Below are 115,343 nucleotides of genomic sequence, written 5' to 3' on the forward strand. Positions count from 1 at the left end.
GCGCATGGCTGTGCTCCCCTGATCAGATAGCGACAGGGTGCGGGGGGGATGGGAAAGATCCAGCGCAAAGCTGAACCGGGCGCCATCGTTTCGGCGTGGCTTAGGGGGCGCGGGGATGCGTGGAGCGTGAGGATCGTTACTTGGGCGCTAAGTGTGCGGCCATGCGTTCCAGCATCTCGAGGGTGAACTGCCGGTTCTCGTCGCTAAGCTTGTCCAGCAGCGCCGTGATTACCTGAGCCTGGTCCTGTGTGCGGGTGCTAATGGCCATCAACAGTTCGGCGGCGGGGCATTCGAAGATGTCCGCCAGCTGCAGCAGTTTGGCTACAGAGAGATCGACCTGACCGCGTTCCAGGCGCGAGACCGCCTCGGCGCCGATATCCAGCCGTACGCCAACCTCCTCTTGGGTCAGGTTGCGGGCAAGCCGAAATTTGGCCAACTGGCGACCGATGTGGCGTGGGCTAGGCTGTTTGACGGGCAACGGGGCACTCTCCAATTCGACCCGTATGGTTGACCATCAACCCGCGTATATGAACGCCCTATAAGGTTGACTAGCAACCTATCGGGGCGTATTTAGCTTAGAAAGAGAGACACGACCTGTCAGCACGAGGAGGCAAACATGGACCGTTCCGATGACGTCGACATGACGGCGCTGGAGATCAAGGCCTACGAGCTGTTCCTGGCGACTCACGTGGAGCCGGACAACCTGCAGGCAAGGGAGGCGTTGGCCAGTTGGGTCAATCAGAGCTCGGCGCATTGGCAGGCGTTCCGTGCCCTGGACCAGCATCTGTACGAGGTGGCCCTGCTGCTGGCGCATGCCCAGCACGATCTTGCCCGCCAGCAGTAATCAGGGTGTGGATGAGCTGCAGTGGCTGCACGCCGGGCAGATGCCGGCCCAGCGTGAGCCTCGCGTTGAGCCGGCGCGATTCCACCGACGTCCACTCCCTCACTCCGCTTTGCGCGCGCCTTTCTTGCCGCCAGTCTTGCGCGCCGAGCCGTCGCCCTTGGCCGGCTCGCTGGCTTTCTCACGCATAGTCACCGACGCCAGGCGGTGTGGCAGGATACCGATGCGCCGCGCTTCCACCTTGAACGTTACCCGCGCATTGTCCTCGCTGTCCTCCCACTCATCCTTGACCGTGCGGCCCTCGACCAGGATGCGCATGCCCTTCTGAAACAGCGTGCTCCAGTGCTCCGCGTCCCGGTGCCAGAGCTCCACGGGCGCCCAGTAGCCGCCGCGATCCTCATAGCCGCCCTCGCGCGGCACCGGGTTGTCGAAATACACGTTCAGCCGCAGCAGGCGCCGCGGCTCGTCGGGGTTGGTGTTGAATTCCTGGAATTCGGGGACGCTGCCGATGTTGCCTTCGCCGACAAACAGAGTGCTCATGGTTGCTGCTCCACGGTGGGGGGAGGGGAGTGATCGAAGAGGGTTTCGGCGGCCTGCAGCTTGGTCGCGCTCGCCGTGGCGTGCCGGTGCAGCGAATGCAGGCTGCTCATCTGCAGGTTCAGGGTGATGCGGTTGACCTCCAGCTGCAGCAGCGCCTCGCGCACCGCCTGCGCCAGCTGTGGGTGTGCCATCGCCCGCTGCCACACCAGTGCGCCCATGCGATTGAAATCACGGCTGCGCCAGCGCAGGAAGTTTGTGCCGGCCGCGCTGCGCTGAACCACCAGGCGCAGGTCCAGCAGCGAGAAGGGTGGTTGCGCCACGATGGCCAGCAGCACGCTCATCAGCTCGGCCACCTGGGTTTCCAGGCGCAGTGCGGTATCGGCCAGTTGCTGCAGCTCCCCCTTACCCTTAAAAGGCTTTAAAAGGCCTTTTAGGGAGGCACCCTGTTCGAACTGCCGATAGGCATCGGTTGACAGGCGTCGGGCGATCGCCTCGGCGAGGGTCATGCCACACCGCCTTCGGGCTGGACAGCCGGTTCAGCCGCCACTTGCTCGTCTGGTGCCTCGTCATCGAGCTCCGCCTCATGAGTTACGGCGGGATGGCGTACGGTCGGCGGGGCGAACTGCGAACGCCGCAGGCCTTCGAGGATGTCTTGAGGCGGCAGGCCGAACTTGTCCACGGCGTCGCGCGCACGGGCATTGTTCGCCGCCATGTCATCGCGGCTGACGCCGGCCAGGCGGTAGCGCTGCGCCAGGCCAAACAGGCTACGCAGTAGGTGCGCACCGCGGTCGATCCAGATTTCCATGTCGCTGCGGCCGATCAGCGCCGTGTGATGGGCCAACAGCACCCTCCGCACCAGCGTGTCGTAGTCGGTGAGCAAGTAGACGGCAAGAAACCCCAGCTGGCTGCCGATGAACAACGGCAAGGTCACCGGGTGGATATTGAGGTTGTCGCCGATGTCGACCTGGCTCGGCAGGTCGCGCTCCAGGCGGCCCACTTGCTCTGACAGGGCGAGCATTTCGGCCTTGGCCTGCAGCAGCTTTTCTTCCAACTGCAGCATGAACCAATCTGCGAAGGGATCATCCTGGCTGCTGGCCTGCTTGAGCAGGTTGGTGACGCTGATGTAGCCGGCCATGCCCATGATCGCATGCATACCCTCGCGGGCTAGGCGCCCTTGCCACAGGCGAGCAGCGTGATGGGTGTGCAGCGTGAGGGTGATGCTGCTGCGCAATGAACCCAGGTTGAGTTGGTAGTGGTCGACCATCGCCGGTTCCTCGCCGTGGAGATGGCGCTACCTTGGTTGGTCTCACAACGGTCGACAGCCATCAATGCGAAGGTGCTGGGCTCACATTGGGAGAGCCTGCGGAACTACCTGGAATCGATTTCGTGAGCATGTTGTCCAGCGAGTACCAGGTAACTGACCGTGGGATCGAACCGTTACATCCATGCTCCTGAAGGTCAATGATCGATGATCACCGCAGTAGCACAGATTGGACGCGATCCGATTTGTATCGAATCTAAGGTGTTCCACTGATGAGCCGACAACGCAGCTTCAGCTCTTCCAGGCATGCCCGCGCGAGGGGGGAGGCATTGCGACTGCCCGTTGCCTTCGCCGCACTGCTTGCAGGCGCCGAAGGTCGAACAACCGCCACGGCCGGTGTTTGTCCAGTAACTTCGCTTCTGGCCGCCCACAGGGTGAACTCACCTCGACAGGCGCGTTTGATCAATCCCATCAGGTAGGCGATGGGTTTGCGGATCTCACCCCGGGCGCACCGCACCGCCGCCTCATTGATGACCGCTTGGCGCTGTTCGGGATCGAGCTGGTGTAACGCCTGCGCCGCCATGCGCTGCTCCCCCGGGCTAAGCTGCAGGCCGTCCGGCCATTGCGACGATCCGGCGCTCGCGAGCGGTACTGTACTTTTTTTGCTTTGTTCTTTTTGTACAGTACGCGCAGTGCCTGGATTCCGAACGGCTAATGAATCCTTGGTGATGCCACTGAGTTCGGGATGCTCACCCACGACCGCTGCGGCGCGAACGGGGTCCAGACTGGTCCGTTCGGAATCTTTTGGCGCGCCGGGTTCTAGCGCCAGGACCTGTTGCGGTGAGGTGGGCCGCGCCACATCAAAATCCTGCAACGCGTCCCCAGGCACGGCAGGGTCTGCGCGCAGTTCCTCGAGCACATGGCGGCCCACGTCGCGCACGCCTTTGGTAGCGTGGTTAAGGGCTTGCTTAATGAGCGCCATATACTCGGTGTCTCGAGCGATCGCTTCTGCGGGAGTCAGCGGGGCATCGTGCAGCTCGTAGACGCAACCCCGCAGGCAACCATGCTCGTCTCGTGCGCGCTCGACCAGGGTGAGCCAGCGCGTGACCCGCAATACGTTCAAAGCCCGGGCGATGGTCTCACGCGAAGCTTGGGCGCCGCAGGGGCTGGTGGCCAGATAGGGCTGCAGGTCCTCGTAGCGCGGGGCTCGTAGGTTTTTTTCGCCGACCAGCCAGCGCAGCACCTGCCAGGTATTGCGCTCCAGCGGGGTCAGGCGACGATCCAGCAACAAGGCTCGTGGCATCGCGTCATTGCCGCGGTAAACAAAACCCGGCTCGCCAGTTTCAGCCGTCGCCATGGACGCCTGCTCGCCGGCCTGTCGCGCCTGCTCTTGCTGCAACCGCTCCAGAACCTCATTGGACTGGCGCACGACGTCACGCCAATCGACACTGTAGAACTTCAGCATGGCGCACCTCCGTACAGCTCGATCTGCTGCCACACCAGCGTCAGGCTGATGTGCTGCTCTTCAGCCAGCATCATCATGGCGTCGAGTGGGTCATTATCCGGGTCGTTCGCCCGCAACTGGCTCCAGCGGTTCCAGACGGCATGCTCCTGAGCTTCGCTAAGCTGAATCGGCCGGCCTCGGTGCGTCTCGATCTGCAGCACCCGGCGACGCAATGCGGTTTCCGAATGGTCCAGGCCAAAACAGCGGTACATGATGCTGGAACTGGCACCCAGCTTGAGGGCGCGGTTGATCAGGCGCTCGTTCTGCTCATCGCGTTCAGCCTGGATGATCAGCCGACGCAGCACCGTGAGGTCGACCTTGATCTCCACCCAGGAGATGCTCGAATGCGCCAGGTGCGAAAGCGTGGTGGGCGGCAGGGATTGCAATACCTTGATGTCCTCGTCGTCCAGGCCCAATGCCTTGCAGCGTTGCAAGCGGCCATGGTGCAGCTCATGCAGGACCTGGTTGAGCATGGCGTGGTTCAACAGATTGAAGGTCGTACCCATGGGGCACCTCCGGTTATTAGCGAGCGGGCGACAGCAGTAGTTCTATCAAGCGTCGGGACGTGCGAACCAGCGAGAGGGCTTGTTCGAACTGGACATCGGGCAGACGCTCAAGCTTTTGCGTCAAAGCAGGGCGCCCCTGCAGAGGCAGGTCATAGATGCCCGTCAGTAGTTGGCCAAATAAGGCCGCCGGTAACTGCTGGCGTTGCTCCTGGTTGACGTCATCGTGCAGGCGCAGCAAGGCTGCCAAGATCAGTTGGATACCGATGCCGCGGGTGTTTAGTGACGCAGCTGGCTGAGCACAGAGAACAAAGCCCAGTCCGGTCTCTGAGGGTTCGACCAAATGCCGGGCCTCGGCGTAACTGGCCAGCTCTGCCGCCAGCGCGAGGCAGTTGTTGCGCAATTGATCGACGTCAGTGTGTTCGTTGGCCAGCGCTGTCAAGGCGCCCACTGACGCCGGCCGGTTTGCCGGCGGCTGTTGGGGAGCTCGTAGCGCCGATGTGGTATCAGAGGTGAGGGCGTCTCCCGAATCGACGTCAGGTTGCTCACTGCCAGCTGCCGAGGTGGGGGACGGGTTATGGCCGTCGAGTGTCGTGGCAACCTGGCGTTCAGCGTGCTGCACCGAATGAGGTTCCAGATCGGGGGAGTCCGGTGATGTCAGTGGCTGAGGGAGCGGTGCGGGCGATAGCGACGACGGTGCCACTCCTGGAACGCTCACCCCAATCGGTTGGTCCTGCAGCAGTTCCAGCGCCAACAACCGAGGGGAGCGCTCCAGCGCGGTCGCCATCGTGTCGAGGAGGGCGTCTTGCACCCCGCAGACGTCCAGTTCCCCAATCGCTTCGTCAAATCCGGACAGGACTTCAACCCACAACGGGCCAAAGCCACTGACATCCACTGCCAAACGATTCCAGGTGGCCTGTGCACGACTGCGCAAGGAAATGACGCGTTCGATGGCGTGTTTGCCGAGGCCTGCATAGAGCCGCTGAGGAATGGCGGGGAGCAGGTGGATCAGAGTGTCGAACATGCGACTGATGTGCGGTTGAGAGATCGGGTAGCCGTCCTTGCTCAAGCGGCTTGCCAGTTCACGCTGGCTCAGTGTGTTTCCATCCTCCTGCAGCAAATCCCTGGCTTTGGCCACGGCCAGCGCTCGTTCAATGAAGGTCAGGGGGCCATGCAGGTCGCTTTCCGCCAGGTGGCCCAGTAAGGCATGGGCCTCTGATCGCCACGGCCGGAACAGGCAGGAAATGCGGAAGAAACGCTCGTCCCGGGTCTCCTGCCACAGTTCGCCGAGAATGCTCAAGCGGGTGTTGCCGCCATTGCTGATGATGAAGTGGCGTTCGTGCGGTCGGCGGGTAATTGACGGCGGCTGGTCCAACCCGCGCTCGCTGATGGACGCTTTAAGCTCCTCGTACAGCGGGTTGCGAATGAACCGCGGGTTGTGATCATACGGGCGCAGTTGCTCCAGGGTCACCACCATCGGTGTATCACAGGTAGGATCTGCCGGTTGCTCCAGACCAGGCGTGCTGGGAAAGTGGGAGTGCTGCAGCTTGCGAGTGATTTCCTCGCAGGTCGGTGTCTTCATGAGGGCAGCCCGGGTCAAGCCACGACCGTGGACGGACGCGGCACGGTGGTTGGAGAATACTCAGGAAGCTGTCTTGCGCCTGTCCGAGCCGGGCGCTGCCTTGATCAGTTGGCCGCGCCATTGCGGAAACAGTTCCAAGGCCAGCTCGCGCATCACCTGGGCGGCTGGACAGCCGCGGCTGCCCCGCACGGGGTGCGGCTCGACACGGTGTACCGGCATCCCGAGGGTGGCGGCATTCAGGTAGGCCACGCGGTCCGGAATAACCGTGTCGCAGAGGCTGACGTGAACATCCTCCGCAAAGGTCGTTTGCAGACTCTGCATGATCAGGCGCGTGTCCCGGCGGTTAAAATTGACCTGGTTGAGCAGCAGTTTCACCGGCGGCAGCGACACCCCCAGGTGCCGGTAGGGCTCCAATTCCTCGAATAGCCCCAGGGTTCCGCGGCGCAACTCTCGCGCCGCGAGCATCTCGGGTGGCAAGGGGCACAACGCGCAGCCCGAGGCGAGGATGGCCATTTCGACGACGACGCTGCGAGCGCCTTGGGTGTCCACGACCAGCACGTCGTAGTCATCCGCAAAGGCTGGCAGCAGGTTACGCAGGCGCAGGCGCCCATCGGGTGCATGCAGCAGCAGGGTATTGAGATGGCCAGCACGATCATTGGAGACGATTAGATCAAGGCCGGAGATCGCCGTGGCGCTGACGATCTGGTCGGCCACGGTGAGGTTCTGCGCGATCAGCTCGTAGCTGCCGGCGGCGCGGGGATGGGGCAGGGCATAGTAACTGGACAGCGTCGGCTGGCTGTCCAGGTCCAACAGCAGAACGCGCAGACCGGCGTCGGCCAGCAAGCCACCCAGGTTGGCGGCGACGGTCGTCTTGCCGGCGCCGCCCTTGGTTGAGATCAGCGAGAGAACGTCCATGGCGTCAGTCCCGGATCGACAGGCGATCTTGCACCCACTGCTCGATTTCCAGCGAGTCCCAGCCCACCGCGCGGGTGCCGATGCGCCGGCATTGCGGAAACATGCCGGCTTTCATCAGGTTGTAGATGTGCGAGCGCTTGAAGCCGGTTTTCTGTTCGACCTCCTCACGACGCATGATGTGGCGATCGGCGGAGGCTGCGATGGTGGCAGGTTGCATGATGTCACTCCTTAGCGCCGGTTGGCGCGTGGTGGGATGTGACCTTCAGTCAATGTAGGAAATAGGGAAAAGTCATTGCCAGGCAATTGCAGGTATTGCCTGGCAATGGTCTGCAGGCCTTAGTCCTCCCGCTCCAGGCAGCGTCGAGCCTCGGCAAATTTCCGATCAAGGGTGGTTTTGCTCAAGCCTCGAACTTTGGCGAAACGGCGGGTGATTTCAGCGATCACCGCTTCTTGGCTTCTGTAAATGGACTGGACCTGGCCGTCGGGTGACTTGCCTACCGTCACTGCCAACACTGAGCCAATTATCCGGCAGTAGCCAAGGGTAGAGTCCTCGTTGGGTTCGTCTGACATGCCTTGTCGGACCAGCAACGCCTGGAGCTTGCTGACCTGCGACTCCAACTCTGCAGTGCGCACAGCGTGCAGCTGGCGAAGCTTCAGCAGTTCACGCAGCGCGACATCCAGTTCTGATTTTTGCGCCAAATGGGCGCCCAGCGATACGCACTGTGTATGCTCATCACTGGGTGAAAAGAGAAATCTGGGTTTGTCATCGGGATGGTCGCGCTCCACCCACCTTCTCAGATCTGATCGACGAACCATGTAATAGGCTCGATTAACGTTAGTGTCGGGGCGAATCAAGCGACCTAGATACCACGCCGGCAATTCACCACAGGCAATCGCATCGTAGATCCGTTCGGTGTAGCTGTGCAGGTATGGCCATTGCGGGAATAACCCCTGCAGCTTTTCTGGGTTGAAGAAAGCCATTCTGAGTATTTCAGTGGCATGATCTGTGAGGTTGCACCACTCAATAGCTACTTCGATGGGGTGGTAGTCAGATTTGAGCGAGAGCATTTGTACATCCTCCCTTGAACTCTCAGTCCATGAGCAAGGGCGTGTCCGCAACTGCATCTGGCGGATTGCCTGCGTCCGCGACCAGCATATGGAACCGAAGTTCAAAAAGATGGATCCCGGATCCATTTCAAGACTGCGTATGAGGATTCGGGTTCACGCGCTTACAGTATCAATAGCGATACAAATTTGAAGGGCATAGGATTTTTATTCAACATCCTCCCCAGGCGAACTAGCAAATTTTCTTGTTTTCAATCAATTGAGAAATGGATACACGCTGCGTCAAAAAAGAATCATTATCAGCTTCGAAATATCCAGTTACAAAATGCATTGCACACTCGTGGTGGCAGTGACCCGATGCCGTTCACGCTGCATAGGGCGTTTCCGAAAAGCGAATGTTGCAGCAACGTCGCCTTATGGAACAGGTAACTACTTTGGAGGGCGATATTCTGCGGCAGAGGGCAGCGCTCCTAGTCAGATTTTGGCAAGCTATCCAATACCAACGGCTGCCTGTAGCTAAGGCAACCTCACGTTCCCACTCTCACCGATCTGGTCAGTGGCGCGCGTTGATCGGCTGAAGGTAATTCTTGAATGGGCTAGCCAACGGTGCCTCTTGGTTTGGCGGTAGGCGTCGCGTTTTTCAGCTTCTCCGGGATACCACCTTGATTAGTATTCTGGACAACTGATCGATTGAGTAAGGTTTGTGCAAAAGCTCGAATCCATCAGATCCATGCTGAGCAAGCACATGGCTGTAGCCCGACGTCAATATTACCGGCAGAAGCGGATGCTGCTTGCGAAGCTGGCGCGCCAGCTCGACTCCAGTCATGCCAGGCATGACGACATCAGAAAATATGACGTCGAACCGACCTGGATCTGCTTCCAACTCTGCCAGCGCCTCTTGGGCATTGCGAGTAAGCAATGGCAGATATCCCAACTCCTCCAACGCCTGAGCGGCGAAGGTGCCGACATCGGGGTTGTCTTCGATGATCAATACGCGCATGCCATGACCGTTCTCCAGCATTGGGTCCGAAAGCTCATCGTGGGTGGCAATCGCAGGTTCAGGGACACGCGGCAGATACAGAGTAAACGTTGTACCACTGCCTAATTCGCTGACAACTGCAATTTCTCCCCCGGATTGCTTCGCAAAGCCGAACACCTGGCTTAGCCCCAACCCAGTACCTTCGCCAACCCCTTTGGTTGTGTAAAACGGTTCAAAGATTTGTTCCAGATGAGTAGCGGGAATGCCCATGCCGGTGTCAGTGATGGATAGCGCAACAAAATCTCCCGCCGATGCGGCATGAAGTCGAACGGCAGGCACGCTTTGTACAGCATGCACTGCAATTGAAAGCTTGCCTTCACCAGCCATGGCATCCCGAGCATTGGCGACCATATTGACCATCGCTGTATCGAATTGGCTGGGATCGGCATTCACGAAGCACGGTGCTTCAGAGAGATTGATCGAGATGTCGATACGTGAGCCGGTCAGAGTGGCAATCATATTGCTTATCGCGCGGACGTTATCGCTGACACTGAACACTTCCGGCAAGAGTGCTTGCCTGCGCGCAAATGCCAATAACTGCCCGGTCAGTTTTGCGGCTCGATTCACCGTTTCCGAGATGGCCGCTACGTACTTAATCCGCCGTGCCTCTGTCAAATTGGGACGCATCAACATGTCTGTGGATGAGCGGATAACCGTGAGTAGATTGTTGAAGTCGTGCGCAACGCCCCCGGTCAATTGACCAATGGCCTCCATTTTTTGTGATTGACGTAACGCCTCGGCTTGCTCGCGCTCAAAGGTGACATGTCGACCGGCAGCGTAAATACGATGATCCTGCACCGACCCCATCCAACTGAACCATTTGTAACTACCATCCTTGTGCAACAGGCGGTATTCGAAGGGAGTGACCAGGGCGGCCTTGGCCATTTCCTCGAACCCGACACTCGCCACCGATAGGTCCTCAGGGTGGATAAACTCGGAAAGTGTTCTCCCCACCAGCTCTTGCTCCGACCAGCCAAGCTGTTCAGTCCAGCGCAAATTGACTTCGTCGAGGCTGCCCTCGGGGGAAGTGATCATTAGCAAATCCTGAGACAGTCCCCAAGCTCGATCTCGTTCTCGCGTACGAACGGCAAGGCTGCTGGCCTGGTCTTTTTCGGTCGTGATGTCCCGAGCACTGCAATACACTTTCCCCTCTTCCAGAACTGCCACCCAAGCGAGCCACCGATAGCTGCCATCCCGGTGCAGATATCTGTTTTGAAACCTCGATACTGGACGCCCGTTAAAAGCCTGGGCGAAAACGGCTTGGCTGGCCGACAGATCATCTGGATGGACGAGGGAGAGAAAGTTTGTGCGAAGCTCGTCCGGCGACCATCCTAAGACGATGTGCCACGCAGGATTTAAGGCTTCGACCCCTCCATCCAGCGCAACCACAGCCAGTAGATCCGGGCTGAGTAACCAGGTGCGGCTGCGCTCCGTCGCTCGTTCATTGACCTTACGCTCCAGCTCTGCGTTCAAATCGCGCAGCTCATTTTGGCTACGCCGCAACGCTTGATCAGACCGGTGCCGCTCGATGGCCAACGCGGCGGTTTGGGCAACGACAGAGAGGGTCTCAACGTCGGCCGGTGTCGGAGATCGTGCCTCTGCGTAATAAACCGCGAACGTGCCAAGCACAATCCCATCGGCCGCTTTAATCGGCATGGACCAGCAAGCGCGCAGGCCATGAGAAGTTGCTAGCTCGACGTAGCCCTCCCAGAGGGGGCTGGTGGCGATATCATCGACGTACACGGGGGTTCCCCGTACCGCAGCTGTCCCGCAGGAGCCAATACCTTCGCCGATCGCTATGCCATGAATCGCTTCGTTATAGCCCGCGGGCAAGCTCGGCGCCGCGCCGTGGAGCATGTATTGGCCGTCGTCGCTGAGAAGTAGCACGGAGGCATACATGTTGCTGCTCTGTGCTTCCACATCAAGCAGTAGGTCGTTCAATACGTCGGTCAGCGCCCCACCGGCGGCAATATGGCCGAGGACCTTGCGCTCGCGTTCAACAAGCGCTAGCGGTGAGTACTTGCCCTCAAGGAGGCTCAGGCCAATCGTAGCCTTGGCTTTGGGTTGCTCATTCACGGCTGAACACGCTCAACATAGGATCGTTCGGTGAATAATGGGAGCACGAACGCTGGCGCAGCGTCTATAGAGAATAGCTGGATCAGCATTCGACCGATCATTGCCCACGAGTTCACTGTTCGGTCACAACACAAGCTGCGCAGCTTTTTCAACAATAAACCGCAGGCGCTAGGCGCGAGCCGTAACCTGACGTCGACGGCTGATTTGACCCCGCCCAGTCTTTGAGTGACCAACGCTCCCGGAGTTGGCGTCACCACGCCGTGCGCTTGTGGCCGTTTCTGATGGCAGGGCGAGAACCATCGTCTTTGCCAGGTTGCTGCAGGAGCGCTGCCTAGACGAATGTGCGATTGCCCAGGTCGCCGTGTCGTCTTATAGATTGAGCCGTCTGACTCGGAAAGCGTTTTCCGGCCAAGCCGCTTTTGATTGGGGCTGAAATGGCTCAGCCGTTTTTCCGTTGATACTCCATGAGTACATAGGCTTTCAACTGCAACAATGTCATATCCTCAATGTGATCAGGGACCGCGGGGTAATCCACAATGTACGATCCATCAGGCAGCGAGATTGTCGTTACCAAATTCCAGTACGGCCACCTGTCCATATTTCCGCAGTTAAGACCTACCAATCTGTATGTGCTCATGGACGATCCTTTAGACGCGGGATTCACAAACCTCGGCCCGCTTGAGTGTTGACAATCCGGACCTGCAAATTATCCTTGAAGTCTAGGATCCAAAGTAGAACTGTTGCAATGGTCGGGGTCTGACGATCCGACCGTCCGGATTTTTCCTGCTTGGCGGATGCTGACTTTTTGTATGGGATGTCGACATTCCACGGCCGTTGGGATGGACGCTGGCAGGTTGCTTCCCCCTGGGGGCGGTTTTGACGATCATATGCAGATCGCGGCATCTCCCGAATGTATGACAGAAAGGAGATGGCCATGGGCAGCGCCATTCATTTGCTTTCCGCGTGGAATCAGAGCTGGTCCCTGCAAGCAGGAGAAGTGAGGTGCAGGCGCTGCCAGTTCGGCCAACGGCAGTCAAACCGTGCCACTGCCTTTCCGCACGGCGATCAGTGTCCGCGACATGCGCAGGTGGATGATCCGTGGGGAGAGCTTGACGAGCTGTCTCGGGTGATTGCCCAAGCCGGCCCCAGTGCCGGCTGGTGATGCAGCACCTTGCCGAGAGGGTGATCCGCTATCTGTGTCGTAGGCAGCCAGCACACCGCTGCACCTCAACCTTTTCCGTTGGAGCGCCCGTGATTGCCAGCCTGACGAAAAGGATCAAGCGATGCTCCCGCGTCTGCATCCATCTGAACAAGCGGTGAAGCATCAACGCGCCGTGTTTTATTCAGAGTGACCGCGCTTTCCATGATTTCATGCAGATCCCGCCAAGGATAGGCTTCATGCCCTGCTTGGCTGCACGTTGGCCAGTGAATGAAGGCCTCTGCCTTATCGAAGGCCTTTTGTCGGGCCCCGCACACCACGCAGTCGACGGTATCGACCCTCGATCGCCACACTGCGTTCCATTGTGAGATTCGAAGGCTAAACATGATTACCCCAGTTGACGGGCATCCTTGCCATATCTCATCAGAACAAGCATGGCACTATGGCATACGGGCTGCGGATTTAACTTGTTCGTTCGTCTGACGCGCGATGTAATGTTGACCACTTTTTCTCCAGGATGGCCCTGGAAAGATGGCCAAGGCGGGGCAGGGGATGCAGTGCATGGCGTGGGGCCAGGGAACCGAAGTCGAAGCAGCTACCGCAGTTCTGGAAAACGGCCCGGATTCAGCGGGTTGTAGGGGCACACCGCTATAAACGAAATCACGGCGCTACGGGGATGATCGTACTATTGAGCAAGTGATGCCATTTACGCAAGGCCTCGACCTCCCGATGCTGGGCTGTAATCCCTGAGGCGGTGCGGGTCTCGCCGGCCAAGGCCAGTCGAGCATTTTCCCGAATGGCGTCTCGAACCTCTGTGCTAGCCAGCTGAAGTGCCTGCCTAAATGCCTCTGGGGTTCTCATTCTGTGTCTCCTGGCCAAAGCGTCAACGGCACGCCACGTGTCATAAGACCACACCAGCTTGTGCTCATGCCTGCTTTCTTCACGCATAGCCGACGGGGGGCAATCACCGCAGCCGGGGGCATGCCTGCTAGCGCCCAGGAAACGGAGGGTCTTAGCGGCAGATGAGGGGCGGAAAGGGTGAGGCAGGGTCTGGGTGATGATGCGCAACACGTTCAACTCGAGGTGATGAGCCAGCGCAGGCTGCTGGACGCCGGCCCGGGACGCCATCTGCAGGCACTCACCCTGACCTCGTTTGTCGCAGCAGGGTACGCCGAAGGACAACAACACCGGCAGGCGCTAGCGAGACCGCGCTGCCTGTTGAAAGCGCAATCGAGGGAGGATCGTGTCAGTTCCGCACAGCAATAATTCCATCACCTTCCAACCACCCTAGGCTGCGCGTTCTTCGTGAGGGTCGGCAGGGACATGCTCCGCCACGACTATTCGGTCTAAAACTACCTTGAAGACCTCAATCCGATACATCCGCCGCGGCGTTTTTCCGCAACCGGTCCAGATAGTCAGCCCACTGCTGGGCAGCTTCCCGGCGCTGCACCAGCAGTTGCGCACGGGCATATACGGCGCCCAGCGCGCCCGGCATGCGGTGTGACAGCGACAGCTCCAGCACGATGGGGTCGATGCCCAGGTGTTCGTGGGCGATGGTGCGGTAGGTGGCGCGAAAACCATGGGCGGTGATGTCGTACTCCGGCCAGATCTTCTGAAACGATTTGAGCATGGAGGTCGGGTTGATCGGCCGGCCGGGATAGACCGGCGAGTCGAAGACCCAGCCGTTGCCCTCATCATCCACCACGCGCGTCTTGCGCAGCTCGCGCAGCAGCACCAGGGCCTGCTCGGGCAAGGGGACGATGTGCTTGCTGCGGTCCAGGTGCTTGGTTTTGCTGACCACATAACGCCAGTCGGCGCCGACCAGGTCGACGTCCTCCCAGCGCATCTTCACCAGCTCGCCGGGACGCACCGGCAGCATCACCAGCAGACGCATGGCCGCTGCCACGGCGCCGGTGCTGCGCTCGTCGAGGCGCAGCAAAAAACGGCCGAGGTCCGCCGGCCGCTCGATCGCCGGGTTGCTGGTCACCACATGGCGAATCTTCAGTTCCTCGATGTTGCTCAGCGCCACGTTGCGCTCGACCCAGCCGCGCCCTTCGGCAAACCCCAGCACCGCGCGGATGATGGTGCGGACCCGGCGTGCCATGGCCATGATGCGCTGGCGGCGCAGCTCGGTGAGGATGGCGGTGATGTGCTCCAGCTTGATCTCGCTGACCGGCTTGTCGCCTATGCTCGGCAGGACGTGATTATTGAGCGCACCGGTGAATCCCGAGACGGATTTGGTCACCAGTTCCGCGGACTTGAAGTTCAGCCACTGCTCGGCGACATAGCGGAAGGTGCGCGCCTCGTTGAGCAACTGGGCCTCGAGCTTGGCCGTCTTCGCCTTGAGCGGGGCGATATGGTTGGCCACGTCGCGTCGCGCCGCGCGGGCGATGTCGCGTGCTTCCTTGAGGCCAATGTCCGGATAGCGGCCGACGGCAAACAGGTTTTCCTTGCCGTGCAGGCGGTACTTGAGCCGCCAGTACTTGGACGCCGGCTTGCCGGCTTTCAGCGAGGTCTTCACCTGGAGGAACAGGCCGGGGACTTCGCCATCGGCGTACTTGCCCGATTGGTCCACCGAGCGGACGAAGGCGTCGCTGAGTTTGCGCCGAAAAGCGGGGGGACTGTCAGGGGGCATTTGTTGGGGGTACCGTTTTCGTCAAAATGAAGAATTACCCCAAATATACCCCCAGAGGTCTTGGAAATCAGTGGATTTGGACGGACGGCAGTGGACAGGATTTAGCTATAACTTATTGTTTTATAATGAATTTATGGAAGTCAGTGGAACTTGATCACAGGCTATCGGGGTCCCCGAAGAACATTTGGACAGAGCTCTAGCAAGCGGGTTTCAGCTGAAAAAATCGAAGTTATACCCCCACTTGTACCCCCAGTCTCACCGCGTGGATCCGGGATCGAGAATGGCTATTTCTGACAGAACGACAAGTCGGCAGCGGATGGTTTTCAGGGTACAGCTAATCGTGGCTAGATGTAGAGAGGGGCCTATCCAACCGTCCGTTTCTGGCCCTAAGCAACTGGCCGCGACTGACCGCTATCAACCCGAAGCTGCCCTTCAAGGACGGGCAGTAGCCGCCGTTGATCTGAGAACCTCAACATTTCGGTCAATACTGCACGGGGCCGAAGTGTCCTCTATACCCGACCTGAGTGAGTACCAAACGATTAATGCATTGGATGCTTACCAAGTCGTTCTCCAGCGGACGTCCAAACAGGGCAAAATTTTTGATTGTGTATGCCTCTGCGTATTTTTCCCGATCAGGATGGCAGCGCCGCAGTGACATACCATAGGCGGTTTCAAAAGGATGGCCGCCAGTGCGAATCAAACTAAAGAACGACGGGTAAATTATACCGTCGAAGCCCGCTTCTTTGGCGGCTAATGCGATTGCTCTGGAAATCGCATAGGAGTGGGAACGTGCCAGGAACAGCATGTGGATAGCCATGTCCAAACTTTCAAACTCCGTCACATCTTCTTCGAGTAGGTGAGTAAGATCCAGAAGTCGTAAGTTCCGCTTGGGCTCCAGGGTGGCAACGTAGATGTCGTCATCTGTCGATGCTCGACATTCATGGATGCAAACGTCGATGTCCTGCGATCCGTACATGATAGGAAAGCCTGGCGAGTCGAGTCGCCCCTTTCCAGCGAGTGCAGTAGGTGGGCTGTCGTACTCTGCCGGATCAGCTGGACGTTGTGGGCAGATTCGTAGGCGATAAAATTTCTGCCCTATTTCAAGTGTCTTTTCTGGGTATTCCTTCATTACGCGCTTGATAATTTTCGATCGCTTCAATTCGTCCTGAAGATCCTTAAGTGGCTCGACTTCGCCAACCATCCAGAGGCGTGGGCCGTAGTGGAAGAAGCCAAGCTGAGCAGCCTCCTCAAGAAGCCTGATGTCATCTTTTAGCCAGATCGAGGGCGATATATCGCTCCTCCCAAAGTGATGCTCGTTGCACTGAATAACAGGCGCTGCGCCGTAGTCGCAACGGACGGTAGTACCACCCACAAAAAAACGCCATGCAAGAGCTTCAATAAGCTCCTTCGTCATCTTTCGGCCTTCTTGGCTGTGGCAGTTCGGACATTTCACGTGCTCCTCGGTGCCGAGCTTGAATGCATCTATCCGCAGTCCTTCATCCGTGAAGCATTCAGAACAAAGGAGGGTTTGATTCGTCTTCGCAGTTTCTTCTGCCATAGTCCTACCGTGGATACTTTTATGGGGTGGAACTCAAACTTTAGACCAAGCGGATCGCTCCGGTTTTGGGCTCAACTGAGCCCGGTTGCTATGGTCCGCTTCTGGCCCAGAGTGTGTAAAAACGCTCATGGGCCTCATCGTCCTGGAGCATCGACGTTCGTTCGCACGGTAAATGACGCGGGTCGCATCGGTAGCGACCTGGAGCACGTCAACCCTGTTTTACAGCCTCTCGGATGGGCCGGAATAGCCTTTCTTACGCCGACAGCGCCTTCATCAAACCGTTAGTGCCGATGATTTTCATGACCCTTTTCAAATTGTAGGCGAGCACATTCAAGCTCATCTCCGCGCTCACTCCGGCCAGCTTTCGAGTCAGAAAGTGCGTCGCACCCATCCATTGTTTGAGCGTCCCGAAGGGATGCTCAACCGTCCGCTTTCGGACTCGCATCATCTCCGGTGATTTGCTCAGCCGGTTCTGCATTTCCTCCAATAAAGCTTCATGTTCCCAGCGTCGAATTCGTCGTTCTGTGCTCGGTGTGCACTGCGATTTCAAGGCACAGCCTTGGCATTTCGAACTCCAGTACCGGTGTAACTTCAGGCCTTTTTCAATGCTGGAAAAACGCCAAATCAATGCCTCTCCAGCGGGACAAATGTATTCATTTTTTGAAGCCTCGTAGATGAAGGCGCCATTGTTGAAACGCCCGTCAGCCTTGGCTCCAGAGGTCATCGGCTTGGGCACACAGGCGGTGATACCTGCATCGTGACAGGCTAGGATTTCTTCGCTTTTGAAGTAACCTCGGTCAGCCACTACCGACAGCATTTCTGATGCCATCGCCTCGCGGGCCTGCTTGGCCATTGAGCTGAGTTGATCGCGGTCGGAGCCGGTATTGGTGACCTCGTGCGCAACGATCAAATGGTGCTGGGTATCGACCGCTGTTTGCACGTTGTAGCCCACGATTCCAGTGCCACGCGTCATCATGGAGCGGGCGTCCGGATCGGTCAGTGAGACCTGTTTGTCCGGCGAGTCGTTGAGCCGAACTTCGATCGCCTGAAGTTCTTTCATCTGAGCCTTAAGCTTGGCGATTTTTTCTTCCAGTCGCGCAGCCTTGGGCTGCGCGGCCGCGGGTTCTTGCCGATCGGCTTGGTCGAGCGCAGTCAGATACCGGTTGATGCTCGATTCAATTTCTTCCATTCGCCGTTGCAACTTGGCGCTGGTGAAGTTGCGGTCGCGATTGTTGACGGCCTTGAACTTGCTACCGTCGATGGCAACCAGGTTTTCTTCGAACAGTCCCAGCTGCTGGCACAGCACGACGAACTGCCGGCAGACACCGCGGATGCCTTTGCTGTTGTCTTTTCGGAAGTTGGCAATGGTCTTGAAGTCGGGCATCAAGCGGCCGGTCAGCCACATCAGCTCGACGTTGCGCTGGGCCTCTCGCTCCAGACGCCGGCTTGACTGAATGCGGTTGAGATAGCCGTAGATGTAGATCTTCAGCAGGATTGCGGGATGATAAGCAGGCCGGCCAGTACCGGCCGGTATGACGCCTTCAAAACCCAGCTTGACCAGGTCGAGTTCGTCGACAAAGACGTCGACTACGCGCACCGGGTTAGTATCCGTGACGTAATCGTCGAGGCTTTCGGGAAGCAGGGTGCTTTGGCCTCGATGTTCACCTTGAATAAACCGCTTCATGGGCGATCCCTACGATGAAATCCTCAAAAATCATAGCAAGGGTTCGCGGAGGCGTTTTTACACACTCTGGGCCGTGAGCGGCCGTTGCTCAGCTTAGCCATCCTGTCATGAACATTATCGCCACCTGCCGCCGTTGCCCCCAACTGCGCTTCAGTGCCGAAGAAAAAAGCCAGACCGAAACCAGGTGCTCCCCGACGCAGAAACCGCCTTGTTACACATCACAATACCGCCGATCACCAACGCTCCCCCCGCCGCGGTATAAACGCTGATGTGCTCATCGAGCAGCCCCCACCCCAGCAACACCGCGGTCAACGGGTTAAGCGCAATGAACACCCCCGCGCGGGTAGCGCCGATCACCTGGATGCCGTTATAGAACCAGATGTACGCCAGCGCCGAACCAATGGCCCCCAGGTAGGTCAGGCTCAACAGTTCGTTGGCCGGCAACGCCCTCACCAGCTCCAGGCTGAACTGCCCTTTGGCAATGGCGGTGACGGTCAGCATCGCCGCGCCGGCCCAGATCGAGTAGGTCACCGTATGCAACGCGCCGATTTCCTTGACCACCGACTTGCCGAACAGGCTGTAGGCTACCCAGCTCAGCACACAGCCGAAAATCAGCAGGTCGCCGCGCCAATCAGCGCCATCGCCGGCGATCGCCAGGTGGTTTTTGGAAAATATCACCACCGCCGCGCCCATCAGGCAGAGCACAATACCGAACGCTTTCGCGAGGGAGATCGCCTCGCGATACATGAGATAAGCGCCTATCGCCATGACCGCGGGATTCAGCGCCACGATCAACGACGCCCGTGAGGCGCTGATGATGTGCAGCCCATAGAAAAAACACAGGTTATAGGCGTAAATACCGCAAAAACCCAAGCCCAGCACTTTGACCACCTGGGCCCCCGACAGCCTCACAAATGCCTGTTTGGACAGCAGCAAAAATACCCCCAGCACTGCACCTGCCAGCAGGAATCGCACGCTGGCTGACAGCAGGGCAGGGGTATCCACCGACATGTAGCGCCCGGCCACGAACGTTCCGCCCCATATCATCGCGACCAGGGATAATTGCAGGTAAATCAACCGTTCTGAATATCGGCTCTGTAAGCCACGAGTGTGCGTCATGCCGAGAGTTTCTCTGGTTGGGTTGACGGGATTTGCTGCACCGCGTAGGCCATGGTCAGTTCCAGGATCTCTCGCTGAGCGCGGCTACCGCCAAGCAAATGCCAATGCTCGCGGCTGGCGCTCAATAGGTCGTGGCTTTCGCTGTAGCGTTGCAGGGTGAAAAGATGGATGGCCTTCAGCACATTCATGCCCGCATGGTGGGCTTCGGTTTCGACCCCGAATCCATCGCTGTCCACTATTTGCTTCTCGATCAGGATCGTTTGGTTGGTGGCGGAAAAAGCAAATGCCGCGTGGATCTTATGGAAGTATGAAGTGGATGCATAAATGCTACCGGTCCAGAGCATGGCCAGCCGCTTCCACATCACGCGGTAAGTTCCATCACTGGACTTGAGGCGTAGCCGCCAAAGGAAGCCCACTGCATCCAGGTCCTGCTTTGCAAAACGGCTGTCCTTGAGTGCGTACAAAGAGTCAAACGCGAACAACGCTTGCTCCAGGTTGTCGCAGCGCTCGTAAGCAATTGCCAGGTGCCAGTAGACGTGCATTCGCATGCCTGGGTTTTCGATCCAGTGAACCTTGCTGTTTTCCAGAAACGTTGTAAGCTCCTGCCACTCGCCCAACTCATGCAGGGCATGGGCCACCGCGTGAATGCCGTAAATATTATCAGGTATGAGCGCCACCGAGCGCAGGCCTACGGCCAGGGCCTCGTCGAAGCATTTGCTTTCGCACAGGACAAATGCCTTCATGGATAGATAATAACCATAGAGTTCGGTTTCATCGGACATGTGCGGGTCATAGGTGACGAAGTCCGGTTTCAAGCGAACTGTTTTGCCGGTGCAGAAATCCAGCATGTGCAGAAAAAAAAGAGCAATTACGTCAGTCGGGTAAGTGCTCATGTGTTTGGCAAATAACGCTCTTGCCATCTCGTACTCGAAGTTTACCCAGGCGATGAACGCCTTGTGAATGAACTTTACCTCAGGCAGCGAGCTGAAATGCACCGGGGTTTGCTGCAAGAACAGTTTAAATTTGTACAGTTCCTTCATCTCACAGCTCGTTATCGCGTCAAACCCGACGAGGATTTTCTTGTACAAGGCTTGCGCCTCACTGGCCGGTAGGTGATCGTTGGGGATTCCTCGCAACGCCAAAAACTCGCCGTTGATTTCCGGCCACAATGATGAAATTCCATCGGTTTTCCATTGGGTGAGCATCATTTCTTCCTTAACGAGCCAAGAGACATAGGTTCGGTGCTTGCCGTTATTCCTATTCGCACTATACTTACGCATTTTCTGCCTCATATGGAAATGAGCAAATCCTCATGCCCCGCCAATGACGCTTACCCAACTCGAGATTTTTGTGGCCGTGGCAGCGCGGCGTGGTTTCACCTTGGCCGCTGCGGACCTGAAGGTGTCCCAATCGGCGATTTCTCATGCGGTGAAGGCCCTTGAGCAAGAGCTGGGGGTTGAGCTGCTGGTCCGCCACCATGGCCAGATCGAGCTGACCGACATCGGCGCGCGCTTGGTTCAGCGGGCCAAGTCCATGCTGGGCATGGCCGACGCCATGCGCCTGGAGGCGGCCGATGCGCGGAACCTGACCCTGGGCACGCTGCGCATAGGTTCTTTCGGCCCCACGTCTTCGCAGCGCCTGCTACCCACCATTCTGCGCGAGTTCCGCGCGGCTTATCCGGGCATAGAAGTTCACATCGACGAGGGGCCGGATCGCCAGGTTGTTCAATGGCTATTGGAGCATCGCGTCGATGTGGGCTTCGTTACCTTGCCCGACGGTCAGTTTGATACCTATCCGCTGATCGAAGATCAGATGGTTGCCGTGCTGCCGCTCGACCATTGCCTGGCGCCCCAAGCCTCGGTAAGCCTGGGCGACCTGTGTGCCGACCCCTTCGTCCTGACCGAGGCCGGCTCCTCTGAACTGGTATCGCAATTGTTCGCGGCGGCACGGCTGCAACCGCGCGTGCGCTACCGAACCTCACAACTGATGAGCACCCTGGCTGCGGTGGAGCGCGGCGATGCCGTGACGGTGGTGGCGCAATCCTCGTTGCCCCAGCGCGCCTCGGCCGAATACCTGACACGGCCCTTGAACCCTGCGGTCAGGCGGGTGGTCGGGCTTGCCGTGCTGGACAAAACCCAGGCTTCCATGGCAACCCAAGCCTTCATTGCCGTGGCGCGCAGGTGCTACGGCGGTGTCTCCAGCGGGCGCTAGCGGGGTGGGGGATTAGATTGCGTTGCAACCCTGGGCAATCAGGACACGCTAAGGGCAACCACCGCATAGACGCATGGCTCGCTGCTCTCATTCATGAAGATGCAGTCTGCAGGCGGGCCCAGTTCCAGGCAGTCGCCTTCGCCCATGCGGTGTTGGACATTGCCTTCTACAAAAACCAGCTCGCCGTGGATCACCCATATCAATTGCCGCAGAAACGCATAGGCGGAGGCTGGCATTGGCACCTGCTTGCCGGCGGGCAGCGCCACCTGGACAAGATCAATCGGCAGGTCGGAGCCAGGAGACACATGCCTGCGCTCATAGCCTGTCATGGGGTCAATCCAAAGTGGTTGATCTGCGGCACGCAGCAGCTTCCCATGACCTAGTTCTGCCCGAGCCATGAGCGTGGACATGCTGAGGCCAAAGGCGCCGGAAAGCTTGCCTAGCAAGTTCGCTGTTGGGCTGCTGTCCGCGCGCTCGACCTTGTAAATCATGGCTCGCGAAACCCCGGCTTTGGCAGCCAGCTCTGTCAGCGACCATCCCCGGCTTTCCCGCTCGACCTTTATTCGGGCACCAATTTTCAGGTCAACGTCATTTTTCATCAGGATCTTCTCGCTGGATGATCGGCAGCCGTGCGGCAGGCGGCATCGTCGGTGATTCTGCCATTCGGCATCACTATGCGGGCACAGTGACGGCGAATGCGTAATTTTTTCACGTACTACTATAGTAATACAGTCATTGGAGGGGCACATCGCGGGGATCGGGGCGTACGAGCGACAGGTATGGTTTTTATTCAAGCATTCTCGTTGGGTATAAACGCTTTTGAAAAACGTTGCTATCCTGTCAGCTGTAGTGAGTGGGGTATCTACTATAGTGACTAAATGGAAAGGGAGCGCCATGGAAATTGTCGATGCAGCTGCGAGCCATATCGAGGGGATCACCGCTATTTACAATGACGCCGTGGAGAACACCACTGCCATCTGGAATGACCTGCGGGTCGACACTGCCAATCGTGGTGCCTGGCTTACCGAGCGCACACGAGCGGGCTACCCAGTGTTGGTCGCTGTCGACGCCAACAGTAGCGTGCTCGGCTACGCCTCTTTCGGTGATTGGCGGCCGTGGGATGGTTATAGGCACACCGTTGAACACTCCATCTACGTTCGTGCCGATCAGCGAGGGAATGGCATCGGCAAGCAACTGTTGAGGGCGCTTATAGGCCGCGCCCGCAGCGCCGGCAAGCACGTGATGGTGGCCGGCATTGAAGCCGGTAATTTCGTCTCGATAGGTCTGCATGAACGGCTTGGATTTGAGCATGCCGGCACCTTGAAGGAGGTCGGCGTGAAATTCGGCACTTGGCTCGACCTGACCTTCGTCCAGCTAAAACTGGACCGCTACCCCTAGACGCTTTCTGGCCGAAAGTGGTTTATATCAACCGATGGTTTTGGCCATTTCCGAGGTGCCCATCCAGCCTATTTGCTCATACACAGGCTTTCCAACCTCGGTTGCGTGCAACACGGCGAAGGTGATGCCTCGTCCAGCAAACTCAGCCTCGGCGATTTGCATCAAGGCTGAAGCCAAGCCACGGCGGCGATAGGCTGGTTCGACAAAGACATTGAGCACGTACCCCCGCCGGCCCATGGTGGGGTGCGATGGGTGGGGCGGCCAGTCGATGGTCATGAGGCCAATGCTCGCCACGGCCTGATCAGCATCGCAGAGCGCAAAACCGTAGTACCGGCCGTCGTCCAGTCGCTCCTGAAGCCATGGGCGAAAGTGTTCAGTCATGACGCGCAGTGCATCAGGCTCCCCGCCAGCTTCAAGAAACATTCTTTGCCGGTGCACGGCGATCATATCGGCGTCATCTGGGCCAACAGGTCGGCATTTCAGCCCGGAAAGCTCGATACGTCCTTGTGGTTCGTTCATCACTGTCTCGTCGATGGTAGGTGTTGAAGAACGAAAGGCTATGGCATTCAAGCGCGCAAAGGCAATGCTTCCAACCCGCAGCGGGTACTGGAAAAGCAGGCAGTCGCTACTTGATCGCACTACGAGCGCGGCTGTTTCTCTGGCGTATGGTGGACATCAGCCTGATCTGTATCTGTCGGCCGCCTCCAGCGTTCATTACGATTCAGCTCCAGCCCTCGTTTGAGACAATCATGCAACTCACAGATATCCCCTTTGGCACAACCGATTGGTCGAAAATAGAACCGACTGTTCATTCTGGCGAAGCTGGCATAGCGCTCTGGCGGACCCGCCAGTTCGGCAATGCAAGAGTGCGAATGGTTGAGTACAGCGCTGGCTACCTGGCCGATCACTGGTGTAGCAAGGGGCACATTCTGCTATGTCTGGATGGCCGACTGGAGACCCAACTCGATGACGGACGCACCTTCACCTTGACGGCCGGGATGAGCTACCAGGTAGCCGACAACGCTGAAGCTCACCGTTCCTCAACTGCCACCGGTGCAAAGTTGTTTGTGGTGGATTGAGACTTGACCCAAAGGGCTTCTTGGGGACAGAAACGGTCGGCCAGCCTCTGCACGGTAACCACTGCCGGAGGCTGGGCTGGGCCTTGACTTCACTGGAAAACTTCAGCGTGTCCCGACGCCAGCGGCTACCAGTATGTTGCAGCGGCCGCCAGGCCGCGTCACAGGCGATGCGGCACATCTGGGGGGCGGCGCGTGCCTTCGGCAGCTATGGCATACGGCTGATATGTGATGCTTGGGGTGAAGGGCTGCTCGTGGCCGAAAGCTGCCCTTTGTGAAGGGCAGCCAAATACGTGAAGCATGAGAGAAGGCCCAGGGCTTCCACCCAGTGTCCGACCGCATCTGACCGTCACGAGCAATTATCCACTCTCTTTCATTCAGGACCTCAGGGTATGGAATGAAAACACCTGAAGCTGCTGTTTCGCAGCCTTCATGCCTCGCAGAATGACCCACTGTCGGATAACCGGTACCAGAGGAGTAAATGCATATGAGCAAACAGCAGTTGGCGAGAGGCCCGGATTTTACACGCGGGCTACAGCTTTTCTCTAGGTTGCACGGTAACCATAGCGGGCAACAGTTGGCCCAGTCGCGGGAGGACATCTGCCCTGATTTGATCACTATGACGATGAGCTGGGCATTTGCTGGAATTTTGGATCGACCGGGTTTGGACTTGGCAACGCGTGAATTAATTATCATCGCCAGTTGCGTGACGATGGGATCCGCACTGCCGCAGGTCCGGGCACATACGCAGGCAGCACTGGAGGCCGGCGCAACCCAGGAGCAGATTGTCGAAGCGGTTCTACAAACCATGTTCTATGCGGGTGGGGCAAATGTTAACAACGCTATGGGGGTTGTTTCAGAGGTTTTCGAGGAGCAGGAAAAACTTTAGCGGTTATCCACCCTGACGTGCTTTCGCCGCTAGTGGAGGCTAGGCTTTCATATAATGCGATGCTCTACCGCCCCAGAACTCAAGTTGCAAACTCCCTCATGAGAAAATCGATCACACTTCTCAGCTTGGCAGTCGGAGTGGTGTCTTGTCGGTAGAGCAAATGCATTGGAGTCGACTTATAAGACCAATCTGCCAGGACCCGCTCCAGGCGCCCCGCTGCAATATCGTCTGATAACAGATCCTCTTGCTGCAATACGATGCCGATTCCACACAGTGCTGCCATGCGTAACGCACTTCCCTGGTTTGATGAGAATCTTCCCTTCACCATCACTGCGCATGTTTCATCATTCTCGCAGACCAGGTTCCACCGATCATGTCGTCGCCAGTACGATAGCCCCAAACAACTGTGCCGTTCCAATTCTTCAGGGTGGGAGGGCGTGCCGTGTGTGGCTAAATACTTTGGAGACGCCGCCAGAATCCTGCGGTAGGGCCTGAGTGGCCGCGCAACCAGGCCCATGTCCTTCACGTCACCAATCAATATGCCCAGTTCGATATTGTCGGCATGGAAGTCAGGCGCTCGATTATCGAGCGTGAGTTCTACATCCACCTCCGGATGCTGCTCCAAATAACGAGTCAGAGCTGGTACCAGCACCTGGCTACCGAATGTGACCGGTGCTACCAGCCTGACTGCACCACGTGGTGTCTCCTGGAGTTCCGAGGCGCTTGCCTCGGCAAGCTCGACTTCGGCCAGTACTTTTTTGCAGCGCTCATAGAAGAGTTGGCCTACCTCAGTGAGGTGCTGTCGACGGGTCGTCCGGTGGAGCAAGCGCGCCCCTAAGCGTGCCTCGCTGGCACGAATGTGCTTGGCAACCATGGTCGGGCTGACGTTGCTCGCCAATGCCGCAGCAGTGAAGCTGCCACAGTCAACCACGCGAACGAACATAGCCATGGCATTCAACTTGTCCATTATTGCGAACCTCACGGTTTTGAATGGCTAAAATTATTGCATCTGTATCACAGTATTGAAACCGGGAGATACTCAATTCAGCCACCTTACTGATGTCCCCCTCAATCTTTATCAGGAGATAGCCATGGCATCCGCTCCACGGATTACCCTCAATGATGGCGTAGAGATTCCGCAACTGGGCTTCGGCGTGTGGAAACTGGACGACGCGCAGGCTTATGCGTCTTCCAGGATTGCCTTGGAATCCGGTTACCGACATATTGATACGGCGATGAGTTACGGTAACGAAGCCGGAGTTGGCCGAGCGGTTATGGAAAGCGATCTGGGCCGCGACCAAATCTTCATCACGACAAAGCTATGGAATGCCGATCAAGGGTTCGACAGCACCTTGCGAGCGTTCGACGCCAGCATGCAGCGTCTGGGCCTTGAAACGTTGGACCTGTACTTGATCCATTGGGCCATCCCGAAAAAGGGAGCCTATCGTGACACTTGGAAGGCCTTTGTGCGCCTGCGAAAGGAAGGTCGGGTCCGCTCAATCGGAGTGTCCAATTTCAATAGCGAGCATCTGGCGCATATCATTGATGACACAGGCGTGATTCCTTCAATCAACCAGATCGAAGTCCGTCCCGATTTCAACCAAGCCGAACTGAGCCATCGGTGCCGTGAGCAAGGCATCGTTGTCTCGTCTTGGAGCCCGCTGGGGCAGGGCGGTGAGGTACTGAAACTGCCACTGTTCGCTGAAATCGCTCAGCGCCACAGCAAAACCCCTGCCCAGGTCATCCTTCGCTGGCACCTTCAGAATGGCTATGTGGTGATACCTCGCTCGTCCAATCCCGAACGAATTGCGGCCAATATCGACATATTCGACTTTCAGCTCAGCCGTCGGGAGGTTGAAGCGATTGCCCAACTCAAGCAAGCCGGCCGCTTGGGGCCGGATCCGGAAACCATCGAAATGGGCATTTGAACCTGCATCTTGCTGATGAGGCCCACCTACGCTGCGAGGACTGTCTTTTTCCTAGCTGCTTGCATACCTTGGCGTGCGCGGTGTTGGGGGAGCGGCTGCATAGCTATCATGCTGTAGGAGGCGCGCTGGCATTGATGGGAGTCGCGGTGGGGCTGCGTAAAAAGAAATAGCATTGGGGATCAACCGGAGTCATGGGCCCAGCATCCGTGGCTGCTGGCCATTTTTGGGCAGAAGGCGGCCATTCTCCAATGGCTGCTTTCGACCCAATGCGGACGGTCAGCCCCAGCACTGTAGCCGCTGCCGCAGGCTGCGCTGGCCTTCAACCACACTGGAAATCTCTAGCTTACCCAGCGGCCAGCGCAGCCTGGCGGCAGCGGCTACAGCGAGTGGTTTAGTCAAAGGTTGGGGGAAAGCCATTGACCTTGATCCAGCCATGTATGGCACTCATACGATGAGACGTACAAAGGCATCACCGATCTATCGCAGGACGAAAAACCTGAGGGCGGTTCAACTGCTGCTCGGCCATACAAAGCTGGAGAGCACCATTCGATATTTGGGGATCGAGGTCGATGGTGCCTTGGAAATTGCGGAACAGACCGAGGTTTGACTGTGCATAGCGACGGTTGACCCAAGGCCGTCGCTAATCGACCCGTAGCCGCCAGTCGAGCGGCGAGAGAGACACCGTTACGCAACGCAGATAGGCGTGTCGGCCTAGAGATGCCTGTTGCGACGTTTGCTTAGCTGCCACCACTACGTGGCAAAGTTTGCAAGCGAGCAGTGTTGACCCGATTATTTTTCTAACCGAAAACCTCTGACTATGATGACAATCTCCACGGGCAACCGCTAAGGTATGCAGCATCAATGACCAGGAGGTACACCTTCAGTGAGTATTCTTTCAACGCTTACCAGCTACGCACTTGGATGGGCTATGGACCGCCTTAATGAACCCTCAACTCCCAAAGATTTGAATAATGGACATGCTGCGGTCGTTTTGGAATCAAGCTTCAAGGAGGCCGCATCTGAGTTGAAATTGGCCATATCACAATCCGCTGCACAGGTTATTGAGAAAATTGAAAGCGATAAATTTGAGTTGCTGGCGTCGCGAATAAAAAGTCTTGGCGATTTGATTCAGATTGGAGATAAATCTGAAATACTTCGATACCAATTTGTGCTACGCGAGGTTGTAGACTATGCAGAGAACCGCGTAAATGAGGGTAAGGTAGGATGGAGTGGGCCATTGTTGCTGGGCAAAGCAGCAATATACAGCGCATTGGAAATTTGTGCAGCGTCTACCGGAGTTGCAAAGTCTGAATTGGAAGCGCTATGCGCGAAGGCCAGGCATGAAATGGTTGATTTGGGTGTCCGGCAATGTATAAGCCAAGGACAGATAATTCCATGGGCTAAAGTTGAAGAGTTCTTAACAGGCAGGGCGAGAAACCTAGAAATTTCTAATTCACTGAGGAGTGGCGATCTCTGGAAAGATGTTTTTACTCCTGTATTATCACCCGCGATGTTTGAGATGGAAGTGGATGAGATATATTTAAAGGTTGGCTTAAACGTATGTAAAGGAGATACGATCTTTGACCTTAGCGATAATAAAGCCGTTGTTGAGGTGGATGCATTAGTTAGCGGAAGGGTCAAACAGATTTTGGTTCAGCCTGGCGATAAGGTGCTGCCTGGCGCCGTGCTTGCTTATATAAAGCCTGAGTAAAACGCTTGTTTTTATTTAGTAACAGACGCCCAAATTTGTGATTGCCATAATGTGAAGGGCGGTAGTGCGCTCGCGGAGTGCCTCCGGCAGCGGCTGTAGCAGCACCCCACAAGCTCCAACCCATTTGGCCAAGGCCGAAACGACTATGGCGACATGGCGGGGCTGAATTTTTTCCTGTCGACATAGGGTAGATGATCGGCGAGCTTGGTCGCAACGAAAGCATACACGGTTACACATATTGGACAGATTCAGGACAGACTAGGGCCTCAAACCACAGACCGCTTCTGGCCGGAAGCGGTTGATTGACATGGAACTGGGCTCGTCAGATTGAAGTGGCATCGCTGAGGGAACTGTAGGTATCTGCTAACGGGAAAAGGGTAACCGATCAAGGCCTGGGCGATCCTGAAGCCCCTATTGCACCGTTCCAGCGCTGCCGGAAATCAACTGTGCGTAAGCGCTCAGTACTGCGATTTTTTCGAGCAATATATTCTCTAGCCGCGCAGATTCCTCTGGCGGGCATTTGCCCAGTGACTGATGGTACGCGGCCATCGCTTGCGACACTTCAGTCTTTATTTGCTCGACACTGTCCTGGTCTGCTACACGAGGCATCGATTTTTTCCTTCAGTGGGCATGCCCCCAAGTATAGATGAGGCCGACTCCGCTCCACCGAATACGTCACCAGGTCTGCATCATTCCGCAACATGAAGGTACGCCTGTGCGTTTCTTTTTGGCCGTTGCAGACGGGCGAAAGAACCGCTGCCCTGAAAATCTCCGCCAGGAGTACATATATACTCCGCTCCTCGGCGCACTTTTCTACGGTCCGCAGGGCAGCTTATGGCCGAGGCTGTGTAAAAACGCTTTCGAGCAGCTTTGGTGGCCTGATTGGGGGCTAAATCGCGCGCCTATGGAACTTCCAGCTCCGCTGATTAGCCAAATGCTGAAGGATTTCGCGTAGCAGCGCAGACTTCAAAACCGTGCCTGCGTTTTTACACACTCTGGGCCGAATGCGGCCCCTGGCGAGCGGCCGCTTTGGGTCGAATGCGGTCAGAGCGAACCGCAGTTTCGCCCTAGGCATGCTGGGTGGGTTGATCAGTATTCCTAACGCTCGCTCATCGGGGCCGTCAGGCCTATCGCTCGTAACCGTCTGGGCAACACACCTTCCTGACGCCATCGCTTAAGGCGATGGTGTCCACCTAAATTTAAGTGGACACCATTTCTAGTCTTTTTAAGCGGACGCCTACCCTCATCCTGATCGGCAGCATGTTCATCCGCTAGCGGAATTCTTCAGCTGTGCCCTTCAGAGTCAAGAGCATTCAGAGATGCCTGGAGCATCACTCGCACCCTGTGTTTGTGGCATATGGCTCGCTGCCGAGCCCATGAGTATGATTGGTCGCTCAGACTCATCGCTGAGTATCTAATCGCCAAGCAACCTGCCAGGTCTCATATGCAAGATTCCATCGCGTCAGTGCTTAGAATGTGGCCCCACAGCGCCGGGAAAGCCGAGATTTTCGTCACTGCTTTTCTTTCGTATATCGGGTATCCCAGACTGGAAAATGTGTCACCGTTAGGGGGAAGGGATGGAGGGCGTGACCTTCAAAGCCTCGATGGCACCTTGAGAGTCGCATGCTATTTTCCTGTTAAAACATTGAAGCCCTATGAGGACATCGAGGCCAAATTTCTAAGTGATATGGACAAGGCACAGAAGGGTGGTGCCGAAAGTTTCACATTCGTCACGGGGCAGCTGTTACAGCTCGCAGATAAAGTTAAACTTAAGAAATTGAGTTTCACGAAAGACACTTCTGTTTTCGACTGCGCAGACATTTTAAACGCTGTGAGCGCACCTGAGGCAGGCTTCCTACGGGCTGAACTGGGCTTTCCTGAAAGAAAAACCTCAAACGATCACGACTTTTTCGAAACGCTATTCTCGACTGTGAGCTTCAGAAAGCTCATCCATTTGTTTCACGAATCGTATGAGCCTAAGATTTTTCCGAGCGGATTTTTTGCGATTTTTGACGACCTAAATATATTCCGAATGACCGCTCAGCCTGACTTGCTCAGCAAGGATTTCAAACTGGCTTATTCGAGCTGGCGGAACGCGGTTGATAGCTTCCACGAGCAACTGCTTGGTCTTGAACAGTTTGATTATAGATTCGAAAATCAGACGCTTACCATGAAGCGCGTTCCCTATTCGGAGTTTCAGAGCATTTCCGATGCGGTCAGCAGTGCATTCAAAAACTTGGTGGAGTGCACGATGGAGCTTGCCAAACTTGTCGAGGAAAAACTGCGCTTACCTATTCGTTGAATCAAGCTCAACGAAGTCCTCGCGAGCCTGAGTGAGTGATATTACTTCCTGCGGTATGTGGGCAACGATCAAGCGGTATGCTCCGCTTGATCGGCTCGCCTGCATGCCCGCAGCAACCGTCTGGCCAAGGCCCCTTGCCGTTGATGCGAGTTCAACCAATCACATGAATAGGATCGCCAAGGTGTCGCTTGCAGGGATTCACTACCCAGACACCGATGCGTTTTTCGGTGACACGGGCATCACTGATGTGACCGAGCAGCGCAGGGAGAGTGGCTGGCCCGTAGAGGACGAAAGGCTTTTCATGGCTGATCACTACAGAGCCGCAGCAGACATGATCGTGAAATGGGCGTTGAGCGATTCAAGACTCTGCAACGTTGAAGTCGCCGAATGGTTCCCTTCCCCTGGGGCGAGATGTCGGCTGCTTGGGGTGCTGGATCTTGGCAAGCCCAAGCTTTTGGAACTGAACAGGCTGCAAAAAGTGGAAGCTTGGCTAAGATGGCAATAGGGGACGACGTCAGGTTGGTCAGGAAGACAGCCGTTGTAATGCGTGCCGAATGAGGGCAATGGATATGCTCAAGAAATCCCAGTCATGGTTTGTCCCGCTCCTGATTCTTTTTGCCGTCCTGTGGGTAATGGGGAAGAAAGACACTCCTCCTGCCCCGGTACAAGCGTCGCGCCGCTAGCCAGATACCGACGCCGTCGTGCACCAGGACTTTCATGCGGTTCGCCCGGCGGTTGGCAAAGAGGTACGCACAGTGCGGCTTCGCCGCGCCAAACACCGCTACCACTCTGGCCAACGCAGTCTCAGTGCCCGCGCGCATGTCTATGGGCTCAGTGGCGAGCCAGATGGCATCGATGCGAATCATCGGGCCAAGCCACGAATAAAATGTGCGCAGCCGTCTGAGTCTGCGGTTGGCCATTTTACTGTGATCGATTTATCGCCCAGAGGCAGCGAGATGATCGCCATCTCTTCGGCTGTGCGCCTTGGTGCCGCTTTTATAGGAACGAAAGCCGGCAGGGTTGCGGGTGGTTGTTCTCGCTAGATGGGTAGCCACTCGCGGATAACGTTGGCGTTGATGCCATGGTGGATGGCTACGCTGGAAATCGTCGCTCCGAGTTGCAGGCACTCCTGGACGACCTAGGCTTTGAATGATTTGGGGTAAGAGCTTCGTTGGCGCATGGAAATCCTGGCGATAAGGGCGATCGCGTCCGCTTAAAAATAAGCGGACACCATCGTCCTTAATGCTGAACTTTGGTAGGTGTGTTCACCGGGCGCTTACTATCGCTTCCCTTCGGCAAGCACCACAACGGCTGTCTTACTGACCTACTGATGTCACTAAACCAGTGCGAACTTAGCCAACCTTCCTTTTTTTACAGCCTATGCAGTTCAGAAAGCTTGGGGCTTCGCCAGATCCAAGACCATTAGCAGTCGCAGCTTCGCTTCATAGGAGTGAAACCGTTCTGCGACTTCAACATTGCAGTGCTATTACGCAAGGGTGAGCGTCGAAGCCGCGCAATGTTCCCACCGGATGTGCAGACTTTTAGGGCGGGCGATAACGTATCAATGGTAGTGACGAGGAGGCGGGCTATGCGTAGTTGAGCTTAATTCTCACCTGGCTTGCATTTCTCGCTCTGCAGTGCACTGCTCCACATGCCAACGATCCCAAGCTGCCCTCTCTTGCCTGCAAGTCTCCGGGCATACTATCCGAGGGCGGATAAGGTGGATGTCTCCTGGTTCTTTGGCAAACACATATTGGTGGGCATGCTCGATGATGACCTTTCGGATACCCAGGGCCGTCTCAATGGGGAGGGCGGTTCCGCGCGGCCAGCCTCTCTGGCCGATGCAGGTATGGAGCAAGTGTTTCGGGCTTAGTGGAAGCAGGATATCGCCTCTATTTACTCCCCAGCCGCCTTTCATATTGTAGTTCTTTGAGTCCTGATAGTTGAGCTTTATCAGAGGGTTGTCGGAGGTCGGCCAGGAAATCCCTTGTGGAGCATGCAGAATTGTCCATCGATGTTTGGGCAACTTTTGAATTGTCTGCGTCAGTATCCGCCTCATGTTCCAGATCCACATCTGCCGCCCCACGATCGTCTCAACCTTAACGGCCCCTCCGCCTTCAGCCAGTGGTTCAATTGACGTCTTGAAGAGCGGGAATGGATCGATGTCATCTGCGTCCAGCTGAGGCAACGGTATGCCCCGCTGCACCGCATCCTCCATTTCGTGAATGGAGCGCTGCATGACCTCATCCATCAAAGGTTTCAGCGTTAAATTTTGACGCCGGATGAACTCCTTCAGCCGAGCGGGCGTACGGACATCCTGGGCCAATGCGAACCGCACCAAACGCCGCCAATGCTTCGGTTCTAACCGATCTTCCTGCACCACCCTGCGAATAGCCTCGTGAGCAGGACTCTCGAACTCACGGTCTAGCCAGCACTCAAATTCATCAGTTTCCGCACCTGCGGCCCAGTAAGTGTAGAGATGCTTCTGGTAACCGATACCCTTCAAGGAGTGCTTTTTCCAGGATCTAGTATTTTCGCTGGGCACCAGCAATCGGTACGTAAGGACACCATCCTTATCTGCCCATTGTTTGAGATAGAGCTCAGGTACATAGTGATTGTCCTTGCGTAACTGCTGCATCATAGATTCCTGCTCGTGGAGTTGATTTTTTCCTGATTAACGATGAAGGCATCCAGGAGGGGTATGTCGGGATCCCTCAGGCAATATGTAATGGTGCAACGAATCACCAGCCTCTCCTCACTTATGCGGTTTCCATCGGTGGATCTAGCTCAGGATCCTCGCTAGTCAAGCAATCCTATTAACCAAAGCGCCGCGCTCTCGATTTTGCCAGCTGAAGGACGGCAGAAACGGCTCATGTGTGGGGGGGCGCCCCTCACCCCTGCGGTAAAGCGTTATTTATCCACTTCCGTTTTCGCCTTCTTAAAGGCAAGGGCCATCGTTGTCTCTGGCACTGGCTCGGAACGACTGCGTGAGGCTTTAGGTTGACGCTGGGTTGGTTCTCGGCGCTTGGGACGTTCACCTCTGAATCTATTCTGGTGGGCAGATGTAAGTTTTGCCTCCAGCTGTCTGCTCTGCTCTGAATGCGCATCTGCGAGCATCGAAAAGACGAGAGCGTAATACGCTGCCCCCCCCAGGAAGTAAAAATGACAGCTGATAAGCTCCTTTTACTTCTAGCTTCAAGTGAGCAACGGTGCGCTCGGACAGAAAAGTGCTGGGCGAGTATGCCCGCGGACGCTGGACGTATAGGCAGAGTGCCTCGCCCGACAATGTACCTGTTATTTTCAGGAAATTTTTGTCGATGGCTGACACGAATTGGATGAAAAATGGCGTCCACCCATAATTCTGCCATTCATATGAACGATCAGGGGCGCCCGCCCGTTGAGCTGAATGCAGCTGCTTTTTTGAGGTGCCCGCCTGGGCCAGGTTAGTGCAAGGATGTTTTGGCCAAGGAGGGCCTAGTGCGTCAAAAAAAAGCCGGCCTCCATTTGGAGCCTGGTAGAAAAATACTGAATCGCCGCACGCTGGGCAAACCGCGTTGGGACTGATATAGCTGAAGTAGCTCGCCTTGAAGGAGTGAGCCCAATGCTCTTCACTAATCGCGCCACGGTGCTGGCCACTAAGAAGAGAATGGGAGCGGCCAGAGTATCCCAGGCTCCCCCAGCCACATGCACAGTTCCTAGGATGATTCCACGCATTACACATACTGACTCCTTGTCACTGGGCATCCCTATACAGCTAATCCTGCGGCAATAGGCCAGTATAACCCTTGGAAGTCCACCGAAGCTTTCAATCCAAAAACTGTTGCCGAGATGAGATATTTACGGATAACGAGCCACTAGCGTTCACTACGTACGTTATCACTATTGCCGGTTAAGACACCGTCATACGACTGATGAGCCAGACTCCAGGCGTGACAGTCCGTGAAGCTGATTCCCTCAGCGCCCCCCGCCGTTACCTAGAACGTAATCCAGGATTAAGTTTCCTCGCGAAGATAGATGACAAGGTTATCGGTTGCGTGATGTCAGGGCATGATGGGCGCCGAGGCTACTTGCAGCACCTCGTGGTGCCCAAGGATGGCCGCTGCGGACTGATATTGACCATAATTCGGAAGCCTGAACGCCTAATCGTAATTGGACGGCGAACACTAATGCACTAATCAGCAGCAACGGCCAGCGACAAGTGGATCAACCAGAAGGGACACGTCGCGATGGCACAAAAACGCAGAGGAAGCCTCCACCCTAATGCGTGTTCAATAATGAACCAGTGCCACCACGAAGCAAAAGACTATGACGGTGGCGATGAGTACGTTGATGTTCATGGTTGCTCCATAAGGCCAATGGCAAGCTAATCAGCGGTGGCGCTTGTGCACCACCGATAGCCTGTCGCCGGGCAACAGTTCCAAACACTCGAGCAGGGCATTCAGTGACGTGAAGTAGGTCGTCGGCAGTCTTTCTTCGGCCTCCATCTGGCTGCTCTGTAGCGCTGCGCGTGCCTGCGCATGGACGTTGGTTCCCTCTTGGGTAAGTTGGACACGCAAGCTTCTGCGATCAGATGGCACCCGGGCGCGGGTGAGCAATTGCCTGGATTCAAGCTGGTCCAGCACCAATGTTACGGCGGAGCTGGAGATGCCCAGGCGCATACTGCACTGCACCGGGCTTGTGCCTCCGTGTTTGGCCAGAAGCTCCAGCAGCCGAAATTGCGTGATCGTCAGGGCCGCAGACTTGAGCTGCGCTGTCATCCATTTCTCCAGGGTGACACGGGCCTTGGTGACCAGCAGGTAGGCGTTGAGGTGGGAGATTGTCATTTTTAGGTATCGCTTCGCAGGGCAGTGGCAGCGGCGTAGGGCCGCTATTGAGTCGAGGCAGAGCCAGGTGCATAAGGGAGGGAATCAACCCAGTTTTTTTAACCGGGTAACCTTCGTGAGCGCAGAGCGCTGACTGGCTACACCCTCATCGTGAATGCGTGCCGCGTTGGCACTGCTTGAAGCCCAGCAGTCGGGGTCGTCGATTATTTTGGAGTGCCTGGCGAGCACTGCCGGCAGGGTGCGTTTCAGAAAGCTCACCCACGTTTTGATTTTGGCGTCCAGAAACCGCTTCGATGGGTAGATGATGTAGACGTTTTTAGGGCGCAGCTCATACTCGGGAAGGATCCGCATGAGGGTTCCATCTGCAAGAGATTTCGCTGCAACGAAGCTTGGGATTTGGCATATGCCCATTCCATTCTTGGCTGCGATGACGAGAGCGTTCGCGACATTCACCTTGAAGGTTTCACTTGCTTGGACAGGAACTTCGCCATCGCCCTCAAAAACCCATTGCTCCGAGAGCTTTTGATCAGATGAGCGCAAACAGATGTGGTCGTTCAAATCCCGAGGATGCGTAGGAATGCCATGCGCACCCAGATAACCCGGGGATGTACACAGCACGTTCGGAAAGCATCCGAGCTGCTGTGCGATCATCTCGGAGTCCGGTAGATCATTGGATAACGATATTTGGACGTCCTGGTGATCGATCGAGATGGCTCCTGGGCGGGGGCCTGTCGAGAGGGTGAACTCGAGCGAGACATCCGGACATGTCTTGTTGTACTCAACAATGAGAGGGACCAAGCACTCAACCGCAAACTCTGAGTCTGAATAAACCTTCAGGCAGCCGCTTGGCTTTAGGATTGATTGGCCTGCTTCGCTTGCGGCTTCCTCGATTCTGAACAGGATGTCCTTGCAGGATGCGAGGTAGCGATCTCCAACTTCGGTCAGGGACAGGCGGCGGGTGTTTCGCTGCATCAAGCGCGCCTGGATCGTGTTTTCCAACTCGGCAATCGAGCGTGAAATGGAGGCAGTGGAAAGGTCCATCGCGTTCGCCGCAGCGGTGAAGCTGCCTAGTTCGCTGACCTTGATGAAAATTCGCATTGCGTTTAACTGATCCATGGGACCTCCTGTTTATTCATGTAAACGAGCCAGGCAACATCGCCTAAGCGAGCTCACTCGTCAGCACAGCCCGGAGTGTCTGGTAGGAATCTGTCGCGCTTGAGCAGGATTTGCAGTGCATCAATGGCGGGGGAGAGCTCCCGGCACAGTAGTTCGGCTCTGAAGGTCGGGCGCACCCAGTGCCGGCATCGTTCGAAGAGTGCATCGTTGAAATGAAGACGTAGCTTGAGCAGCGCGTTGCTCACCGCGGGCTGTGTGACCCCCAGCTTTTCAGCGGTTCGGCTAACGTTACGTTCCTGATAAATAACCAGGAAGGTGACCATTAGATTCAGATCAATCTCCGAGAACAGAGCCGTATCAACCTTTACGTCTGCTCGTTCCAGTGCTATCGCATCGCTGCCCATGTCAATCCCCCGTCTACCCCTTGATTAGTTGATCATCATCTTCGCCTCTACCCAGCAGTGGGTTTGAGGTGAAGGCAGAGGCCATCTGCACTTAAGTGAATGTATCATATTGCGGTATTATGCACCATAATGCGATAACTGGCGGACTGGCAAGAGGTGTAATCGTCAGGTTGCGGCACACGCGCAGAGGGAGGCTAAGGGTGTTCGCCGGGGCGAAAAGCGTAGTGTCGCGAAACAGCGAAGGGCTTCGGGGGGCGAGAAAAAATCCTTGCATGCTAGTATTTTAGCGTGGCAAATTGACCGCGACGCGATCGTCGCAATCGGGGCCGGAAGGCGGCATTTGACGTCACGGGCCCATGCATTTCGAGCGGTTTACCATCAGGGCCCCGACAGAGCGCCCCGGTGCATTGAACAAAAATAACGAGTGACTACAGAAAGTCACGCTGACTGGAGGTTAGTGACAATGCCTACAATGACGGCTGCACGACTGCATGAGATCGGTGGAACCTTCGTCCTGGACGAGATTCCCGTGCCCGAGCCTGGCGTACATGATGTGCTGGTCAAAGTCGAGGCGAGCGGCCTCATCCCCAATTTGAAGAATGTCACCACTCATTTTCCCGAGTGGTATCCGTTTTTGCCATTGCCCAAGCTTCCAGCTGTATTTGGCCTCGATACAGCGGGGACAGTCACATCCGTGGGGTCAGGGGTTACATCCTTCAAACCCGGTGATCGAGTCTACGTCAATCCAGGCATCGGTTGCGGTGAGTGCCGCTTCTGTCGTCAGGGCGAAACCCCGCGGTGCGATTCTTACACCTTCCTGGGATATTTTGGTTTTGGACCTGGCTCCCAAGCGCTCTTCGAGAAGTACCCTCATGCTGGATACAGCCGATTTATGGTCGCACCGGTTACTTCGCTCGTTCGGCTGCCAGCCCTGCTGAGTTACCGACAGGCGACCCGATTCGGTTACTTGGGAACGGCCTACTCCGCCCTGCGAAAATCCAACCTGCGCTCAGGTCAGAGTATCTTGATACTCGGTGCTTCGGGCACCTTGGGGGTTGGTTCGACGCTGCTTGCACTTGCGTTCGGTGCGGCAAAGGTGGTCGTCGCCGCGCGCGATGAACAGGCACTGGCCAAGCTGAAAGCGCTTGATCCGAGGCGAGTGGAAACAGTCCGGATCATCTCCGACCGTGTCAGCCACCTGGTTCTGGAGAAAGTGCCTGGTGGTGTGGATGTAATGCTCGACACATTAGGTGCCAAAGCTCCTGCAGCGTTGTCTGTAGACGCAATGAGTGCAATGGTGCGCGGTGGTCGCATCGTCCAGATCGGTGGCGTTGCCGGACCGATTCCTATCGAGCCTCATCCTTTCATGTGCGCCCAACTTCACTACATCGGGTCGTTATGGTTCACCACTGCCGAGGCCGACGAGATGGTCCAGCTGGTCGAGTCAGGGTTGCTGGATATGACGTTCTTTGAAGAGCGGAATTACCCGCTCGCGTCGTTGAATGAAGCGTTGGCAGATATTGCGGCTGATGGTGATGGCTTCATCAATTTCACGATCAATCACGGCTGAGCATTCAGCTGGCAAGATGTGGCGTCGCACCAGGTTTGCTGCCGGGCGCGCCTCATTGGGGATGATGTCACCACTGGGGTGCCCCCCCTGGCTAGGGAAGGGCGACGGATGGAAATCCGAATCTGACAAAGAGCTTGCATGCTAGTATTTAAGCGAGCAAGATTAAGCCAACAACAAAAATATGGTGCAGCATGAAAACATCTTTCAATGCCCTGTACATCCACCCTCCATTCTCTTGCGATGATCGGGCCGGCCTGTGCCTGGTGATACGCGATGCCGCTCATGGCTGTTGTCTGGGCCGCTCGCTTCAGCAGTTCCGACACCTATTCCGTTGATTTCCCACTGCATCTGCCTATGGCGGATGTATTTGCGCGCGCTCTCAATAAGGATAAAACCATGAGCAAAATGCAAGCTGCACGACTCCATGAAGTCGGCCCAACATTCACCATCGATCAGATCGATATTCCATCGTGTGGTGCCAATGATGTCCTTGTGGAGGTCAAGGCCTGTAACGTGGTGCCTAATCTACGTAACGTTATTGAGCGTTATCCAACCTGGTTCCCGTACCTGCCGCTGCCCAAGCTACCTGCAATTTACGGTTTGGACGCGGCGGGTGTGGTGAAAGCTGTGGGTTCTCATGTCCATGGCGTGAAGCCGGGTGACAGAGTGTACGTAAACCCTGGGCGTAGTTGCGGCTCATGCCATGCTTGCCTGCGCGGTGAACATCTGAATTGCACAGCGTTCACCTTCCAGGGGTACTTCGGCTTCGGGCCTGGCTCGCAGCGTGTTTTCGAGGATTATCCCTACGGAGGATTCTGCGAATACATGACGGCGCCTGTTGGTGGTCTGGTCAAGCTCCCTGAGTCCATCACTTTTGAACAGGGTTGCCGCTTTGGGTACCTGGGGACTGCGTATTCTGCGTTGAAAAAAGCCAACGTGGGAGCGGGGCAGACAGTCCTGATCAACGGGGCAACCGGTACGTTGGGGTTGGGTGCAGTCATGCTGGCGTTGGCCATGGGCGCCACGAAAGTCTTGGGCATGGCCCGCAACAAGACGCTGCTGGAGCGCGTCCGGCAAATAGACCCGTCACGTGTATACGTGCTTTCCATTGGCGATGAGCCGATTGAAGAGTGGGTTCAGGGGCATACCGGCAGTCTGGGAGCGGATGTATTCATCGACGCAGTCGGCCCAGGCGCGCCACATCAAATCAGCGTGTCCGGGATTCAAGCCTTGCGGCGTGGTGGTCGGATGGTCGATATCGGCGGCATGTCCGAGGATTTGCCGCTGCCTATGTTCAAGTTGATGTGCTTCCAGATAAGCGTCATTGGCTCGCTGTGGTTCTCCGTTGCAGAAGGGCAGGACATGGCCGAAATGGCCGCGGCCGGCACGCTTGATCTCACGATTTTCGATCAGGAAGTGTTCCCGTTATCCCAGGTCAACGAAGCTTTGGACGCACTTGAAGACCGCAAGGGCGGGTTTACCAACGTGGTTGTAACCCCCGGCCGTTAATGGAATCGGCGCCACCGAGCGGTGGCGCCATCTCAGACGTATAAGGTTGAAAAACAATGAGCATTAGACGTGTTGTTACAGGAACGGTGGATGGGCGATCGGTAATCGTTAGCGACGGGCCAGTGCCAAGGCGCCATGACTATCGGCATGTTCCGGGGTTCTCCAGTGCGCTGGTATGGGCAACCTCGCCCGGAGGCAGCGCCACCGTCAGCGTCGATCCCGTGTCGCCGCAAACGTCCTACGTTCCAGGTGCGGGTGGGACCACCCTGGCAATCGTGACATTTCCGCCCGACACCGTCTTTGCCTCAGACGCCTTCGATCCGTCGGCAGCTTTCGCCGAGCAGCAGGCACACCTGACGGGACTGGTCGATCATTTCGACCCTGAACGCCCCGGCATGCACGCAACGCCAACGGTTGATTACGGTATCGTCCTTGATGGCACTATTTCGTTGGAGCTGGATGACGGCGCCATGGTCGAATTGGCGCAGCACAGTGTGGTTATTCAACGTGGCACTGTGCACGCTTGGAGAAATACTGGCAGTAAACCTGCGACTCTGGCTTTTGTGCTGATAAGCGCGGAGTAATCTGTCGCCCAACCGGTCATACGTCCGAACAATCCACATAAGATAACAAAAAAGTGAGATTGAATATGAACACTCGTGCCTACGTGTGCTTGTTGCTGTCTGTCGTATCGTATACAAATTTCAGCTGTGCTACGGAGAATGGAGATACGACGTGGCCACTTGGTGTTCAAACAGTTGTTCCCGCATTGATGCCGCCGCCCGGAGGTACAGAATTTTACAGTTACACTGTGTACTACCATGCTGACAGTTACAAAGGCAATTCTGGGCGCTCGGCGATTCCTGGCTTTAAGCTGGATAACTTTGTGCAGGCACTCAGGCTTGTCCATACCTGGAATTACCAGACTGACTCGGGTGTACAGTTTACCAGTGGCTTGATTGGCACGGGCGGACACATCAAAGTGGAGGCGGGGGGGCAGTCAGATGAAAAAACAGGTATGCGGCAGGCCTACATAACGCCACTGAATGTTCTTTACTCCCCTACGCCTCAACTGCATCTGTTAGGGGGGGTGAGCGTCTTTACGCCGATCGGTGGGTATGACAAACGTGATCTGGCCAACACCACCCCGAACTACACTACCTATATTTCCGAGTTCGCCCTGACCTGGTTTCCTCACCCCAACTGGGAGGTGTCGCTTGCTCCGACCTTTTCGGTCAATCAGCGAAACAAGGACACCGACTATCGATCGGGAAACGTCTTCAACGTTGACTACATGGTCGGCTACCGGTTCGACTCCATGCCTAAACTCCAGTTTGGCGTTGCCGGTTATTACACGAAGCAGGTAACAGATGACGACATTGACGGAACGGACTTGCCAAATGGTAATCGGCTGGAAAAATTTGCCGTAGGGCCGCAGTTGTTTTACTCCTTCACACAGTCCGCAGGTGTAGTGCTGAAATGGCTGCATGAAACCAATGTAAAAAATGGACCGATGGGTGACTCGGTCTGGTTGGAGGCCGCGTTTCCTCTGTAGCCTAATAACCGCCACGCGCTTAGGCGGTGGCGGTAACTTCCGCGAATGTGGCGGACTGCAATGCTTCAACCACGTGTCGAGAGACACTGTCGATATGCCGCATTGCCGCAGTTCTGCAAACGTCACTGTTGCGAGTCATCAATGCAGCAATAATCTCATCGTGCTCTTCCGTGACGTTGTCGAGATGAGCGGAAAAGCCACAACTCTGAACGATAAAAAAGTCAGAGAGCTCAAAGTTTGCCAATTGCCTAGTTGAAACGATCGGTGAGCGTGCCATCGCATGGAGGAGACGGTGAAAATCAACATTCAGATTCCGGTAACTTTCTGCGGCGTCACTGTGCTCCGGGCGGATATTAGCGATTTTTTCGTTCAGTTCTTTCATTCGCGCGACTTCCGCTGGCGTACCGCGCTCAGCGGCAAGGCCTGCGATCAACCCCTCGGTGTTGGCAAACATTTTATAGAAGTCAGCAACTTCGTCGGCGCTTGGTTGGACGACCTGGCAGCCGACCTGAGCAATAATTTGCACGAACCCGCGCTCCTGAAGGCTGTTAAGCGCCGTCATGATCGGTTGTCTGCTGACCCCGGTGGATTCGCCAATCTCCTTGACCAGGATTTTTTCACCAAAGAGATACCTGCGACTCAGCAGGCGCTGCAGAATTTCCTGATAGATAGCAACTTTCTTGTTTGGGGTATGCATAGGGATTCGGATTATGTGGTGGGGCGTAGTGTATTTGGGTTTCGGGAAAGCACTGCAGGGGCAGCGGCGGGAGGGCACAAGAGACGTGTGGCCTATACCGATGACGCCTTGCACCGGGCCCGCCGATGCAGCACAAACGGATGATGGATAACCCTACATGCTAGCATGTATACCCGAAAAAGCGCTAGCCTCCAAGCATTTTCCTGTGTCGCGGGCGGTGCTGACCCTGCGGTCACTCGTCATTGGTAATGGCCGCACTCGCTTATCCCACAGGGCAAAACGCCACGTGTCATCAGTAGTAAATCTAGCCGGGGCCTCGGCCCTCTTTATAAAAATAAAATGAGAGTTGAACCATGCCAGTATCCCCGTCCAAAGCAGTTTCGCTGCTTCTTCCGTTCGCATGCTCGGCAGCAACACTGAGTTATGCTGGCAGTTTCATCGATGACAGCAAGGCAACTCTTACCCTGCGTAATTACTATTTTGACAGGGATTATAAAGGCGTCACGCCGCAGAATGCAGCACGTGAGTGGGCGCAGGGCGGGATTTTGAAGATAGTGTCCGGATTTACCCCCGGCCTAGTGGGCTTTGGTCTGGATGCCACGGGGATGCTCGGCATCAAGCTGGACTCCGCCCCTGATCGTTCTGGTACGGGTTTGTTGCCACGCAACGCAACCAGCAAGCGGGCATCAGACGAATATTCGGAGCTCGGCTTGACCGCCAAAGCGAAGATCTCGAAAACGGAATTGCAGATAGGCACTATCTCCACATTCCTACCGATCGCATTTGCCAGCCCAACTAGGTTGCTGCCTCAAACCTTCCGCGGTGCATACCTTCGCTCTGCCGACCTTGACCAATTCAGCCTACATGTTGGCTACCTGGATAGGATTAACTATCGTGATTCTACAGATTATCAACGGATGAGCGTTGCGTCACCCAATCGACGCTTTTTGGCCACGGCGGAGTCGGATAAGTTTCTATTTGCCGGCGGTGATTACCAGGTGTCGCAGGCGCTGACGCTTAAATATTATTATGCAAGCCTGGACAATATCTACACCAAGAACTATGCCGGTTTCGAACATAACATGGCTGTTGGTTACGGCAAGCTCAAAACTGACTTTCGCTACTATTTGACCGAAGAAAACGGGGCGGCAAAGGCGGGGCCTGTCGACAATAGAAACGCAGGCGTTATGTTCACGTACTCCCTGCAAGCACACACATTTGGCATGGGTTACATGCGTCTGGACGGTAATACGGCCATGCCCTATCTTGCGGGTACTGAGCCATTAGTCGTCAGTGAAGGTTTTCTAAGCTCGGAATTCTTAAATCCCAAAGAGCACTCCTGGCAGGTTCTGTATAGCTACGATTTTGCGGCTCAGGGCATGCCAGGACTAAAAGCCACCGCACGGTACATCAAGGGTGACCACATTGATCTACCGTCGCTGGGGGGGGATGGTCTTACGGAAAGTGAACGATACCTTGAGCTCTCGTACGCCTTTCAAGGCAGCCTGAAAGGTTTTACTGTGCGGCTTCGAAATTCGCTTTATTTGAATGATTTTTCAACTGCCGCCAGTATGCGTGACGATAATGAAACCCGGGTCAATATCGATTACACGGTCAGCCTCTGGTAAACACGCGGCGTAGATAAGGTGAGGGCAGAACTCTGAGGACATGCCTGGATACTTATCGAATAACCAGATATTGAAGCGCATCTCCAAACGAATATTGTGTTCTGTTTGATGGTTGACGCCTTCCTGATCGAGGCTTAGCTTGCATGCTAGCATTCCAATAAAAATGGCCGCATTCGCAGCCCCAGACAATGCCCTTAGGGCGGTGCAAACCGGAGGTTTAAATGAACCAAGTTCGATTAATCGACAGTGACAATTGCCAGGATGGGGCCAGCAATGCTTTCGCGGCCACGACCGGAGCTGATGTATTGGCTGCTGGGCTGCGTCGACACGGCGTAACCCATGTATTCGGTCAGAGCATTCCCGCCGCATTCTTTGTAGTGGCTCATCACTACGGTATCCGCCAGATTGGCTACCGCACCGAAAGCGCCGGAGGCGCCATGGCTGACGCCTACGCCCGGGTTACAGGCAAGGTAGGCGTTGTCGCCGCGCAGAATGGTCCAGCGGCAACCTTACTGGTCGCTCCCTTGGCCGAAGCGCTTAAAGCTTCGGTTCCCATCGTGGCGATTGTTCAGGACGTGCCGACCAGCATGACTGATCGCAACGCGTTCCAAGAGTTTGATCACCTGGGCCTCTTCCAGTCCTGCGCCAAATGGGTGAAGCGGTTGACCGAAGTCTCGCGACTGGATGATTACATCGACCAGGCATTCACTGCTGCTGCCAGTGGGCGACCAGGGCCGGCAGTGCTGATTTTGCCGATGGACCTGTTGCGTAAAGCGGCTGTATCGAACACCGCGCGCACCTCCAACCTGGGCGGCTACCCGCTTGATCGGTTCGCCCCTTCCGCCGATGCCATCAGCAATGCCGCCAGGCTGCTGATCGCCGCGAAACGGCCGATCATCGTAGCGGGTGGAGGCGTGCATCTGTCCGGTGCCACTGCCAGCCTCAATGAGCTGAGCGACCTGTGCGGTATTCCTGTTGCCACGACCAATATGGGCAAGGGAAGTGTGGATGAAACCGGTGCGCTTTCGCTGGGCGTTTTTGGTAACTGCATGGGGCCCGGTACTCCAGGGCATGAGTTGGGGTATTTTCTGACAGATGCAGATGTGGTGGTGCTGGTAGGCACCCGGACGAATCAGAACGGCACTGACTCTTGGAAGGCTGTACCTACCGGCGCCACCATCATCCACATCGACATTGATCCAATGGAGCTAGGGCGCAATTACGATTGCGTTAGGCTGTTGGGTGATGCGCGGTTGACCCTGGCTGCATTGGTCGACGAATTACGGCATCACGATTTCAGTGCGAACGTCGAGCATCGTGCTGCAGTGACGAAGCAGATTGAGCAGAGCGGACCCTTGGTGGTGGCCGCGCGCACGGCAATCGGTGTCGGTCGTAAAGGTGCACTACGTCCCGAAGCGTTGATGGCCGAGCTCAACAAGATCCTGAAACCAGACGATATCGTTGTCGCTGACGCCAGTTATTCCACCAACTGGGTCACCAGTTTTCTGACCTCGCGGCGCGCGGGTTCGCGCTTCCTGACCCCCCGCGGGCTCGCTGGGTTGGGTTGGGGGTTCCCAATGGCGTTGGGTGCCAAAGTGGGGGCACCTGGCGCGCGGGTGTTCGCCATCGAGGGCGACGGTGGGTTTGGTCACTGCTGGTCGGAGCTTGAAACGGCACGGCGAATGAACATTCCAGTCGTTCTGATCGTGCTCAACAACAGCATTCTTGGCTATGAATTGCACGCCGAGCATGTTCACTACGGCGTACACACGGATGCGTGCCGATTTGCATCTGTCGATCACGCGGCTATTGCTCGTGCCACTGGCTGCTGGGCTGAAACCGTCGATAGTCCGGAACATCTTGCGGGTGCAATTCAGCGCGCGCTCGCCGCGGGCGTACCGGCTGTGCTGGATGTAATGATCGATCCGAACGCATTCCCGCCTTTGTCGCTATTTGGTGGTGACATCAACCCTGGTAGTGACGAGTTCCTGGAAGTCGGAGGGCTGTCATGAGCAGGCATTGGAAGAGCGTGTGTTGGGTGACCGGTGCTTCGAGCGGAATAGGCCTGGCAATTGCCGAGGCACTGGTGGCCGACGACCATTTTGTCGTGATCTCCGCACGGGGAGAGCCCGCGTTGGCGGACGCGCTCGAGCGTCTGCATGCTATTGGTCCCAACGCCGCTGCAGTGAGCGTCGACGTCACCTCTTTTGATGCGGTGAAAAATGCGGCGGCTTTCATTGAAGCACAATACGGCGCGGTCACCATCCTGGTGGCCAACGCAGGCATGAATGTGGCCAGCCGTGCATGGGGCGAGCTGTCGAGCACTGATTTTGATCAAGTCACGCAGATCAATTTGAGCGGCGTTTATTACACGATCGATGCCGTGCTGCCAGCCATGCGGCAGCGCAAAGGCGGCGTCGTCATCAACATTGCCTCTTGGGCCGGCCGATTCGTCTCTGCCAAGCCCGGGCCGTCCTACAGCGCTGCGAAAGCGGCGGTCATTGCGCTGACCACTAGCTTGAATGCTTCGGAATTCAAGCATGGCATCCGCGCCTGCGCAGTGTCTCCGGCGGAGGTTGCTACACCCGCAATGATGCGTCGCAAAGTCCCGCCGAGCGAGGCGGCGCTACGCCAGATGCTCAAGCCCGAGGATATAGCTGCGGCAGTGCGGTTCGTGGCCAGCATGCCCGCCCATGTCTGCATCAATGAACTGGTTATCTCGCCAGTCTGGAATGGTGCTTTCGGGGCCCCCCAGTTGTAAAAGGACGACAAACAAAAGCAGGAGGACTAATGAATAACCCTACTAAGGGGCTCACGGGCAGCATCGTTGCAATCGTGACGCCCATGCGAGAAGACAAGAGCATTGATTTTGAAGCGCTGGCGCGGTTGATCGAATGGCATGTGCGGGAGGGGACCCAGGGCATTTGCGTCGCGGGCACTACCGGAGAATCAGCCACGCTCAACGTGGAGGAACACACCCAGGTGTGCGCCTTCACCGTTGCCCAGGTTAGTGGACGTGTTCCTGTCATTGCCGGCGCAGGTGCGAACTCGACGAGTGAGGCGGTCGAGTTGACGCAAATGGCGAAAGGAATCGGCGCGAGCGCCACGCTTCAAGTGGCACCGTACTACGTGCGCCCGACCCAGGAGGGGCTTTACCAGCATTTCACGCGGATCGCCGAAGCAGTGGATTTGCCGCTCTTGCTGTACAACGTGCCTGCGCGTACCGGCGTCGATATTGAGCTCGCTACCACGCTGCGCTTGGCAAAGGTTGGCGGGGTGGCAGGGGTCAAGGACGCCACGGGCAGTATCGAGCGAGCGTCGGAGATTTTGCACGCTCGCCCCAATGGGTTTGGTTTGTATTCCGGTGACGATGCAACTGCCGCAGCGTTGATGCTGCTAGGGGGGGAGGGGACCATTAGCGTCACTGCCAATGTCGCGCCTACCCTGATGGCCAGGCTCTGTGAAGCAGCGCGTTCAGGCGATGCAAGGGCTGCTGCACGTTTGCATTTGCAGTTGATGCCGCTGCACAAAAGCTTGTTCATCGAAAGCAGTCCGTCCCCCACAAAATGGGCATTGGCGCAGCTGGAAAAGATCGAAGCCCACTGTCGGCTCCCTTTGCTGTCGCTCTCGGAAACCGCCCAGCCACTAGTGTTACGCGCCATGCAGGAAGCCGGTTTATTTACGCCCCGATAGTCCAATTTGAAATCCATCGCCAAGAATAATGACTGGAGTCAATTTGATGATTGTTGAAATGAGAACCTACACCCTGTTACCAGGAAAACTCCGCGAATGGCTGCCGTTTTTCGAGCGGGAACGCTTTCCAATTCAGCAGAAGCACCTTGGGACATTGGTGGGCTATTACGTCACTGACACTGGCGAACTCAACCAGATTGTCCAGCTCTGGGCGTATGAGAATTACGCGGACCGCGAGGCCCGCCGTGCGGCCTTGTGGTCGGATCCCGAGTGGACCGACCCTGCTAAATCCACCATCAACGTCATGCAAAAACAGGAGAGCAAAATCCTTCTCCCTACACGTTTCTCCCCGCGCCACTCCTAGACGCATCGGCGTTACACGTCGGAACCCTTTCGTGACAAGAGGGCAAGAACATGGAGCTTAAAGCATTAGGTTATCTGGGTGTCGACACCACCGATCTTGATGGTTGGCGAGCTTACGGCTCCAGGTTTCTGGGGTTGCAGCTGACTGACAGCGTGAGCGATTCAATGGCGTTTCGAATGGACGACCGGCGTCAGCGTCTGACGGTCAGCAATGCCAATCGTAATGGGCTGGGGTTTATGGGGTGGGAGGTGACCGATGCCTTACACCTGGATCGGTTTGCCGCACGACTGGAAAAAGCGCACGTCAAGATTTCCAGAGGATCCCGGGCGCTCTGCGAGCAGCGTCAGGTTCGCGATCTTGTTGTCTTCGCTGATCCGGTAGGTAATCGGCTTGAGGTGTATCACGGGCTGGCCGATGCGGGCACGCCTTTCACACCCGGGCGGACGATGTCCGGTTTCCGCACCGGGGACATGGGTATCGGCCATGTAGTGCTAACCGTACCCAATGCCGCGCAGATCCTGCCTTTCTATCGAGACCTTTTGGGCTTTCGATTGAGTGATTACTTCGAACGGCCGTTCAAGGCGGTCTTCATGCACCTGAACCAGCGCCACCATAGCCTTGCGATCCTGGAAACGGGAGAAGTGGGCATCCATCACCTGATGTTCGAAACGCTTAGCCTGGATGATGTGGGTCAGGCTTATGACCTTGCATTGGTCGACGAAGGGCGGATCGCCACAACGTTGGGGCGGCACACCAACGACCAAGTGGTTTCGTTTTACGCCAAGAGCCCATCAGGCTTTTTGGTCGAGTGTGGTTGGGGCGGGTTAGCGATCAACCCTGAGACGTGGCAGCCCTACGAGGTTGTTCATGGTCCCAGTTTCTGGGGGCACGACCGCAATTGGCTTCCGCCTGAAGGGCAGGAAGACGCACGACGTATTCGCATGGCGGCTGCACAGAATGGTGCGCGCGCAAACGTAAACGTTATCGAAGGTTTATTTAACGTCACCAAATGCTGACCAGAACAGCTTTTGGTACGACATAAAACGCTGGAAATGTAACTCCGCTTCCAATAACAACATGGAGAATACTTATGCAAGATGTTATGCGCGCTGCTCGCCTGCATGATATTGGCTCGGCGATGACAGTTGACGAGATCCCTATTCCGACACCCGATAGCGATGAGGTGCTCGTTCGTGTTGAAGCCTGCGGCGTTGTGCCAAACCTGGGAAATGTCATCAAGAATTATCCGACATGGTTCCCGGATTTGCCCTTGCCCAAACTCCCCGCCATCTTCGGCCTGGATTCAGCCGGAACCGTAGTGGCCGTGGGTAAGCGAGTCTTCAACTTCATGGAAGGCGACCGAGTGTATGTTAACCCGGCGCGCTTCTGCGGTTCATGCCGTAGCTGCCGCAGTGACGATGCGCTGAGTTGTGAGCGGTTCGGGTACTCGGGGTATTTCGGCTTTTCGCCTGCGGCTAACGACCTGCTCCGCCACCACCCCTACGGCGGATTTGCACAATTCATGTCGGCCCCGCAGTACAGCCTGGTCAAGCTACCTGCCAACGTTAGCTTTGATCAGGCGGCTCGATTCGGCTACCTCGGTACGGCCTACGCCGCATTGAGGCGAGGAAATGCCGGGCCGGGCATGACGGTTCTAGTGAATGGTGCGACGGGTACCCTAGGGCTTGGGGCTGTGCTGCTGGCGCTGGCGCTGGGCGTTACCCGGGTCCTGGCCGTGGCCCGTGACGTGGACCTGCTGGAGACCGTTCGCAGGTTGGCTCCGCAGCGAATTGACACATTCTCCACTACTGGTACGCAGTCACTGCAGCAGTGGGCATACGACACCACCAGCGGTGCGGGTGTTGATCTGGTGGTCGATACCTTGGGCCCGGGCGCGCCGGCCAGCGCGGTCACCGATGCTATTGATTGTCTGCATCGTGGCGCGCAGGCCGTTCACGTAGGCGGGGTATCGGAGCTGGTGCCAATGAACCTGTTCAAGCTGATGGCGGCGCAGGTCCAATGGCTGGGGTCAAATTGGTTTACGGCGGGGCAAGGTCAGGATCTGGCCGACATGGCGGAGCGGGGCCTCCTCGATCTGTCGGTTTATGAAACCACGGCATTTAGCCTGGACCAGATCAACGAAGCCCTTTCATCCATTGCAGGGAGGCACGGCGGCTTCAGCAATTTCGTGATCAAGCCGCAGTTATAGAGTGACGCAGGCTAGGCAGGTCCCCTGTTCGGCGATATACGGGGCCTGTGTAGCCTAGCGAGCGCTGCTGCTCCGCGCAGGGTATTGGGGTCTTCTCAATTAGACGGAAGGCTAATGCGTGCCAGGGAAAATGCACTTGCATGCTAGCATGTGAGGGCGCATGATGATCTCACCAACAACAACAGCGTACGCATAACGACGTGCTTCCAACCATGGCGATGCCAGGAGGGGCAGATCTGTGCAGCCCGCAAGCGCCGCAGTCAGTCCCAAGCCGTCGGTATTGTGCGTCGAGCGTTCTCCGGAACGCTCCAGCGCAACACAAGGTGTATGGATATGAGTGTTCTTTTGCATTGTCTCTCGCACACCCCTTTGGTCGGCCTGGTCGATCCACCCTTGGATGTACTTGCCGAAATAGATGCAGAAATTGCCAGCGCTCGTGAGCGAATTGCCGCATTTGATCCCGAGTTGGTCATCCTCTTCGCTCCAGACCACTACAACGGCTTTTTCTACGATGTGATGCCTGCTTTTTGCGTCGGCATCGCGGCTGAGGCGCTGGGTGATTTCGGATCAGAAGCAGGCGTTATCTCGGTCCCCCAAGACTTGGCTGAGCAATGCGCCAGTGCTGTGCTCAATGCTGGTGTGGATGTCGCCGTTTCATACCGTATGCAAGTAGATCATGGGTTCGCCCAGCCGCTGGAATTGCTTCTAGGAGGGCTGAGCAATCGCCCAACCATCCCCGTCTTCATTAATTGCCTCGCTAAACCGATGCCCAGCTTTCAGCGCGTGCGGTTGTTGGGCGAGGCAGTAGGTCGTTTTGCCCAGGGTCTGAATAAGCGCGTCCTGGTGCTTGGTTCCGGCGGGCTTTCCCACCAGCCGCCTGTCCCGGAGCTCGCAACCGCCAACCCGTTAATGAGGGACCGCCTGCTGGGTAGTGGACGGAACCTGACGGCTAACGAGCGTGACGCGCGTACGCAGCGGGTTATTGACGCAGCGCACTTGTTCATTGAAGACCAGAACTCCCTTCACCCATTGAACCCCGAATGGGACCAGTACTTTCTCGACGTGCTCCAAGCAGGGCATATCGGAGAACTGGATGGCGTGGCGAACGATGACCTTTCTGCCATCGCAGGGAAGTCCACCCATGAAGTCAAGGCCTGGGTCGCAGCGTTTGCAGCGCTGTCGGCGTTTGGCCCGTACACCACCAGCGATCGATATTACCGGCCTATCCCTGAGTGGATCGCAGGCTTCGGCGCGCTTAGCGGGTCTACCACCGAGCGCTGATAGCCCGGGCCTGATTCGCTAGCCGTACATTCGGCTTCTGAGCTTCCTATCCTCTCAACAATCGAAGGAACACGAGATGAATACTGCCAAGCACACATTTACCGATGCCAATACCAGTAAGTTCGTGCATATCAAAGAAGGCGACCTTGATCTTCAGCTTCACTACAACGAAGCGGGCGAGGGTGCTGAGACCATCATCATGCTGCACGGTTCTGGTCCTGGTGCCAGCGGCTGGGCCAACTTCAACCGCAACATCGACCATTTTGTGGACGCAGGTTATCGCGTCATCCTGCTAGACGTACCTGGCTGGAGCAAAAGCGATCCCATCGTTTGCACAGGCTCGCGGTCGCAGCTCAATGCAACCGCCTTGAAAGGGTTCGTCAATGCACTGGGCCTGGATCGCGTTCACCTCATCGGCAACTCCATGGGCGCCCACGCGGTGGTTGCGTTTGCGTTGGAGAACCCTGAGCGACTGGGCAAGCTGGTATTGATGGGCGGTGGTACCGGCGGTGCCAGTTCCTTTGTTCCGATGCCGACCGAAGGCATCAAGTTGATCCAGGGCCTGTACCGCGACCCTACCATCGAAAATCTGAAGAAGATGATGAAGGTGTTCGTTTATGACAGCAGCTCCATGACCGAGGAGCTCTTTCAGGGCCGCCTGGACAACATGTTGAGCCGCCGTGAGCACCTGGAAAACTTCGTGAAAAGCATTGATGCCAACCCTAAGCAGTTTCCTGATGTTGGTCATCGATTGGGCGAGATCAAAGCCCAGACCTTTGTTATCTGGGGCCGGAACGATCGCTTCGTGCCAATGGACACTGGCCTGCGCTTGATTGCCGGCATACCGAACTCAGAGCTCCATGTCTTCAATGCCTGCGGTCACTGGGCCCAGTGGGAGCACGCGGAGAAGTTCAACCGACTGGTCCTGGATTTCCTGACTCACTGATTCGCCGTCAGCGCAGCCCGCTGATGCATCGCCCTGCACAGGCGATGCATCAGGCCCTAGTCATTTTCTGATTCAAGAGGCAAGCATGAACACTCAATTGCAGCAGCTCGAGCGTCTCGCATCCGCATTGCGCGAGGCAGAAATCACCGGAGCGGCAATTCCCCCCTTACGTGATGAGATCGGCGAGGACAACCGGTCGGCCGCCTACACCATCCAGCGTCTGAACGTTGCCCACGCAACCGCCCAAGGCCGGCGTGTAGTGGGGCGCAAAATCGGCCTGACCAACAAGAAAGTGCAGGCTCAGTTGGGCGTGGATCAGCCAGATTTCGGGACGCTGTTTGCAGACATGTGCTTCGGTGACAACGAAACGGTGCCGGTCAATAGCGTCCTGCAGCCGAAGATCGAGGCAGAGATTGCGCTGATCCTTGAGGCGGACCTGCCTCGCGCGGACACCAGCTTTGCTGACGTACTGGCAGCCACAGGCTGGGTAGTTCCAGCCCTCGAAATTGTCGGTAGCCGGGTTCAAGGCTGGAACATCCGCTTTGTGGACACCGTGGCGGACAACGCCTCCAGTGGCTGTTTCGTTCTGGGCGGCCCGGCGCGGCGACTCGACGGTGTGGATCTTCGCGAAGCCACCATGCACATGACTCGCAACGGGGAGGAAGTGTCATCGGGTAGCGGCGCCCAGTGCCTGGGGCACCCGCTCAATGCGGCGGTCTGGCTTGCCCGGACGATGGCCAAACTTGGTGAACCGCTCAAGGCAGGGGACATTATCCTGACCGGTGCCCTCGGCCCAATGGCTCCGGTGGCCGCAGGTGATCGCTTCGAGGCGAATATCAGCGGGATTGGCAAGGTGGCGGTGGAATTTAGCGCCGAGTAAGCGAACGCATGCGAGCACACAGAGAACAACAACATGAAAAAACTTAAAGTCGCCATCATCGGTTCGGGCAACATCGGTACCGACCTCATGATCAAAATCATGCGCAATGCCAAGCATCTGGAGATGGGCGCGATGGTAGGCATCGATCCCGCATCCGATGGCCTGGCCCGTGCGTCTCGCCTGGGCGTGGAAGTCACCCACGAGGGGGTTGAGGGGCTGACCCGCTTGCCTATTTTCTCTGAAATTGACTTCGTTTTTGATGCGACCAGCGCAGGGGCGCACGTCAAGAACGATGCGTTTTTGCGAAGCGTGAAGCCAGGCATTCGCCTGGTTGACCTGACGCCCGCGGCCATTGGCCCGTACTGCATCCCGGTGGTGAACCTGGAACAGAACCTGCGCGCTTTGAACGTCAACATGGTGACGTGCGGCGGTCAGGCAACTATTCCGATGGTGGCTGCGGTGTCACGTGTTGCTAAAGTGCATTACGCAGAAATCATCGCCTCTATCGCCAGTAAGTCGGCAGGTCCGGGAACGCGGGCCAACATTGACGAATTTACCGAAACCACCTCCCAGGCAATCGAGGCGGTCGGTGGTGCTGCTCGCGGCAAAGCCATCATCGTGATGAATCCGGCCGAACCCCCGTTGATGATGCGCGACACCGTGTTCGTGCTCTCCGAAGCCGCAGACCAGGCAAAAGTCGAAGCCTCGGTTGAGGAAATGGCCGCGGCCGTTCAAGCCTATGTCCCGGGCTATCGCCTCAAGCAGAAAGTGCAATTTGACGTCATCCCCGAAGACGCACCGCTCAACATTCCAGGGCTGGGCAAGTTCTCGGGGTTGAAGACCTCGATATTCCTTGAGGTTGAAGGCGCCGCCCACTACCTGCCGTCCTATGCCGGCAACCTCGACATCATGACGTCTGCTGCGCTGGCTACTGCAGAGCGCATGGCACAGTCGATGAACAACGCCTGAGGAGATTTGTCATGACCGTTGATGCAAACAAAAAGCTCTACATTTCTGACGTGACGCTCCGTGACGGCAGCCACGCGATACGTCATCAGTATTCCATTCAAAACGTTCAGGACATTGCCCGCGCACTTGACCTGGCCAAAGTCGATTCGATCGAGGTCGCCCACGGCGATGGGTTGCAGGGTTCGAGCTTCAACTATGGCTTTGCCGCCCATACTGACCTTGAGTGGATCGAAGCGGCAGCGGATGTTATCAGCCACGCCAAAATCGCTACGCTGCTGCTTCCTGGCATCGGCACGGTCCATGACCTGAAGGCTGCGTACAACGCTGGCGCTCGTGTGGTGCGTGTCGCTACCCACTGTACCGAGGCGGATGTCTCCAAACAGCATATCGAGTTTGCCCGCGAACTGGGTATGGACACTGTGGGCTTTCTGATGATGAGCCACATGATTGCACCCGAGAAATTGGCAGAGCAAGCCAAACTCATGGAAAGCTACGGGGCCACTTGTGTCTACATGGCTGACTCGGGTGGCGCCATGAACATGCAGGACATTCGTGATCGTTTCCGTGCTTTCAAGGCGCTCCTCAAGCCTGAAACCCAGACGGGGATGCATGCGCACCACAACCTCAGTCTCGGTGTCGCTAACTCGATCACTGCCGTGGAAGAGGGGTGTGACCGCATCGATGCCAGCTTGGCGGGTATGGGTGCCGGTGCAGGTAACGCTCCGCTGGAGGTGTTTATCGCCGCTGCTGAGCGCCTGGGCTGGAACCATGGCACCGACCTCTACACGCTAATGGATGCTGCCGATGACATTGTCCGTCCGTTACAGGATCGCCCGGTGCGGGTCGATCGCGAGACCCTTGCCTTGGGCTACGCAGGCGTCTACTCCAGCTTCCTGCGCCACTCAGAGGTAGCGGCGAAGAAGTATGGCCTCAAGACTATCGACATCCTGGTCGAGTTGGGCAAGCGCCGCATGGTCGGTGGCCAAGAAGACATGATCGTCGACGTCGCCTTGGATCTTCTCAAGCGCTGACGCGCTGCTACGCTGGCCGTCCGCAAGACGGCCAGTTGCGCTGTTGCCCCGTTTACAACAATAACAATAGGTCAATGCCATGTACGCACATTCGGTATTCCCCATGGGTGGGAGAGCGTTTGCCCGCCTGTCTAATAGCTTTCTCAATGTCAGCGCCGTCATCCGACTAACTCGGGTAGGGGGGGAAAGCAAATGAACGCTTCGACAATCATGACCTCCCGCGCCCGCATGGCCACGACTATCGCGCTTTGCTTCCTAGTGGCACTGATGGAGGGATTGGACCTTCAAGCGCCCGGCATCGCTGCTCAAGGGATGATGGCAGCCTTTGCGATGGACAAGCTCCACATGGGCTGGGTCTTCAGCGCCGGTATTCTGGGCATGTTGCCCGGTGCTTTCCTGGGTGGCCGCCTGGCGGATCGATGGGGTCGGAAAAAAGTGCTGATGGGGTCAGTGGCACTTTTTGGGATCTTCTCATTGGTAACGGCCGTGGCATGGAATTATGAAAGCCTTGTCCTCGCACGCTTTCTGACTGGCGCAGGCCTTGGGGCATCGCTGCCTAATCTCATTGCTTTGACGTCCGAGGTGGCCGGCCCAAAACTAAAGGGAACGGCGGTCAGCATGATGTATTGCGGGGTGCCCCTGGGAGCCGCTTGCGCAGCGCTGATCGGTGCCTTGGGCAGTGGGGTCGGTTGGCAGTTGGTCTTCTACGTCGGGGGCATCGTCCCTCTGTTGATCGTTCCAATGCTGGGGCTTTTTCTGCTGGAATCCCAGGCTTTCGCTGACGCCTCAGGCACCCGGATAGCCGTAGGCGAATTACTGTTCAAGGCGCCGAATGCCAAACCGACGTTGCTTCTGTGGACCAGCTTTTTCTTCACCTTGATGGTGACTTACATACTGATCAACTGGTTGCCCAGCCTGCTGGTTGCGCAAGGTTTCACGGGTAAGGACGCGAGCTGGATCGTGCTGTCGATGCAGGTTGGTGCGACGCTGGGGACATTGCTGCTTGGTTCTCTTATGGACAGGCTGCCTACCTGGGTGATGGCCTTGATCATTTACCTCGGCATACTTGTCGCGCTGGCTGGGTTGTATCTGTGCCAGACCTTGCCCGCCATGTTGGTAGCCGGCTTTGTCGCGGGTATCTTTACCACCGGGGGGCAGAGCGTGCTGTATGCCTTGGCCCCGGGCTTTTATCCCGCGCGCGGGCGCGCAACGGGCGTGGGGAGCGCTGTTGCAGTAGGGCGGCTGGGAGCGATGACGGGGCCACTGGTGGTGGGCAAGATGCTTGCCTTGGGTACCGGCACTGCGGGAGTCATGTTGGCCTGCGCCCCCGGCATCGTTGTGGCCGCTGCCGCGCTGTGCTGCTTGTCCATGCTCAAGCGCGGCGTCATGGACAATTACAATTCCCCTGACGGCGGTACGCCTATTGCTGCACTGGGCGAAAGGTGAGGAGCCAGAGCATAAAGTCGATTTACGCTTAAAAACTTGCATGCTAGCATGCAAGCTCATGGATTCTACTGGGACAAATCGCCGCACCCTTGGTTGATGATGCCGCTCCCCAGGCAGTCAACCAGATGAAGCCAGAAGATAAATACAAATCTGTCTTTGATGGAGACAACAATAATGAACGATTCCAAGCATTTCGATACCGACGTCCTGGTGATTGGTACCGGGCCTGCCGGCGCCACTGCCGCACTGGCACTTGCCACTTATGGCGTGCGAGTTCGTGTCATCACGATGTTCAACTACCTGGCTAATTCCCCCCGCGCGCACATCACCAACCAGCGCGCCATGGAGGTGTTTCGCGACCTGGGCATAGAAGAAATGGTCCGTAAAGTTGCCACCCCCTGGGAAGACATGGGCGACACGCTGATCACTACCAGCCTCGTTGGGGAAGAGCTAGCCCGCATGAGAACCTGGGGCTCTGGAGAGGCGCGCAAGGGTGACTACATCAAGGGCAGTCCGTGCCCGATGGCGGACATCATTCAACCGCTGATGGAGCCTATCTTGGTGCAGCACGCTGCGGAGCGGGGCGCACAGTTTTCGTTCAATACCGAGTACCTGAGTCATGTTCAGGATGACGACGGCGTCACTTCAACGCTCAAGGATGTACTCACCGGGCGTGAGTACACTGTACGGTCGCGTTTCCTTGTCGGCGCCGATGGCGCCCGCTCCAAAGTCGCCGAGCACATTGAGCTTCCTATCGAAGGCGAGATGGCGCGCGCCGGCACTGCTTATGTCATCTTCAACGCCGATCTGAGTCGTTACGTAGCGCATCGCCCTAGTGTATTGCAGTGGATCGCCAACCCGGTAGCGGGATTCGGCGAAATCGGCCTTGGATTGCTCAGGGCTGTACGCCCGTGGAATCAATGGATTGCCGGCTGGGGATTCGACATGTCCAAAGGCGAGCCAGATTTTACCCCCGAGCATGTACTCCAGCGCATCCGGACGTTGGTCGGCGATCCAGAGCTGGAAGTCGAGATCGAAAAGAACTCTACCTGGTACGTCAACCAGGCTTACGCCAACTATTATTCGAAAGGGCGTGTTCATTGCGCCGGGGACGCCGTGCACCGGCATCCGCCTTCAAGTGGGCTTGGTTCCAACACATCTGTCCAGGACGGCTTCAACCTGGCCTGGAAGCTGGCGTATGTGATCAAAGGCTATGCTGGCCCAGGCCTGCTGGAATCCTACTCGTTGGAACGCCAGCCGGTCGGCAAGCAGATCGTCAAACGGGCGAACCAATCCCGAGCAGATTACGCCCCTTTCAAAGAATGCTTCCGCATGAACCAGGGCGTCGACACCATTGAGCAACTCGTACAGCGCGTGCGTGACCCGTCTCCGGAAGGCGTCAAGACGCGACAGCTGCTGCAAGAGGCCCTGGAGCTCAAGGACTATGAGTTCAATGCACAGGGCGTCGAGCTGAATCAGCGCTACGAGTCCAAGGCGGTTGTGGTTGACCAGGCTGCGGGTGAAGAAGTCTGGGGCCAGGACAAGCAGCTGTTTCTCCAGGCCACTACGCGCCCCGGTGCGAAAATTCCCCACGCGTGGCTGGTGGACAAGAATGGCCTGCGTACTTCAACGCTTGACGTAACCGGGAAAGGAAAATTCTCGCTTGTAACTGGGCTCGCGGGGCAGGCATGGGTGCACGCCGCGCGGGAACTGAACCTTCCTTTCCTTCGCACGGTAGTGGTTGGCGAGCCAGGCACTGCCGATGCGTATTTCGATTGGCAGCGAGCCCGGGAAGTCCATGAGGCCGGCGCAATTCTCGTAAGACCCGACGGCTATATCGCCTGGCGCCAATCGGACGCCGTATGGAGCGACGGGGATGCTCTCGGTCAACTGCGCATCGCTATTGAAGCAGTGTTGGACATCCATAAGTGACACCGAATGGGCGCCGAAATAAGGCGCCCTTTTGGGTGGGCTTGTCCGATGCCGACGCAGAAGATTCCGTCTATGGGCTGGTCTGCCTCAGCGCACAGCGAAAGGAGAGCGATATGAAATTGGTAAGTTTTGAGATAGACAGCAAAGCAAGCTACGGCGTCATTGTTGGCGAGCACGTTTATGACCTAGGGGCCCGGTTGAAGAATCGCTACAGCGATCTCAAGCACTTGATTGAAGTTGATGGCTTTGCAGACGCTGCTCTGCAAATAGACAAAGGCACACCGGAATACCGTTTGAGCGACCTCAAGCTTTTGCCGGTCATTCCAGCCCCGACGCAGATTTTTTGCGTAGGCCTTAATTATGCAGACCACGTCGCGTAAACGAATCGGCAGACTACCGAACAGCCCATGATTTTCCTGCGCGTTCCTGCCTCTCAGGTAGGCCATGGGCAACCATTGGTACGCCCGGGTGAGTCTGAGAAATTCGACTACGAGGGCGAAATAGCTGTGATCATCGGTAAAGGGGGTCGTCGGATCAGCGAAGCTGATACATGGAACCACATTGCTGGCTACGCCTGCTACAACGATGGATCGATCAGGTACTGGCAGTTGCATACAGCGCAGTGGGGACCTGGAAAAAACTTCTACCGGACGGGTGGGTTTGGCCCTTGGTTGGATACCGCAGACGACATTCCCGCCGATATCAAAATGACTCTGATTACTCGTGTGAATGGCGTTGAAGTTCAGCGCGCTGACACTTCACAGCTCATTCACAGCATTCCGAAGTTAATAGCGTACATTTCCACTTTTTCACCGCTGACCGCCGGCGATGTGATAGTCACCGGGACACCGGGAGGCATTGGTTTAAAACGTACTCCCCCGTTGTTTCTAAAGCACGGCGATGTGGTCGAGGTCGAAGTCGACCATATTGGCACTTTGATCAATACGGTGGTAGATGAGCGCTGATCTTGGGCAGATCAGCCGCAGGAGCATGGCCAGCTACCACCAAGATTGACAGAAATCGCCTTGTGAAATGTTCACTCGGCGCCGGCAGAGTGCGAGATGGTGGCCTTGCATTCTTCCAGCGCCGCTTTGAATTCAGCCACTTGCGTATCAAATCGAGCAGTAGGGGCCACGACTGTGACAGCATGAGGCCCCATGAAAGTCGGGACGAGGATGCTGCAAGCACTGACGCCTACGGAGTACTCTTGATGTGCCGTGGCGAATCCGCTGATGCGAATTTCATCCAGTTGAGTCAACAGGTGTCTTAGGTCAAGAGTCGTCTCGGTCAGTTTATCGAGCGATGAGCCCAGCCATTCGCGAACCTGGTCGTTGGTCAACGTTGAAAGCAGTGCCTTGCCGTCCGACGTGGCGTGCATGGGCATCGATTGCCCCATCGGGATGACTACCCTCAAGTCCCTTTCCGCCACCACACGGTCGATGATGATGTTCTGACGACCGCTGATGCAAGAGAGCGTAACGCTCTCCCCAACCTTCTCACTCAGCGACTCCAGCGACTTTCGGGCGATGGAGATGATGTCCGTGTGCGTCTGGTGAATAAGCTGCGCCAATGCGGGCCCCAGCCGAAAGCCATTGCCAGGGCGAATCGCCTCAACCATCTGCTCGGTTTCCAAAGCCGCGACAATGCGTTGCACCGTCGAACGTGCCAATCCTACGTGCTGAGCAATAGCGGCCAGCGTCAAGCCTTTTGGATGACTTCCCAGCGTGCGCATTACCGCACTCGCCCGAGCGATCACCTGAATCCCGCCGGAGCGGCTGTCGTCATCGATTTTCTCTTTCGCGTCACTCATCTCTTGCCTCGATATCCAGTCGGGCTGTCGCTCCGACGATTGGGTGCAGTTTACAGAGTCCTCGCCAGGGTGACCTTCAGATTATTTATTGCGGAAAATACATGAATCGCATTATGATGCATAGCACCACAATGCGGTAAATGCGTTGTAGGAGTAAAAATCGATGCCCACGTTCTTGCCCTAAGGCCAGGGCGGGCGACTGCTTGTTATTGGAGACTGAAATGAAGATCAGACCTGTTCGTAGCCTCGGCTACGTGTTGCCCTTGTCCGTGCTTTTACTGGTGGCATGCAAGGAGCCCGAGCAGGCGCCTCTGGCCAAGCCACCTGAAGTGGGCGTTATCACGTTGAAGGCGAAAAGTGTACTGCTGAGTAATGACCTGCCGGGTCGCACGTCGGCGTTTCGGGCTGCTGAAGTGCGGCCGCAGGTGAGCGGCATCATCCAGAAGCGGTTATTCAATGAAGGTGCGGTAGTCAAACAGGGCCAGCAGCTTTACCAGATCGACCCATCGACCTACCAAGCGGCCTATGACAAGGCAAAAGCCAACCTGGATACGACCCGTAACCTGGCGGAACGCTATAAAAGACTGGTGGAATCCCGCGCTATCAGCCGGCAGCAATTTGATGACGCCGACGCCAATTACCGGCAAGCCCAGGCTGATCTGAAGATGGCCCAGATCAATCTCGAATACACCAAGGTTCTCGCCCCGATAGATGGACGGATCAGCAGATCTGCCGTTACGGAAGGTGCGTTGGTCAGCAGTAACCAGTCCGAGGCATTGGCATCGATCAATCAACTGGACCCTATCTATGTCGACGTTACCCAAGCATCCACGGAGATGTTGCGGCTGCGCCGCGAAGTCGCATCCGGGCAACTGAGCATGGCCGGCCCCGACCAAGTCAAGGTCCAACTGACGCTGGAGGACGGTACACCGTACTCGCAGCCCGGCGCCTTGAAGTTCACCGAAGTCACTGTGGATCCGGGCACCGGCGCAGTCACGATGCGTGCTGCATTTCCGAACCCAGAAAACGTGCTGCTGCCGGGGATGTTCGTTCGAGCCAGCCTGGCCGAAGGTGTTCGGGATAACGCCATTCTGGTGCCCCAGCAGGGCGTCACTCGTGATCTGAAGGGCCAGGCAACAGCCTTTGTCGTAGGCGAGGACAACAAGGCTGAGCTGCGTGATATCAAGGTCATGCGCACGATCGGCAATCAATGGCTGGTGGAGTCGGGGCTTAGTGCGGGCGATCGGGTTGTTACCGAAGGCGTTCAGCGGGTCAAGGCGGGCGCAGTCGTAAGTCCGGTACCGGCGACCAATATCGACGCTTCATCGGTGATGGCCGCATCGGCGCCCTAATGCCTGCACACGAAATGACGCTGCGGCGTTCCACGCATCTTAGGTAACAGTTAATGGCTAACTTCTTTATCAACAGGCCGATCTTTGCCTGGGTGATCGCGATCGTGATCATGCTGGCGGGTGGCCTGGCCATCCTCAAACTCCCGGTTAACCAATACCCCAACATCGCGGCACCCGCGGTGAACATTACGGTCACCTACCCGGGAGCCTCCGCGCAAACCGTACAGGACACCGTGGTACAGGTAATTGAGCAGCAACTCAACAACCTCGATGGCTTGCGCTATATGTCGTCTGAGAGCAACAGCGACGGCAGCACCAACATCACGGTGACGTTTGACCAGGGTACTGACCCTGACATCGCCCAGGTACAGGTGCAGAATAAGCTTCAGTTGGCGACGCCGTTGCTGCCAGAAGAAGTACAGAAGCAAGGTCTTCGAGTCGCGAAGTACCAGATCAACTTTATGTTGATCGTCAGTATGTACTCCGAAGATGGTTCGATGGATGCGTTCGATATCGGCAACTACATCGCCTCGAACGTGAAAGATCCGATCACTCGTACCAAAGGTGTGGGTGACTTCCTGCTGCTGGGTGCGCAGTACGCCATGCGGATCTGGGTTGATCCGGTGAAGCTTCAGAGCTATCAGCTGACGCCTCAGGATGTTATTACCGCAGTTCAGGCTGAGAACGTCCAGGTCTCGTCGGGCTCGCTGGGTGGGCTGCCTACTCGCAAACAAGTCCAGCTCAACGCTACGGTTCTGGGCAGTTCGCGGATGAAAACCGCTGAGGAGTTCAACGAGATCCTCATTAAGGTCAATCCTGATGGTTCGCAGGTCCGGGTCAAGGATGTCGCTACGGTTGCGCTCGGCGCCGAAGATTTCTCGATTACCGGCAAATACAACGGTAAGCCTGCGGCAGCTATCGCTTTACGCTTGGCTACTGGCGCGAACCTATTGGATACCGTGAAAAGCGTACGTGAGACTGTTGCCCAGCTTGAACCTTATTTCCCTAAGGGGCTGAAGGTGGTCTACCCGTACGATACATCTCCTACAGTCGGCGCTTCCATTCATGAGGTCGTCAAGACCCTCCTGGAAGGTATCGTGCTGGTGTTCCTGGTGATGTACCTTTTTATGCAGAACATCCGCGCCACGCTTATTCCTACCCTTGCGGTTCCGGTCGTGTTGTTAGGCACGTTCGGTATCCTTTCTGCGTTCGGTTTCACGATCAACACCTTGACGATGTTCGGCATGGTGCTGGCAATCGGGCTTCTGGTAGACGATGCCATTGTCGTAGTGGAGAACGTGGAGCGGGTGATGGTCGAGGATGGATCGTCGCCCAAGGAAGCGACGAGCAAGTCCATGACCCAGATTCAGGGAGCATTGGTCGGCATCGCGCTGGTGCTCTCCGCTGTGTTTGTGCCGATGGCTTTCTTTGGTGGTGCCACAGGGATCATCTATCGCCAGTTTTCCGTGACTATTGTCTCGGCGATGGCACTTTCGGTGCTCGTCGCCCTGGTATTCACCCCGGCACTGTGTGCAACCATCCTGAAGCCCATAGGGCACGACCATCACGACAAGAAGGGCTTCTTCGGCTGGTTCAACCGCATGTTTGACCGCGGTGCAGACAAATACAAAGGCGGTGTGGCGACCATCATCAAGCGCAAAGGCCTGTTTCTTTGTGTCTACTTGTGCATCGTGGCTGCTCTGGCATTCCTGTTTCCAAAGATTCCGACCGCATTCTTGCCTGATGAAGACCAAGGCACGATGATCGTGCAGGTCCAGATGCCGCCCAACACGACTGCGGAACGGATGCAGGTCGTTCTGGATGATGTTCAGCAATACGTTTCCACAGAAGAGACCGGTGTCGCCGAAACGGCCTATACCGTAAACGGTTTCAACTTCGCAGGTCGGGGCCAAAGCTCGGGGATGCTATTCGTTGGCCTCAAACCCTGGGAAGAGCGTAAGGGTGAAGACACATCAGTGTTTGCCCTTGCCAAGCGTATTCAGGCCCATGCAAACAGCATCAAGGACGGCACGGTGATCGCTATTGTGCCTCCGGCTATCTTGGAACTAGGGAACGCGACCGGTTTCGATATGTACCTGCAAGACAATGTCGGCATGGGCCACGAAAAGCTCATGCAAGCTCAGCAAAAGTTCCTGGAACTGGCGGCGCAAGAACCGACGCTGGTACGCGTGCGCCCCAACGGTCTGGGCGACGAGCCGCAGTATCAGATCGATATCGACAAGGAGAAAGCGCGCGCCTTGCAGGTGAGCATCAGCGACATCAATGCAACCATGTCAACTGCGTGGGGTTCTTCCTACATAAACGACTTTGTCGATCGCGGTAGGGTGAAGAAAGTCTACATCCAAGGCGATGTCGACGGTCGGGTTTCGCCTGAAGACTTCAACAAGTGGTATGTCCGTAATGCCCAGGGCGAGATGGTCAAGTTCTCGGCGTTTGCATCGGGCCACTGGACCTACGGTTCGCCTAAATTACAGCGCTACAACGGCGTGCCCGGTGTCGAGATCATGGGCGAGCCTGCACCTGGATTCAGCTCCGGTGATGCGATGGCAGCGGTAGAGCGCATCGCGCGTCAACTACCGGATGGCGTAGGTGTTCAATTCACTGGCATTTCCTATGAAGAGCGGTTGTCGGGCTCACAGGCGCCGGCGTTGTTTGCCCTGTCAATTCTGATTGTATTCCTGTGCTTGGCTGCACTGTACGAAAGCTGGTCGGTTCCTATTTCGGTGATCATGGTTGTTCCCCTCGGCATTCTGGGGGCGGTGATCGCGACATTGGGTCGAGGTCTCTCCAACGACGTCTTCTTCCAGGTTGGCTTGTTAACCACGATTGGCCTGTCTGCAAAGAACGCGATTTTGATCGTGGAGTTCGCCAAGGCGCTTCACGAGGAACAGGGCAAGCCGCTGCTGGAGGCCTCCGTCGAGGCAGCACGCTTGAGGTTGCGGCCGATCATCATGACGTCGCTGGCATTCATGCTGGGTGTGCTTCCGCTGGCTATCTCTAACGGCGCCGGGTCTGGCAGCCAACACTCCATCGGTACTGGGGTCATTGGCGGCATGGTCACCGCAACGTTCTTGGCGGTCTTCTTTGTCCCAATGTTCTACTTCGTGATCAGCACTTGGTTCAGTAAAAAGCACAAGGCTGCGTCCCAAACTCACGCCCACGCCCATGGAGCCGAATCATGAACAAGAGTCGTCTGACGGCTGCCGTGGTGGTGGCGATAGTGGGGTTGAGCGGTTGCTCGTTGATTCCAGAGTACAACCGCCCGGCAGCGCCCATTGAAACAACATGGTCGGCCCCAGGAGCTGCCCAGGCAAATGCTAGCCGTGTTACCTGGCAGCAATTCTTCAAAAACGATGAACTGAAGAGCCTCATCGGCCAGGCGCTGGAAAACAACCGAGACCTTCGCGTTGCAGCACTGAATATCGAGCGTGCGCAGGCCCAGTACAGGATCTCGCGCGCCGATCTGTTGCCATCGATTGATGCCTCTGGCGGAGGGATCAGCCAAAGGGTTCCAGCAGACTTGAGTACGACGGGCGCTAACCAGGTGACCCATCAATACAGCGCAGGTGTGGGATTCACTGCCTATGAGCTGGATTTCTTCGGCCGCATCCGCAGCTTGAATCAGCAGGCACTGGAAAGTTACTTCTCGACCGTGGAGGCTCAGCGCAGCGTCAAGGTAGCGTTGATCGCAGAGGTTTCAAGCGCCTATTTCCAGTTGCAGGCAGACCTGGAATTACTGGCGTTGTCGAAGCAAACCCTAACGAGTCAGCGTGACAGTTATGAGCTGGTCAAAAGTAGCTACGACGAGCAAGTGGCAACCGAGCTGGATCTGAGTCAGGCCGAAAGTACCGTTCATACCGCCGAGGCTGCGCAAGCGCAGTATGAACGGCAGGTTGAGCAGGACAAAAATGCATTGGTACTGTTGGTGGGCAAGCCGCTGGAACCTCACTACTTTGTAGCAGTCAACCTTGACGTCCAGCAAGTCGATGGCTCGATTCCCGTAGGGCTGCCCTCGGAGCTGCTGATTTACCGGCCTGACATCCTCTCGGCGGAACATGCTTTAAAGGCGGCCAATGCCAATATCGGTGCGGCACGGGCTGCGTTTTTCCCAAGTATCACGCTGACCGCTTCGGGAGGTTCGGCGAGTTCGGATCTTGGGCAGTTGTTTGCGGGCGGGCAGGGCGTATGGAGCTTTGCCCCCTCAATCAACATCCCGATTTTCAATGCGGGGCGTAACAAGGCGAATCTTGATGTGGCAAAAATTCAGTCTTCGATAGAGGTCGCAAACTATGAGAAGTCGATTCAAGTAGCCTTCCGGGAAGTCTCCGACGGCCTCGTCGCCCGGGAGTCGCTGGATAAGCAAGTCATTGCGCAGACCCAATTGGTCCAAGCCAATCAGCGCAATTACACGCTGGCGGACAGCCGTTACAAGGAAGGCGTTGATACGTATCTGAATTCTCTGGATGCTCAGCGCAACCTGTTCAGCTCTCAGCAGGGGTTGGTGACTACCAAACTGGCTCGCGTCAACAATGTGATCTCGCTCTATAAGGCGTTGGGAGGAGGGGAGGCCAACGGTAGCGAGAACCGCTGATACCCGCGTCCCTATCAGCGTTGGATGCCTGCTTGCAACGAGCAGGCATCCAGCACTCAGTCTGTATTACCTTGGATCTTCTCCCGCAGCCATGTGATGGCCGGGTCCTGTTGATTGCGTGGATGCCAGGCCATCTGCAGCGTGAAGCTTGGCGCTTTGAAGGGCAACTCAAAATAGTCCAGTTCACCGAACCGACCTGCCAACAACGTTGACGCTGTCGTGCACACGTAATCCGAAGCCGTGAGGATCGAGGGGACCAACAAAACGTGTGGCACTACTAACGCGACATCTCGTTGCGTCCCAATACTGGCCAAGTACTCGTCCATGTACCCCCGCAGCGTATCGTCGCCTGTCGATACAAGCACATGGCGCAATTGGCAGTACGTTTCCAGATCCAGTGATTTCTTGCCCCGCGGGTGCCCCTTACGTTGCGCCATCACAAACGTGTCATCCAAAAGCAAGCGCGCCTTCATGGACACCGGGATATGGCGATCGGCATCGATCAACACATCAATTTCGCCCATCTCCAATTGCTGCGCGATCGTTGAAGGGTCCGGGCGTTGAAATACAACCCGCACATTTCTATGGTTTGCCGCCAATTGCTCTATAAGAGGTTGCCCGACCGCGACCATTGCATTGTCACTGGCCGCGATGTGGAAGGTTCTCAGATCACGATCAGGATCGAAGCTCAACTGCATGCTGACGGCAGACTCCAACACCTTCAGCGCCGACTGCAACATAGGTTGCAAGGTAATGGCCAATGCCGTGGCGGTCATGCCACGGCCGTGTTCCGCAGGCATCAATAGTGGATCATCAAAAAGCCCGCGCAGTTTGGTGAGCTGCGCCGACATGGCGGGCTGGCTAATGTTCATGCGATGAGCCGAGTGCGTCACATTGCGCTCTTGGAGCAGCACATTCAGCGACACCAGTAAATTCACATCAATCTTGAGCAGATCCATAAGGCATATTCCCTGCTTATACGTCGAATAATCATAATCTATTTTAGTTATGAGTGACGACTCCTTACATTGGGTCTTGCAGCACTAAAGGTTGCTGGACCTGTTAATTGAGGAGCACTGGAATGAGCCAGAAAAAGGTATTGATCACCGCCGGGGCAGGAGGTATAGGCCGGGCCTTGGCGATCGCGTTCATCTGGGAAGGTGCGGCCGTAGCCGTATGCGATATCGATAAGCTAGCCCTTGATAAACTGGCAACGGAGTTTCCGCAGATCCATACCCTGGTCTGTGATATCGCGAAGCCAGACCAGATCGACGAGATGGTAAAGAAGGCTGCGCAGTTGCTCGGTGGGTTGGACGTTCTAGTCAACAATGCAGGTATCTCGGGCCCAACGGCTCCGGCCGACCAACTGTTGCTCAAGGACTGGGAACGCGTGATGCGTATTAATCTGGACGGGACATTCTGCGTGACCGCAGCAGCGCTGCCTTTTCTTAAGCAATCATGCGACGGCGCGATTATCAATATGTCGTCAGTGGCAGGCCGCTTCGGCTACGCCAACCGCATCGCCTATTCAACCTCGAAGTGGGGGATCATCGGATTCACCAAAACCCTTGCCATCGAATTGGGGAGTTACGGCATTCGGGTGAATGCGATTCTCCCGGGCGCAGTCGATGGTCCTCGGTTCCAGCAGGTATTACAGGGTCGCGCACAGCTCAGCGGGCGAACGGTAGAAGAGGAGACAAGCAAGGCGTTGGGTACGCAATCGCTCAAGTATCTGGTCGATCCTGCACATATCGCGGATTTGGCTGTCTTCCTGGCGTCGGATAGTGGGCGCTCGATCTCTGGACAGATGCTGCCCATCGATTGCGATATGCAGAACATTTGAGGAGTCTCACATGAGTGAGAAACTATTCGACCAGCTGATTGGTGCGTGGAAACTGGTGTCATACGTTGAAGAGCCTGTGGATGGTTCGCCCGCAATTCAACCGTTCGGCATGCACCCCCAGGGAATCATCATGTATACGCCCGACGGTTACATGTCGGCGCAGCTCATGAACCCGCAACGAATCGCGTTCGCCTCTGGGGATTGGTTCGATGGCACTGCCCAGGAGTATGAAAGCGAGGCGACGACCTACATTGCCTATTCCGGGAAGTTTGAGGTGGATGAAGCGAAACGCACGTTGACGCATAGTATGTACGTTTCATTATTCCCGAATTGGCTAGGGCAGACGCAGCCTCGGGTAATCGATCTCGACAGGGATGTGTTGAGACTGAGTCCTGCTGCACCGATCCGCTCCAGGGGGCGATTGGTCAGTCCATATCTGGAATGGCATCGAGCTGCTGCGAGATAGCCCGCTGCTGGCCAGACTAGCATTACCGCGTTTCTGGCCAGTTTCTGGTGCTTATTACGTCCGCGCAAGCGACGAAGTCTTAAGACTAACCTCTAGGCAACAGATCTAACTCCTGCGCGCGTTGCACTCCCATTGTCAAGGCCTTGCCGAAGGAGGCGCCCGGCAAGTCGGTATAGCTTTCTTCGGCAAGCATTCATCCCCTTCATAGACACTAAAGGAAATTTCCGTCGCGCGGCTGCGCGCGATCCTGGCCTTGATATAAATATCGGTAACGTCGTCCAGGGTCTCGCATGAACCACAGGGTAGATCCTGTGATCTCCCACGCGGTGAAGCATAAGCCTCGTTGACGCATGACAACCTTCTCCTCTTCAGCGGCTGCTTGACCGGGTGGACAGCATGGCATGGACCTAAGATAGGAGCAGATGGTTGGCATGGGGAAATACGGGTGGTAATAAAGTCTGTGACGGTATGTCTGAATCAAATACACAATCGAGGCGGCCCGTACTGCATCGTTAGATGCCGACTGCCCCAGTTTCGTCATGGACTGACTTGATCTATACTTGCGAAGTCGATTAGGCTATTTCCCTTCCCTTTTACAAGTTTATTGCGCCCTATCCGTGGCGTGCGGCCTTTGTGGTTGAAAACGCCCTAGAGTATTTGAAGATGCATGATTCGCTGACGGAACAACAAATGCGTGAAGCATTATTCGGCCCCTCTGCTGCAGCTGCGCCTGCGGCGACTCTCGACTCGACAGAGCTCCAGTTCGTACCGACCAAGCGCGCGGCGTCTAAACCAATCGTGAAGAAGGCGAGGCCTACATCATTGTTCCCGAAGCTGCGGGTCACGATGCATGTGACCAAGACCTTCGAGGGCGAAGTTGAAACCCTGGTTCATGAGGCACGGACATTGAGTTCGCTGCTGGCGGAGCAAGAGGCGCGGGATCTGGCCAAGAAAAAGAAATTCAAGTACATCGACATTGTCTCAATCGAGCAGGTTTAGCCAAGACTACAATACAGAGCTGATCTCAGCCTAGTGGTTGTTCACGAGATTTCCGCTACTGGTTGTCACAATTGCGGGTCCTGCGTGAAATAGTTGGGAACCTTTCAGCTATTATTTTTCCTAAACTACTTCAGACAATCATTCTCACTCTTGCAAAGGGATTTCCCATGTCAAAACTTGCAGAATTCAAAGCGCTGGAGGCCCAACTGGCTGCTCAGATTCAGCAGTTGGATTCCTTGAAAAATGATGCCGAGCTGAAACGGGAGATCGAGTTCGAGAGTAAGCTCAAGGCGCTCCTGGAAAAGTACGGTGTCAGCCTGAAGCATATCATCGCGATTCTTGACCCCGTCAAAGCCGGGGGATACTCGGCCGCGAAGTTCGCCGCTACTCCGCAGCGCAAGCCGCGCGAGCTCAAGCGCTACAAGCACCCAGATAGCGGCGAAGTGGTGGAAACCAAAGGTGGCAACCACAAGATCCTCAAGCAGTGGAAGCAGGAGCACGGGGCGGACACGGTGGAGGGCTGGGTGCAGTAGCCGACGCTGGATCGTCGGCATCGTTACTCGATCGTGAAAAAGACAAAAGCCCCATGGGGAAATGCATGTTGGAGTAGAACGCCGCCTTGGCCACCCTGATGTCGTGGCTGGCCGCTTCCACGCGCCACCGTTGCGCAACCACGTCGGGGCGGCGGCCCAGCAGCTCGGCGGGCAAGCTGCTGGGTATCGCGAACTGTTGCGCCGGTGGCATGCTCGGCCGCTGGATGCTGGCGCCGCGGTCCGGGCCTTTACCCATCAAGGCAGCCAAGCGATTACGCGTCAGGTCGATGGCTTCCTTTAGGGCGGCGATATTGGCGCGGCTGGCCGGCAGGCTGGCCATGGCCTGCTTGATATCGATCTGCGAGTCGAGCTCGGCGGCGAAGCGCTTGTGGGTCAAGTCGAGGATGGCTTGCTGCTGAGCCAGGATCTGTTGCGCCAGGTCCAGTTGTTCGTAGTTCTGCTGCAGCTCGATATACGCCTGCACCATGGCCGACGCCAGCATCAACCGGGTGGCGTACTGATCCACTTGGCTTGCATGGGCGCGACCAATCGCGGCGTCCAGGGCCGCGCGGTTCTTGCCCCAGAAATCCAGCTCGTAGCCCAGGCCTAGAGACGTCTGGTTGAGGGTCTGCCAGGTGCCGGACACAGCCCCGGCGGTGCCGTTTTCGCTGAAGCGTTCGCGGTTCGACGAAAAGCTGGCGTCGACCCGGGGCAGCAGCGGCGCCTGGTTCAGGCCCACGATGGCCTGGTTCAGGCCCACGATGGCCTGGCCTGGCGCACGCGGGTGGCGGCAAGGTTGAGGGTGGGGTTTTTGTCCAGTGCTTCGTGCATCAAGGCATCGAGTTGCTGGTCGCCGAAGGCGTTCCACCACTGTTCGGTTGGCCAGTGGGCGGCGGACACGTTGATGCCCTGCAAGGCATCCTGCGCCTGCGGCGTCGAACGGCTCCAGAGGTGCGACGTGGGTTGGAGGTCGTGGTAGGAGCAGCCGGCCAGCAGCGCGCTCACCATGATCAGCGCCGAGAGGCGCTGCGACGTCAAGGGGTTGACCAAAAGCAGGTCTCCTGCGGGTAAAACGAAGGATTCAGCGTTGCCACGCCAGGACGTTCGGACGGGTGTCCAGACGCCGACTCATGTCGGGTGGCTGAGTACGAGGGGGCAAACGAAAGTTGCGGGGAGGGTACGTGCCGGGAGGCGGTATGTTAATGCCGTATTCACAGGATGCACTGTTGCGTAACAGGTAACGATGGCCGCCCTATTACTGCTCTGATGAGGCGTCGTTCCCTGCCAGCGCTGCCAAGGCAGCGCGGATAAGCACGTAGACCGCCAACGCCAGGCAGGCGCCCAACCACCCCTTGCCGGCCACCAGCAGCCAGGCACTGGCCAGGGTCGTGGCGGTGATGGCCGTCGCATACAGCGGCAAGCCTTGGTGGATCAGCCTCATGGCAACGAACAAGGCTGCCATCGCTAAAACCAGAATCAATATCATCGGCAGGCCTGTCAAAATGTCGCGATGATACGGCCCAGCAGCGCCATGGCGTCTTCGCTGCGTTTATCCCAGCGGTATCCGCAGTTCAGCCGAATGCAGTGGCGATGTTGCTGGGTGGCCGAGAAAATGGGCCCGGGAGTGATGCTAATGCCCTGGGCCAGGGCCAGTTCGAACAGCTTCAACGAGTCCACTCGCTGGGGGAATTCAAACCACAGGAAGTAGCCACCCAATGGGCGGTTGACCTGGGTTTCCTTAGGGAAATAGCGCGCGGCCGCTGCCAGCATGGCGTTCTGCTGGGTTTCCAGCGTGTCGCGCAACTTATGCAAGTGTCGGTCGTAGCCTCCGTGCTGCAAGTAGTCGGCGAGCGCCGCCTGGGCCGGCAGCGAAGGGGAGATGGTCGTCATCAGCTTCAAGCGATCGATCTGCCGGGCGAAGCGCCCGCCTGCCACCCAGCCGACGCGATACCCTGGCGCAAGGCTTTTCGAGAACGAGCTGCAATGCATGACCAGGCCGCTGCGATCCAGGCTCTTGACGGGGTGGGGAGGCTTGGTGCCGTAGTACAGTTCCGCATACACATCGTCCTCGATGAGCGGCACCTGATACTGTTCCAGCAGGGTGTAGAGGGCAGCTTTGGCATCATTGTTCATGCTGGCGCCCAACGGGTTCTGCAAGCTGCTCATGAACCAGCACGCCTTGATCGGCAAGCGCTGCAGGGCATCGTCCAGGGCGGCCAGGTTGACGCCATCACGAGGGTGCATGGGGATTTCCACCGCCTTGAGTTTCAGACGTTCAAGTACCTGCAGGCAGGCATAGAACGCCGGGGCTTCGATGGCCACCAGGTCGCCGGGCTGAGTGACGCACTGCAGGCACAGGTTCAGCGCTTCCATGGCGCCGTTGGTGATCACCAGTTCATCCATGGGCAGGCGTACGCCACTGTTCATGTAGCGCAGGGCAATCTGGCGACGCAATTCGGGGTGGCCGGTGGTCATGTCGCTCAGGCGGCCACCATCCATGCCGCGCACGGCTTTGGCCATGGACCGCGCCAGGCGCGGCAGCGGGTAGAGGTCGGGGCTGGGGAATGCTGAGCCGAATGGCACGGTGTCTGGGTCCCTGAGCGAAGACAGCACTGAATAGATCAGATCGCTGACGCCCACATCAGTGCCAGCGCTAACCCGTTGCATGGGCTGCGGCTCATCGACCTGGCGGCTGGCAGACTCGCGAACGTAATACCCCGAGCGGGGCCGGGCCTGGATCAGGCCGCGGTCCTCGAGCAAGTAATAGCCCTGGAACACCGTGGAGGGGCTGACCGCATACGCCAGGCTGGCGACGCGTACCGAGGGTACTTTGGCGCCTGGAGGCAACAGGCCGCTGCGAATTTTCTCGGCAATCGCAGCGGCAAATTTTTCGTAACGTTTCATGGAGGAGACTTCAGTTGGCTTGATCAGAAGCATGGGCGATTCGTACCCCGCTAAACAGATTCACAACAGGTTTATAAATACGGATCAGATAGTCTTTATCTGCGTCAATCCGCCACGCTAGAAGCCAATCTGATCCGTTTTTTTAACGTGTATGTGAATCTGTAACCCGGATCAGCATCGGAGGATAGTGGCCCCATCGAATCTGCCCCGTGCGAGAGGGCAGGCCCTGATGAGGTCCTGACGATGTACCGATACGATGATTATGACCGTGCCCTGGTGCACGAGCGGGTGGCCCAGTTTCGCGATCAGGTGGAACGTTTCCAGGCGGGCGAACTGAGCGAGGAGGAGTTTCTGCCGCTGCGTCTGCAAAACGGTCTGTATATGCAGAAGCACGCCTACATGCTGCGCGTGGCCATCCCTTATGGCACCTTGTCGGCGGAACAGCTGCGCACGCTGGCGCACATCGCCCGGGAATACGACCGCGGCTACGGTCACTTCACTACCCGCCAGAACCTGCAGTACAACTGGATCGAGCTGCACCAGGTGCCGGATATTCTCCAGCACCTGGCCGCGGTGGACATGCATGCCATCCAGACCTCGGGCAACTGCGTGCGCAACATCACCACCGAAGCGTTCGCAGGCGTTGCCGCCGACGAGTTGATGGACCCGCGCCCTCTCGCGGAGATTCTGCGCCAATGGTCGACCATCAACCCTGAGTTTCTGTTCTTGCCGCGCAAGTTCAAGATTGCCATCTGCTCGGCCGAGCAGGATCGCGCGGCAATCATGATGCATGATATCGGGCTGTATCTGTACGCCAATGCCGAGGGCGAGAAACGCCTGCGAGTCATGGTCGGCGGGGGGCTGGGGCGTACACCGATCCTGTCGCAGCAGATCCGCGAGGACCTACCCTGGCAGCACCTGCTGTCGTACGTGGAGGCCATCCTGCGGGTATACAACCGCCATGGTCGGCGTGACAACAAGTACAAGGCGCGCATCAAGATCCTGGTCAAGGCGTTGGGCATCGAGGCGTTCTCGGCCGAGGTGGAGCAAGAGTGGCAACACCTCAAGGACGGTCCTGCGCAGCTGACGGTCGACGAGTACCAGCGTGTTGCCGATGCGTTTGTTGCGCCCACTTACCAGGTGCTGCCGGACGATCATTTGAACTTCGGCAGCCAGTTGATGGCGTTTCCCGATTTCGCCCGCTGGGTATCGCGCAACACCCAAGCCCACAAGGTGCCGGGCTACGTCAGCGTGACATTGTCCACCAAACCCGGTCCTGAAACGCCGCCGGGCGACCTGACGGCCGCGCAGATGGAAGCGGTGGCCGATTGGTCGGAGGTGTTTGGTTTCGGCGAAATCCGCATTGCCCACGAACAGAACCTGATTTTGCCTGACGTGCGCAAGACGGACCTGCTGGCGTTGTGGACCTTGGCCAGTGACCAAGGCCTGGGCGTGGCCAACACGGGCCTGCTGACCGACATCATCGCCTGCCCGGGTGGTGATTTCTGCGCCTTGGCCAACGCCCGCTCGCTGCCCATTACCGCGGCGATCCAGGCGCGTTTCAACGACCTGGACTTCCTGCACGACCTGGGCGATTTCAGCCTCAACATCTCCGGCTGCATGAACGCCTGCGGCCACCACCATATCGGCAACATCGGCATTCTGGGCGTCGATAAGAACGGCCAGGAGTGGTACCAGATCACCCTGGGCGGCGCCCAAGGCAAGGCCGCGTCGTTGGGCAAGGTCATTGGCCCCTCGTTCAGCGCCGAGCAAATTCCGGAGGTGATCGAGCGTGTGGTGCACACCTTCGTTGATTACCGCGAAGTGGACGAACTGTTCATCGACACCTTTGCCCGCATCGGGATCGAGCCGTTCAAGGAACGGGTATATCCGCCTCGCGAGGAGCAACCGGCATGAACAACCTGCTGATACTCGATGGACAGGGCGCGCGTCTGGCAGCCGACGACCCTTGGACCCTGGTGCGTGACCAGGAAGGCGAATTGCCCCAGGGGCCATTGATCCTCCCGCTGTCCCGCTGGAGCGCACGGCAGGATACCAGGCATGGCGTGTGGCTTGGCCCGGATGACGACTTGGAAAGCCTGGAATTGTGGCTTGAAGCGCTGCCGTTGATTGCCCTGGATTTCCCCAGTTTTCGGGATGGCCGCGCCTACAGCCAGGCCTACTTGTTGCGCACACGGCTAGGTTGGGGGGGCGAGTTGCGCGCCATCGGCGATGTGCTGCGTGACCAGCTCAGCCACATGCGCCAGTGCGGCTTCGACAGCTTCGCCGTGCGCGAGGATAAATCCGCCGAAGATGCACTCAAGGGGCTGGCTGGCATGAGCGTTCTGTACAGTCGCTCGGCCATCGAACCCAGACCGCTGTTTCGGCGTCGGTAATCGCAAAACCGCAACTACGACCAAAACCGAAACCGAAACCGAAACCGTAGCCGCTGCCGAAGGCTGCGCGGGCCCTCAGCCGCGCTGAACCTCTCCAGTGTAATCGCCGCGCAGCCTGACGGCAGCGGCTACATCATTTACTTAACTTGAGGTGGCTCATGTTCAACCTGCCGGCGATTGATCTCGCCCGAATGCAGTTTGCATTCACCGTGTCATTCCACATCATCTTTCCGGCCATCACCATTGGCCTGGCGAGTTTCCTTGCCGTGCTCGAAGGCCTGTGGCTCAAGACCCACGATGATACTTACCGCGATCTCTACCATTTCTGGTCGAAGATCTTCGCCGTCAACTTCGGCATGGGCGTGGTCTCGGGCCTGGTCATGGCCTACGAGTTCGGCACCAACTGGAGTGGCTTTTCGCAGTTCGCCGGCTCCGTTACCGGACCCTTGTTGACCTACGAAGTGCTGACCGCCTTCTTCCTGGAGGCGGGCTTCTTGGGGGTCATGCTGTTTGGTTGGAACCGGGTAGGGCGCGGCCTGCACTTTTTCTCGTCGTGCATGGTGGCGTTGGGGACGATCATTTCGACGTTCTGGATTCTGGCTTCCAACAGCTGGATGCAGACGCCCCAGGGCTATGAGATTGTCAACGGCCAAGTGGTGCCCACCGATTGGCTGGCAGTGATCTTCAACCCTTCCTTCCCGTTCCGGTTGATGCACATGGCCACCGCCGCCTTTGTCGCCACGGCGTTCTTCGTCGGCGCCTCCGGGGCCTGGCACCTGCTGCGCGGCCGTGACAACCCGGCAGTGCGGCGCATGCTGTCGATGGCCATGTGGATGGCGTTGATCGTGGCGCCGTTGCAGGCGGTGATCGGCGACATGCACGGGCTTAACACCCTCAAGCATCAGCCAGCGAAAATCGCCGCAATCGAAGGGCATTGGGAAAATACCGATGATAAACCGACGCCGTTGATTCTGTTTGGCATCCCTGACATGCAGGCCGAGAAGACCAGGTTTGCAGTGGAAGTCCCGTACCTGGGTAGCTTGATCCTGACCCACAGCCTGGACAAGCAGATGCCGGCGCTGAAATCCTTCGCGCCTGAAGACCGACCCAACTCCACCATCATCTTCTGGTCGTTCCGCATCATGGCCGGCCTGGGCATGTTGATGATCGTAGTTGGCCTGTGGAGCCTGTGGCTGCGCAAGCGCGGCACGCTATACCAGTGCCGGCCGTTCCTGTACCTGGCGCTGTTCATGGGGCCGTCGGGGTTGATCGCCTTGCTGGCCGGCTGGTTCACCACTGAAGTAGGGCGTCAGCCCTGGGTGGTGTACGGCGTGATGCGCACCAAGGATGCCGTGGCTAACCATAGCGTCGAGCAACTGACTGTGACGCTGGTGCTGTTCGTGCTGGTGTATTTCAGCCTGTTTGGCACCGGCATCGGCTACATGATGCGCCTGGTGCGCAAGGGGCCGCAGCCTCACGTTGACCATGGCGCCCATGGTGGCCCTGGGCAATCCCGCACCCCGGCGCGGCCGCTGTCCGCTGCCGACGAGGAGAATTGAGATGGGTATCGATCTACCGCTGATCTGGGCAATCATCATTATCTTCGGGGTGATGATGTACGTAGTCATGGACGGTTTCGACTTGGGCATCGGGATTCTCTTCCCGTTCGTGCCCGGCGAAAAAGACCGTGACGTGATGATGAACACTGTCGCTCCCGTCTGGGACGGCAATGAAACCTGGCTGGTGCTGGGTGGCGCGGCGCTGTTCGGCGCCTTCCCACTGGCGTATGGGGTGGTATTGTCGGCGTTGTACCTGCCGTTGGTGCTGATGCTGGTGGGGCTGATCTTCCGCGGCGTGGCGTTCGAGTTCCGCTTCAAAGCCACCAAGGCCAAGCAGCACCTGTGGGACAAGGCGTTTATCGGCGGCTCGTTGGTGGCCACCTTCTTCCAGGGCGTGGCCCTGGGTGCGTTCATCGATGGGTTTACGGTGGTCAATCGCAGCTACGCAGGTGGCGCTTTTGACTGGCTCACACCGTTCAGTCTGTTCTGCGGCGCCGGCTTGGTGGTGGCGTATGCCTTGCTGGGGTGCACTTGGTTGATCATGAAAACCGAAGGGCCGTTGCAACGGCAGATGCATTGCCTGGCCCGCCCATTGGCGCTGGTGCTGCTGGCGGTCATTGTGGCGGTGAGCATCTGGACGCCGCTGGCCCATGGCGACATCGCCGCGCGCTGGTTCAGCCTGCCCAACCTGTTCTGGTTCCTGCCGGTACCGGTGCTGGTGGCGGTGGTGCTGGTATGGCTGCTGCGTGCCGTGTCAAAACAAGCACATTACGCACCGTTCCTGCTGACCCTGGCACTGGTGTTTCTGGGCTACAGCGGGCTGGGCATCAGCCTGTGGCCGCACATCATCCCGCCGTCGATCTCCATCGTCGAGGCTTCATCGCCACCGCAGAGTCAAGGCTTCATGTTGGTGGGGGCGCTGTTTATCCTGCCGTTCATCCTGGGGTACACCTTCTGGAGCTACTACGTGTTCCGCGGCAAGGTGCGGGCTGAAGACGGTTATCACTGAGGCTGGAGGTGCATGATGAAAGAGATTGAATCGACAACCGTATGGAGCCGCATGGCCTGGCTGGTGATCATCTACAGTGGTAGCGTGGGAGCGTTGTTCCTGGTAGCGATGGCCTTGAGGCTTTTGATGGCTGGAGCCGGGATGCGGGTTAAGTAACGCCAGCGATTCACCGTTGCGCCAAGGGCTGCGAAGCGATTTCGCAGCCCTTGGCGTTTTTGCAGCAGCAATTATCTTGTGCGCGCTGGATTGCTTCACGAGAAGCGGGTGCTTACTGTGCGATACGGTTGAGCAACTGGGCGACTTCCCAGGGCATGGACAGGAACGGGCAATGGCCAGCATCCAGTTCATGCACGGTGTCGCAGCCAGCACGCTCGATCATCAGGCGTTGCAAGGGCGGAGCAATGGCACGGTCTTGCAGGCAAACGATGTAATCGCGCGGCAGGCGGCCATAGGCCTCGGCGCTCAGGTGTACCGGCGTAGCCAGTGGGGCCAGCGCTTGGGGTTTGAACTGCGGAGCCGCCCAGGCGGCTACTGGCTGGTCAGCATCGTGCAGAAAGGCGACAGGTACTGCGGCGGGGTCGAAACGTGCTGTCAGTTGCTGGTCATCGACTTGCAAGGGGGCAGGGTGCTCGGAGGGGAGCAAGCCGGTTAGGCCCATCAGCGAATCACCGTCAACAGGCAGGAACGCGCAGAGGTAAATCAAGCGCGCGATGTTGCCATGGGCGGTTTCAGCTGCGGCGCTGATGGCCACGCCACCCATGCTGTGACCAACCAGATGCACAGGTCCAGGCGCGTTGAGTACGGCTTGTGAGATGCGCTCAGCGTAACGCTGCAGCGACACTTCCTGCGCAGCGGTTGAGTCGCTGCCGCTGCCGGGCAGTTCCACCACCGTTACCGCGTGGCCGTTCATGCGTAGCCCGGCGGTCACGGTCTCCCAGACCCATGCGCCTTGCCAGGCGCCGTGTACCAGTACGAAATGTGCCATGTCGTTGAAACCTGTTCGGTTGAGTGGGCGCTGGAGCATAGGCCCACCGGCAGCATCGTTACAGGTTCAGGGATGCGAATAAAAAGCGGATCAGAACCGCGCCCGTCCTGGCGGCTGAACGCGGCTCAGGACTCAGGCGACGATGCGCACTGACTTCTTGTGGGTGAACGCCAGGAAGCTGTAGTGGCCATGGTATTCACCCATGCCTGAAGCGCCTACGCCACCAAAGGGCAGGTAAGGGGAGAAGGCATGCAACATCACGCCATTGACTTGCGCGTCACCGCTTTGGACATGGCTGATGATGGGGGCTGCCTGCGCGGTATCACGAGTGAATACGTACAGGGCCAGGGGTTTGGGATGGTGATGGTTGATCAGATCAACGGCAGACTCCAACGATTCAAAGCTGAGGACTGGCAAAATTGGACCGAACAGTTCTTCGGCCATGAGGGCATCGTCCCATTGAACCTCGTCCACCACCGTAGCGCTGAATTGGCGTAGCGATGGGTCGGCCTGCCCACCCACCAGTACCGTGCCTTGGCTATCACCCAGAATCGCTTGCAGTCGCGCGACCTGGCGCTCGGTCACCAATTTGCCCGTGGAGCCGAGGTCAGGAAGCTGATCGCGGATACGCTGTACCAGCTTGGCCAGCAGCGCTTGCTTGACGCTGGCGTGCACATACAGGTAATCCGGTGCGATGCAGGTCTGGCCGCTGTTGATGAACTTGCCGAATAGCACCTGCGCCACCACCAGATCCAGGTCGGCATCGGGCAGCACGATAAGCGGGCACTTGCCCCCCAATTCCAGCACCACCGGTGTCAGGTGTTCGGCGGCGGCTTTCATCACCACCTTGCCGACTGCGGGGCTCCCGGTGAAAAAGATAAAGTCGAAGGCCAGCCCCAACAGGTGGGTGTTTTCCGCACGGCCACCCTGCACCACGGCGACGTACTTGGGCGAGAACGCTTCGGTGATAATCGCTTCCAGTACCAAGGCCGTGCGCGGCGTGGTTTCCGACGGTTTGAGGATGCTGGTGTTACCGCCAACGATCGCGCCAATCAATGGCGTGAGGGTCAGGTTAACCGGGTAGTTGAACGGGCCGATGATGTAGCTGACGCCGAAGGGTTCCTGGGTCACGTAGCATTCGGAGGGCGCGATGATGTCGGGCGTGGGCACTGTCTGGGGCGCAGCCCATTCATCCAGGTGCGCCAGGGCGAAATCAATCTCGTGTACCACCTCGCCGATTTCGGCCAGATCGACATCCTCGCGGGATTTGCCTAGGTCGGCATCGAGGGCCGAGTAGAGGTCTTCCCGATGATTGAGCAGGGCCTGCTTGAGGCGTTGCAATTGCTGTTTGCGAAAGCCAATGTCCAGTGTTTGTCGCGTAGCGAAAAAAGCTTTTTGCTGGGCAAACAACTCATCGATAAAGGTAAAGCTTGGGTCACTCATGGTGAATCCTTGAATTGATTCAATGGTTCGTCGTGACTACACGGCGAATTCAGCGATTTTTTCTTCACGCCAGATGATCCCGGCGCCAGGCAGGTCGGGGATGACTGCGTGACCGTTATCGAAGGTCAACGTCGGCTCTGTGATTGCACCGGCGATATCCAGACTTTCCAGCCAATCGGCGTTCGGCGTGACCGCCAGCAAATGCGCGCTGAATTCCTGGAACAGGTGGCTGGACACGGGCAGGCTGAATTGTTGGGCCAGGGCGCTTGCACGCTGCCAGCCGGTGACGCCGCCGATTTTCATCAGGTCGGGCATAGCCAGGTCGGTGGCGCCTGCGGTGATGGCCTTGAACATCTCTTCAGGGCCAAACCAGTTTTCGCCCATCTGGATCGGTACCTGCAATGCTTCGCGAATGCGTGCATGCCCGGCATAGTCGTGCTGTACGGTCGGCTCCTCGATCCAGGTCACGCCTTCATCCTGAAGGGCCAGCCCGCGGCGAATGGCCTCCGTCACCCCCTGGCTCTGGTTGTAGTCGACCATGATGTCGAAGTCCGGGCCGACGGCGGCTCGCATGCTGCGCACCACGCGCAGGTCTTCGGCCAGGGTGCTGTAGCCGATCTTGGTCTTAACGGCCTTGAACCCGGCATTGGCGGCCTGAACGGCGCGTTCGGTGGCCAGACGTTCGCCGTCCAGGCTGTGGCTGTCGTAACTCTTGATCGGCCGCAGGCTGCCGCCCAGGTACCGGGCCAGGGGCAAGCCTTGGCTTTTGGCCAGCGCGTCCCACGCGGCCATGTCCAGCCCTGCGGCGGCCATGCGCACCAGGCCGGTGAAACCGAGCAGGCAGAAGCGCTTGCTCAGGGCTTGCTCGATGTCATGAGGCGCCAGCGGCTGGCCAACGACCAGTGCCGCCAGTTCATCCAGCAGGTGCTTGAGCGGCTTGAGCGCGACCGGGGTGTAGGCGAATACGTAGGCGTGGCCGGTGACCCCGGCGTCGGTGCTCAGGTCCAGCAGCACCAGGGGCGCGGTGGCCACGGTGCCCACGGCGGTGTGGATAGGGTAGGTGAGGGGAACGTTGACGGCACGGGTCTTCAGGCCGGTGATCAGCGGGGCAGTCATGATTTACCTTCTGGCGAGTTCAAGGGGGTGAACGGTGGCGCTTGCTGGCGCTGCCTGGGCGGCTGTCGGCAGGTTCAGGTAGGCGGGTGATAGCTCACGCACTGACGGGCAGCCAATCTGCGCCAGCGTGCGATCGATGTCTTCCTTGAGCAGACGCAGTACGTCGTCGGCGCCGGCCTGGCCACGGGCGGCTAGGCCGTACAGGGTGGCGCGCCCCAGCAGCACGGCGTCGGCACCCAGGCACAGGGCCTTGACGATGTCGGCACCGCGGCGGAAGCCGCTGTCTATCAGGGTGGGGGCATCGACGGCTTGAACCGTGTCGGCCAGCACCTCCAGCGGGGCGATGGCCCCGTCCAGTTGGCGGCCACCGTGGTTGGAGAGAATCACCCCATCTACGCCTTCGGCAATACAGCGCGCAGCGTCGCCGGCGTCCAGCAGTCCTTTGACCAGCAGGGTGTGGGGCCACTTGTCACGCAGCCAGCGCAGCGCTTGCCAATCGAAGCTGGCGTCCATCTGGCGGCTCATCAGTGCGGCCTGGACTTCCAGGTTGGACGCATCGCTGCTGGCGAAGTTGGCCAGTTGCGGCATGCCGTGACGCACCAGGTCCAACGACCAGCGCGGGTGCAGGCAGCCGTCGAGCATCACCCGGGGCGTGTAGCTCATGGGCATCTTGAAGGCATTGCGCAGATCACGCTCACGGTAGCCGTTGACACCCACATCGGTGGTCAACACCAGGGTGGTGTAGCCCGCCGCCAAGGCGCGCTCAACCATTTGCTCGGCCAGGGTGCGATGCACCACGTACAGCTGGAACCACAGCTCGCCATCGCACTGACTGGCCACATCTTCGATGGACAGATTGGACGCGGTGGAAAGCACGAACGGAATGCCGGCACGCGTGGCGGCGCGAGCCAGTGCCAGGTCGCCTTTGGGCCACAGCGAGCCATTGAGACCGGTCGGTCCAATCAACAGCGGCATTGAGTACTGCACGCCGAACAGTGACGTGGTCTGGCTGCGCTGGCTGACGTTTACCAGGCGTTTTGGCTTGAACCGCACGCTGTCAAATACGCTGCGGTTGTGCGCCAGGCCTTTCTCGTCCTCGGCGCCGCCTTCCAGGTAATCGAAGACCATTTTCGGCAACCGGCGCCGAGCCAATTCCCGATAGTCCGCGACATTCAGGGGGGAACGTTTACTCATCACTCGGTTCCTCAGCCCAAGGGGCCCAGCGTGCTTACCTCGATAAGGAACGGTGCGTTGCTGGCCAGCGCCTGGTGCAGCGCACCTTCCAACTGCGCGCGGTCCTCGACCTTGGCAGAGGCCATGCCGTAGCCCTTGGCCACCGAGCAAAAGTCGATGCCGGGCACGTCCAGCCCTGGCACGTTTTCGACCTGCAGCACGCCGGCAAACCAGCGTAGGGCGCCATAGGTGCCATTGTTCATGATGATGAAGATGGTCGGGATGTTGTACTGCACGGCTGTCCACAGCGTGGTAATGCTGTAGTTGGCCGAGCCGTCGCCGATCACCGCGATCACCTGGCGCTCAGGCTTGGCCAGTTGTACGCCCACTGCAGCGGGCATGGCGAAGCCCAGTCCACCGGCGGCGGCGAAGTAGTAGCTACCTTGGTGTTGCATGCCTAGGCGCTGCCACATTAGCGCCGTGGTGGAGGTGGATTCATTGAGGTAGATAGCGTCCTTGGGGGCGATCTCATCCAGGGTGTCGAACACCACTTCCGGGCGCAGCGGGCCGAGCCCCTGGGCCACCGGCTGGGGTGCGGGCAAGGCCTTGAGGGCCGGGCGGTCAGACTCCGGCACACGCTCGGCCAGGGTGGCGGCAATCAGGCCGACGTCGCCTACAAAGGCATCGCCCATAGGCGCCCGCGCAGCTTCCAGTGGGTCGCAAGTAACGGCAATCAGCCGGGTGCCGGCGGCCAGGTATTGGCCTGGGTCATATTGGTGGTAGCGGAACACCGGTGCACCCAGCACCAGCACCAGATCATGGCCTTCCAGCAGCTTGCCGATGGCGGCGATACCGGCCGGCAGCAGGCCGCGGAAATTGGCATGGCGCGTCGGGAATGGGCAACGCGGCGCCGAGGGTGCCACCCACACGGGCGCGCGCAGGCGCTCAGCCAAGGTCACGCAATGCTGGTTGGCTTCAGCCGCGTCGACATCCGGGCCCAGCACCAGCACGGGGTTGCGGGCGCCGGCCAGTTGCTCCACAAGGTGGGTCAGCAGCGCCTCGCTCAGCCCTCCGGCACTGATCACCCGGCGTTTGAGTAAGTGGCTGCTCTGGGGATCGGCTTCCTTGGCCCAGTCATCGTAGGGCACTGACAGATACACCGGTCCGCGTGGCGCCATCGATGCCATGTGGATGGCCCGGCTCATGGCATGAGGCACTTCCTGGGCGCTGGCCGGTTCATAGCTCCACTTGACCAGTGGCCGCGGCAGGTTGACGGCGTCGACGTTGGTCAGCAGCGCTTCCACGCCGACCATGGCGCGGGTCTGTTGCCCGGCCGTGATGATCAACGGGGAGTGGGAGTTCCAGGCATTGCTCAGCGCCCCCATGGCGTTGCCGGTGCCGGCGGCGGAGTGCAGGTTGACGAATCCCGGGGTGCCGGAGGCTTGGGCGTAGCCGTCGGCAATGCCCACTACCACGCCTTCATGCAGGCCCAACACGTAGCGGAAGTCGGCGGGGAAGTCCTTGAGGAACGGCAGCTCGTTGGAGCCGGGGTTGCCGAAGACGGTGGTAATGCCCTGCTCACGCAGCAGGTCGTAGGTGGTGGCGTGTACGGTACTCATTGCAGTTAATCTCATTCAAGACTTCGGCCTTCACGGTAAAACTCGAAGCTGAATAGATCAAATAGATGGTATTTCTATTAACTATAAACTCCATCTATTTTGTCGTGGCGTTTGCCCTAAAGGTCACGAAGGGTTTCCTTCAACAACCCGCAAAACCAGCGTTGCGCCAAGATGTCGCTGTCATGATCGTTCCACTGCAGGCTGATCTCGATGGCGGGTACCGGAAAGGGCAGTTCTACGACCTTGGTCGCACTGCGCGTGGCGAACATGCGCGCCACGCGAGCGGGCAGCGTCACCAGCAGGTCGCTGCCTGACACCACTTCGGGCAGCACGCTGAAATGCGGTACTCGCAGCCGCACCTTGCGTTCCAGTCCCGCCTCGCGCAAGCGGTCTTCCACCACGTGGTGTCCGGTGATCGCCGACACCACGACATGGTGTTCTTCCAGGTATTGCTCCATGGTCATGGTGTCGCCAATGCGTGGATGTTCGGCACTGACCAGGCACACATAACGCTCCTCGAACATTCTGTCGCAGTTGGCGTCCAGGGGCAGTTCGCTGCGGTTGCAGATAGCGGCGTCGATCTTGCCGGTTTTCAGCCATTCGCCCAGTTTATCGATGTCCAGCTGAATGACTTCCAGTTCGGCCTGGGGCGCCTGCTGCTGCAGCGCACGCAGGATATAGGGCAGAAAAAACAGCTCGCCCAGGTCTGACAACGCCAGGCGGAAACCGCGCGTGGACACGCGGGGGTCGAAATGACTGGTCTGGGCGATGGCGCGCTCGATCTCCGACAGCGAATAACGAAATTTGGCGTAAAGCTGCGTGGCCAGGAATGTCGGCTGCATACCATCGCGGCTGCGTTTGAACAGCGGGTCGTTGAGCAGGTCGCGCAGGCGCGCCAAGGCATAGCTGACCGATGGTTGGGTGACATGTAGGCGTTCGGCAGCGCCGCTGACACTGCCCGTTTCGAAAATGGTGACGAAGACGCGAACGAGATTGAGGTCGATCATGATCGGTGAATATAGTCCAGTCTTATAGTTGATTCGAAAATCTATCTATTTGATCTATCCGAAGTCAATCCATATCGTCACTCCACGGGAACCTCGTGCTTCGCGAGGACCGCCACGGCGGGCGCCTGCGTGTACCGCCCCGGTTAAACAATAATAAGAGTGACCACCATGCCTTCGATCAATGCGTCCGAGGTCGTGAACAGTGCACGACTCAATGGTTTCCACTACCTGCTGGTAGCCTGGTGTTCCTTCATCATGATGTTCGATGGCTACGACCTGGTCATCTACGGGTCAGTGCTGCCCCATCTCATGACCCAGTGGTCGCTGACGGCGGGGGAGGCCGGGTTGCTGGGTTCCAGTTCCATGGTCGGCATGATGTTTGGCGCGCTCAGCCTCGGCACCCAGGCTGACCGCTTTGGCCGCCGCCGCATCATTCTGTTCTGCGTGGCGCTGTTCAGCGTGGCGGCCCTGGCCAACGCCCTGGCCAGCGGCCCCATCAGCTTTTCACTGTGCCGATTTCTGACCGGGGCTGGCCTGGGTGGTGTCGTGCCTAATCTGGTGACGCTGCTCAAGGAGATGTCGCCCGGCCATTGCCGTAATCGACTGATCAACCTGATGCTGAGCTTCTTCGCCGTGGGCGGGTTGCTGTCTGGTGTGGCGGGCATATACCTGATTCCCGCTTTCGGCTGGCCGGCACCGTTCTACTTGGCCGGCCTTTCGTTGCTGGCGCTGCCACTGTTGTACAAAACGTTGCCTGAGTCTGTGGCTTACCTGCTGCACCGTGATCAACAGGTGCAGGTTGCCGCGTTGTTGCGACGTGTCAACCCGGCCCATGCGCCCACCGGGGAGGTCAGCTACAGGCTCGAGGCTTCGGCAGATGCACGCGCTACCTCGATGAGCGCCCTGTTCGGCCAGGGCCGGGCGTTGAGCACATTGATGCTGTGGCTGGCGTTCGGGCTGTGCATGCTGATGGTCTATGGGCTCAACACCTGGTTGCCGAAGTTGATGAGCAACGGCGGGTACCCCTTGGGGTCGAGCATCGTGTTCCTGGTGGTGATGAACCTGGGGTCGCTGATCGGCACTTTGGTCAGTGGGGTTATTGCCGATCGCTGGGGCTGCAGGAAAACCCTGGTGCTGTGCTTTGCCTTGGCGGCGTTGTCGATCTCGTTACTGGGACTGCGCCCGGACGCCGCGTTGCTCTACGGGTTGCTGCTGGTGGCGGGTGGCTCCACCGTGGGCTGCCTGTCGGTGGTGCACACCCTGGCGGCTGACCTGTACCCGGTCCAGGTCCGCGCCACGGGCGTCAGCATGGCGGCGGCTATCGGACGCTGCGGGGCAGTGGCGGGTCCGTTGCTGGGTGGGCTGCTGGTGAGTTTGAGCCTGCCTTTCGAACAGAATTTTCTGATGTTCGCCATCCCTGGCGTGCTGGCGGTATTCGCCGTTTTACTGGTGACGCGCCAGCGCAACTCGAACGCTCAACCGCTGCCCCAACGCAGCCTTTAATTCTGCGAAAAACCGGTTGCCGCGCAGACGCGGCAGCCGGCATGCCTGTGCACTGAAAACAACAAGATCTTGACCGGGGTAAAGCATGAATTCGTCCATCCGCCTCAGCGCCTTGGGCGCTGTGTTGTCGCTGTCGGTGATGCCTTGTGCGCGTGCCGACTTTTTCCAGGACAGCCAACTGACCCTAGGCCTGCGCAACTTTTACGTGGATCGCGACTTCAAGCAACGCAACGCGCCGCTGTCCAGGGTGGGCAGCTGGAGTCAGGGTTTCGACCTGATCTACCGGTCGGGGTATACCGACGGGCCGGTCCAACTTGGCCTGGATACGTATAGCCAATTCGCCTATCGCCTGGATGGTGGCGGCGGGCGCGGCCCGGACACTGTCCTGCCTTATGACAACGGGAGGAGGGAGCCGATACGTGATTACGGACGCTCAGGGCTGACGGCCAAGTTCAAGGTATCGAAAATCGAACTGCGTATCGGCGAACAACGTCCGACGTTGCCGGTGGCCTACATCGATGACTCAAGGCAATTGATCACCACCTATCAGGGGGCGACGCTGGAGTCCCGGGAGTGGGACAACCTGACCCTCAACGCCGGCCGGTTCTGGACCATTGCCACGCGTGAATCATCCAGCACTGAAAACATCTATCTGTTCAACCACAGCCCGACGCAGCGCAGTGATGGGTTGGATTTTGTCGGCGCACGCTATGCGTTCACGCCCACATTCAGTGGCACTTACTACTACGGCCAGTTGGACGATATTTACCGCCAGCATTACCTCGCATTGGCGCAAACCCTGGACCTTGGCAATGACTACAGCCTCAAGAATGACATCCGCTATTACCACAACAGCGATCAGGGGCAGGCGCTGTCCGGCCGCCTGGACAACCGTTCGTTGGGCGTGATGACGGCGTTACGCAAAGGCCCCAGCACCTTCACCCTGGGTTACCAGCGCATGTATGGAGAGGATGCTTTTCCACTGCTCAATGGCTACGCGCCGCAACCCTACCTGGTGAACTGGTCGGTGCTGGGCTTCTACAAGGCCGGGGAGCGGTCATGGCAGGCGCGTTATGACCATGACTTTGCCGCTTTGGGGCTTCCGGGACTGAAAATGATGGTGCGTTACCTGCGTGGCACCGATATCGACCGTGGGGCGGATCTTGCGGATAACGTCGAAAGCGAGCGCAACCTTACCGTCAGTTACGTCATCCAAAGCGGTCCGTTACAGGGGGTCGCTCTGGAAATGCGCCACATCGAAACACAGGCGCGCTATGGCGCCCAGTTTGACGAGAATCGCCTGATCGCCATCTACACCTGGAAGCTGCTGTAGGACGCCTCGATACCCCACGGGTATGGTGGTAGACCTTGGCAATATTGGCGAGATGGGTCGTTGCGAGTAATGATGGGCACACGTCCGGCAGTGAACACTGCCGGTCAACTATAAAAACAATTCGAGTGATGATGTCATGCACACGCCTTTGCTAGGCCAGCGCAGCGAAGTGTTCAACCAGGCCGACCCCCACGTGGTGTCGCTTTACGTCAACCAGCATGTGGGCAGCCATTGCATCCAACTGCCCAAAGCCAGCCGCCCGCTGGCCCACCTGAGCCATCGCACCTTCGCCGAACTCGACCTGTGCCGTATCACCTACGGCGCACCGGTGCGGGTGGTGTCACCCGCCCTGGAACGCTGCTTTCACCTGCAGGTGTTATTGGCCGGTCATTGCCTGTGGCGCCGAGGGCGGGAGGAGCACTTTCTGGCACCGGGCGAATTGCTGTTGATCAATCCCGACGAGCCGGTGGACCTGACCTATTCAGCCGATTGCGAGAAGTTTATCGTCAAGATCCCAGTACGCCTGCTGACGGACCTGTGCGAGCAACAACGTTGGACGGTGCCAAGCCCAGGCGTACGGTTTCTGCAGAATCGCTACCGCCTCGACGATGTGCAAGGCCTGGTGAGCCTACTGTGCATGATCTGCCATGAGGCCGAAGAGTTTGAGCCGCAACCCGTGGTGCAGGCCCACTACACGCAAATCATCGCCAGCAAGCTGCTGTGCCTGATAAAAACCAATGTCCAGCAGACGCAACAAGCGGCACCAACGCTTAACTTTCAACGCGTGGCGGAGTACATCGAACGGCACTTGCGGCAGGCATTGGACACCGACACCCTGGCCAGCCTGGTCAACGTCAGCCCACGCACGCTGTATGGCCTGTTTGAACGCAATGCACAGGCAAGCCCCGCCGATTACATCCGCCAGCGTCGCCTGGCCAGGGTTCATGCCTGCCTGAGCGATCCTCAATGCACGGTGCGCAGCCTGTCCGAACTGGCCATGGACTATGGCTTCATGCACTTGGGGCGTTTCTCCGACCAGTACCGCAAGCAATTTGGCCAACTGCCCTCCGAAACCCTGCGCCAGCGCCGCTGCGACGTTGCGAAAAACGGATAGTGGTCTGCGAGAATCGGCTATCGACAACATCCACCCATTCGTACGCTGGAGGTGCCTGAACAATAACAATGGAGGCCCTGGCCATGACCCTGGGAATCGATTACCTGAATGCCTTGCTGCAAGAAGACCGTGAGCAGGGCATCTACCGCTGCAAGCGCGAAATGTTCACCGACCCGCGGCTGTTTGACCTGGAGATGAAGCACATCTTCGAAGGCAACTGGCTGTACCTGGCTCACGAAAGCCAGATCCCCAACGTCAACGACTTCTACACCACGCAGATGGGTCGCCAACCCATCTTCATCGCCCGCAACAAGGCCGGCGAGCTGAACGCCTTCCTCAACGCCTGCAGCCACCGTGGCGCCATGCTGTGCCGGCACAAGACCGGCAATCGCAGCTCCTACACCTGCCCGTTCCACGGCTGGACCTTCAACAACTCCGGCAAGCTGCTGAAAGTGAAGGACCCTAAGGAAGCCGGTTACCCCTCAAGCTTCAATTGCGAAGGCTCCCATGACCTGACCAAGGTCGCGCGCTTCGAGTCCTACCGCGGCTTCCTGTTTGGTTCCCTGGACCCGGATGTACCGTCGCTTGTGGAACACCTGGGCGAATCCGCCAAGATCATCGACATGATCGTCGACCAGTCCCCCGAAGGCCTGGAGGTGCTGCGTGGCTCCAGCAGCTACGTCTACGAAGGCAACTGGAAGCTGACCGCCGAGAACGGCGCCGACGGCTACCATGTCAGCGCCGTGCACTGGAACTACGCCGCTACCCAGCAACAACGCCAGCAGCGCGAGGCCGAAGCGGCCGCCAAGACCATGAGTGCCGGTGGTTGGGCCAAGCAGGGCGGCGGTTTCTACTCATTCGACAAGGGCCATATGCTGCTGTGGACCCGCTGGTCTAATCCCGAAGATCGTCCGCTGTACGAGCGTCGTGACGAGCTGGCGCAGCACTTTGGCAGCGCCCGTGCCGACTGGATGATCCAGAACTCGCGCAACCTGTGCCTGTACCCCAACGTCTACCTGATGGACCAGTTCAGCTCGCAGATACGCATTGCCCGACCCATCGACGTCAACCGCACCGAGATCACCATCTACTGCATCGCGCCCAAGGGCGAGAGCGATGCCGCCCGTGCCCAGCGCATTCGTCAATACGAGGACTTCTTCAACGTCAGCGGCATGGCCACCCCCGATGACCTGGAAGAATTCCGCTCTTGCCAGATGGGCTACCAGGGCAGCACTACCGCCTGGAACGACATGTCCCGTGGCGCCGAGCATTGGGTGGAGGGCGCCGACCAGGCCGCCCAGGAGATTGACCTGCACCCGCTACTCAGCGGTGTACGTACCGAAGACGAAGGCCTGTTCGTGATGCAGCACAAGTTCTGGCAGGAAACCATGATCAAGGCCCTGCAGGCCGAGAATGCCAAGCGCATCGACGTGGAGGTGGTGCAATGACGATCGCCTACGAGACGGTACGCGACTTTCTGTTCCGCGAAGCCCGCTACCTGGACGACAAGGACTGGGATAACTGGCTGGAACTGTACGCGCCGGACGCCAGCTTCTGGATGCCTAGCTGGGACGATAACGACGAACTGACCGAGGACCCGCAGCGCGAGATCTCCTTGATCTGGTACGGCCGCCGTGACGGTTTGGAAGACCGCATTTTCCGCATCAAGACCGAACGATCCAGCGCCAGCGTGCCCGACACCCGCACCTCGCACAACCTGAGCAACATCGAGCTGCTGGAACAGGCTGATGGTGTCGCCAAGGTGCGTTTCAACTGGCACACCCTGAGCTTTCGCTACAAGACGGTCGACAGTTACTTCGGCACCAGCTTCTACACCCTCGATACCCGTGGCGAGCAGCCATTGATCAAGGCCAAGAAGGTGGTGCTGAAGAACGACTACGTGCGCCAGCTGATCGACATCTACCACATCTGAGGCGGCCATCATGACTTACAAGATCGCACTGAATTTCGAAGATGGCGTCACCCGTTTCATCGACAGCAGCGCCACCGAGACCGTGGCCGACGCCGCCTACCGCCAGGGCATCAACATCCCCCTGGACTGCCGCGATGGCGCCTGCGGCACCTGCAAATGCTTCGCCGAGGCGGGCAAGTACGACCTGGGCGAGGAATACATTGAAGATGCCCTGACCGAGGAGGAAGCGGCCCAAGGCTTTGTGTTGACCTGCCAGATGCGCGCGCAAAGCGACTGCGTGGTGCGCGTGCCGACGTCTTCGGACGTGTGCAAGACCAAGCAGGCGAAGTACGAGGCCACCATCAGCGCCGTGGAGCAATTGTCCGACAGCACCATCGCCCTGAAAATCAAGGGCGATGCTCTGAGCCAGTTGGCCTTCCTGCCGGGCCAGTACGTGAACCTGCAAGTGCCGGGCAGCGAGCATACCCGGGCGTACTCCTTCAGTTCGTTGCAACGCGATGGCGAGGTGAGCTTCCTGATTCGCAATGTGCCTGGCGGCTTGATGAGCAGCTTCCTGACCAGTCTGGCCAAGGCCGGGGACAGCATGACGCTGGCAGGCCCGTTGGGCAGCTTTTACCTGCGCGATATACGCCGACCGCTGTTATTGCTGGCCGGTGGCACAGGCTTGGCGCCAGTCACCGCTATGCTTGAACGTATCGCCGAGCAGGGCAGCGAGTACCCTGTGCACTTGATCTATGGCGTGACCCACGACATTGACCTGGTGGAAACCGCGCGGCTGGAGGCCTTGGCGGCGCGCATTCCGAACTTCACCTTCAGCGCCTGCGTGGCCAGCCCGGACAGCAGTCACCCGCGCAAGGGCTACGTGACCCAGCACATCGAGCCAGGGCACCTCAATGAGGGTGATGTCGACGTCTACCTGTGCGGCCCGCCGCCGATGGTGGAGGCGGTGAGCGCTTACCTGCGCGACCAGGCCATCGTGCCCGCCAACTTCTACTTCGAAAAATTCGCCGCCGCCTGATACCCATCACCGTAGCCGCTGCCGAAGGCTGCGCTGGCCCTGAGCCCCACTGGAGATATTCAGGGTTCACACAGGCCAGCGCAGCCTGGCGGCAGCGGCTACAGAGGACACCTCATGAATCGATTCGAGAACAAAATCGCCCTGGTCACCGGCGCCGCCCAAGGCATCGGCCTGCGTGTGGCCCAACGCCTGGCGGGCGAAGGCGCGCGCCTGGTGCTGGTGGACCGCTCCGAGCTGGTCTACGAGCTTGAACACCTGCCTAACAAGCCACTGGTGCTCACTGCCGATCTTGAACAACATGAAGAATGCGCCCGCGTCGTCGCCGCAGCGCTCAAGCACTTCGGCCGTCTGGACATTCTGATCAACAACGTCGGGGGCACGATCTGGGCCAAGCCCTTCGAACACTACGAGCCGCAGCAGATCGAAGCCGAAGTGCGCCGCTCGTTGTTCCCCACCCTGTGGTGCTGCCATGCCGCGTTGCCGGTCATGCTGGAGCAGGGCGCAGGGGCAATCGTCAACGTCTCGTCCATCGCCACGCGTAGCCTCAACCGCGTGCCCTACGGCGCGGCCAAGGGTGGTGTCAATGCGCTCACCGCGTGCCTGGCCTTTGAAACTGCCGGGCGTGGCGTGCGCGTCAATGCTACCGCCCCAGGCGGCACCGAAGCACCTCCACGGCGCATCCCGCGCAACAGCGCCGAGCAAACTGAACAGGAAAAAGTCTGGTACCAGCAGATCGTCGACCAGACCCTAGATAGCAGCCTGATGCACCGGTACGGCACGGTGGACGAGCAGGTGGGGGCGATCCTGTTCCTGGCCTCGGACGAAGCTTCCTACATTACTGGCGTGACCTTGCCGGTAGGTGGAGGTGACCTAGGGTGAGCAAAGCCCAGTGGCTGGATTGAAGGATTCGTAACCCATAACAACAGGTATAAATGACCATGACCGTGAAAATTTCCCATACGCCTGAGCTGCAGGCATTTTTCCAGCAAGTCAGCGGCGCTGGCAGCAGTCAGGGCAGCCCCAGGGCCAAGCAGATCCTGCTGCGTCTGGTCAGCGAACTGGCACGCGTACTGGAAGATCTGGAGGTGACTGACGACGAGTTGTGGGGGGCGGTTGACTACGTGAATCGTCTGGGTGCCAGTAACGAAGCCGGCCTGTTGGTGGCGGGGCTGGGCATCGAGCACTTCCTGGATTTGCTGCATGACGCGCGGGACGCCCGCCAGGGCAACACGGGTGGCACGCCGCGCACCATCGAAGGTCCGCTGTACGTGGCGGGCTCCCCGTTGAGCCAGGGCGAGGCGCGGATGGATGATGGCAGCGAGGAGGGTGTCGCCACGCCGCTGTTTATCCGCGGTGTGGTGCGTGACATTGAAGGCAAGCCCGTTGCCGGTGCTTTGGTTGACCTGTGGCATGCCAACACTCAAGGTACTTACTCCTACTTTGATTCCAGCCAATCGGATTACAACCTGCGCCGCCGCATTGTCACCGATGCGCAAGGACGATACCGCGCGCGGTCCATCGTGCCGTCCGGTTATGGCTGCAACCCGGCAGGGCCTACACAGGAATGCCTGGACCTGTTGGGGCGTCATGGTCAGCGACCTGCACACATCCACTATTTCATTTCCGCAGCCGGCTATCGCCACCTGACCACCCAGATCAATCTGTCCGGGGAAAAGTACCTGTGGGATGACTTTGCGTTTGCCACCCGCGATGGCCTTGTGGGCCAGGTTGTGTTCAGTGAAGCGGGTGCCGCCGAACAGGCGGCCGGGGTGAGCGGTCGGTTTGCCGAGCTTGAGTTTGACTTCCAGTTGCAGCCTGCGGCTGTGCCGGCTGAGCAGCAGCGCAGCAATCGCCCGCGGGCCCTGCAGAGCGCGTGAACTTCATGCTGCGCCCGCAGCGACTATGAAGCGCAGGAAACAACCGGTGTAGTCGCGCAAGCGGTTACACCGGTTCACGTTTAACGACAGTCGTACGATGCGCCCGCGTTAACGTTGCCGCCCTTGTAGTGCAACATGCTCGGGAACTTGCAAAGTGGGTGCTCCACGGTCTTGTCCGTGTTGGCCAGCATGACCCGCCCTGGCGGTTGCTGGTGCTCTACCCAACTGACCAATTGCTGGTACAGCTGCCCTTTCACCGGCAACGGAGGCGCAGCCGCCGGGCTCACGCCGGGGATGCCGTCCGCCGAGCCGACCCTCATCAGTTTTAGTGCTGGATGGCCGCAGCCGGCGTGCTCCGTGAGTGCCAGCGTCGAACGCTGGCCTGGCAGGCGCGCTCGCCGGCTTCAAGTAGGCTGTGAGCGCAAGATGGGCAGCGGTTTTCGCAACAACAGGCCCACGGCAACGCTCGACAGCAGCGCTGCCAGCCCGGCCGCCACCAGCACGCTATGAAAAGCACTGCGAAAGGCCAGCGGCGCCCACTCTGCAACGTGCGCCGACACCGACGCGGGCAACCGTGCCAGTACTGAGGGCAAGTCACCGGCGGCCACTCGGGTAGCCACCTCAGCCACGGGTAGTGACGCGGGCAGCAGGCCTTGGAGGGCCATCGTCAAGGCCTGGTGCAACTGACTCGACAGCAAGGCGCCGTAGGCACCAAACGCCAGCAAAATTGAACTGAACCGCATGGTCGTGCTCATGCCCGAACCCATGCCGACACGGTCGCGCGGTATGCACATCATGATGTTTTTCTGCGAGTCGCCGTTGAGCAGCCCGGCACCGGCACCGGTCACGACCATGGCTAGGGCGAAGGCTTCGTAACGGCCGCTGGCCGTGGCCCAGGCACACAGCAGGTTGCCGGTGCCGACCAGGCCCAGGCCTATGGCCGTCATGGTGGCCGGCGAGTAGTGCGGTGCCAGGCGGGCACCGATGCGTGGGCACACCAGCATGGCCAGGGCAAAGGGCAGCATGCCCAGGCCCGAGGCGATGGTGGAAAACCCCAGGCCATTCTGCAGGTAGAAAGGCAGCAGCGTCATCATCACCTGCGCGGTGCCGGCGTAGGCGAACATACCCAGCAATGCCCCAATGAAGCGGGGATGGCGAAACAGTTGCAGATCGACCATGGGCCGGCGCTGCACCTTTTCCACCCAGACAAACCCGCCCAACATGGCCGCGCCGGCGGCCAGGCGTAGTAATGTCGACGGGTTTTCCCAACCGATGCGGTTGGCTTCAATCAGGCCCCACACCAGCAGGACCAGGCTAGTGCTGAAGGTCAGGCTGCCCCAAGGGTCCAGCCGCGCTGCCTGGCTGTCCGCAGACTCGTCGATGACCCGGATGACGGCCCACATCAAGGCAAGGCCGATGGGCAGGTTGAGCAGGAAAATCCAGCGCCAGCCTACCGTGGCGGTGATGACACCACCTGTGACGGGCGCCAAGGTGATCACCACGCCCATGCAAGCACCCCAGAATGCCCAGGCCTTGGCGCGTTGTTGATCATCGTGAAAGGCATGGCCAATGCACGCCAGTGCGGAAGTCAGCAGCATGGCGGCCCCAACGCCTTTCACGGCGCGGGCTAAGTCCAGCATCAGGCTGGTGGGGGCCAGGCCGCAGCCCAGGGACGCCAAGATGAACAGCGCCAGACCACCCAGCAACAGGCGCTTGCGGCCAAAGCGGTCGGCCAGGCTGCCGGCCGGCAACAGCAATGACGCGAAGCTGAGCATATAGGCGCTCACTACCCACTCGATGTCAGCCAAGCCTGCGCCTAGGTCACGGGCGATACTGGGCAAGCTGACGGCGACAATGTTGGTGTCGAGAATGATCAGAGAGCAGGCCGCAGAGGCCACCAAAAGGGTCTGCCGCGGATGTGTCACGGAAGCAGGAACTGACATGATGAAGCACTCAAAGGTAACGTATTGCCAGCTTAATACGGGCTTGCCAAGGTATTATTAGCCGACAATGGTTGGTTAATTGCCTAAAAGGTAATCTAGTATGGAGCTTCGGCATTTTCGCTATTTTCTGGCGGTGGCCCGCTTTGGCAGTTTCAGCCTGGCCGCCAGTCAGTTGGGCATCGCGCCACCCACCTTAACTCGGCAGATTCAGGACATGGAGGCCCAGTTGGGGGCGCGGCTATTCGCTCGACAAGCGCGCAAGGTCAGCCTAACCCAGGCCGGTGAGGTGCTGCAGGTGCAAGCGGCGTTGGCGGTTCGGCAGTTCGAGCAAGCGCAGCAGCACGCAAGGCAGGCAGCACGTGGGGAGACCGGCAGCATCGAAATAGGTTATGTGGCCTCAGCGGTGTACTCGGGTGTGCTGCAGCATCAATTGCAGGGTTTTACCGAGCTTTACCCCGAGGTCCTGCTCAATGTCCGTGAGCGCCCCATGGCGTCATTACCCGAGCAGGTAGCTCAAGGCCGGCTAGACATAGGTATCGTTCGTGCGCCCCTTGCCCTTCCCGACGGCGTCGAGTCAATAAATCTGCCCCCCGAAGGGTTTGTATTGGCGCTGCCGGACCATTCGCCGCTGTGCCGTTTTGCCACTGTGAGTGGGGCGCAGTTGGTGCAGGCGACGTTTATCCTGCCAGAGCAAATCAATGGCACGCTGCAGTTGGCCGCCCAAGCCGGGTTTGCGCCGCGGCTGGGGCCGCAGCCCGGTAGCTTGGTAGCGGTGTTGGCATTGGTTTCCCTGGGGCAGGGCGTTGCCGTAGTGCCCGAGTCGTTGGTGGGGCGCGTGGCATTGCCTGGCGTGGTATACAGGCCATTCAAGGACACGACTGCAATCTCCTGGCTCGCGGTGCTCCACAGACGCTTCGAGCGGGCGGCAGCGGTGCAGCACTATATCGAATACGTGAGTGCAAAGGCCGTCTGAGCGGGTCAGTCTTGCACCACAGCAGTCAGGGTGTGCTTGATCCATTCGTACAGGTTGAGCCCATCGGCCGACAGTTCGCCTGCAGACCGACGGCACAGGTAATAGGCGCGGCCATCGTCCACCTCGCGCTCGGACAAACGCACCAGCGACCCATCGGCCACCCGGTCCGCTACCAGCGGGGCGCGCAACAGCGCACACCCCAACCCCGTCAATGTGGCCGTCAACGCCAGTTGCCCATCTTCGAACAGCAACCCGTTCAACGCGCCAGCGTGCTTGAGTTCGGCCGCCTGAAACCACTGACCCCAGGTGCCGCGTTCCTCGTCATGCAGCAGGGGCAGGTCGATCCACGCCTGGTCATGGGTGAAGGGTCCGTGCTGCGCATGAAACGCCCGGCTGCAATAGGGGCTGACGGCGCCGCTGAGCAGCACCTCGCTGTGATACCCCGGCCAGTGCCCGGTACCGAACCGGATGGAGATGTCCGCTGCATCACTGGGGTAACTGCGGTGGTTGGCGTAAGTCACGTTGATGTCCAACCCCGGGTTGTCCGCCAGGAAGCTGCCCAGCCGTGGAATGAACAGGTTGAAACCGAACATGGGAATCAGACTGATGGTGACCTGGCGCGTGGCCGACTTTTCCAACACGTGCTCGGTGGCGCTGCGCAATACCGCGAAGGCTGAGCGGATAGCGCGGTAGTACTCGCGGCCTTCTTCGGTGAGCACCAGGTTGCGGCCCTGGCGCAGGGTCAGCGGTTGTTGCAGGAAGGTTTCCAGCAAGCGCAACTGATGGCTGACCGCCGAGGCGGAGATGTCCAGCTCGCGTGCGGCGGCGTTGACGCCGCCGTGCCGGGCGAAGGCTTCGAAGGTGCGCACGGCGCGCAGGGGAGGGTCATTGGGTAATCGTTCTGTTTTATTCATGTGTTGAATTTAGCACAGCTTTAGATGCTGATAAAACCCCTGTTTTTATTCAAGTGTTGAAGCGTATTTGCGCGAATACCCCATGGAATAAGCATATGAACTTTAGATAGTTGATAAAAACAGAATAGATAATTACCGTGCCGACTTCTCGCTTCTCGGAATTGATCGATTCACATGGATACTTTTATCCAGCAGGTCCTCAACGGGCTCCTGCTTGGCAGTCTTTATGCCCTGATTGCCCTGGGCTACACCATGGTCTACGGCATCCTGCGCATCATCAACTTCGCCCATGGCGACCTGTTGATGGTGGGCGCGCTGGTGGGGCTGTCGGTGTTGCACGGGCTGCAGGCGGTCTTTCCACAGCTGCCGGGGGCCGTCGATCTGCTGCTGGCAAGCGTGGTGGCCATGGCTGCGTGCGCACTGCTGGCCATGCTGATCGAGCGCGTGGCCTACCGTCGCCTGCGCAATGCCCCGCGCCTGGCGCCGCTGATCAGTGGCATCGGCGTGTCGCTGCTGCTGCAAACCGTGGCCATGCTGGTGTGGTCGCGCAACCCGTTGATGTTCCCGCAGCTGCTGCCCATGGACCCCATCCAGGTGACGCCGGGGCCGACCGGTGCAATCACCAATGCCACCGCGCTGATCACCATCACGGTGGCCGTGCTGGTCATGGCCGGTCTGTGGCTGCTGGTAGAGCGCACCCGGCTGGGGCGATCGATGCGCGCGGTGGCGGAGAACCCGCAGGTCGCCAGCCTGATGGGCATCAACCCCAACCAGGTGATCGTGCTGACGTTTGCCATCGGTGGCGCCCTGGCGGCATTGGCCGGCATCATGATGGCCAGTAACTACGGCAGCGCCAATTTCTACATGGGCTTCTTGCCCGGCATCAAGGCGTTCACCGCCGCGGTGCTGGGCGGCATCGGCAACCTGCGCGGGGCCATGCTGGGCGGCATTCTGCTGGGGCTGATCGAAGCCCTGGGCACCGGCTACCTGGGGCAGGCCACCGGTGGGGTGTTCGGCAGCAACTATCAGGACGTGTTCGCCTTCATGGTGTTGATCGCGGTGCTGGTGCTTCGGCCTTCGGGCCTTCTGGGTGAAAGGCTGGCGAGTCGCGCATGAATACTTCACTGACTGCTGTAATGCCGCAGGCCAAGGCGCGCCTGGGGTTGGTGCTGCTGGCCGCGGGCATCCTGCTGGCGCCATGGCTGGTGGGCCAGGCTGGCGGCAATGCCTGGGTGCGTACCCTGGATTTTGCCTTGCTGTACCTGATGCTGGCCCTGGGGCTGAACATTGTGGTCGGCTATGCCGGGTTGCTGGACATGGGCTTTATCGCGTTCTATGCGGTGGGCGCGTACCTCACCGCGTTGCTGGCGTCGCCGCACTTGACCAGCCAGTTCGCTGTGTTGGGGGCCTGGTTTCCCCAAGGGCTGCATGTGAGCGTGTGGGCCATCGTGCCCCTGGCGGCCTTGCTGGCGGCAGGCTTCGGTATGTTGCTGGGCGCGCCCACCTTGCGCTTGCGCGGTGATTACCTGGCCATCGTCACCCTGGGGTTTGGCGAGATCATCCGTATTTTCATGCGCAACCTGGACCGCCCGTTGAACATCACCAATGGCGCCAAGGGTATTTCCTCGGTAGACCCGGTGAGCCTGTTTGGCGTCAGCCTGGCGCGCACCCAGGACATTTTCGGCCTGCGCGTGCCCTCGGTGTACCTGTATTACTACCTGTTTGCCGTGCTGGCGCTGGTCATCGTGTTCGTCTGCCTGCGCCTGGAGCACTCGCGTATCGGCCGCGCCTGGGTGGCGGTGCGTGAAGACGAGCAAGCCGCCAGTGCCATGGGCCTGGACACCAAGCGCCTGAAGCTGTTGGCCTTCGCCATGGGCGCTGCCTTCGGGGGCGTCAGTGGCGCGATGTTCGCCTCGTTCCAGGGCTTCGTTTCGCCTGAATCCTTCAGCCTCAACGAGTCCATCGTGGTGCTGGCCATGGTGGTGCTGGGCGGCATGGGCCATATCCCCGGGGTGATCCTGGGCTGCCTGCTGCTGGCAGCACTGCCTGAACTGCTGCGCGCCAGCATGGGCCCGCTGCAGCAGACGTTGTTTGGCCAGGTGCTGATAGACCCGGAAATCATCCGGCAACTGATCTACGGCCTGGCCCTGATCCTGGCGATGCTGTATCGCCCGGCAGGCCTGTGGCCGGCTTCGCGAGGTGCCCGATGATCACTCCCTTGCTGCAGATTGATGGCGTGCGCAAGCAATTTGGCGGGGTGACGGCGCTGGACGGCGTGAGCCTGACCATCGCCCCCGGCCACGTCCATGGCCTGATCGGCCCCAACGGCGCTGGCAAGACCACCTTTTTCAATGTGATGACCGGGCTGTACACCGCCGACAGCGGCCGCTTCGTGCTGGACGGCCAGACCTATGTGCCCAGCGCCGTGCATAAGGTGGCCCAGGCGGGCATTGCCCGCACGTTCCAGAATATTCGCCTGTTCAATTCGATGTCGGTGCTGGAGAACGTGATGGTCGGCCGCCATGTGCGTACCCGCAACGGGGTATGGGCGGCGCTGACGCGTCACCGTCGCGCCCGTGATGAAGAGCGCGAAACCCGCGAGTTGGCCCGGCACCTGCTCGATTACGTGGGCATCGGCCAATGGGCCGACAGCCGCGCCGATGCCTTGTCCTATGGCCACCAGCGGCGCCTGGAAATTGCCCGCGCGCTGGCCACCGAGCCACGCCTGCTGGCGCTGGATGAACCCGCGGCCGGTATGAACGCCACAGAGAAAGTGCAACTGCGCAGCCTGCTGGAAAAGATTCGCGATGACGGCCGCACCGTGCTGCTGATCGAGCACGACGTCAAATTAGTGATGGGCGTGTGCGACCGCCTCAGCGTGCTGGACCACGGCACGCTGATTGCCGAAGGCGCGCCCGAGCAGGTACGTCGTCATCCCGCGGTGATCAAAGCTTACCTGGGGGGCTGTGCCCATGTCTGAACCCTTGCTGCATATCCGCGACCTCAAGGTGCGCTACGGCGCCATCGAGGCGGTAAAAGGCATTGACCTGCACGTGCAGGCCGGTGAGCGAGTCACGCTGATCGGCGCCAATGGCGCTGGCAAGACCTCCACCCTCAAGGCCCTGGCCGGGCTGTTGCCGGCAGCGGCCGGTGACATCCGTTTTGCCGGGGCGTCGATTGTCGGCACGCCGGCCCACCGCCTGCCGGGTCAAGGCCTGGCCCTGGTGCCGGAAGGCCGGGGCATTTTCAGCCGCATGAGCGTGCTGGAGAACCTGCAGGCCGGTGCCCACCTGCGCCGCGACCGTCAGCAGGTCAGTGACGAAATAGAAGGCCTGTTTGCCCACTTTCCGCGCTTGCGCGAACGCCTGACGCAAGCGGCCGGGCTGTTGTCCGGCGGCGAGCAGCAAATGCTGGCGCTGGCCCGGGCGCTGCTGTCACGGCCGCGCTTACTGGTGCTCGATGAGCCGTCCATGGGCCTGGCGCCGTTGATGGTGGAAAAGATTTTCCAGGTGATCGACAGCGTCTGCCAGGCCGGCATGACCTTGTTGCTGGTGGAACAGAACGCCCGCCTGGCGTTGCAGGTGACTGACCGCGCCTACGTGATGGACAGCGGCCGCATTACTTTGAGCGGGGCGTCGGCGCAGTTGCTGGACGACCCGCAGATACGCGCCGCCTACCTGGGCGAATGAATTGATTTGAACCCGTGATACCACCGGACCGCCGGCGTGTTCTTACTAGCAGTGTGGCTGCCAGCAGCCCGGACTCTTGACAGGAAATAACCATGAACCACGTTTTCAAACGCGCAGCCCTGGTGGGCCTGGCCCTCAGCAGCCTGGCCAGCGCCATCGCCCAGGCCGATCAGGACATTCTCATCGGCCTGGCCGGCCCGCTGACCGGCCCGTCGGCGCGGATCGGCAAGGACCTGGAAAACGGCGCACAGTTGGCCATCAGCGACGCCAACGCCAGGCACCCGACCCTGGGGGGCAAGCCGGTGACCTTCAAGCTGGTCAGCGAGGATGACCAGTCTGACCCGCGCACCGCCGTCACCGTGGCCCAGCGCCTGGTCGACGCCGGTGTAGTCGGCGTGGTCGGCCACTGGAACACCGGCACCAGTATCCCGGCGGCGCGGGTCTACCATGACGCCGGCATCGCCCAGGTTGCGCCAGTGGCCACCGGGCATGCCTATACTCAACAGGGCTTCGACACCAGTTTCCGCATCATGGGCCACGACGATGACGGCGGCCAGGTGGCGGGCCAGTACGCCCTGCAAACGCTCAAGGCCCAGCGCATCGCCGTGATCGACGACCGCACCGCCTTCGGCCAGGGCCTGGCCGACCAATTCGTCAAAGCCGTGGACGCCAAGGGCGGCAAGGGCGGCAAGGTGGTTGCCCGTGAATACGTGGACGACAAGACCATCGACTTCAGCGCCGTGCTGACCACCATTCGCGCGCAGAACCCGGACCTGATCTTCTTCGGCGGCGTCGATTCCCAGGCCGCGCCCCTGGCCCGCCGCATCAAGCAGTTGGGTATCAAGGCGACGCTGATGGGCGCTGGTGGTTTCGTCAGCCAGACCTTCCTGCAGCTGGCGCAGAACGACGGCGAAGGCGTGACCGCCCTGGAACCCGGCCTGGCCGTTGCGCAGATGCCCGGTGGCAAGGCGTTTGAGGCGGCGTACCGCGAGCGGTTCAAGGCGCCGATCGAGCTGCACGCACCGTTTGCCTATGACGGCGTGGGCGTGCTGATCGCGGCCATCGAGAAGGCCGACTCCACCGACCCGCAGAAGTACCTGCCGGTACTGCGGGCCAGCAACTACCAGGGCGTCACCGGCACCATCGCCTTTGATGCCCAGGGCAACCTGAAGAACCCGTCGTTCACCGTGTACCAGGTCAAGGCCAACCAGTGGCAGCCGGTCAGCGTCGCCCACGGCGGCCAGTAACTTCATCATCGTGGCGCAGGCAGCCCCTGCGCCCTCACAGGAGACAACTTCATGAGCAGTCATGACGGTGAACTGGGCATTCTGGCCCGCCGGCGCATTGAAGCCGAAATCATCAAGCCCATCTACGAGATTCTCAAGCGCGAGCACGGCCAGGCCCATGCGGCCGCGGTGATCGGCGAGGCGGTGGGCAACGCGGCCATCAAGGCCGGCCGCGACTTCGCCGCCAAGGAAGCGGGCGGCGCCGACCTGCAAAGCTTTGTCGAACTGCAGGTGCTGTGGGAAAAAGACGACGCCCTCAAGGTGGAGGTCATCGCCAGCGACGCACAGCATTACGACTACGACGTGAAACGCTGCCGCTACGCCGAGATGTACCACGAAATGGGCCTGGGCGAGATCGGCCACCTGCTGTCGTGCAACCGCGATGAACTGTTCATCGTCGGCTATAACCCCGAAATCGAACTCACCCGCACCCAGACCATCATGGGCGGCGCGCCGCGCTGCGATTTCCGCTACCGCGCCAAGCTCGAAGGCGGTCAGCCATGAGCCTGGACGTGCGCATCGATGGCGAGCGCCTGTGGCAATCGCTGATGGACATGGCCCAGCATGGCGCCACGCAGAAAGGCGGCGTGTCGCGCCTGGCCCTGACTGAAGAGGATCGTCTGGGTCGTGACCTGTTCGTGCGCTGGGCCAGGGAGGCTGGCTGCCAGGTGCGCGTCGACACCATGGGCAATGTCTTCGCCCGCCGCGAGGGCCGTGACCCGGCGCTGGCGCCGGTGATCACCGGTTCCCACGGTGACTCGCAGCCGGCGGGCGGCAAGTTCGACGGTATCTACGGCGTGCTGGCCGGCCTGGAAGTGGTGCGTACGCTGAACGATCACGACATTCAGACCGATCGGTCCATCGAGGTGATCAACTGGACCAACGAAGAAGGTTCGCGTTTTGCCCCGGCGATGATCGCCTCGGGCGTGTATGCCGGGGTGTTCGACCTTGAGTACGGCCTGTCGCGCATCGACGCCAAGGGCGTGACCCTGGGCCAGGCATTGGCGCACATCGGCTATGCCGGTGAGCATCCCTGCCAGGTGACGCCGATTCACGCCGCGTTTGAATTACACATCGAACAAGGACCCATTCTGGAAGCCGAGGACATCACTATTGGCGTGGTCACCGGCGCCCAGGGGCAACGTTGGTATGAAGTGGAGCTGACAGGCCGCAGCGCCCATGCCGGCACCACGCCCATGGACCACCGCCTGGACGCCTTGCTGGGCTTTGCCCGCGTGGTGGAGGCGGTCAATGGCCTGGGCCTGGCCCAGGGCGCGGAGGGCAGGGCGACGGTGGGCCTGGCCAATGTGTTCCCCAATTCGCGCAACGTGGTGCCGGGGCGGGTGTTCTTCAGTGTCGAGTTTCGCCATCCTGATGAGGCGGTGCTGGCGGTGCTTGATGGGCAACTGCGCGAGGCGGTGCAGGCCATTGCCGAAGGGATCGGCTTGCAGTGGCAGGTGGAGCAGATCTTCCAGTATGCGCCAATTGCCTTCGATGCCGAGTGCGTCGACACCGTGCGCCAGGCTGCCGAGGCGCTGGGCTACAGCCATCGTCCCATCATCTCGGGGGCGGGGCATGATGCCTGCTACCTCAACCGCGTGGCGCCGACGGCAATGATCTTTGTGCCGTGCGTGGAGGGGTTGAGCCATAACGAGGCGGAGCATATTCACCCGCACTGGTCGCAGGCGGGGGGAAATGTGTTGTTGCAGGCGATGTTGGCCAAGGCCTTGTCAGCATGAAATCTGGCCGACAGCTAACGCCTTGAGAGCGGGTGGTCGGCATCGCTACTAAAGTCGACTGCTACGCAGTCCATGGTAGCGGTCAGCCTTGTTCGCGATTCCCGCATCTACCGCTACGAGGACACGCGTCCCCGTAGAGGTAGATGCGGGCCAAGTGCCGACCGAGTAGCGGTTATAAAACGCTTTCCAGTGTCTGGGCGACGGCCAGCAAATGTACATCCTTTCCTGGCAGACCATCGATCTCCAACCCGATGGGCAACCGGGTTCTCGATGACAGCCCTACGGGTAGGCTGATGCCCGGCAGTCCCGCGACGCTTCCTGGATCGGTATTGCGGATTTGACGGCTGAAGGCGGCGAAGCTGGACGCCTCGATGCTGCAAATATCCGCGACGTCTGGCGTGGTGGGGAATACGAGGCCGTCCAGGCGATGTTGTTTGAAAGCATGGGCAAACGCATGGATCAGTGCCGGTCGATGCACCTCCAGCGCCTCACGGTACACTGGCGCCAACTCCAGCAGCGCATGATCGGCGCCCGGCAGCTTGCGCGGCAGGATGTAATCGTCGAAAAGCTGCTTGACGCTGCGGCTGGCGATCTGGCTGGCGACGTCGGCAGGCGTAAGCCCCGTGCCATGTTCGATCAAGTAGTTGGCCAGTGTGTCCAACCCTTCGTAAAGGGCCAGGGGCATGCTGGCTTGTCTGCTCAGCTCCAACAACCCATCAATACGGACCGGCACCAAGGTCACGCCAGCAGCTTGCAGTGCCTTAAGGGCGTTGCCACAACCTTCCGCCACCTCATCACTGAGGTCGTCCCATAGTGCTTCCACCACGCCCAGGCGCAGGGTGGAAGGCAGCGGTGCTGACGCCGCCGCCTCGCTGGTCAGGACATTGTCGAGCAACAGCAGGTCGGCCACCGAGTGGGTGATGAGGCCGGGCGTGTCTCGAGTTTCGGAAATGGGCGTGATGCCTGTGCGCGGATAGCGTCCAACAGTCGGACGGTACCCCACGCAGCCGTTGAGTGCCGCAGGTTGGCGCACTGAACCGCCGGTATCGGTACCCAATGCGGCAGGGACCAGGCGCGCCCCGACTGCGCTACCGCTCCCGGATGAAGAGCCGCCAGCGATGCGGGTTGGGTCGACTGCGTTGCGCACGCCGATGGTGCCTGGCACATGAAACCCCTCGTTGTAGCCCGAACTGCCATAGGCCAGTTCCTGCATATTGGTTTTACCCAGAATAATAGCCCCGGCTGCCACCAACGCCTCGACGATGGGCGCATCGGCGTCGGGTATGAAATGGCTCAGGGCAGGCGTGCCGGCGGTATTGGGCAGGCCCCTGACATGGATGTTGTCCTTGACCGCGATGGGCACGCCGCCCAGAGGCAAGCGTTGCTTGTCCTCTGGGGGCAGCAGGTCGTAGGCATCGGCCAGCAACCGGGCACGCTGACTGTCCACGCAGATAAACGCATTGAGATCGCGCCGCTCCTCGATCCTGGCCAGGTACAGGTCGACCAGTGCCCGGCTGGTGGTGTCGCCGTTGCTTAAGGCCGCAGCCGTCTGGGTCAGGGTCAGGTCCCGGAGCTTGGGCTCTGCAAGGGTGACAGGTGCGGCAGGGCGGCCACCAGGCAGCGCTTCGACCCGTCGTTGTGGCTCGCGATTGATCGCCAGCCGCAAGACGTCCGGGCGCGAGTAGTGACCCACCGGGTCCAGCGCAGCCTTGGCCAGGTAGATGCGCGCCAGATCGACCTCGGCGTAAAGAATCCCTTCCTTGTCAGGGGCAATGGGCTCGCACAACGGCGCGCCGTCAGGGCCATAAATCATCGCGTAGCCACCGCCCTGAAGCAGTAGTTCGGCTTTTTCCGGCGTATCCACCAGTAACTCATGCATCGCCGGGTCGACAATGGCACAGGGCGCCAGCACAAAACATTGACCCTCCAGTGCGTAGACCTGGGAGGCGGCGTTGTTGGCGGCAGCGCTCAGCTGGAAAGCGGCGCCGGGGTACACCGAGAAGCTTGGCCAGGCCGCCACATGCACCTGCTCGTGCTGTGCGTACATCGCGTATTTGGACAGCGGCTGCAGGTGTTCGGCGCAGTTCAGTGCACCGACTTTGCCCAGCACCGTGTCGACCACTACCAGGTCGCTGCCGTCCCCTTCGCCGAACACCGCGCGTTCAACGTGGGTGGGTTTGAGCTTGCGACGGTTGCTCAGGCAGGTGCCATTGTCGTCGATCGTCGCCTGAGACAGATAGAGAGTACCGGCCACCCGCTCCACGTATCCCATCACCACGTGAATTCGATGCTGCGCTGCGGCCCGGCACAGCCGCAAGAAGTGAGCATCCCCATACACCATTGCGTTTTCGCAATAGCGCTGCACGAAGCGCATGCCACCGGCCGGCGATTCGGTCCAGATCCACCAGGGATAGCCAGGCAGCCACACCTCGGGGAAGGCGATCAAGGCCGCGCCCTGACGCGCTGCGTCCTCGATCAGGCGTATGGCCTTGTCCAGGCTTGCGGGGAGGTCCAGAAAGACCGGGGCCGCCTGGACAGCTGCGACCTTGTACGGCGGGGTGGGGTGGGTATGAGTCATTGCAGGATCCGCTCCTATGGCGTCAGCGAGGTATGCCTGACTCTAGCGTGCGAGCAACCCTGTGCCTCTCCTCAAAAATGATGAGTCAGGCGTCGAAGTGGCGTGACAACTGTGTGCGGTTGACGCATTCCAGTTTAGCCATGGCATTTTTCAAGTGCGTACGTACCGTGGTGAACGCGATGCCCAATTCCCGTGCGATCTGCTTGTCCGTTGCACCACGAGCGACCCACTGCGCGACTTCGGTTTCGCGCTGGGACAGGGGGGAATCTGCTTGCGCTGGCGGGCATAGCGCCCTGACGAAAAACGGCGTGAGCTCCTTGAGGATTCGCTCCTCACGCTCTCCGAATGGAGGATCACCAGCTGCCCGCCACAGGCGAAGATCACCCAAGTCGCGACCCTGATCGACGAAGTAGACATTGATGCCGTGGTTCATGTGCGCCGGCTTGAGAAAGTCGTGATAGAACTGGCTGTGCAGCAGGTTCGGTCGATGAATGACGCGGTCGACGCTGGTGGCTTCGCGCACCGTGCGCATCGCGGGGGTGATCAGATCAACCTGGTGGAAGAAAGTGTCATAACCGTCCAGGTGCGCCTCATCAATGTTCACCGAACAACGACGGGTCGAGCGCTGCTGTTGGTCATCCCAGACAAAGGACGCCGCGAAGTCGGCCTGCAGCAAATGAGCGACCTGCGCAAGCACCGCAGCACGCGCGTCGGGCTTGCCCCTGTACTCACACAGTTGCCATACCACCTGCGCGACGCCATCCACCTGGTTGTTTCTCGACATGCTACCCATTGGGCCTCCCTGATTCATGCAATCTGGCAAAACTGAGCAAGCTTCGCGCCACTCGCCACCCATTGCGTTGTCATGTGCCCAACTGGATGGGGGTGCATATTTCCAAAATGCATGAATAAGTTATTTTTTATTCTTTTGGATTTGAAAACGACACCCGCATAGTAGCCCCCTTTTTCAAGCGGATGCTTTAAGTCTGGGAGGCAAGTGATGGATATCGATCATATTTCCCGCAATCAGGTGATCGATCAATGGTTCAGGAAAGAATACCGCTGGTTGCGCGCCTGGGTCAGAAAAGACACAGACTGTTCGCACAGTGCCGAGGATATCGCCTCCGAGACATTCATTCAGGCCTTGACGCTTAAAGACCTGCTGGCCGTGCGTGCGCCCCGACCTCTGCTGAGTACCATTGCCCGCCGATTGATGTACGAAGGGTGGCGCCGTCGCGATCTGGAGCGGGCGTACATGGCGCGACTGAGTGCACAAGCCGAAGGGTTGCACCCCTCGCCTGAAGAACAGCATTTGATCCTGGAAGCCTTGTACGCGGTGGACCGCCTGCTGGATGGCCTGTCCAGCAACGCACGCACCGCTTTTCTTTACCACCAGTTGGACGGCATGACGTACCCCCAAATCGGTCGATTGCTGGGGGTGTCTCCCACCCGTGTGCAGCAGTACATGGCCCAGGCCATCAAACGTATTTACCTGGTGATGGAGCACGCATGAGCCACAACGACCACCGTGCCATCGATGAGGCTGCGCAATGGCTGGCACTCCTGATGTCTGGCCATGCCAGCCAGGACGAGCAGCGAGCCTTTGCCGCCTGGCGAGACAGTCACCCACGGCATGCGGAATTGATCGCCCGAATGGGCGGCGGGCTGGCTCAAGTGCCGCTCGACACCTTGCGCCCAGTTCCCCGGCAAACCGTGCTGGGCACCGTGAATACGCCCTCCACCCGACGCCGCTTCCTGGGTAAAAGCCTGTCGGTGGTCGGGCTGGGGGCGCTGGCCTGGAGCCTGGGTCGGCTGTACGGTTTTATCCCCGAGGCCGGGCAATTGCAGACCAGTACCGGCGAGCGTCGTTCGCTGACACTGGAGGACGGCAGTGCGCTGACCTTGAACGCGCAAAGCCGGGTGGTAGTGCGCTTCGACAGTGTCCAGCGGCTGGTATTGCTGCGTTGTGGTGAATTGCTGGTGGACGTGGCGCGTGACCCGGGCAGGCCGTTCGTGGTGGAAACCGAACACGGCCGCATGCAAGCCCTGGGCACACGTTTTCTGGTGCAGCGCCGCGACGACCGGACCCGCCTGGTGATGTTGCATTCGGAAGTTGAAATCACCACACGCTCGGGCCTCAAGCGGGTGGTCAAGGCAGGGGAGGCGGCCAGTTTCGATGAGCAGGGTTACCTGGCCGTGGAGCCTGCCAGTGGCTATGACGACGCCTGGGCGGACGGTTTGCTGGAGGTGCGCGAAAGCACGCTGGGCGATGTGGTGGAGCACCTGCGCAAATACCGCCGCGGCATCATCGTGGTCAGTCCACAGGTGGCGGATCTGCGCATTACCGGCTTGTACTTTCTGGATGACAGCGACCGCACCTTGAAACTGCTGGAGCGCTCGTTGCCGTTGAGTATTCATTACTACTCGCCTTATTGGGTCAGCATCGAGCCACGCGGCTGACAACCTGGCGCTCGCCCGCCTGTGCGGCTCAGTGGAGGGGGGACAAAAAATATTTCCCCCCCCTGTTTATTTTTCGCGGTTGTTTCACCTATCCCCATCAAAACACGTTTGCAGAGGCGATGTATGGGGTATCTGAAGGGATCGGTATTGGCGCTCGGGCTGCTCAGCGGTGCGTGCCTGGGGCAGGCCACGGCGGCCCCATTGCCACCGAACAAGGTAGTTCACTTCGATTTGGCCGCATCAGCCCTGGATCAAGCGCTGCTGCAGATATCCCGCCAGGCCGGCGTGCCCATCTCGTTCCAGGGGCGCTCGCTGCAAGGTATCAAAAGCAATCCGGTCAAGGGTGAGTTGACTGTGGAACAGGCTGTCGACCAGGCGCTGCGTGGCACCGGCCTGCATGGCGTGCAGAGTGACATCGGCCTGAGCATCGAGCCCGATGCCGCCCCTGTCAGCACTGACACCCGCCTGAAAACGGTCACCGTGACCGGCCAGCAAGTTCGCCCCCCGAAAGTCAACTCCGGGGCATTGGGCAGCGCCAGTGCGCTGGATACGCCTTTTTCGGTGGTTCAGGTCGACAGTGAGGAGCTCAAGGACCGTCAGGTCAAGGCTTTGAACAAGGTATTTGTCGGCGACTCGACGGTGCAGAGCAATGGTGATACCTATTCTCTGACCGCCAGCAACCTGACGGTGCGCGGCGTGCGCCTTGATAATGCCGGCAGCTACAAGATCAACGGCTTGCCGATCTTCATTACCACCCTTGAGTTGCCGATGGAGACGTTCGAGTCGGTGCAGTTGCTCAAGGGGGCCACGGGCTTCATGTACGGCTTCGGCGCGCCCGGGGGCGTGGTGAACTTCGTCACCAAGAAACCCACCGAGGAAACCACCCTGAGCGTGGATGCCGGTGTGCGTTCCAACAGTGTCTGGAGTGAACACGTGGATGTCGGGGGGCGGACCGGGCCGGAAGATGCTTTCGGTTACCGTCTCAATGCCACCCACGAGGAGGGTGAAACACCCACGCGCTCCCATGTGAATCGTGACTCGTACTCGTTGTCCCTGGATGCGCGCATCAACCCGGACCTGACATGGACCGCCGACACGATGTATCAGGAGCGGGTCATCAACGGTGGCATCCAGAACTATCGCCTGCCCAGCTACACCGGTGGTTCCAGCCTGCCCAGCGTGATCAACCCCGACAGTAATCGCCAAGGGATCAACAACACCTCGTTCCGTACCCGAGCCTGGATGGTGGCCACTGGCCTTCACTGGAGCATCAATGACGACTGGTCGGCGAGCCTGGATTACAACCACTTCTTTCAGAACCGCAACTACCTCTCTGAGTACCCAACGTTGTTGAACAAGGCGGGGGATTACCAGGACTGGATCAGTACCGGTAATGGCACGGCGGTCTACGACCAGGTGCAGGCCATGTTGCAAGGCAACTTCAGCACCGGCCCCATCGGGCACAAAGTCGTGTTGGGGGTATCGTGGCAGGACTATGATCGCCGATCAGCTACCACCTCACTGTTCAAGACCATCGGCAACAATAACCTGTACAGCGACCCGACGCGCATCACCTATACAGGCCAGCTTGATTTCCCGACGTATCACGTATCGGACATCACGCAAAAATCCATTTTCGCCAGCGACACCTTTGATCTCACGCATGGCTGGTCGTTGCTCACTGGCCTGCGCTCGACCATTTACACCCAGGATGTCTACAACGCCTCAGGTGTGCAGACCACCGACTACAGGGAAGTTCCGCTGTCGCCAACCGTGGCGCTGATGTACAAGCCCCGCCCCGACACAACGTTCTACGCCAGCTATGTCAAGGCACTGGAGGCGGGCGAGACCGTCGGTTCCACCTACACCAACTCGGGCGATACCCTGGACCCGATTCTCAGCAAGCAGTTCGAGGTTGGCGTCAAGACCGATCGCCCAACGTGGGGCGGTTCGGTAGCCATATTCCGCCTTGAGCGCGGGGCTGACTATGCCGACAGCACCGGCGCCTATGTGCAGGGTGGCGAGCAAGTCTACAAAGGCCTGGAACTCAACGGCCGCCTGAACGTGACGGACACCACCACACTCAACAGCAGTTCGACTTGGCTGGACGCCACGTTCACCAAGGCCCAGGCCGCCCTGGTAGGCAACAAGGTGTCGGGTGTGCCGCGCTTTCAGCAAAGCCTGGAGCTGAGTCAGAGAGTACCGGCTTTGGACGGGCTCAACCTGTACACCAACGCACAGTACTACAGCGCCTCCCAGGCCAATGACACCAACACCATCGACCTGCCGGGCGTGACCCTGTTCGGCGCTGGTGCCAACTACAGCATCCCGGTAGGCCGCCACGAGGTCACCTTGCGTGCGGCGATGGACAACATCGCCAACCGGCGCTACTGGGCGTTTGCGTCCAGCGGGTCGGTGTACCTGGGTGCCCCGCGAACCCTGTCGTTCAACGTCAGCTTCGACTACTGATACCCGGAGGTCGACGATGTTCCAGCGACTGGCCCGCTTCGCCTGGTGCGTGCTGTTGTGCGCACCGGTGGTTCATGCCCAGCCACAGACGTACCTGACCGTGTACGGCGAGGCGCCCAAGTACGCGGCGAACTTCACCCACTTCGACTACGTAGACCCCACTGCGCCCAAGGGCGGGCAGTTGAGCTTGGCATCGAGCGCGGCCACCTTTGATCACCTGATCCCCTTTATAGACACAGGGCGCGGGATTGATCAACTCGAAGGCTGGTTGTATGCGCCTTTGGCGAGGCGTGCGCAGGATGAACCCTTCACGGTCTATGCCGATGTGGCGCAAACCCTTGAGCTGGCGCCGGACCGTTCGTGGATTCGCTTCCGGCTCAACCCGGCTGCGCACTTCGATGACGGCACTCCGATCACGGCCGAGGATGTGCGCTACACCTTCGAGCAACTGATGGCCCACGGCAAACTGCAATATCGCATGCAGTTCGCCAACGTCAGCCAGGTCAGTGTCGAGGGGCCGTTGCAGGTACGCTTCGACTTCACCCACGGCCAGGATCGGACACTGCCGCTGGAGATCGCCAGCTTGCCCGTACTGCCGGCCCACTGGTGGCGGCAGCATGACTTCGCCAACGGCGCCGGTTTCGATATACCACCCGGCAGCGGGCCGTACCGTGTAGCCAAGGTCGAACCGGGCCGCAGCGTGCACCTGCAGCGTGTCCGCCAGTGGTGGGGCGAGACCCTGCCGGTCAACCGCGGCCAGTTCAATTTCGATCAACTGAGCATTGAGTTCTTTGCCAACACCGGCAGCGGCACCGTGCAGGCATTGCGTGCCAAAGCGTTCGATCTGCAGGCGGTGGGCTCTGCGGCCCAATACGCCACCGCCTACGCCGGTGAAGCGCTGCAAAGCGGTGAGCTGCAGCGCGATCACCTGATCCCCGGGGCCATTCGCAATGCCCAGGGTTTTTTCTTCAACCTGGACCGGCCGCAGTTCGCCGATCGCCGCGTGCGCCAGGCGCTGGCGCTGCTGTGGGATTTTGAATGGACCAATCACAGCCTGATGTACGACGTATACCGACGTCAGCGCAGCTACTTTTCCAACAGCCCGCTGGCGGCCACCGGCCTGCCAGGGCCTGGGGAGCTCCGCGTGCTGGAGCCCTGGCGCGCGCAGTTGCCGGACGAGGTGTTCACCCAAGCCTTCCAGCCCCCGCACACCGATGGCAGTGGCATGATCCGCGACAAGCAACTGCAGGCCCTGGCCCTGTTGGAGGCGGCCGGTTGGCACCCGCGCGGCAACCAGTTGGTGAATTCCGCCGGCCAGCCGCTGCATTTCACCTTTTTAAGCAGCGGCACCATGTTTGCCCGCCTGATCATGCCCTTCAAACGCAACCTGATGCAGATCGGTATCACCCTCGACTATCGCTCCGTCGACAGCGCCCAGTACGTCAATCGCCTGCGCACCCGTGACTACGACATGATCATGGCGAGCATCCCGGTGTCGGCCACCCCGGGGCGCGAGTTGCTCAATTACTTTGGCTCGGCGGCCGCGGGTGATGCAGGGTCCAGCAATTACATGGCCTTGCGCAACCCCGCAGTCGATCAGTTGATCAACAACGTCATCACGGCCGACAACCGCCAGACGATGGAAGACAACGCCCACGCGCTTGATCGCGTCCTGCAGTGGGGCTACTACTGGATACCCAACTATTACCCGCCGGGCAACCCGGTGGTGTGGTGGAACCGCTTCGGCCGCCCGGCACAGGCATCGCCGTACGAGCCCGGCATAGACGCCTGGTGGCAGGTGAGCGAGCAGCCCATTGATAACACGCGGATGCGTGAGCTGATGCAGGAGCACAACCATGCTCGCCTATAGCCTGCGGCGGCTGCTGCTGATCATCCCCACCCTGGTGTGCATCCTGCTGGTCAACTTCGCCATCGTCCAGGCCGCCCCAGGTGGCCCGGTGGAACAGGCCATCGCGCGGCTGCAGGGCCTGGACGCCGGTCAGGGCATCGGTGTCGGCGTGACCGAGGTCATCGACACGCCCCAGGGCTCATCGGCCGGCCGCGGGCTGGACCCACGCCTGGTAGCCGATATCGAGCGTCAATATGGCTTCGACAAGCCACCGCTGCAGCGGCTGTGGTTGATGCTGACCCAATACGCGCACCTGGACTTCGGCAATAGCTTTTTCCTCGGCACCAAAGTGACCGACATGATTGTCGAGAAAATGCCCGTCACCCTGTCCTTGGGGCTGTGGGCGTTGCTGATCACCTATGGGGTGTCCATTCCGCTGGGCATCCGCAAGGCGGTCAAGCACGGCAGTGCGTTCGATGTCTGGAGCAGCGTGGTCATCATCATCGGCTATGCCTTGCCAGGCTTCCTGTTCGCTTTGCTCCTGATCCTGGCGTTCGGCGGTGGCAGCGGCTTGGACTGGTTCCCGATCCGCGGGCTGGTGTCGGAGAATTTCGCCAGGCTGTCCACCGGCGGCAAGGTGCTGGACTACGCTCGCCACCTGGTGCTGCCCGTCACGGCGCTGGTGGTGGGTGGGTTCGCGACGCTGACCTTGGTGACCAAGAACAGCTTTCTCGATGAGATGGCCCGCCAGTACGTGATGACCGCCCGCGCCAAGGGTGCCACTGAGCGC

General features: G+C 58.7%; 102 protein-coding genes and 3 pseudogenes (1 of these 105 running past the window's edge). 62 read left to right on the plus strand and 43 right to left on the minus strand.

Going from position 1 to position 115,343, the window contains the following annotated elements; genetic code table 11:
- Nucleotides 1-136: 136 nt before the first annotated feature.
- Entirely contained in the window at nt 137-478 is a 342-nt protein-coding gene (locus tag RAM80_RS31010; RefSeq protein WP_416425172.1) for a helix-turn-helix domain-containing protein, read from the minus strand.
- Between the two features lie 138 nt (nt 479-616).
- Here RAM80_RS31010 and RAM80_RS31015 point away from each other — a divergent pair, with 138 nt between their 5' ends.
- A complete protein-coding gene (locus RAM80_RS31015; protein ID WP_416427707.1) occupies nt 617-844 on the plus strand; it encodes a hypothetical protein in 228 nt (75 codons plus the stop codon).
- 99 nt (nt 845-943) lie between these two features.
- Here RAM80_RS31015 and RAM80_RS31020 read toward each other — a convergent pair whose 3' ends face one another.
- The 15 genes from RAM80_RS31020 to RAM80_RS31090 all read right to left on the minus strand — a co-directional run bounded on the left by RAM80_RS31020 (nt 944) and on the right by RAM80_RS31090 (nt 20,689).
- On the minus strand, nt 944-1,381 hold the full coding sequence (locus RAM80_RS31020) for a single-stranded DNA-binding protein (RefSeq protein WP_416427708.1): 438 nt from the start codon (nt 1,379-1,381) through the stop codon (nt 944-946).
- Nucleotides 1,378-1,887, minus strand: coding sequence for a DUF3158 family protein (locus RAM80_RS31025; protein ID WP_416427709.1), 510 nt, complete (start codon nt 1,885-1,887; stop codon nt 1,378-1,380). The genes RAM80_RS31020 and RAM80_RS31025 overlap by 4 nt, the downstream gene beginning before the upstream one ends.
- Nucleotides 1,884-2,645: a PFL_4669 family integrating conjugative element protein gene (locus RAM80_RS31030; protein ID WP_416427711.1), complete on the minus strand. Its 762-nt coding sequence runs from the start codon at nt 2,643-2,645 to the stop codon at nt 1,884-1,886. Before RAM80_RS31030 ends, RAM80_RS31025 begins: the two co-directional genes overlap by 4 nt.
- A gap of 253 nt (nt 2,646-2,898) precedes the next feature.
- Nucleotides 2,899-4,107, minus strand: coding sequence for an STY4528 family pathogenicity island replication protein (locus RAM80_RS31035; RefSeq protein WP_416427712.1), 1,209 nt, complete (start codon nt 4,105-4,107; stop codon nt 2,899-2,901).
- A complete protein-coding gene (locus tag RAM80_RS31040; RefSeq protein ID WP_416427713.1) occupies nt 4,101-4,652 on the minus strand; it encodes a DUF2857 domain-containing protein in 552 nt (183 codons plus the stop codon). The genes RAM80_RS31035 and RAM80_RS31040 overlap by 7 nt, the downstream gene beginning before the upstream one ends.
- Nucleotides 4,653-4,668: 16 nt before the next feature.
- Nucleotides 4,669-6,231 carry a ParB family protein gene (locus RAM80_RS31045; protein ID WP_416427715.1) on the minus strand — a complete coding sequence of 521 codons (1,563 nt, stop codon included), beginning with the start codon at nt 6,229-6,231 and terminating at the stop codon, nt 4,669-4,671.
- Nucleotides 6,232-6,291: 60 nt separating this feature from the next.
- Nucleotides 6,292-7,146: a ParA family protein gene (locus RAM80_RS31050; RefSeq protein ID WP_416427716.1), complete on the minus strand. Its 855-nt coding sequence runs from the start codon at nt 7,144-7,146 to the stop codon at nt 6,292-6,294.
- A 4-nt stretch (nt 7,147-7,150) separates the two neighbouring features.
- Nucleotides 7,151-7,363, minus strand: coding sequence for an AlpA family transcriptional regulator (locus tag RAM80_RS31055; protein ID WP_416427717.1), 213 nt, complete (start codon nt 7,361-7,363; stop codon nt 7,151-7,153).
- A 119-nt stretch (nt 7,364-7,482) separates the two neighbouring features.
- Nucleotides 7,483-8,214 carry a hypothetical protein gene (locus tag RAM80_RS31060; protein WP_416427718.1) on the minus strand — a complete coding sequence of 244 codons (732 nt, stop codon included), beginning with the start codon at nt 8,212-8,214 and terminating at the stop codon, nt 7,483-7,485.
- Between the two features lie 637 nt (nt 8,215-8,851).
- Entirely contained in the window at nt 8,852-11,326 is a 2,475-nt protein-coding gene (locus RAM80_RS31065; RefSeq protein WP_416427719.1) for a PAS domain-containing protein, read from the minus strand.
- Nucleotides 11,327-13,851: 2,525 nt separating this feature from the next.
- Entirely contained in the window at nt 13,852-15,120 is a 1,269-nt protein-coding gene (locus RAM80_RS31070) for a tyrosine-type recombinase/integrase (protein ID WP_416427720.1), read from the minus strand.
- A 481-nt stretch (nt 15,121-15,601) separates the two neighbouring features.
- Complete coding sequence (locus RAM80_RS31075; protein ID WP_416427721.1) at nt 15,602-16,678, minus strand: RES family NAD+ phosphorylase; 1,077 nt, start codon at nt 16,676-16,678, stop codon at nt 15,602-15,604.
- Between the two features lie 253 nt (nt 16,679-16,931).
- Entirely contained in the window at nt 16,932-18,362 is a 1,431-nt protein-coding gene (locus RAM80_RS31080; protein WP_416427722.1) for an IS1182 family transposase, read from the minus strand.
- Between the two features lie 150 nt (nt 18,363-18,512).
- A complete protein-coding gene (locus RAM80_RS31085) occupies nt 18,513-19,481 on the minus strand; it encodes a DMT family transporter (RefSeq protein WP_416427723.1) in 969 nt (322 codons plus the stop codon).
- Nucleotides 19,478-20,689, minus strand: a complete 1,212-nt coding sequence (locus RAM80_RS31090) for a tetratricopeptide repeat protein (protein WP_416427724.1) — start codon at nt 20,687-20,689, stop codon at nt 19,478-19,480. The genes RAM80_RS31085 and RAM80_RS31090 overlap by 4 nt, the downstream gene beginning before the upstream one ends.
- 115 nt (nt 20,690-20,804) lie before the next feature.
- Between RAM80_RS31090 and RAM80_RS31095 the strand changes: the two genes are divergently transcribed.
- Nucleotides 20,805-21,692 (plus strand): LysR family transcriptional regulator, encoded by an 888-nt coding sequence (locus RAM80_RS31095; protein WP_416427725.1) that lies wholly within the window; start codon nt 20,805-20,807, stop codon nt 21,690-21,692.
- Nucleotides 21,693-21,730: 38 nt separating this feature from the next.
- Here the strand turns inward: RAM80_RS31095 and RAM80_RS31100 are convergent, their stop codons facing one another.
- Complete coding sequence (locus RAM80_RS31100) at nt 21,731-22,291, minus strand: helix-turn-helix domain-containing protein (RefSeq protein ID WP_416427726.1); 561 nt, start codon at nt 22,289-22,291, stop codon at nt 21,731-21,733.
- 295 nt (nt 22,292-22,586) lie between these two features.
- Here RAM80_RS31100 and RAM80_RS31105 point away from each other — a divergent pair, with 295 nt between their 5' ends.
- A complete protein-coding gene (locus RAM80_RS31105; RefSeq protein WP_416427727.1) occupies nt 22,587-23,090 on the plus strand; it encodes a GNAT family N-acetyltransferase in 504 nt (167 codons plus the stop codon).
- Between the two features lie 27 nt (nt 23,091-23,117).
- On the opposite strand, the gene RAM80_RS31110 is transcribed toward RAM80_RS31105, so the two are convergent.
- Nucleotides 23,118-23,609 carry a GNAT family N-acetyltransferase gene (locus tag RAM80_RS31110; RefSeq protein ID WP_416427728.1) on the minus strand — a complete coding sequence of 164 codons (492 nt, stop codon included), beginning with the start codon at nt 23,607-23,609 and terminating at the stop codon, nt 23,118-23,120.
- A 230-nt stretch (nt 23,610-23,839) separates the two neighbouring features.
- Here RAM80_RS31110 and RAM80_RS31115 point away from each other — a divergent pair, with 230 nt between their 5' ends.
- Nucleotides 23,840-24,169, plus strand: a complete 330-nt coding sequence (locus tag RAM80_RS31115; protein ID WP_416427729.1) for a DHCW motif cupin fold protein — start codon at nt 23,840-23,842, stop codon at nt 24,167-24,169.
- A 484-nt stretch (nt 24,170-24,653) separates the two neighbouring features.
- The gene (locus tag RAM80_RS31120; RefSeq protein WP_416427731.1) at nt 24,654-25,055 is read left to right on the plus strand and encodes a carboxymuconolactone decarboxylase family protein; all 402 of its coding nucleotides are present in this window, start codon (nt 24,654-24,656) and stop codon (nt 25,053-25,055) included.
- A gap of 79 nt (nt 25,056-25,134) precedes the next feature.
- Here the strand turns inward: RAM80_RS31120 and RAM80_RS31125 are convergent, their stop codons facing one another.
- The gene (locus tag RAM80_RS31125) at nt 25,135-26,022 is read right to left on the minus strand and encodes a LysR substrate-binding domain-containing protein (protein ID WP_416427732.1); all 888 of its coding nucleotides are present in this window, start codon (nt 26,020-26,022) and stop codon (nt 25,135-25,137) included.
- Nucleotides 26,023-26,146: 124 nt separating this feature from the next.
- Between RAM80_RS31125 and RAM80_RS31130 the strand changes: the two genes are divergently transcribed.
- From RAM80_RS31130 to RAM80_RS31150, 5 genes and pseudogenes are all read left to right on the plus strand, one after another.
- On the plus strand, nt 26,147-26,983 hold the full coding sequence (locus tag RAM80_RS31130) for an aldo/keto reductase (RefSeq protein WP_416427734.1): 837 nt from the start codon (nt 26,147-26,149) through the stop codon (nt 26,981-26,983).
- A gap of 391 nt (nt 26,984-27,374) precedes the next feature.
- Nucleotides 27,375-27,590 (plus strand): annotated as a pseudogene (locus RAM80_RS31135) (tyrosine-type recombinase/integrase); the annotation flags it as partial.
- Between the two features lie 276 nt (nt 27,591-27,866).
- The gene (locus RAM80_RS31140) at nt 27,867-28,694 is read left to right on the plus strand and encodes a lipoyl domain-containing protein (protein ID WP_416427735.1); all 828 of its coding nucleotides are present in this window, start codon (nt 27,867-27,869) and stop codon (nt 28,692-28,694) included.
- 1,444 nt (nt 28,695-30,138) lie between these two features.
- Nucleotides 30,139-30,996 (plus strand): hypothetical protein, encoded by an 858-nt coding sequence (locus tag RAM80_RS31145; RefSeq protein ID WP_416427736.1) that lies wholly within the window; start codon nt 30,139-30,141, stop codon nt 30,994-30,996.
- Between the two features lie 31 nt (nt 30,997-31,027).
- Nucleotides 31,028-31,501: a hypothetical protein gene (locus RAM80_RS31150; protein WP_416427737.1), complete on the plus strand. Its 474-nt coding sequence runs from the start codon at nt 31,028-31,030 to the stop codon at nt 31,499-31,501.
- Nucleotides 31,502-31,583: 82 nt separating this feature from the next.
- Here RAM80_RS31150 and tnpB read toward each other — a convergent pair whose 3' ends face one another.
- The 5 genes from tnpB to RAM80_RS31175 form a co-directional block, all read right to left on the minus strand.
- Nucleotides 31,584-31,862 carry an IS66 family insertion sequence element accessory protein TnpB gene (gene tnpB, locus RAM80_RS31155; protein ID WP_416427738.1) on the minus strand — a complete coding sequence of 93 codons (279 nt, stop codon included), beginning with the start codon at nt 31,860-31,862 and terminating at the stop codon, nt 31,584-31,586.
- A gap of 743 nt (nt 31,863-32,605) precedes the next feature.
- On the minus strand, nt 32,606-33,634 hold the full coding sequence (locus RAM80_RS31160; protein ID WP_416427739.1) for a DUF4238 domain-containing protein: 1,029 nt from the start codon (nt 33,632-33,634) through the stop codon (nt 32,606-32,608).
- 1,729 nt (nt 33,635-35,363) lie between these two features.
- The gene (locus RAM80_RS31165; RefSeq protein ID WP_416427740.1) at nt 35,364-35,819 is read right to left on the minus strand and encodes a MarR family transcriptional regulator; all 456 of its coding nucleotides are present in this window, start codon (nt 35,817-35,819) and stop codon (nt 35,364-35,366) included.
- 84 nt (nt 35,820-35,903) lie between these two features.
- Nucleotides 35,904-36,935 (minus strand): LysR family transcriptional regulator, encoded by a 1,032-nt coding sequence (locus RAM80_RS31170; protein WP_416427742.1) that lies wholly within the window; start codon nt 36,933-36,935, stop codon nt 35,904-35,906.
- 53 nt (nt 36,936-36,988) lie between these two features.
- Complete coding sequence (locus RAM80_RS31175) at nt 36,989-37,339, minus strand: LysR family transcriptional regulator (protein WP_416427743.1); 351 nt, start codon at nt 37,337-37,339, stop codon at nt 36,989-36,991.
- A gap of 463 nt (nt 37,340-37,802) precedes the next feature.
- On the opposite strand from RAM80_RS31175, the gene RAM80_RS31180 reads away from it, so the two are divergent.
- The 4 genes from RAM80_RS31180 (at nt 37,803) to RAM80_RS31195 (ending at nt 41,973) form a co-directional block, all read left to right on the plus strand.
- Nucleotides 37,803-38,909, plus strand: coding sequence for an alcohol dehydrogenase catalytic domain-containing protein (locus tag RAM80_RS31180; protein WP_416427744.1), 1,107 nt, complete (start codon nt 37,803-37,805; stop codon nt 38,907-38,909).
- Nucleotides 38,910-39,305: 396 nt separating this feature from the next.
- Complete coding sequence (locus RAM80_RS31185) at nt 39,306-40,418, plus strand: alcohol dehydrogenase catalytic domain-containing protein (protein ID WP_416427808.1); 1,113 nt, start codon at nt 39,306-39,308, stop codon at nt 40,416-40,418.
- Nucleotides 40,419-40,474: 56 nt separating this feature from the next.
- On the plus strand, nt 40,475-41,002 hold the full coding sequence (locus RAM80_RS31190) for a cupin domain-containing protein (RefSeq protein WP_416427745.1): 528 nt from the start codon (nt 40,475-40,477) through the stop codon (nt 41,000-41,002).
- Between the two features lie 65 nt (nt 41,003-41,067).
- Nucleotides 41,068-41,973, plus strand: coding sequence for a SphA family protein (locus RAM80_RS31195; RefSeq protein WP_416427746.1), 906 nt, complete (start codon nt 41,068-41,070; stop codon nt 41,971-41,973).
- A 19-nt stretch (nt 41,974-41,992) separates the two neighbouring features.
- Here RAM80_RS31195 and RAM80_RS31200 read toward each other — a convergent pair whose 3' ends face one another.
- Nucleotides 41,993-42,670: a GntR family transcriptional regulator gene (locus RAM80_RS31200; protein WP_416427747.1), complete on the minus strand. Its 678-nt coding sequence runs from the start codon at nt 42,668-42,670 to the stop codon at nt 41,993-41,995.
- Nucleotides 42,671-43,023: 353 nt separating this feature from the next.
- On the opposite strand from RAM80_RS31200, the gene RAM80_RS31205 reads away from it, so the two are divergent.
- The 15 genes and pseudogenes from RAM80_RS31205 to RAM80_RS31275 all read left to right on the plus strand — a co-directional run bounded on the left by RAM80_RS31205 (nt 43,024) and on the right by RAM80_RS31275 (nt 60,014).
- Nucleotides 43,024-44,298, plus strand: a complete 1,275-nt coding sequence (locus tag RAM80_RS31205; RefSeq protein ID WP_416427748.1) for an OprD family porin — start codon at nt 43,024-43,026, stop codon at nt 44,296-44,298.
- Between the two features lie 221 nt (nt 44,299-44,519).
- Entirely contained in the window at nt 44,520-46,310 is a 1,791-nt protein-coding gene (locus RAM80_RS31210; protein ID WP_416427749.1) for an acetolactate synthase catalytic subunit, read from the plus strand.
- A complete protein-coding gene (locus RAM80_RS31215; RefSeq protein WP_416427750.1) occupies nt 46,307-47,059 on the plus strand; it encodes an SDR family oxidoreductase in 753 nt (250 codons plus the stop codon). Before RAM80_RS31210 ends, RAM80_RS31215 begins: the two co-directional genes overlap by 4 nt.
- Before the next feature lie 29 nt (nt 47,060-47,088).
- Nucleotides 47,089-47,991 carry a 4-hydroxy-tetrahydrodipicolinate synthase gene (gene dapA / locus RAM80_RS31220; RefSeq protein WP_416427751.1) on the plus strand — a complete coding sequence of 301 codons (903 nt, stop codon included), beginning with the start codon at nt 47,089-47,091 and terminating at the stop codon, nt 47,989-47,991.
- 46 nt (nt 47,992-48,037) lie between these two features.
- Nucleotides 48,038-48,355, plus strand: coding sequence for an NIPSNAP family protein (locus RAM80_RS31225; protein WP_416427752.1), 318 nt, complete (start codon nt 48,038-48,040; stop codon nt 48,353-48,355).
- A 50-nt stretch (nt 48,356-48,405) separates the two neighbouring features.
- Nucleotides 48,406-49,371, plus strand: coding sequence for a VOC family protein (locus RAM80_RS31230; protein WP_416427754.1), 966 nt, complete (start codon nt 48,406-48,408; stop codon nt 49,369-49,371).
- Between the two features lie 74 nt (nt 49,372-49,445).
- A complete protein-coding gene (locus RAM80_RS31235) occupies nt 49,446-50,564 on the plus strand; it encodes an alcohol dehydrogenase catalytic domain-containing protein (protein ID WP_416427756.1) in 1,119 nt (372 codons plus the stop codon).
- Between the two features lie 333 nt (nt 50,565-50,897).
- Nucleotides 50,898-51,845, plus strand: coding sequence for a 3-carboxyethylcatechol 2,3-dioxygenase (locus RAM80_RS31240; protein WP_416427757.1), 948 nt, complete (start codon nt 50,898-50,900; stop codon nt 51,843-51,845).
- A gap of 76 nt (nt 51,846-51,921) precedes the next feature.
- The gene (locus RAM80_RS31245; protein ID WP_416427758.1) at nt 51,922-52,791 is read left to right on the plus strand and encodes an alpha/beta fold hydrolase; all 870 of its coding nucleotides are present in this window, start codon (nt 51,922-51,924) and stop codon (nt 52,789-52,791) included.
- An 85-nt stretch (nt 52,792-52,876) separates the two neighbouring features.
- Complete coding sequence (mhpD, locus tag RAM80_RS31250) at nt 52,877-53,671, plus strand: 2-keto-4-pentenoate hydratase (protein ID WP_416427759.1); 795 nt, start codon at nt 52,877-52,879, stop codon at nt 53,669-53,671.
- A gap of 33 nt (nt 53,672-53,704) precedes the next feature.
- A complete protein-coding gene (locus tag RAM80_RS31255) occupies nt 53,705-54,640 on the plus strand; it encodes an acetaldehyde dehydrogenase (acetylating) (RefSeq protein WP_416427760.1) in 936 nt (311 codons plus the stop codon).
- Nucleotides 54,641-54,651: 11 nt separating this feature from the next.
- Complete coding sequence (dmpG, locus tag RAM80_RS31260; RefSeq protein ID WP_416427761.1) at nt 54,652-55,671, plus strand: 4-hydroxy-2-oxovalerate aldolase; 1,020 nt, start codon at nt 54,652-54,654, stop codon at nt 55,669-55,671.
- A gap of 192 nt (nt 55,672-55,863) precedes the next feature.
- Nucleotides 55,864-57,117: a 3-(3-hydroxy-phenyl)propionate transporter MhpT gene (gene mhpT, locus RAM80_RS31265; protein ID WP_416427762.1), complete on the plus strand. Its 1,254-nt coding sequence runs from the start codon at nt 55,864-55,866 to the stop codon at nt 57,115-57,117.
- 174 nt (nt 57,118-57,291) lie between these two features.
- Nucleotides 57,292-59,049 carry an FAD-dependent oxidoreductase gene (locus RAM80_RS31270; protein ID WP_416427763.1) on the plus strand — a complete coding sequence of 586 codons (1,758 nt, stop codon included), beginning with the start codon at nt 57,292-57,294 and terminating at the stop codon, nt 59,047-59,049.
- A gap of 113 nt (nt 59,050-59,162) precedes the next feature.
- A pseudogene (locus tag RAM80_RS31275) lies at nt 59,163-60,014 on the plus strand (fumarylacetoacetate hydrolase family protein).
- A gap of 71 nt (nt 60,015-60,085) precedes the next feature.
- Here RAM80_RS31275 and RAM80_RS31280 read toward each other — a convergent pair.
- Nucleotides 60,086-60,859, minus strand: a complete 774-nt coding sequence (locus RAM80_RS31280; protein ID WP_416427764.1) for an IclR family transcriptional regulator — start codon at nt 60,857-60,859, stop codon at nt 60,086-60,088.
- A 221-nt stretch (nt 60,860-61,080) separates the two neighbouring features.
- Here RAM80_RS31280 and RAM80_RS31285 point away from each other — a divergent pair, with 221 nt between their 5' ends.
- The 3 genes from RAM80_RS31285 to RAM80_RS31295 are packed head-to-tail and all read left to right on the plus strand — an operon-like array spanning nt 61,081 to nt 66,823.
- Complete coding sequence (locus RAM80_RS31285) at nt 61,081-62,211, plus strand: efflux RND transporter periplasmic adaptor subunit (RefSeq protein ID WP_416427765.1); 1,131 nt, start codon at nt 61,081-61,083, stop codon at nt 62,209-62,211.
- A 53-nt stretch (nt 62,212-62,264) separates the two neighbouring features.
- A complete protein-coding gene (locus RAM80_RS31290; protein WP_416427766.1) occupies nt 62,265-65,414 on the plus strand; it encodes an efflux RND transporter permease subunit in 3,150 nt (1,049 codons plus the stop codon).
- On the plus strand, nt 65,411-66,823 hold the full coding sequence (locus RAM80_RS31295) for an efflux transporter outer membrane subunit (RefSeq protein WP_416427767.1): 1,413 nt from the start codon (nt 65,411-65,413) through the stop codon (nt 66,821-66,823). Before RAM80_RS31290 ends, RAM80_RS31295 begins: the two co-directional genes overlap by 4 nt.
- Nucleotides 66,824-66,879: 56 nt before the next feature.
- Here RAM80_RS31295 and RAM80_RS31300 read toward each other — a convergent pair whose 3' ends face one another.
- On the minus strand, nt 66,880-67,782 hold the full coding sequence (locus RAM80_RS31300; protein WP_416427768.1) for a LysR family transcriptional regulator: 903 nt from the start codon (nt 67,780-67,782) through the stop codon (nt 66,880-66,882).
- A 122-nt stretch (nt 67,783-67,904) separates the two neighbouring features.
- Here RAM80_RS31300 and RAM80_RS31305 point away from each other — a divergent pair, with 122 nt between their 5' ends.
- The 4 genes from RAM80_RS31305 to RAM80_RS31320 all read left to right on the plus strand — a co-directional run bounded on the left by RAM80_RS31305 (nt 67,905) and on the right by RAM80_RS31320 (nt 70,664).
- The gene (locus tag RAM80_RS31305; protein WP_416427770.1) at nt 67,905-68,666 is read left to right on the plus strand and encodes an SDR family oxidoreductase; all 762 of its coding nucleotides are present in this window, start codon (nt 67,905-67,907) and stop codon (nt 68,664-68,666) included.
- 10 nt (nt 68,667-68,676) lie between these two features.
- Nucleotides 68,677-69,132, plus strand: coding sequence for a lipocalin-like domain-containing protein (locus tag RAM80_RS31310; protein WP_416427771.1), 456 nt, complete (start codon nt 68,677-68,679; stop codon nt 69,130-69,132).
- Nucleotides 69,133-69,795: 663 nt separating this feature from the next.
- Nucleotides 69,796-70,131: a hypothetical protein gene (locus tag RAM80_RS31315; protein WP_416427772.1), complete on the plus strand. Its 336-nt coding sequence runs from the start codon at nt 69,796-69,798 to the stop codon at nt 70,129-70,131.
- A 167-nt stretch (nt 70,132-70,298) separates the two neighbouring features.
- Nucleotides 70,299-70,664 carry a histone-like nucleoid-structuring protein, MvaT/MvaU family gene (locus RAM80_RS31320; protein ID WP_416427773.1) on the plus strand — a complete coding sequence of 122 codons (366 nt, stop codon included), beginning with the start codon at nt 70,299-70,301 and terminating at the stop codon, nt 70,662-70,664.
- Here the strand turns inward: RAM80_RS31320 and RAM80_RS31325 are convergent.
- The 4 genes from RAM80_RS31325 to mapR form a co-directional block, all read right to left on the minus strand.
- Nucleotides 70,609-71,424, minus strand: coding sequence for a TolC family protein (locus RAM80_RS31325; protein ID WP_416427774.1), 816 nt, complete (start codon nt 71,422-71,424; stop codon nt 70,609-70,611). The two genes, RAM80_RS31320 and RAM80_RS31325, sit on opposite strands and share 56 nt — an antisense overlap.
- On the minus strand, nt 71,415-71,714 hold the full coding sequence (locus RAM80_RS31330) for a hypothetical protein (protein WP_416427776.1): 300 nt from the start codon (nt 71,712-71,714) through the stop codon (nt 71,415-71,417). The genes RAM80_RS31325 and RAM80_RS31330 overlap by 10 nt, the downstream gene beginning before the upstream one ends.
- 205 nt (nt 71,715-71,919) lie before the next feature.
- Nucleotides 71,920-72,150 carry a hypothetical protein gene (locus RAM80_RS31335; RefSeq protein ID WP_416427777.1) on the minus strand — a complete coding sequence of 77 codons (231 nt, stop codon included), beginning with the start codon at nt 72,148-72,150 and terminating at the stop codon, nt 71,920-71,922.
- A gap of 11 nt (nt 72,151-72,161) precedes the next feature.
- Nucleotides 72,162-73,568 carry a GntR family transcriptional regulator MpaR gene (mapR, locus tag RAM80_RS31340; protein WP_416427778.1) on the minus strand — a complete coding sequence of 469 codons (1,407 nt, stop codon included), beginning with the start codon at nt 73,566-73,568 and terminating at the stop codon, nt 72,162-72,164.
- Nucleotides 73,569-73,811: 243 nt separating this feature from the next.
- Here mapR and RAM80_RS31345 point away from each other — a divergent pair, with 243 nt between their 5' ends.
- The 5 genes from RAM80_RS31345 (at nt 73,812) to RAM80_RS31365 (ending at nt 78,688) form a co-directional block, all read left to right on the plus strand.
- Nucleotides 73,812-75,485 (plus strand): nitrite/sulfite reductase, encoded by a 1,674-nt coding sequence (locus RAM80_RS31345; RefSeq protein WP_416427780.1) that lies wholly within the window; start codon nt 73,812-73,814, stop codon nt 75,483-75,485.
- Nucleotides 75,482-75,964 carry a DUF934 domain-containing protein gene (locus RAM80_RS31350; protein ID WP_416427781.1) on the plus strand — a complete coding sequence of 161 codons (483 nt, stop codon included), beginning with the start codon at nt 75,482-75,484 and terminating at the stop codon, nt 75,962-75,964. Before RAM80_RS31345 ends, RAM80_RS31350 begins: the two co-directional genes overlap by 4 nt.
- A 158-nt stretch (nt 75,965-76,122) precedes the next feature.
- A complete protein-coding gene (locus RAM80_RS31355) occupies nt 76,123-77,523 on the plus strand; it encodes a cytochrome ubiquinol oxidase subunit I (RefSeq protein ID WP_416427782.1) in 1,401 nt (466 codons plus the stop codon).
- A gap of 1 nt (nt 77,524) precedes the next feature.
- Nucleotides 77,525-78,532 (plus strand): cytochrome d ubiquinol oxidase subunit II, encoded by a 1,008-nt coding sequence (cydB, locus tag RAM80_RS31360; protein WP_416427783.1) that lies wholly within the window; start codon nt 77,525-77,527, stop codon nt 78,530-78,532.
- Between the two features lie 12 nt (nt 78,533-78,544).
- Nucleotides 78,545-78,688, plus strand: coding sequence for a DUF2474 domain-containing protein (locus RAM80_RS31365; protein ID WP_416427784.1), 144 nt, complete (start codon nt 78,545-78,547; stop codon nt 78,686-78,688).
- A gap of 112 nt (nt 78,689-78,800) precedes the next feature.
- Here the strand turns inward: RAM80_RS31365 and RAM80_RS31370 are convergent, their stop codons facing one another.
- The 6 genes from RAM80_RS31370 to RAM80_RS31395 form a co-directional block, all read right to left on the minus strand.
- Nucleotides 78,801-79,556, minus strand: a complete 756-nt coding sequence (locus RAM80_RS31370) for an alpha/beta fold hydrolase (protein ID WP_416427785.1) — start codon at nt 79,554-79,556, stop codon at nt 78,801-78,803.
- 93 nt (nt 79,557-79,649) lie between these two features.
- Entirely contained in the window at nt 79,650-80,960 is a 1,311-nt protein-coding gene (mdlD, locus tag RAM80_RS31375) for an NAD(P)-dependent benzaldehyde dehydrogenase MdlD (protein ID WP_416427786.1), read from the minus strand.
- A gap of 36 nt (nt 80,961-80,996) precedes the next feature.
- Nucleotides 80,997-82,076, minus strand: a complete 1,080-nt coding sequence (locus tag RAM80_RS31380) for an enolase C-terminal domain-like protein (RefSeq protein ID WP_416427787.1) — start codon at nt 82,074-82,076, stop codon at nt 80,997-80,999.
- Nucleotides 82,077-82,079: 3 nt separating this feature from the next.
- Nucleotides 82,080-83,270, minus strand: a complete 1,191-nt coding sequence (locus RAM80_RS31385; RefSeq protein WP_416427788.1) for an alpha-hydroxy-acid oxidizing protein — start codon at nt 83,268-83,270, stop codon at nt 82,080-82,082.
- An 11-nt stretch (nt 83,271-83,281) separates the two neighbouring features.
- The gene (gene mdlC / locus RAM80_RS31390; protein ID WP_416427789.1) at nt 83,282-84,868 is read right to left on the minus strand and encodes a benzoylformate decarboxylase; all 1,587 of its coding nucleotides are present in this window, start codon (nt 84,866-84,868) and stop codon (nt 83,282-83,284) included.
- A 116-nt stretch (nt 84,869-84,984) separates the two neighbouring features.
- Complete coding sequence (locus RAM80_RS31395; protein WP_416427790.1) at nt 84,985-85,875, minus strand: LysR family transcriptional regulator; 891 nt, start codon at nt 85,873-85,875, stop codon at nt 84,985-84,987.
- 168 nt (nt 85,876-86,043) lie between these two features.
- Here RAM80_RS31395 and RAM80_RS31400 point away from each other — a divergent pair, with 168 nt between their 5' ends.
- From RAM80_RS31400 to catA, 8 genes are all read left to right on the plus strand, one after another.
- Nucleotides 86,044-87,378 carry an MFS transporter gene (locus tag RAM80_RS31400; protein WP_416427791.1) on the plus strand — a complete coding sequence of 445 codons (1,335 nt, stop codon included), beginning with the start codon at nt 86,044-86,046 and terminating at the stop codon, nt 87,376-87,378.
- Between the two features lie 85 nt (nt 87,379-87,463).
- Nucleotides 87,464-88,711 (plus strand): OprD family porin, encoded by a 1,248-nt coding sequence (locus RAM80_RS31405; RefSeq protein ID WP_416427792.1) that lies wholly within the window; start codon nt 87,464-87,466, stop codon nt 88,709-88,711.
- A 136-nt stretch (nt 88,712-88,847) separates the two neighbouring features.
- Entirely contained in the window at nt 88,848-89,825 is a 978-nt protein-coding gene (locus RAM80_RS31410; protein ID WP_416427793.1) for an AraC family transcriptional regulator, read from the plus strand.
- A gap of 83 nt (nt 89,826-89,908) precedes the next feature.
- Nucleotides 89,909-91,273, plus strand: coding sequence for a benzoate 1,2-dioxygenase large subunit (gene benA / locus RAM80_RS31415; protein WP_416427794.1), 1,365 nt, complete (start codon nt 89,909-89,911; stop codon nt 91,271-91,273).
- Nucleotides 91,270-91,758: a benzoate 1,2-dioxygenase small subunit gene (benB, locus tag RAM80_RS31420; RefSeq protein WP_416427795.1), complete on the plus strand. Its 489-nt coding sequence runs from the start codon at nt 91,270-91,272 to the stop codon at nt 91,756-91,758. The genes benA and benB overlap by 4 nt, the downstream gene beginning before the upstream one ends.
- A 10-nt stretch (nt 91,759-91,768) precedes the next feature.
- Nucleotides 91,769-92,776, plus strand: coding sequence for a benzoate 1,2-dioxygenase electron transfer component BenC (benC, locus tag RAM80_RS31425; RefSeq protein ID WP_416427796.1), 1,008 nt, complete (start codon nt 91,769-91,771; stop codon nt 92,774-92,776).
- A gap of 114 nt (nt 92,777-92,890) precedes the next feature.
- On the plus strand, nt 92,891-93,655 hold the full coding sequence (locus RAM80_RS31430) for a 1,6-dihydroxycyclohexa-2,4-diene-1-carboxylate dehydrogenase (RefSeq protein ID WP_416427798.1): 765 nt from the start codon (nt 92,891-92,893) through the stop codon (nt 93,653-93,655).
- Nucleotides 93,656-93,714: 59 nt separating this feature from the next.
- On the plus strand, nt 93,715-94,653 hold the full coding sequence (gene catA / locus RAM80_RS31435; RefSeq protein ID WP_416427799.1) for a catechol 1,2-dioxygenase: 939 nt from the start codon (nt 93,715-93,717) through the stop codon (nt 94,651-94,653).
- An 80-nt stretch (nt 94,654-94,733) separates the two neighbouring features.
- Here the strand turns inward: catA and RAM80_RS31440 are convergent, their stop codons facing one another.
- Together RAM80_RS31440 and RAM80_RS31445 are read right to left on the minus strand one after the other, a co-directional pair.
- Nucleotides 94,734-94,973 carry a tannase/feruloyl esterase family alpha/beta hydrolase gene (locus tag RAM80_RS31440; protein ID WP_416427801.1) on the minus strand — a complete coding sequence of 80 codons (240 nt, stop codon included), beginning with the start codon at nt 94,971-94,973 and terminating at the stop codon, nt 94,734-94,736.
- An 84-nt stretch (nt 94,974-95,057) separates the two neighbouring features.
- On the minus strand, nt 95,058-96,596 hold the full coding sequence (locus RAM80_RS31445; RefSeq protein ID WP_416427802.1) for an MFS transporter: 1,539 nt from the start codon (nt 96,594-96,596) through the stop codon (nt 95,058-95,060).
- A 100-nt stretch (nt 96,597-96,696) separates the two neighbouring features.
- Here RAM80_RS31445 and RAM80_RS31450 point away from each other — a divergent pair, with 100 nt between their 5' ends.
- On the plus strand, nt 96,697-97,569 hold the full coding sequence (locus tag RAM80_RS31450; protein ID WP_416427803.1) for a LysR family transcriptional regulator: 873 nt from the start codon (nt 96,697-96,699) through the stop codon (nt 97,567-97,569).
- A 5-nt stretch (nt 97,570-97,574) separates the two neighbouring features.
- Here the strand turns inward: RAM80_RS31450 and RAM80_RS31455 are convergent, their stop codons facing one another.
- On the minus strand, nt 97,575-98,483 hold the full coding sequence (locus tag RAM80_RS31455; protein ID WP_416427804.1) for a LysR substrate-binding domain-containing protein: 909 nt from the start codon (nt 98,481-98,483) through the stop codon (nt 97,575-97,577).
- Nucleotides 98,484-98,657: 174 nt separating this feature from the next.
- Here RAM80_RS31455 and RAM80_RS31460 point away from each other — a divergent pair, with 174 nt between their 5' ends.
- The 7 genes from RAM80_RS31460 to RAM80_RS31490 all read left to right on the plus strand — a co-directional run bounded on the left by RAM80_RS31460 (nt 98,658) and on the right by RAM80_RS31490 (nt 105,197).
- Complete coding sequence (locus RAM80_RS31460; protein ID WP_416427805.1) at nt 98,658-99,599, plus strand: branched-chain amino acid ABC transporter permease; 942 nt, start codon at nt 98,658-98,660, stop codon at nt 99,597-99,599.
- Entirely contained in the window at nt 99,596-100,693 is a 1,098-nt protein-coding gene (locus RAM80_RS31465) for an ABC transporter permease subunit (protein ID WP_416427806.1), read from the plus strand. Before RAM80_RS31460 ends, RAM80_RS31465 begins: the two co-directional genes overlap by 4 nt.
- A complete protein-coding gene (locus RAM80_RS31470) occupies nt 100,690-101,463 on the plus strand; it encodes an ABC transporter ATP-binding protein (RefSeq protein ID WP_416427617.1) in 774 nt (257 codons plus the stop codon). The genes RAM80_RS31465 and RAM80_RS31470 overlap by 4 nt, the downstream gene beginning before the upstream one ends.
- Nucleotides 101,456-102,172 (plus strand): ABC transporter ATP-binding protein, encoded by a 717-nt coding sequence (locus RAM80_RS31475; protein WP_416427618.1) that lies wholly within the window; start codon nt 101,456-101,458, stop codon nt 102,170-102,172. Before RAM80_RS31470 ends, RAM80_RS31475 begins: the two co-directional genes overlap by 8 nt.
- 92 nt (nt 102,173-102,264) lie before the next feature.
- The gene (locus RAM80_RS31480; protein WP_416427619.1) at nt 102,265-103,419 is read left to right on the plus strand and encodes a branched-chain amino acid ABC transporter substrate-binding protein; all 1,155 of its coding nucleotides are present in this window, start codon (nt 102,265-102,267) and stop codon (nt 103,417-103,419) included.
- Nucleotides 103,420-103,470: 51 nt separating this feature from the next.
- Entirely contained in the window at nt 103,471-103,962 is a 492-nt protein-coding gene (locus RAM80_RS31485) for an L-2-amino-thiazoline-4-carboxylic acid hydrolase (protein ID WP_416427620.1), read from the plus strand.
- Nucleotides 103,959-105,197 (plus strand): Zn-dependent hydrolase, encoded by a 1,239-nt coding sequence (locus RAM80_RS31490; RefSeq protein WP_416427621.1) that lies wholly within the window; start codon nt 103,959-103,961, stop codon nt 105,195-105,197. The genes RAM80_RS31485 and RAM80_RS31490 overlap by 4 nt, the downstream gene beginning before the upstream one ends.
- Nucleotides 105,198-105,369: 172 nt before the next feature.
- Here RAM80_RS31490 and iaaH read toward each other — a convergent pair whose 3' ends face one another.
- The 3 genes and pseudogenes from iaaH to RAM80_RS31505 form a co-directional block, all read right to left on the minus strand.
- Entirely contained in the window at nt 105,370-106,818 is a 1,449-nt protein-coding gene (gene iaaH, locus RAM80_RS31495; protein ID WP_416427809.1) for an indoleacetamide hydrolase, read from the minus strand.
- Nucleotides 106,819-107,775, minus strand: a pseudogene (locus RAM80_RS31500) (carbon-nitrogen hydrolase family protein); the annotation flags it as partial.
- 85 nt (nt 107,776-107,860) lie between these two features.
- Nucleotides 107,861-108,559, minus strand: coding sequence for a helix-turn-helix transcriptional regulator (locus RAM80_RS31505; RefSeq protein WP_416427622.1), 699 nt, complete (start codon nt 108,557-108,559; stop codon nt 107,861-107,863).
- A 216-nt stretch (nt 108,560-108,775) separates the two neighbouring features.
- On the opposite strand from RAM80_RS31505, the gene RAM80_RS31510 reads away from it, so the two are divergent.
- The 5 genes from RAM80_RS31510 to RAM80_RS31530 form a co-directional block, all read left to right on the plus strand.
- Nucleotides 108,776-109,288, plus strand: a complete 513-nt coding sequence (locus RAM80_RS31510) for a sigma-70 family RNA polymerase sigma factor (protein WP_416427623.1) — start codon at nt 108,776-108,778, stop codon at nt 109,286-109,288.
- Complete coding sequence (locus RAM80_RS31515) at nt 109,285-110,235, plus strand: FecR domain-containing protein (RefSeq protein WP_416427624.1); 951 nt, start codon at nt 109,285-109,287, stop codon at nt 110,233-110,235. The genes RAM80_RS31510 and RAM80_RS31515 overlap by 4 nt, the downstream gene beginning before the upstream one ends.
- Nucleotides 110,236-110,358: 123 nt before the next feature.
- Complete coding sequence (locus RAM80_RS31520) at nt 110,359-112,704, plus strand: TonB-dependent siderophore receptor (protein ID WP_416427625.1); 2,346 nt, start codon at nt 110,359-110,361, stop codon at nt 112,702-112,704.
- A 16-nt stretch (nt 112,705-112,720) separates the two neighbouring features.
- The gene (locus RAM80_RS31525; protein ID WP_416427626.1) at nt 112,721-114,574 is read left to right on the plus strand and encodes an extracellular solute-binding protein; all 1,854 of its coding nucleotides are present in this window, start codon (nt 112,721-112,723) and stop codon (nt 114,572-114,574) included.
- Nucleotides 114,561-115,343, plus strand: the 5' portion of a protein-coding gene (locus RAM80_RS31530; protein WP_416427627.1) for a microcin C ABC transporter permease YejB. 288 nt of this gene lie beyond the right edge of the window; only the first 783 of its 1,071 coding nucleotides appear in the window; it begins with the start codon at nt 114,561-114,563; the stop codon falls past the right edge of the window. The genes RAM80_RS31525 and RAM80_RS31530 overlap by 14 nt, the downstream gene beginning before the upstream one ends.

The sequence above is a fragment of the Pseudomonas sp. App30 genome (assembly GCF_047947025.1).
GTDB lineage: Bacteria > Pseudomonadota > Gammaproteobacteria > Pseudomonadales > Pseudomonadaceae > Aquipseudomonas.

Bases quoted from the DNA above. Each gene is read 5' to 3' on its own strand.
- RAM80_RS31015 (WP_416427707.1), top strand. From the start codon at position 617: ATGGACCGTTCCGATGACGTCGACATGACGGCGCTGGAGATCAAGGCC.
- RAM80_RS31020 (WP_416427708.1), bottom strand. From the start codon at position 1,381: ATGAGCACTCTGTTTGTCGGCGAAGGCAACATCGGCAGCGTCCCCGAA.
- RAM80_RS31025 (WP_416427709.1), bottom strand. From the start codon at position 1,887: ATGACCCTCGCCGAGGCGATCGCCCGACGCCTGTCAACCGATGCCTAT.
- RAM80_RS31030 (WP_416427711.1), bottom strand. From the start codon at position 2,645: ATGGTCGACCACTACCAACTCAACCTGGGTTCATTGCGCAGCAGCATC.
- RAM80_RS31035 (WP_416427712.1), bottom strand. From the start codon at position 4,107: ATGCTGAAGTTCTACAGTGTCGATTGGCGTGACGTCGTGCGCCAGTCC.
- RAM80_RS31040 (WP_416427713.1), bottom strand. From the start codon at position 4,652: ATGGGTACGACCTTCAATCTGTTGAACCACGCCATGCTCAACCAGGTC.
- RAM80_RS31045 (WP_416427715.1), bottom strand. From the start codon at position 6,231: ATGAAGACACCGACCTGCGAGGAAATCACTCGCAAGCTGCAGCACTCC.
- RAM80_RS31050 (WP_416427716.1), bottom strand. From the start codon at position 7,146: ATGGACGTTCTCTCGCTGATCTCAACCAAGGGCGGCGCCGGCAAGACG.
- RAM80_RS31055 (WP_416427717.1), bottom strand. From the start codon at position 7,363: ATGCAACCTGCCACCATCGCAGCCTCCGCCGATCGCCACATCATGCGT.
- RAM80_RS31060 (WP_416427718.1), bottom strand. From the start codon at position 8,214: ATGCTCTCGCTCAAATCTGACTACCACCCCATCGAAGTAGCTATTGAG.
- RAM80_RS31070 (WP_416427720.1), bottom strand. From the start codon at position 15,120: ATGCCCCCTGACAGTCCCCCCGCTTTTCGGCGCAAACTCAGCGACGCC.
- RAM80_RS31075 (WP_416427721.1), bottom strand. From the start codon at position 16,678: ATGGCAGAAGAAACTGCGAAGACGAATCAAACCCTCCTTTGTTCTGAA.
- RAM80_RS31080 (WP_416427722.1), bottom strand. From the start codon at position 18,362: ATGAAGCGGTTTATTCAAGGTGAACATCGAGGCCAAAGCACCCTGCTT.
- RAM80_RS31085 (WP_416427723.1), bottom strand. From the start codon at position 19,481: ATGACGCACACTCGTGGCTTACAGAGCCGATATTCAGAACGGTTGATT.
- RAM80_RS31090 (WP_416427724.1), bottom strand. From the start codon at position 20,689: ATGATGCTCACCCAATGGAAAACCGATGGAATTTCATCATTGTGGCCG.
- RAM80_RS31095 (WP_416427725.1), top strand. From the start codon at position 20,805: ATGACGCTTACCCAACTCGAGATTTTTGTGGCCGTGGCAGCGCGGCGT.
- RAM80_RS31100 (WP_416427726.1), bottom strand. From the start codon at position 22,291: ATGAAAAATGACGTTGACCTGAAAATTGGTGCCCGAATAAAGGTCGAG.
- RAM80_RS31105 (WP_416427727.1), top strand. From the start codon at position 22,587: ATGGAAATTGTCGATGCAGCTGCGAGCCATATCGAGGGGATCACCGCT.
- RAM80_RS31110 (WP_416427728.1), bottom strand. From the start codon at position 23,609: ATGAACGAACCACAAGGACGTATCGAGCTTTCCGGGCTGAAATGCCGA.
- RAM80_RS31115 (WP_416427729.1), top strand. From the start codon at position 23,840: ATGCAACTCACAGATATCCCCTTTGGCACAACCGATTGGTCGAAAATA.
- RAM80_RS31120 (WP_416427731.1), top strand. From the start codon at position 24,654: ATGAGCAAACAGCAGTTGGCGAGAGGCCCGGATTTTACACGCGGGCTA.
- RAM80_RS31125 (WP_416427732.1), bottom strand. From the start codon at position 26,022: ATGGACAAGTTGAATGCCATGGCTATGTTCGTTCGCGTGGTTGACTGT.
- RAM80_RS31130 (WP_416427734.1), top strand. From the start codon at position 26,147: ATGGCATCCGCTCCACGGATTACCCTCAATGATGGCGTAGAGATTCCG.
- RAM80_RS31145 (WP_416427736.1), top strand. From the start codon at position 30,139: ATGCAAGATTCCATCGCGTCAGTGCTTAGAATGTGGCCCCACAGCGCC.
- tnpB (WP_416427738.1), bottom strand. From the start codon at position 31,862: ATGATTCGCATCGATGCCATCTGGCTCGCCACTGAGCCCATAGACATG.
- RAM80_RS31160 (WP_416427739.1), bottom strand. From the start codon at position 33,634: ATGCAGCAGTTACGCAAGGACAATCACTATGTACCTGAGCTCTATCTC.
- RAM80_RS31165 (WP_416427740.1), bottom strand. From the start codon at position 35,819: ATGACAATCTCCCACCTCAACGCCTACCTGCTGGTCACCAAGGCCCGT.
- RAM80_RS31170 (WP_416427742.1), bottom strand. From the start codon at position 36,935: ATGGATCAGTTAAACGCAATGCGAATTTTCATCAAGGTCAGCGAACTA.
- RAM80_RS31175 (WP_416427743.1), bottom strand. From the start codon at position 37,339: ATGGGCAGCGATGCGATAGCACTGGAACGAGCAGACGTAAAGGTTGAT.
- RAM80_RS31180 (WP_416427744.1), top strand. From the start codon at position 37,803: ATGCCTACAATGACGGCTGCACGACTGCATGAGATCGGTGGAACCTTC.
- RAM80_RS31185 (WP_416427808.1), top strand. From the start codon at position 39,306: ATGAGCAAAATGCAAGCTGCACGACTCCATGAAGTCGGCCCAACATTC.
- RAM80_RS31190 (WP_416427745.1), top strand. From the start codon at position 40,475: ATGAGCATTAGACGTGTTGTTACAGGAACGGTGGATGGGCGATCGGTA.
- RAM80_RS31195 (WP_416427746.1), top strand. From the start codon at position 41,068: ATGAACACTCGTGCCTACGTGTGCTTGTTGCTGTCTGTCGTATCGTAT.
- RAM80_RS31200 (WP_416427747.1), bottom strand. From the start codon at position 42,670: ATGCATACCCCAAACAAGAAAGTTGCTATCTATCAGGAAATTCTGCAG.
- RAM80_RS31205 (WP_416427748.1), top strand. From the start codon at position 43,024: ATGCCAGTATCCCCGTCCAAAGCAGTTTCGCTGCTTCTTCCGTTCGCA.
- RAM80_RS31210 (WP_416427749.1), top strand. From the start codon at position 44,520: ATGAACCAAGTTCGATTAATCGACAGTGACAATTGCCAGGATGGGGCC.
- RAM80_RS31215 (WP_416427750.1), top strand. From the start codon at position 46,307: ATGAGCAGGCATTGGAAGAGCGTGTGTTGGGTGACCGGTGCTTCGAGC.
- dapA (WP_416427751.1), top strand. From the start codon at position 47,089: ATGAATAACCCTACTAAGGGGCTCACGGGCAGCATCGTTGCAATCGTG.
- RAM80_RS31225 (WP_416427752.1), top strand. From the start codon at position 48,038: ATGATTGTTGAAATGAGAACCTACACCCTGTTACCAGGAAAACTCCGC.
- RAM80_RS31230 (WP_416427754.1), top strand. From the start codon at position 48,406: ATGGAGCTTAAAGCATTAGGTTATCTGGGTGTCGACACCACCGATCTT.
- RAM80_RS31235 (WP_416427756.1), top strand. From the start codon at position 49,446: ATGCAAGATGTTATGCGCGCTGCTCGCCTGCATGATATTGGCTCGGCG.
- RAM80_RS31240 (WP_416427757.1), top strand. From the start codon at position 50,898: ATGAGTGTTCTTTTGCATTGTCTCTCGCACACCCCTTTGGTCGGCCTG.
- RAM80_RS31245 (WP_416427758.1), top strand. From the start codon at position 51,922: ATGAATACTGCCAAGCACACATTTACCGATGCCAATACCAGTAAGTTC.
- mhpD (WP_416427759.1), top strand. From the start codon at position 52,877: ATGAACACTCAATTGCAGCAGCTCGAGCGTCTCGCATCCGCATTGCGC.
- RAM80_RS31255 (WP_416427760.1), top strand. From the start codon at position 53,705: ATGAAAAAACTTAAAGTCGCCATCATCGGTTCGGGCAACATCGGTACC.
- dmpG (WP_416427761.1), top strand. From the start codon at position 54,652: ATGACCGTTGATGCAAACAAAAAGCTCTACATTTCTGACGTGACGCTC.
- mhpT (WP_416427762.1), top strand. From the start codon at position 55,864: ATGAACGCTTCGACAATCATGACCTCCCGCGCCCGCATGGCCACGACT.
- RAM80_RS31270 (WP_416427763.1), top strand. From the start codon at position 57,292: ATGAACGATTCCAAGCATTTCGATACCGACGTCCTGGTGATTGGTACC.
- RAM80_RS31280 (WP_416427764.1), bottom strand. From the start codon at position 60,859: ATGAGTGACGCGAAAGAGAAAATCGATGACGACAGCCGCTCCGGCGGG.
- RAM80_RS31285 (WP_416427765.1), top strand. From the start codon at position 61,081: ATGAAGATCAGACCTGTTCGTAGCCTCGGCTACGTGTTGCCCTTGTCC.
- RAM80_RS31290 (WP_416427766.1), top strand. From the start codon at position 62,265: ATGGCTAACTTCTTTATCAACAGGCCGATCTTTGCCTGGGTGATCGCG.
- RAM80_RS31295 (WP_416427767.1), top strand. From the start codon at position 65,411: ATGAACAAGAGTCGTCTGACGGCTGCCGTGGTGGTGGCGATAGTGGGG.
- RAM80_RS31300 (WP_416427768.1), bottom strand. From the start codon at position 67,782: ATGGATCTGCTCAAGATTGATGTGAATTTACTGGTGTCGCTGAATGTG.
- RAM80_RS31305 (WP_416427770.1), top strand. From the start codon at position 67,905: ATGAGCCAGAAAAAGGTATTGATCACCGCCGGGGCAGGAGGTATAGGC.
- RAM80_RS31310 (WP_416427771.1), top strand. From the start codon at position 68,677: ATGAGTGAGAAACTATTCGACCAGCTGATTGGTGCGTGGAAACTGGTG.
- RAM80_RS31315 (WP_416427772.1), top strand. From the start codon at position 69,796: ATGCATGATTCGCTGACGGAACAACAAATGCGTGAAGCATTATTCGGC.
- RAM80_RS31320 (WP_416427773.1), top strand. From the start codon at position 70,299: ATGTCAAAACTTGCAGAATTCAAAGCGCTGGAGGCCCAACTGGCTGCT.
- RAM80_RS31335 (WP_416427777.1), bottom strand. From the start codon at position 72,150: ATGATATTGATTCTGGTTTTAGCGATGGCAGCCTTGTTCGTTGCCATG.
- mapR (WP_416427778.1), bottom strand. From the start codon at position 73,568: ATGAAACGTTACGAAAAATTTGCCGCTGCGATTGCCGAGAAAATTCGC.
- RAM80_RS31345 (WP_416427780.1), top strand. From the start codon at position 73,812: ATGTACCGATACGATGATTATGACCGTGCCCTGGTGCACGAGCGGGTG.
- RAM80_RS31350 (WP_416427781.1), top strand. From the start codon at position 75,482: ATGAACAACCTGCTGATACTCGATGGACAGGGCGCGCGTCTGGCAGCC.
- RAM80_RS31355 (WP_416427782.1), top strand. From the start codon at position 76,123: ATGTTCAACCTGCCGGCGATTGATCTCGCCCGAATGCAGTTTGCATTC.
- cydB (WP_416427783.1), top strand. From the start codon at position 77,525: ATGGGTATCGATCTACCGCTGATCTGGGCAATCATCATTATCTTCGGG.
- RAM80_RS31365 (WP_416427784.1), top strand. From the start codon at position 78,545: ATGATGAAAGAGATTGAATCGACAACCGTATGGAGCCGCATGGCCTGG.
- RAM80_RS31370 (WP_416427785.1), bottom strand. From the start codon at position 79,556: ATGCTCCAGCGCCCACTCAACCGAACAGGTTTCAACGACATGGCACAT.
- mdlD (WP_416427786.1), bottom strand. From the start codon at position 80,960: ATGAGTGACCCAAGCTTTACCTTTATCGATGAGTTGTTTGCCCAGCAA.
- RAM80_RS31380 (WP_416427787.1), bottom strand. From the start codon at position 82,076: ATGACTGCCCCGCTGATCACCGGCCTGAAGACCCGTGCCGTCAACGTT.
- RAM80_RS31385 (WP_416427788.1), bottom strand. From the start codon at position 83,270: ATGAGTAAACGTTCCCCCCTGAATGTCGCGGACTATCGGGAATTGGCT.
- mdlC (WP_416427789.1), bottom strand. From the start codon at position 84,868: ATGAGTACCGTACACGCCACCACCTACGACCTGCTGCGTGAGCAGGGC.
- RAM80_RS31395 (WP_416427790.1), bottom strand. From the start codon at position 85,875: ATGATCGACCTCAATCTCGTTCGCGTCTTCGTCACCATTTTCGAAACG.
- RAM80_RS31400 (WP_416427791.1), top strand. From the start codon at position 86,044: ATGCCTTCGATCAATGCGTCCGAGGTCGTGAACAGTGCACGACTCAAT.
- RAM80_RS31405 (WP_416427792.1), top strand. From the start codon at position 87,464: ATGAATTCGTCCATCCGCCTCAGCGCCTTGGGCGCTGTGTTGTCGCTG.
- RAM80_RS31410 (WP_416427793.1), top strand. From the start codon at position 88,848: ATGCACACGCCTTTGCTAGGCCAGCGCAGCGAAGTGTTCAACCAGGCC.
- benA (WP_416427794.1), top strand. From the start codon at position 89,909: ATGACCCTGGGAATCGATTACCTGAATGCCTTGCTGCAAGAAGACCGT.
- benB (WP_416427795.1), top strand. From the start codon at position 91,270: ATGACGATCGCCTACGAGACGGTACGCGACTTTCTGTTCCGCGAAGCC.
- benC (WP_416427796.1), top strand. From the start codon at position 91,769: ATGACTTACAAGATCGCACTGAATTTCGAAGATGGCGTCACCCGTTTC.
- RAM80_RS31430 (WP_416427798.1), top strand. From the start codon at position 92,891: ATGAATCGATTCGAGAACAAAATCGCCCTGGTCACCGGCGCCGCCCAA.
- catA (WP_416427799.1), top strand. From the start codon at position 93,715: ATGACCGTGAAAATTTCCCATACGCCTGAGCTGCAGGCATTTTTCCAG.
- RAM80_RS31440 (WP_416427801.1), bottom strand. From the start codon at position 94,973: ATGAGGGTCGGCTCGGCGGACGGCATCCCCGGCGTGAGCCCGGCGGCT.
- RAM80_RS31445 (WP_416427802.1), bottom strand. From the start codon at position 96,596: ATGTCAGTTCCTGCTTCCGTGACACATCCGCGGCAGACCCTTTTGGTG.
- RAM80_RS31450 (WP_416427803.1), top strand. From the start codon at position 96,697: ATGGAGCTTCGGCATTTTCGCTATTTTCTGGCGGTGGCCCGCTTTGGC.
- RAM80_RS31455 (WP_416427804.1), bottom strand. From the start codon at position 98,483: ATGAATAAAACAGAACGATTACCCAATGACCCTCCCCTGCGCGCCGTG.
- RAM80_RS31460 (WP_416427805.1), top strand. From the start codon at position 98,658: ATGGATACTTTTATCCAGCAGGTCCTCAACGGGCTCCTGCTTGGCAGT.
- RAM80_RS31465 (WP_416427806.1), top strand. From the start codon at position 99,596: ATGAATACTTCACTGACTGCTGTAATGCCGCAGGCCAAGGCGCGCCTG.
- RAM80_RS31470 (WP_416427617.1), top strand. From the start codon at position 100,690: ATGATCACTCCCTTGCTGCAGATTGATGGCGTGCGCAAGCAATTTGGC.
- RAM80_RS31475 (WP_416427618.1), top strand. From the start codon at position 101,456: ATGTCTGAACCCTTGCTGCATATCCGCGACCTCAAGGTGCGCTACGGC.
- RAM80_RS31480 (WP_416427619.1), top strand. From the start codon at position 102,265: ATGAACCACGTTTTCAAACGCGCAGCCCTGGTGGGCCTGGCCCTCAGC.
- RAM80_RS31485 (WP_416427620.1), top strand. From the start codon at position 103,471: ATGAGCAGTCATGACGGTGAACTGGGCATTCTGGCCCGCCGGCGCATT.
- RAM80_RS31490 (WP_416427621.1), top strand. From the start codon at position 103,959: ATGAGCCTGGACGTGCGCATCGATGGCGAGCGCCTGTGGCAATCGCTG.
- RAM80_RS31505 (WP_416427622.1), bottom strand. From the start codon at position 108,559: ATGTCGAGAAACAACCAGGTGGATGGCGTCGCGCAGGTGGTATGGCAA.
- RAM80_RS31510 (WP_416427623.1), top strand. From the start codon at position 108,776: ATGGATATCGATCATATTTCCCGCAATCAGGTGATCGATCAATGGTTC.
- RAM80_RS31515 (WP_416427624.1), top strand. From the start codon at position 109,285: ATGAGCCACAACGACCACCGTGCCATCGATGAGGCTGCGCAATGGCTG.
- RAM80_RS31520 (WP_416427625.1), top strand. From the start codon at position 110,359: ATGGGGTATCTGAAGGGATCGGTATTGGCGCTCGGGCTGCTCAGCGGT.
- RAM80_RS31525 (WP_416427626.1), top strand. From the start codon at position 112,721: ATGTTCCAGCGACTGGCCCGCTTCGCCTGGTGCGTGCTGTTGTGCGCA.